General features: G+C 42.0%; 108 protein-coding genes, 3 pseudogenes and 3 riboswitches (1 of these 114 running past the window's edge). Of the genes and pseudogenes, 15 read left to right on the top strand and 96 right to left on the bottom strand.

Features of this window, described 5'->3' with window-relative positions; all coding sequences use genetic code 11:
- The 10 genes and pseudogenes from Ga0466249_RS17040 to Ga0466249_RS16995 form a co-directional block, all read right to left on the bottom strand.
- Positions 1–1,971 carry the 5' portion of a sigma-54-dependent transcriptional regulator gene (locus Ga0466249_RS17040; RefSeq protein ID WP_215830683.1) on the bottom strand. It extends 975 nt beyond the left edge of the window, so 1,971 of the gene's 2,946 nt are visible here — the first part of the coding sequence; the start codon lies at positions 1,969–1,971; its stop codon lies off the left edge, out of view.
- 216 nt (positions 1,972–2,187) lie between these two features.
- Positions 2,188–3,129 (bottom strand): 6-phosphofructokinase, encoded by a 942-nt coding sequence (pfkA, locus tag Ga0466249_RS17035; RefSeq protein WP_215830689.1) that lies wholly within the window; start codon positions 3,127–3,129, stop codon positions 2,188–2,190.
- A gap of 93 nt (positions 3,130–3,222) precedes the next feature.
- Positions 3,223–4,890 (bottom strand): annotated as a pseudogene (gene ptsP / locus Ga0466249_RS17030) (phosphoenolpyruvate--protein phosphotransferase); the annotation flags it as partial.
- Between the two features lie 5 nt (positions 4,891–4,895).
- On the bottom strand, positions 4,896–5,159 hold the full coding sequence (locus Ga0466249_RS17025) for an HPr family phosphocarrier protein (RefSeq protein ID WP_215830682.1): 264 nt from the start codon (positions 5,157–5,159) through the stop codon (positions 4,896–4,898).
- Positions 5,160–5,198: 39 nt separating this feature from the next.
- The gene (gene manZ / locus Ga0466249_RS17020; protein ID WP_215830681.1) at positions 5,199–6,005 is read right to left on the bottom strand and encodes a PTS mannose transporter subunit IID; all 807 of its coding nucleotides are present in this window, start codon (positions 6,003–6,005) and stop codon (positions 5,199–5,201) included.
- Positions 6,006–6,017: 12 nt separating this feature from the next.
- Positions 6,018–6,755, bottom strand: coding sequence for a PTS mannose/fructose/sorbose transporter subunit IIC (locus Ga0466249_RS17015; protein ID WP_215830680.1), 738 nt, complete (start codon positions 6,753–6,755; stop codon positions 6,018–6,020).
- 14 nt (positions 6,756–6,769) lie between these two features.
- Complete coding sequence (locus Ga0466249_RS17010) at positions 6,770–7,243, bottom strand: PTS sugar transporter subunit IIB (RefSeq protein ID WP_215830679.1); 474 nt, start codon at positions 7,241–7,243, stop codon at positions 6,770–6,772.
- Positions 7,244–7,269: 26 nt separating this feature from the next.
- Complete coding sequence (locus tag Ga0466249_RS17005) at positions 7,270–7,671, bottom strand: PTS sugar transporter subunit IIA (protein WP_215830678.1); 402 nt, start codon at positions 7,669–7,671, stop codon at positions 7,270–7,272.
- Between the two features lie 180 nt (positions 7,672–7,851).
- Entirely contained in the window at positions 7,852–8,823 is a 972-nt protein-coding gene (mnmL, locus tag Ga0466249_RS17000) for a tRNA modification radical SAM protein MnmL/YtqA (RefSeq protein ID WP_215830677.1), read from the bottom strand.
- Positions 8,820–10,577 (bottom strand): B12-binding domain-containing radical SAM protein, encoded by a 1,758-nt coding sequence (locus Ga0466249_RS16995; RefSeq protein WP_215830676.1) that lies wholly within the window; start codon positions 10,575–10,577, stop codon positions 8,820–8,822. The genes mnmL and Ga0466249_RS16995 overlap by 4 nt, the downstream gene beginning before the upstream one ends.
- Positions 10,578–10,666: 89 nt before the next feature.
- On the opposite strand from Ga0466249_RS16995, the gene Ga0466249_RS16990 reads away from it, so the two are divergent.
- Positions 10,667–11,452 (top strand): N-acetylmuramoyl-L-alanine amidase family protein, encoded by a 786-nt coding sequence (locus tag Ga0466249_RS16990; RefSeq protein WP_215830675.1) that lies wholly within the window; start codon positions 10,667–10,669, stop codon positions 11,450–11,452.
- 90 nt (positions 11,453–11,542) lie between these two features.
- Entirely contained in the window at positions 11,543–13,375 is a 1,833-nt protein-coding gene (gene pepF, locus Ga0466249_RS16985; protein WP_215830674.1) for an oligoendopeptidase F, read from the top strand.
- 88 nt (positions 13,376–13,463) lie between these two features.
- On the opposite strand, the gene thrC is transcribed toward pepF, so the two are convergent.
- Genes thrC through ybaK form a run of 3 tightly spaced genes read right to left on the bottom strand, consistent with a single transcriptional unit; the run spans position 13,464 to position 16,158 of the window.
- Complete coding sequence (thrC, locus tag Ga0466249_RS16980; RefSeq protein ID WP_215830673.1) at positions 13,464–14,960, bottom strand: threonine synthase; 1,497 nt, start codon at positions 14,958–14,960, stop codon at positions 13,464–13,466.
- Between the two features lie 13 nt (positions 14,961–14,973).
- A complete protein-coding gene (locus Ga0466249_RS16975; RefSeq protein WP_215830672.1) occupies positions 14,974–15,642 on the bottom strand; it encodes a B3/B4 domain-containing protein in 669 nt (222 codons plus the stop codon).
- Positions 15,643–15,681: 39 nt separating this feature from the next.
- Positions 15,682–16,158, bottom strand: coding sequence for a Cys-tRNA(Pro) deacylase (gene ybaK / locus Ga0466249_RS16970; protein ID WP_215830671.1), 477 nt, complete (start codon positions 16,156–16,158; stop codon positions 15,682–15,684).
- Positions 16,159–16,404: 246 nt separating this feature from the next.
- Here ybaK and nadE point away from each other — a divergent pair, with 246 nt between their 5' ends.
- The gene (nadE, locus tag Ga0466249_RS16965) at positions 16,405–18,327 is read left to right on the top strand and encodes an NAD(+) synthase (protein ID WP_215830670.1); all 1,923 of its coding nucleotides are present in this window, start codon (positions 16,405–16,407) and stop codon (positions 18,325–18,327) included.
- Positions 18,317–19,207: a radical SAM protein gene (locus tag Ga0466249_RS16960; protein WP_215830669.1), complete on the top strand. Its 891-nt coding sequence runs from the start codon at positions 18,317–18,319 to the stop codon at positions 19,205–19,207. The genes nadE and Ga0466249_RS16960 overlap by 11 nt, the downstream gene beginning before the upstream one ends.
- On the opposite strand, the gene Ga0466249_RS16955 is transcribed toward Ga0466249_RS16960, so the two are convergent.
- The 44 genes from Ga0466249_RS16955 to Ga0466249_RS16740 form a co-directional block, all read right to left on the bottom strand.
- Positions 19,204–20,733, bottom strand: a complete 1,530-nt coding sequence (locus tag Ga0466249_RS16955; RefSeq protein WP_215830668.1) for a hypothetical protein — start codon at positions 20,731–20,733, stop codon at positions 19,204–19,206. The two genes, Ga0466249_RS16960 and Ga0466249_RS16955, sit on opposite strands and share 4 nt — an antisense overlap.
- A gap of 250 nt (positions 20,734–20,983) precedes the next feature.
- The gene (locus tag Ga0466249_RS16950) at positions 20,984–22,438 is read right to left on the bottom strand and encodes a PocR ligand-binding domain-containing protein (protein ID WP_215830667.1); all 1,455 of its coding nucleotides are present in this window, start codon (positions 22,436–22,438) and stop codon (positions 20,984–20,986) included.
- Positions 22,439–22,580: 142 nt separating this feature from the next.
- Entirely contained in the window at positions 22,581–22,844 is a 264-nt protein-coding gene (locus tag Ga0466249_RS16945) for a TM1266 family iron-only hydrogenase system putative regulator (RefSeq protein ID WP_215830666.1), read from the bottom strand.
- Between the two features lie 372 nt (positions 22,845–23,216).
- Positions 23,217–24,170 (bottom strand): arsenosugar biosynthesis radical SAM (seleno)protein ArsS, encoded by a 954-nt coding sequence (gene arsS, locus Ga0466249_RS16940; RefSeq protein ID WP_215830665.1) that lies wholly within the window; start codon positions 24,168–24,170, stop codon positions 23,217–23,219.
- A gap of 942 nt (positions 24,171–25,112) precedes the next feature.
- Positions 25,113–26,123 (bottom strand): hydrogenase expression/formation protein HypE, encoded by a 1,011-nt coding sequence (gene hypE, locus Ga0466249_RS16935; protein WP_215830664.1) that lies wholly within the window; start codon positions 26,121–26,123, stop codon positions 25,113–25,115.
- Complete coding sequence (hypD, locus tag Ga0466249_RS16930) at positions 26,120–27,217, bottom strand: hydrogenase formation protein HypD (RefSeq protein WP_215830663.1); 1,098 nt, start codon at positions 27,215–27,217, stop codon at positions 26,120–26,122. The genes hypE and hypD overlap by 4 nt, the downstream gene beginning before the upstream one ends.
- Positions 27,210–27,428, bottom strand: coding sequence for a HypC/HybG/HupF family hydrogenase formation chaperone (locus Ga0466249_RS16925; RefSeq protein WP_215830662.1), 219 nt, complete (start codon positions 27,426–27,428; stop codon positions 27,210–27,212). Before Ga0466249_RS16925 ends, hypD begins: the two co-directional genes overlap by 8 nt.
- Before the next feature lie 2 nt (positions 27,429–27,430).
- Entirely contained in the window at positions 27,431–29,680 is a 2,250-nt protein-coding gene (gene hypF / locus Ga0466249_RS16920) for a carbamoyltransferase HypF (RefSeq protein ID WP_215830661.1), read from the bottom strand.
- A complete protein-coding gene (locus Ga0466249_RS16915; RefSeq protein ID WP_215830660.1) occupies positions 29,661–30,209 on the bottom strand; it encodes a HyaD/HybD family hydrogenase maturation endopeptidase in 549 nt (182 codons plus the stop codon). The genes hypF and Ga0466249_RS16915 overlap by 20 nt, the downstream gene beginning before the upstream one ends.
- 26 nt (positions 30,210–30,235) lie before the next feature.
- Positions 30,236–31,198: a polyprenyl synthetase family protein gene (locus Ga0466249_RS16910; protein WP_312889790.1), complete on the bottom strand. Its 963-nt coding sequence runs from the start codon at positions 31,196–31,198 to the stop codon at positions 30,236–30,238.
- A gap of 121 nt (positions 31,199–31,319) precedes the next feature.
- The gene (hypB, locus tag Ga0466249_RS16905) at positions 31,320–31,994 is read right to left on the bottom strand and encodes a hydrogenase nickel incorporation protein HypB (RefSeq protein ID WP_215830659.1); all 675 of its coding nucleotides are present in this window, start codon (positions 31,992–31,994) and stop codon (positions 31,320–31,322) included.
- Positions 31,994–32,335: a hydrogenase maturation nickel metallochaperone HypA gene (hypA, locus tag Ga0466249_RS16900; protein ID WP_215830658.1), complete on the bottom strand. Its 342-nt coding sequence runs from the start codon at positions 32,333–32,335 to the stop codon at positions 31,994–31,996. Before hypA ends, hypB begins: the two co-directional genes overlap by 1 nt.
- Complete coding sequence (locus tag Ga0466249_RS16895; RefSeq protein WP_215830657.1) at positions 32,328–32,552, bottom strand: Sec-independent protein translocase subunit TatA/TatB; 225 nt, start codon at positions 32,550–32,552, stop codon at positions 32,328–32,330. The genes hypA and Ga0466249_RS16895 overlap by 8 nt, the downstream gene beginning before the upstream one ends.
- Before the next feature lie 285 nt (positions 32,553–32,837).
- On the bottom strand, positions 32,838–33,575 hold the full coding sequence (gene ubiE, locus Ga0466249_RS16890; protein WP_215830656.1) for a bifunctional demethylmenaquinone methyltransferase/2-methoxy-6-polyprenyl-1,4-benzoquinol methylase UbiE: 738 nt from the start codon (positions 33,573–33,575) through the stop codon (positions 32,838–32,840).
- Between the two features lie 87 nt (positions 33,576–33,662).
- On the bottom strand, positions 33,663–33,899 hold the full coding sequence (locus Ga0466249_RS16885; protein ID WP_215830655.1) for a hypothetical protein: 237 nt from the start codon (positions 33,897–33,899) through the stop codon (positions 33,663–33,665).
- A 40-nt stretch (positions 33,900–33,939) separates the two neighbouring features.
- On the bottom strand, positions 33,940–34,683 hold the full coding sequence (gene cybH, locus Ga0466249_RS16880) for a Ni/Fe-hydrogenase, b-type cytochrome subunit (RefSeq protein WP_215830654.1): 744 nt from the start codon (positions 34,681–34,683) through the stop codon (positions 33,940–33,942).
- 14 nt (positions 34,684–34,697) lie between these two features.
- Positions 34,698–36,593, bottom strand: a complete 1,896-nt coding sequence (locus tag Ga0466249_RS16875) for a nickel-dependent hydrogenase large subunit (RefSeq protein ID WP_215830653.1) — start codon at positions 36,591–36,593, stop codon at positions 34,698–34,700.
- Positions 36,590–37,693 carry a hydrogenase small subunit gene (locus Ga0466249_RS16870; protein ID WP_215830652.1) on the bottom strand — a complete coding sequence of 368 codons (1,104 nt, stop codon included), beginning with the start codon at positions 37,691–37,693 and terminating at the stop codon, positions 36,590–36,592. Before Ga0466249_RS16870 ends, Ga0466249_RS16875 begins: the two co-directional genes overlap by 4 nt.
- Positions 37,694–37,824: 131 nt before the next feature.
- A complete protein-coding gene (gene mobB / locus Ga0466249_RS16865; RefSeq protein ID WP_246588813.1) occupies positions 37,825–38,331 on the bottom strand; it encodes a molybdopterin-guanine dinucleotide biosynthesis protein B in 507 nt (168 codons plus the stop codon).
- Between the two features lie 74 nt (positions 38,332–38,405).
- The gene (locus Ga0466249_RS16860) at positions 38,406–40,175 is read right to left on the bottom strand and encodes a TIGR04190 family B12-binding domain/radical SAM domain protein (protein WP_215830651.1); all 1,770 of its coding nucleotides are present in this window, start codon (positions 40,173–40,175) and stop codon (positions 38,406–38,408) included.
- Complete coding sequence (mobA, locus tag Ga0466249_RS16855) at positions 40,175–40,762, bottom strand: molybdenum cofactor guanylyltransferase (RefSeq protein WP_215830650.1); 588 nt, start codon at positions 40,760–40,762, stop codon at positions 40,175–40,177. The genes Ga0466249_RS16860 and mobA overlap by 1 nt, the downstream gene beginning before the upstream one ends.
- Positions 40,759–41,973, bottom strand: coding sequence for a molybdopterin molybdotransferase MoeA (locus Ga0466249_RS16850; protein WP_215830649.1), 1,215 nt, complete (start codon positions 41,971–41,973; stop codon positions 40,759–40,761). The genes mobA and Ga0466249_RS16850 overlap by 4 nt, the downstream gene beginning before the upstream one ends.
- A gap of 21 nt (positions 41,974–41,994) precedes the next feature.
- A complete protein-coding gene (locus Ga0466249_RS16845) occupies positions 41,995–43,017 on the bottom strand; it encodes a molybdopterin-binding protein (RefSeq protein WP_215830648.1) in 1,023 nt (340 codons plus the stop codon).
- Between the two features lie 33 nt (positions 43,018–43,050).
- A complete protein-coding gene (locus tag Ga0466249_RS16840; protein ID WP_215830647.1) occupies positions 43,051–43,485 on the bottom strand; it encodes an MOSC domain-containing protein in 435 nt (144 codons plus the stop codon).
- 40 nt (positions 43,486–43,525) lie between these two features.
- Positions 43,526–44,014, bottom strand: a complete 489-nt coding sequence (locus Ga0466249_RS16835) for a MogA/MoaB family molybdenum cofactor biosynthesis protein (protein WP_215830646.1) — start codon at positions 44,012–44,014, stop codon at positions 43,526–43,528.
- A 15-nt stretch (positions 44,015–44,029) separates the two neighbouring features.
- A complete protein-coding gene (gene moaC, locus Ga0466249_RS16830) occupies positions 44,030–44,521 on the bottom strand; it encodes a cyclic pyranopterin monophosphate synthase MoaC (protein WP_215830645.1) in 492 nt (163 codons plus the stop codon).
- Positions 44,521–45,501: a GTP 3',8-cyclase MoaA gene (moaA, locus tag Ga0466249_RS16825; RefSeq protein WP_215830644.1), complete on the bottom strand. Its 981-nt coding sequence runs from the start codon at positions 45,499–45,501 to the stop codon at positions 44,521–44,523. The genes moaC and moaA overlap by 1 nt, the downstream gene beginning before the upstream one ends.
- 120 nt (positions 45,502–45,621) lie before the next feature.
- Positions 45,622–45,751, bottom strand: a riboswitch (molybdenum cofactor riboswitch).
- 178 nt (positions 45,752–45,929) lie between these two features.
- Complete coding sequence (locus Ga0466249_RS16820) at positions 45,930–46,778, bottom strand: MBL fold metallo-hydrolase (RefSeq protein WP_215830643.1); 849 nt, start codon at positions 46,776–46,778, stop codon at positions 45,930–45,932.
- Positions 46,733–47,215, bottom strand: coding sequence for a GNAT family N-acetyltransferase (locus Ga0466249_RS16815; RefSeq protein ID WP_215830642.1), 483 nt, complete (start codon positions 47,213–47,215; stop codon positions 46,733–46,735). The genes Ga0466249_RS16820 and Ga0466249_RS16815 overlap by 46 nt, the downstream gene beginning before the upstream one ends.
- Before the next feature lie 435 nt (positions 47,216–47,650).
- Positions 47,651–48,673: a molybdopterin-binding protein gene (locus Ga0466249_RS16810; RefSeq protein WP_215830641.1), complete on the bottom strand. Its 1,023-nt coding sequence runs from the start codon at positions 48,671–48,673 to the stop codon at positions 47,651–47,653.
- 97 nt (positions 48,674–48,770) lie between these two features.
- Positions 48,771–50,951 (bottom strand): molybdopterin-containing oxidoreductase family protein, encoded by a 2,181-nt coding sequence (locus Ga0466249_RS16805; RefSeq protein WP_215830640.1) that lies wholly within the window; start codon positions 50,949–50,951, stop codon positions 48,771–48,773.
- Positions 50,952–50,971: 20 nt separating this feature from the next.
- Positions 50,972–52,273 (bottom strand): radical SAM protein, encoded by a 1,302-nt coding sequence (locus tag Ga0466249_RS16800; protein WP_215830639.1) that lies wholly within the window; start codon positions 52,271–52,273, stop codon positions 50,972–50,974.
- A 41-nt stretch (positions 52,274–52,314) separates the two neighbouring features.
- Complete coding sequence (nrfD, locus tag Ga0466249_RS16795) at positions 52,315–53,238, bottom strand: NrfD/PsrC family molybdoenzyme membrane anchor subunit (protein ID WP_215830638.1); 924 nt, start codon at positions 53,236–53,238, stop codon at positions 52,315–52,317.
- The gene (locus Ga0466249_RS16790; RefSeq protein WP_215830637.1) at positions 53,238–53,798 is read right to left on the bottom strand and encodes a 4Fe-4S dicluster domain-containing protein; all 561 of its coding nucleotides are present in this window, start codon (positions 53,796–53,798) and stop codon (positions 53,238–53,240) included. Before Ga0466249_RS16790 ends, nrfD begins: the two co-directional genes overlap by 1 nt.
- Before the next feature lies 1 nt (position 53,799).
- A complete protein-coding gene (locus Ga0466249_RS16785; RefSeq protein ID WP_215830636.1) occupies positions 53,800–56,040 on the bottom strand; it encodes a molybdopterin-containing oxidoreductase family protein in 2,241 nt (746 codons plus the stop codon).
- 433 nt (positions 56,041–56,473) lie between these two features.
- On the bottom strand, positions 56,474–58,633 hold the full coding sequence (locus Ga0466249_RS27575; protein ID WP_215830635.1) for a sigma-54 interaction domain-containing protein: 2,160 nt from the start codon (positions 58,631–58,633) through the stop codon (positions 56,474–56,476).
- A gap of 336 nt (positions 58,634–58,969) precedes the next feature.
- Positions 58,970–59,800, bottom strand: a complete 831-nt coding sequence (locus Ga0466249_RS16775) for a TIGR04282 family arsenosugar biosynthesis glycosyltransferase (RefSeq protein WP_215830634.1) — start codon at positions 59,798–59,800, stop codon at positions 58,970–58,972.
- Between the two features lie 161 nt (positions 59,801–59,961).
- Positions 59,962–60,924 carry a DUF169 domain-containing protein gene (locus tag Ga0466249_RS16770; protein ID WP_215830633.1) on the bottom strand — a complete coding sequence of 321 codons (963 nt, stop codon included), beginning with the start codon at positions 60,922–60,924 and terminating at the stop codon, positions 59,962–59,964.
- Positions 60,925–60,938: 14 nt separating this feature from the next.
- Positions 60,939–62,042, bottom strand: a complete 1,104-nt coding sequence (locus Ga0466249_RS16765) for a heterodisulfide reductase-related iron-sulfur binding cluster (protein ID WP_215830632.1) — start codon at positions 62,040–62,042, stop codon at positions 60,939–60,941.
- Between the two features lie 36 nt (positions 62,043–62,078).
- Positions 62,079–62,909, bottom strand: a complete 831-nt coding sequence (locus tag Ga0466249_RS16760) for a TIGR04282 family arsenosugar biosynthesis glycosyltransferase (protein ID WP_215830631.1) — start codon at positions 62,907–62,909, stop codon at positions 62,079–62,081.
- A gap of 335 nt (positions 62,910–63,244) precedes the next feature.
- Positions 63,245–64,045 (bottom strand): replication initiation protein, encoded by an 801-nt coding sequence (locus tag Ga0466249_RS16755; RefSeq protein ID WP_215830630.1) that lies wholly within the window; start codon positions 64,043–64,045, stop codon positions 63,245–63,247.
- Between the two features lie 320 nt (positions 64,046–64,365).
- Positions 64,366–64,533, bottom strand: coding sequence for a hypothetical protein (locus Ga0466249_RS16750; RefSeq protein ID WP_215830629.1), 168 nt, complete (start codon positions 64,531–64,533; stop codon positions 64,366–64,368).
- Between the two features lie 464 nt (positions 64,534–64,997).
- On the bottom strand, positions 64,998–65,321 hold the full coding sequence (locus tag Ga0466249_RS16745) for a hypothetical protein (RefSeq protein WP_215830628.1): 324 nt from the start codon (positions 65,319–65,321) through the stop codon (positions 64,998–65,000).
- A 163-nt stretch (positions 65,322–65,484) separates the two neighbouring features.
- Positions 65,485–65,643, bottom strand: coding sequence for a hypothetical protein (locus Ga0466249_RS16740; protein ID WP_215830627.1), 159 nt, complete (start codon positions 65,641–65,643; stop codon positions 65,485–65,487).
- Positions 65,644–65,828: 185 nt separating this feature from the next.
- On the opposite strand from Ga0466249_RS16740, the gene Ga0466249_RS16735 reads away from it, so the two are divergent.
- Positions 65,829–66,125: a hypothetical protein gene (locus Ga0466249_RS16735; protein ID WP_215830626.1), complete on the top strand. Its 297-nt coding sequence runs from the start codon at positions 65,829–65,831 to the stop codon at positions 66,123–66,125.
- Positions 66,126–66,325: 200 nt separating this feature from the next.
- On the opposite strand, the gene Ga0466249_RS16730 is transcribed toward Ga0466249_RS16735, so the two are convergent.
- Together Ga0466249_RS16730 and Ga0466249_RS16725 are read right to left on the bottom strand one after the other, a co-directional pair.
- A complete protein-coding gene (locus tag Ga0466249_RS16730; protein ID WP_215830625.1) occupies positions 66,326–66,661 on the bottom strand; it encodes a 4Fe-4S dicluster domain-containing protein in 336 nt (111 codons plus the stop codon).
- 41 nt (positions 66,662–66,702) lie between these two features.
- Entirely contained in the window at positions 66,703–68,970 is a 2,268-nt protein-coding gene (locus Ga0466249_RS16725; RefSeq protein WP_215830624.1) for a molybdopterin-dependent oxidoreductase, read from the bottom strand.
- A 1,287-nt stretch (positions 68,971–70,257) separates the two neighbouring features.
- On the opposite strand from Ga0466249_RS16725, the gene Ga0466249_RS16720 reads away from it, so the two are divergent.
- On the top strand, positions 70,258–71,511 hold the full coding sequence (locus tag Ga0466249_RS16720; RefSeq protein WP_215830623.1) for an L-lactate MFS transporter: 1,254 nt from the start codon (positions 70,258–70,260) through the stop codon (positions 71,509–71,511).
- A 42-nt stretch (positions 71,512–71,553) separates the two neighbouring features.
- A complete protein-coding gene (locus Ga0466249_RS16715; RefSeq protein ID WP_215830622.1) occupies positions 71,554–71,820 on the top strand; it encodes a hypothetical protein in 267 nt (88 codons plus the stop codon).
- Here Ga0466249_RS16715 and hydG read toward each other — a convergent pair.
- The 6 genes from hydG to Ga0466249_RS16685 all read right to left on the bottom strand — a co-directional run bounded on the left by hydG (position 71,817) and on the right by Ga0466249_RS16685 (position 78,305).
- The gene (hydG, locus tag Ga0466249_RS16710; RefSeq protein WP_215830621.1) at positions 71,817–73,235 is read right to left on the bottom strand and encodes a [FeFe] hydrogenase H-cluster radical SAM maturase HydG; all 1,419 of its coding nucleotides are present in this window, start codon (positions 73,233–73,235) and stop codon (positions 71,817–71,819) included. The genes Ga0466249_RS16715 and hydG overlap by 4 nt on opposite strands.
- Before the next feature lie 90 nt (positions 73,236–73,325).
- Complete coding sequence (locus Ga0466249_RS16705; RefSeq protein WP_215830620.1) at positions 73,326–73,589, bottom strand: TM1266 family iron-only hydrogenase system putative regulator; 264 nt, start codon at positions 73,587–73,589, stop codon at positions 73,326–73,328.
- Between the two features lie 863 nt (positions 73,590–74,452).
- Positions 74,453–75,355 carry a non-homologous end-joining DNA ligase gene (gene ligD, locus Ga0466249_RS16700; protein WP_215830619.1) on the bottom strand — a complete coding sequence of 301 codons (903 nt, stop codon included), beginning with the start codon at positions 75,353–75,355 and terminating at the stop codon, positions 74,453–74,455.
- Positions 75,348–76,178 (bottom strand): non-homologous end joining protein Ku, encoded by an 831-nt coding sequence (gene ku, locus Ga0466249_RS16695; protein ID WP_215830618.1) that lies wholly within the window; start codon positions 76,176–76,178, stop codon positions 75,348–75,350. The genes ligD (Ga0466249_RS16700) and ku overlap by 8 nt, the downstream gene beginning before the upstream one ends.
- 26 nt (positions 76,179–76,204) lie before the next feature.
- Entirely contained in the window at positions 76,205–77,143 is a 939-nt protein-coding gene (gene ligD / locus Ga0466249_RS16690) for a non-homologous end-joining DNA ligase (protein WP_215830617.1), read from the bottom strand.
- 145 nt (positions 77,144–77,288) lie between these two features.
- Positions 77,289–78,305: an alpha-hydroxy-acid oxidizing protein gene (locus tag Ga0466249_RS16685; RefSeq protein WP_215830616.1), complete on the bottom strand. Its 1,017-nt coding sequence runs from the start codon at positions 78,303–78,305 to the stop codon at positions 77,289–77,291.
- 417 nt (positions 78,306–78,722) lie between these two features.
- On the opposite strand from Ga0466249_RS16685, the gene Ga0466249_RS16680 reads away from it, so the two are divergent.
- Complete coding sequence (locus Ga0466249_RS16680) at positions 78,723–79,730, top strand: hypothetical protein (protein WP_215830615.1); 1,008 nt, start codon at positions 78,723–78,725, stop codon at positions 79,728–79,730.
- Between the two features lie 162 nt (positions 79,731–79,892).
- Entirely contained in the window at positions 79,893–81,068 is a 1,176-nt protein-coding gene (locus Ga0466249_RS16675) for an alpha/beta hydrolase family protein (protein ID WP_215830614.1), read from the top strand.
- Positions 81,069–81,485: 417 nt separating this feature from the next.
- Here Ga0466249_RS16675 and Ga0466249_RS16670 read toward each other — a convergent pair whose 3' ends face one another.
- The 4 genes from Ga0466249_RS16670 to Ga0466249_RS16655 all read right to left on the bottom strand — a co-directional run bounded on the left by Ga0466249_RS16670 (position 81,486) and on the right by Ga0466249_RS16655 (position 86,128).
- Positions 81,486–81,674 (bottom strand): 2Fe-2S iron-sulfur cluster-binding protein, encoded by a 189-nt coding sequence (locus tag Ga0466249_RS16670; RefSeq protein WP_215830613.1) that lies wholly within the window; start codon positions 81,672–81,674, stop codon positions 81,486–81,488.
- A gap of 17 nt (positions 81,675–81,691) precedes the next feature.
- Complete coding sequence (locus Ga0466249_RS16665; protein ID WP_215830612.1) at positions 81,692–83,542, bottom strand: FAD-dependent oxidoreductase; 1,851 nt, start codon at positions 83,540–83,542, stop codon at positions 81,692–81,694.
- A gap of 170 nt (positions 83,543–83,712) precedes the next feature.
- On the bottom strand, positions 83,713–84,354 hold the full coding sequence (locus tag Ga0466249_RS16660) for a TetR/AcrR family transcriptional regulator (protein ID WP_215830611.1): 642 nt from the start codon (positions 84,352–84,354) through the stop codon (positions 83,713–83,715).
- Between the two features lie 277 nt (positions 84,355–84,631).
- A complete protein-coding gene (locus Ga0466249_RS16655; protein WP_215830610.1) occupies positions 84,632–86,128 on the bottom strand; it encodes a sensor domain-containing diguanylate cyclase in 1,497 nt (498 codons plus the stop codon).
- A gap of 112 nt (positions 86,129–86,240) precedes the next feature.
- A riboswitch (cyclic di-GMP riboswitch) is annotated at positions 86,241–86,325 on the bottom strand.
- A 437-nt stretch (positions 86,326–86,762) separates the two neighbouring features.
- Positions 86,763–86,848, top strand: a riboswitch (cyclic di-GMP riboswitch).
- Positions 86,849–86,910: 62 nt separating this feature from the next.
- Between Ga0466249_RS16655 and Ga0466249_RS16650 the strand changes: the two genes are divergently transcribed.
- Together Ga0466249_RS16650 and Ga0466249_RS16645 are read left to right on the top strand one after the other, a co-directional pair.
- A complete protein-coding gene (locus Ga0466249_RS16650; RefSeq protein WP_215830609.1) occupies positions 86,911–88,626 on the top strand; it encodes a methyl-accepting chemotaxis protein in 1,716 nt (571 codons plus the stop codon).
- Positions 88,627–88,979: 353 nt separating this feature from the next.
- Positions 88,980–89,489, top strand: a pseudogene (locus Ga0466249_RS16645) (transposase); the annotation flags it as partial.
- Between the two features lie 321 nt (positions 89,490–89,810).
- Here the strand turns inward: Ga0466249_RS16645 and Ga0466249_RS16640 are convergent.
- From Ga0466249_RS16640 to Ga0466249_RS16630, 3 genes are all read right to left on the bottom strand, one after another.
- On the bottom strand, positions 89,811–90,977 hold the full coding sequence (locus Ga0466249_RS16640) for an alpha/beta hydrolase family protein (protein WP_215830607.1): 1,167 nt from the start codon (positions 90,975–90,977) through the stop codon (positions 89,811–89,813).
- A gap of 43 nt (positions 90,978–91,020) precedes the next feature.
- On the bottom strand, positions 91,021–92,076 hold the full coding sequence (locus tag Ga0466249_RS16635) for a flavodoxin family protein (RefSeq protein ID WP_215830606.1): 1,056 nt from the start codon (positions 92,074–92,076) through the stop codon (positions 91,021–91,023).
- A 112-nt stretch (positions 92,077–92,188) separates the two neighbouring features.
- Positions 92,189–92,644: a MarR family winged helix-turn-helix transcriptional regulator gene (locus tag Ga0466249_RS16630; RefSeq protein WP_215830605.1), complete on the bottom strand. Its 456-nt coding sequence runs from the start codon at positions 92,642–92,644 to the stop codon at positions 92,189–92,191.
- Positions 92,645–92,839: 195 nt separating this feature from the next.
- On the opposite strand from Ga0466249_RS16630, the gene Ga0466249_RS16625 reads away from it, so the two are divergent.
- On the top strand, positions 92,840–92,974 hold the full coding sequence (locus Ga0466249_RS16625; protein WP_215830686.1) for an IS3 family transposase: 135 nt from the start codon (positions 92,840–92,842) through the stop codon (positions 92,972–92,974).
- A 112-nt stretch (positions 92,975–93,086) separates the two neighbouring features.
- Here Ga0466249_RS16625 and Ga0466249_RS26690 read toward each other — a convergent pair whose 3' ends face one another.
- A complete protein-coding gene (locus tag Ga0466249_RS26690; RefSeq protein WP_246588812.1) occupies positions 93,087–94,040 on the bottom strand; it encodes a ferredoxin-like domain-containing protein in 954 nt (317 codons plus the stop codon).
- 61 nt (positions 94,041–94,101) lie between these two features.
- Positions 94,102–95,721, bottom strand: a complete 1,620-nt coding sequence (locus tag Ga0466249_RS27570; protein WP_312889789.1) for an FAD-dependent oxidoreductase — start codon at positions 95,719–95,721, stop codon at positions 94,102–94,104.
- Positions 95,722–95,858: 137 nt separating this feature from the next.
- Between Ga0466249_RS27570 and Ga0466249_RS16615 the strand changes: the two genes are divergently transcribed.
- On the top strand, positions 95,859–96,791 hold the full coding sequence (locus Ga0466249_RS16615) for a LysR family transcriptional regulator (protein WP_215830604.1): 933 nt from the start codon (positions 95,859–95,861) through the stop codon (positions 96,789–96,791).
- Between the two features lie 384 nt (positions 96,792–97,175).
- Here Ga0466249_RS16615 and Ga0466249_RS27820 read toward each other — a convergent pair whose 3' ends face one another.
- The 12 genes from Ga0466249_RS27820 to Ga0466249_RS27815 form a co-directional block, all read right to left on the bottom strand.
- Positions 97,176–97,364: a nucleotidyl transferase family protein gene (locus Ga0466249_RS27820; protein WP_215830603.1), complete on the bottom strand. Its 189-nt coding sequence runs from the start codon at positions 97,362–97,364 to the stop codon at positions 97,176–97,178.
- A 285-nt stretch (positions 97,365–97,649) separates the two neighbouring features.
- Positions 97,650–98,087, bottom strand: a complete 438-nt coding sequence (locus Ga0466249_RS16605) for a hypothetical protein (RefSeq protein WP_215830602.1) — start codon at positions 98,085–98,087, stop codon at positions 97,650–97,652.
- 34 nt (positions 98,088–98,121) lie between these two features.
- Positions 98,122–99,078, bottom strand: a complete 957-nt coding sequence (locus tag Ga0466249_RS16600; protein WP_215830601.1) for a DUF5714 domain-containing protein — start codon at positions 99,076–99,078, stop codon at positions 98,122–98,124.
- A gap of 244 nt (positions 99,079–99,322) precedes the next feature.
- On the bottom strand, positions 99,323–99,763 hold the full coding sequence (locus Ga0466249_RS16595) for a class I SAM-dependent methyltransferase (RefSeq protein WP_215830685.1): 441 nt from the start codon (positions 99,761–99,763) through the stop codon (positions 99,323–99,325).
- Between the two features lie 3 nt (positions 99,764–99,766).
- Entirely contained in the window at positions 99,767–99,958 is a 192-nt protein-coding gene (locus tag Ga0466249_RS16590) for a hypothetical protein (RefSeq protein WP_215830600.1), read from the bottom strand.
- A gap of 95 nt (positions 99,959–100,053) precedes the next feature.
- Positions 100,054–100,371, bottom strand: coding sequence for a DUF134 domain-containing protein (locus Ga0466249_RS16585; RefSeq protein ID WP_246588810.1), 318 nt, complete (start codon positions 100,369–100,371; stop codon positions 100,054–100,056).
- A gap of 146 nt (positions 100,372–100,517) precedes the next feature.
- The gene (locus Ga0466249_RS16580) at positions 100,518–101,090 is read right to left on the bottom strand and encodes a 4Fe-4S binding protein (RefSeq protein WP_215830599.1); all 573 of its coding nucleotides are present in this window, start codon (positions 101,088–101,090) and stop codon (positions 100,518–100,520) included.
- The gene (locus Ga0466249_RS28045; protein WP_246588809.1) at positions 101,071–101,436 is read right to left on the bottom strand and encodes an efflux RND transporter periplasmic adaptor subunit; all 366 of its coding nucleotides are present in this window, start codon (positions 101,434–101,436) and stop codon (positions 101,071–101,073) included. Before Ga0466249_RS28045 ends, Ga0466249_RS16580 begins: the two co-directional genes overlap by 20 nt.
- Entirely contained in the window at positions 101,429–101,824 is a 396-nt protein-coding gene (locus Ga0466249_RS28040; RefSeq protein ID WP_246588808.1) for an efflux RND transporter periplasmic adaptor subunit, read from the bottom strand. Before Ga0466249_RS28040 ends, Ga0466249_RS28045 begins: the two co-directional genes overlap by 8 nt.
- Before the next feature lie 228 nt (positions 101,825–102,052).
- Positions 102,053–103,207: an MFS transporter gene (locus Ga0466249_RS16570; RefSeq protein WP_215830598.1), complete on the bottom strand. Its 1,155-nt coding sequence runs from the start codon at positions 103,205–103,207 to the stop codon at positions 102,053–102,055.
- Between the two features lie 88 nt (positions 103,208–103,295).
- On the bottom strand, positions 103,296–103,886 hold the full coding sequence (locus Ga0466249_RS16565; protein ID WP_215830597.1) for a TetR/AcrR family transcriptional regulator: 591 nt from the start codon (positions 103,884–103,886) through the stop codon (positions 103,296–103,298).
- 280 nt (positions 103,887–104,166) lie between these two features.
- Entirely contained in the window at positions 104,167–104,421 is a 255-nt protein-coding gene (locus Ga0466249_RS27815; RefSeq protein ID WP_215830596.1) for a DUF1016 N-terminal domain-containing protein, read from the bottom strand.
- Between the two features lie 490 nt (positions 104,422–104,911).
- On the opposite strand from Ga0466249_RS27815, the gene Ga0466249_RS16555 reads away from it, so the two are divergent.
- Together Ga0466249_RS16555 and Ga0466249_RS16550 are read left to right on the top strand one after the other, a co-directional pair.
- Positions 104,912–105,217 (top strand): hypothetical protein, encoded by a 306-nt coding sequence (locus tag Ga0466249_RS16555; protein ID WP_215830595.1) that lies wholly within the window; start codon positions 104,912–104,914, stop codon positions 105,215–105,217.
- A gap of 1,279 nt (positions 105,218–106,496) precedes the next feature.
- Positions 106,497–107,258 carry an FkbM family methyltransferase gene (locus tag Ga0466249_RS16550; protein WP_215830594.1) on the top strand — a complete coding sequence of 254 codons (762 nt, stop codon included), beginning with the start codon at positions 106,497–106,499 and terminating at the stop codon, positions 107,256–107,258.
- 391 nt (positions 107,259–107,649) lie between these two features.
- On the opposite strand, the gene Ga0466249_RS16545 is transcribed toward Ga0466249_RS16550, so the two are convergent.
- From Ga0466249_RS16545 to Ga0466249_RS16500, 10 genes and pseudogenes are all read right to left on the bottom strand, one after another.
- Positions 107,650–108,726 carry a LamG domain-containing protein gene (locus Ga0466249_RS16545; RefSeq protein WP_215830593.1) on the bottom strand — a complete coding sequence of 359 codons (1,077 nt, stop codon included), beginning with the start codon at positions 108,724–108,726 and terminating at the stop codon, positions 107,650–107,652.
- Between the two features lie 75 nt (positions 108,727–108,801).
- Entirely contained in the window at positions 108,802–109,281 is a 480-nt protein-coding gene (locus tag Ga0466249_RS16540) for an RNA polymerase sigma factor (protein WP_215830592.1), read from the bottom strand.
- A 22-nt stretch (positions 109,282–109,303) separates the two neighbouring features.
- Positions 109,304–109,936 carry a hypothetical protein gene (locus tag Ga0466249_RS16535; RefSeq protein WP_215830591.1) on the bottom strand — a complete coding sequence of 211 codons (633 nt, stop codon included), beginning with the start codon at positions 109,934–109,936 and terminating at the stop codon, positions 109,304–109,306.
- Positions 109,936–110,379 (bottom strand): hypothetical protein, encoded by a 444-nt coding sequence (locus Ga0466249_RS16530; RefSeq protein ID WP_215830590.1) that lies wholly within the window; start codon positions 110,377–110,379, stop codon positions 109,936–109,938. Before Ga0466249_RS16530 ends, Ga0466249_RS16535 begins: the two co-directional genes overlap by 1 nt.
- Before the next feature lie 49 nt (positions 110,380–110,428).
- Entirely contained in the window at positions 110,429–110,992 is a 564-nt protein-coding gene (locus tag Ga0466249_RS16525) for a GH25 family lysozyme (RefSeq protein ID WP_215830589.1), read from the bottom strand.
- Between the two features lie 55 nt (positions 110,993–111,047).
- Positions 111,048–111,350, bottom strand: coding sequence for a hypothetical protein (locus Ga0466249_RS16520; protein WP_215830588.1), 303 nt, complete (start codon positions 111,348–111,350; stop codon positions 111,048–111,050).
- Positions 111,347–111,604 (bottom strand): hypothetical protein, encoded by a 258-nt coding sequence (locus Ga0466249_RS16515; RefSeq protein WP_215830587.1) that lies wholly within the window; start codon positions 111,602–111,604, stop codon positions 111,347–111,349. The genes Ga0466249_RS16520 and Ga0466249_RS16515 overlap by 4 nt, the downstream gene beginning before the upstream one ends.
- 33 nt (positions 111,605–111,637) lie before the next feature.
- Positions 111,638–112,168 carry a hypothetical protein gene (locus Ga0466249_RS16510; RefSeq protein WP_215830586.1) on the bottom strand — a complete coding sequence of 177 codons (531 nt, stop codon included), beginning with the start codon at positions 112,166–112,168 and terminating at the stop codon, positions 111,638–111,640.
- Positions 112,169–112,178: 10 nt separating this feature from the next.
- Entirely contained in the window at positions 112,179–113,600 is a 1,422-nt protein-coding gene (locus Ga0466249_RS16505) for a gp53-like domain-containing protein (RefSeq protein ID WP_215830585.1), read from the bottom strand.
- 23 nt (positions 113,601–113,623) lie between these two features.
- Positions 113,624–115,343 (bottom strand): annotated as a pseudogene (locus tag Ga0466249_RS16500) (hypothetical protein); the annotation flags it as partial.

The following is a 115,343-nucleotide window of genomic DNA, read 5'->3' as shown; positions in this document are numbered from 1 at the left end:
CAGCAACAATCCTTTTCCCTCATCGAGCTCCTTCGCCAGGGTAATCGCCTGCTCAACCACCGCATCAGCACTTGTCTCAAGTGTCATATCAATAGCTCGAGCATGATTTACGCCAAGCAATTGATTACAAAAATCGGCCATGCTACTCGCTGTTGAGCGGCCGTGTGTTAACACAATAACACTCACTTTGCTAGCCGTTTGATCAGGCTTTTTCTCAAAAGTAGCCAACATAAAAGCAATAAAACTTATTTCTTCATCAGGCACTCTTTCAATGATATTTTGACTAACAGCCTGGGCCAGTTCTTTCGCTGCCAAAAATTCTTGCGCATAAACTTGCTTAATTTTTTCAGAATTGGGATTAATAATAGGCATTCCTTTTTGCAAGCGTTCCAAAGCCGCCGCAATATGAATGGCAAGAGCATAATACAAGTGCGTGCCAAATGTTCGCTCCAGCTGTTGTTCAGCCTGATGAAAAGCCAAGTTATAGTCTGTAACAAATTTATCCTTCAAAATATTTTTTAAGTACTCCGGCTGTAAAAAACGTTCTTGAGGACTTAACTGACTAAAAAATGCATCAATATCCATTTCAATGCATTCAATCACTTCTTCTTGTGCAATGCCTTGTTTGCGCAAAAATTTCATTTTCTCGTCAATAGTATGGTAAATATCAAAAGATAGTACCGTTTCGCTTGGCATTGTTTCAGATGCCTGACTAGCATAAATAACTAAATCGCTGCCAAGTTGACTTAAAATTCGACTTACTTCCAGCCGACTGGAAGCATCGTGAAGCAACGACTGTTTCACCTTCGGTGGCAACATTTCATAACCGATTTTCACCCAATTACCCTGACTATGTAAAAAGGATTTGGCGCATACCAATTGAAGATCGTTACGTAACTGACCAATATTCCCATAGCAACGATAAAGCAAAAGTGCCCATAGTGCTTCCTGCGTCACACGAATATCAGTTTGAATATGTTCAGCCTCTTTCGCTAATAAAAATTGGATTAAAGCAAATCTCTCGCCAAGCGGTCGAGCCGCCAACTCCGGCAAATGGATAACAAGGGGAATTCTTCTCAAAAAAGTTTTGAGCAAAGCCGAGTCAGGTTCTTCCGTCGTCGCGGCAATAATACGAACAGTCACCTTACGCTGTTGCTCAACCTCGCCCATCCGCCGAAATTCACGGCGGTCAAGCAAATAAAAAAGCATTTCCTGCCCTTCTGGCGGCAGGCGATGTACCTCATCCAACAACAAAATTCCACCATTGGCTTTTTCCACCAGACCTGCTTTATCTTTATCAGCGCCAGTAAAAGCACCGCGCACATGACCGAATAATTGCGACATAAGAAGCTGTGGATTATTAGCATAGTCCGCACAATTAAAAACAACAAATCGTCCTTCTTCTCGAATCGTCTGTGTCGCTTGAGCAAAATGATACATGTACTCAGCAAATAATGTTTTACCAACTCCCGTCGGCCCAACAAGCAAAGTATCCAGTCCCTTAGGCGGATATAAAATAGCCGCTTTCGCTTGCTCCACAGCAACCTTTAAACTGCCCTGCGAACCAATAAGATGTTCAAAGACTTCATTTTTCTCGACCTTAGCCATGCCTTTCGTATCTGCTTTTTCTATTCGTCCATTGTCAACAGCTAAGCCTGTTGACACAATAAACTGAAGCAATTCATTATGATGCTTTATTGTTAAAGGAAAGCTATCTGAAACAACAGACATATTCTCTTCAACCCATGACCGAGCAATATAATACGTTGGTCGTCCACTAACTTTGATGACTAACCCCGCTCGATGGAGAGCATTGAGATCTCCGCTCGTATTACTGCGAGAAAAGCCTCCGGCTATAGCAATTTCTTCTGCCATAAACCCCACAGGTAAAGGCTGTTTGAGTAATTCCAGCGTCATTTTTTCAGTACAAAGTTCTTCTAAAACTTCTAACACCTTAAACTGCCGTTTCACTAAGCCCACCTCCTAAAGGAGACACAATAAAGCAATTTTTAGCATAATCGATCTATTTCGTAATTATTATAATACGTTAACAAAAGAAGCACAACAAACTATTTTTTCCCTTCCTACAAAAGAAAAAGTACTAATGAACAAGTAACCCAATTACTCGTTCATCAGTACTGATCTTTTGCTCACGAAACGTTCAATTCAAAGTAGCAAAAACCCAACTCATTTGGAAATCATGCCACTCAGTTGACAAAGATCCTCATTAAAATTTTTCTTCTTTGTAACAGCATCGTGAATATTCGTTGGTACAATCCTCCCTGCGTGCACACCATACATAACCTGCGTAACGCCCGCTGCCAAACCAAATACAGCACGTTCAGCCAAAGTACTGGCTAACATCCGATCAAATACCGTTGGCGCACCACCACGTTGAATATGTCCTAAAACAGATACACGCGTTTCTAATCCTGTTTTTGAAGCAATCGTATCGCCTATTTTTAAAGCACTGCCCACTCCTTCGGCAACAACAACAATACTATATTGTTTACCGGCATTTTTTGATGCTAACAACTGCTTACAAACACTGTCAAGATCAAAAGGTTCTTCTGGAATCAGAATACTCTCAGCCCCGCCAGCAAGTCCGGCAGTCAAGGCAATAGCGCCACAATGACGGCCCATAACTTCAATGACCATCACACGACCATGAGAGGAAGCCGTATCACGCAATTTATTAATGGCATCAACAGCCGTATTCACAGCTGTATCAAATCCAATAGTATAATCAGTACCGTAAATATCATTATCAATGGTCGCTGGCAATCCAACCACATTCATACCTAGTTCACCAAGCATAGCAGCACCTGTGAGCGAGCCATCACCACCTAAGACTAATACGCCTTCAATGCCCCGCCGTTTCAAGTTTTCAAAAGCGCGCTGACGACCTGCTGATGTTTTAAATTCTTCCGAGCGGGCTGTTCCTAAAAAGGTACCGCCCTTTTGAATAATATCGCCAACCGACCGGGAATCAAGGGGAATAAATTCATTAGCCGTCATGCCTGCATAGCCATTTTTAATTCCCCAAACTTCCATATTCAGGCTTAAGGCTACACGGACTGCTGCACGAATAGCTGCATTCATACCTGGGCAATCGCCGCCACTCGTCATAATCGCAATTTTCCTTACAGCATTTTTGAGAACGCTACTCTGATCTGTTGCGGCTTGATCTAACTTGTTAGCAATTTGGGCTAGATACTGGCGCACCTCGGAAACTTGCTTCAATTTAACAATATAGGCCGCCCATTCGCGAGCTTCGAGAACACTAAGATTTCTGATCTTATTCTTTACACTCGCCACAGAACGAGCACTCATGGACAATTCCGAAATACCCATTCCTACAAGAAGGGGCGTAGCTAAAGGATCCCCAGCCATTTCTCCACACATGCCGACCCATTTGCCGTTTTCTCCGGCTGCTTTTACTACTAACTGTATCAATCGCAAAACAGCTGGTTGAAAATAATCACTAAGGTAAGATACTTGATCATTCATGCGATCGGCAGCCAAAGTATATTGAACGAGATCATTCGTACCAATGCTAAAGAAATCCACTTCAGGCGCAAATAAATCAGCGTTTACTGCCGCCGCAGGCACTTCAACCATAATTCCCACCGGAACATCCGCTTGAAAGAGAATATTTTCTGCAGCTAATTCCTTTTTCGCCTCTTCAAGCATAGCCTTGGCAGTCATTAATTCTTCCAATGTAGCAATCATGGGAAACATAATGTGAAGATTTCCTACCACACTGGCCCGAAGCAATGCGCGCAACTGTGTTTTAAAAACATCTTTGCGAGCAAGGCACAGCCGAATTGCCCTTAGGCCGAGAGCCGGATTGGTTTCCGGCTTACCAGCCAAAAAGGGTAATTCTTTATCACCACCTGCATCCAAGGTTCGGATAACTATCTTTTTATCAGGCATGGCGGACAGTACGGCTTGATATGAATCAACTTGCTCTTCTTCCGTTGGAAGCGAATCTCGTTGTAAAAACAAGAACTCCGTACGAAACAAGCCTACTCCGTCAGCGCCGGCGTGGACTACTGTCACCATATCCTGAGGGGTGCCAATATTTGCGGCGACCTCAATGTTTTCGCCATCCCGCGTCACAGCAGGCAGCATTTTTAATTCTGCTAACCGAGCCTGAACCTGCTGTTCCTTGTCTAAACGCGCTTGATATTCTTTTAATAATTTCTCATCTGGATCAACAAGAACTATACCTGTATGACCGTCAATAATAACCTGACTTTGTTCAGATAAACACTTGATCGCCTCGCCAATACCCACAACAGCCGGTATACCCGCAGCTCTGGCAATAATCGAACTATGCGATGTTTTTCCTCCGGCAGCTGTCACAAATCCTTGAACGATCTTTAAATTCAGCGTGGCCGTATCAGAAGGCAATAAGTCCTCAGCAACAACAATGCCTGATACTTCTTTATTCATCGATTTACCTTGCAAAACCCGAATAAGTCGTTTACCTACATCTTTAACATCGGCCGCTCTTTCCCGAAGATATTCGTCTTCCAGTGCCTGAAGCATGGCTGATAGTTCCTTCGTAGCCTCTTCCACAGCTGCTTCTGCTGATAAATTCGCAGCAATTTTTTCATTAACTGCCGATTCAAGCATGGGGTCTTTCAACATAAGAACGTGCGAAGCAAATACCTTTGCTTCTTCTTCCCCAAAAGATTTTTTAGTTCGCTCTTCAAGGTCATTTAGCTGCTCCAGTGCCTGATTCTGAGCTTGAATAAATCGCTCTTGCTCTTCTTCCAATGTACCTTGTCGAACAGAAGAAATATCACAGTTCTCGTTATTAAGATGCGTAATGATTCCAATGGCAATTCCCGGCGACGCTCCAATCCCAATAATTTTCTTCACATTACTCACGCTTCCCCAAATTTTTGATTGGCAATTTCTTGTAAAGCCTTGGCTGCTTCCTGTTCATCTGCGCCTGCAATTTTTACCATAATTTCTTCACCACTGCGAACGCCTAAACTAATAACACCCAAGATACTTTTTCCACTAACAAATTTACCGTCTTTGCCAATCTGGATATCCGATTTAAATTTTGCAGCAGTTTGGACAAAAAGCGCCGCCGGACGCGCATGCAATCCACTTTTATTCAGAATCTTAATAGCTATTTCCATGATTATTTCCTCCTTGTATGACACACTAGTAAATACGATTTACGCTAAAATTCCAGTCCAGAACCCAAAGATTCCTAAAACAAACAGACCCAATAAAATAGTTAGTGGCGACATGTTTCTTTTTAGCAAATAAATACATAGGAATGTCAGCCCTAGCGGCAGAAGATTAGGAAGCAGTTGATTTAAAATATCTTGAACCGTCGTAGCCTTTTCCCCTACCTTGCTGACGACAAGAGGCACATTCATGTTCGTCCATTTGGCTACTAAGGCACCCATAACAAACAAACCAAGAATCGATGCTCCTTCAGTTAATTTTTTTAGTCCCCCACCCCCAACTTCCTGAATGAGACTTAAGCCTGCCCGATAGCCATAAATCAAACCATACCACCGAACGGCCAGTCTAACCAGATTGAACATAACAAAGAAAACAATGGGACCCAAAATACTGCCAGCCATAGCCAATCCGGCACCAAGTGCAGCCGTTACGGGACGAAGTGTTCCCCAAAAAATCGGATCACCCACACCAGCCAAGGGTCCCATCAAACCAACTTTAACAGCGTTAATGGAACTATCTTCAATTTCTGCCCCATTGGCTTTCTGTTCTTCCATAGCGAGATTAACACCTAAAACGGGTGCCGTCACAAAAGGCTGTGTATTATAAAATTCCAGATGGCGTTTTAACGCTTGCTTACGTTCTTCGCCGCTATATAACCTGACAATCGCTGGCAATATGCCAAAGCAATAACCTAGTGCTTGCATTCTTTCGTAATTCCAAGAACCCTGAAGAAAATTAGACCGTACAAATACCCAAAACAAGTCGCTCTTTGTTAATTTCTTTTCGCTCATGACATTTTCCTCCTATTCTTCTACTTGAGGATAGCTTATTTTTAGATAAATTAACGCAATACATACGCCGATAATACCTATACCAACCAGATTGACATTCAAAAAGGCGGCAATCACAAATCCAATGAAGAAAAACGGCATGAGATAATTTGCTTTCATCATATTAATAACCATGGCATAACCAACAACAACAATAAATCCACCGGCTACTTGCAGTCCCCCTGTAATGACAGGCGGAATACTCTGCAACAAACTTTTCACAACCGCTGCATCAGCGTAATAGGCAATTAAAAATGCCGGAATTGCCACCCGTAAGCCTTGTACACACAGTGCTGCTAAGTGGGAAAAATCAATGCCGCGAATATTGTCTTCTTCGGCATATTTATCAGCAAGATGTTGGAAAAACACGCAAATCGTTCTCACTAAAACCGTCAAAAGCTGACCGGCTGCTGCGAGTGGAATGGCCAGAGCGATAGCCACAGGCATGGAAAGCTGTGCGCCAATGACAAGAGCCGTTGATAGAATACTTGCAATGGCTGTATCTGGTGACTGAGCAGCCCCGATATTCATCCAGCCCAGAGCCATCATTTCAAGTGTGCCACCAATAATAATCCCAGTTGTCACATCTCCCATAACTAAACCAGTGAGCGTACAGGCAATAAGTGGACGATGGAATTGAAATTCATCTAATACACTTTCAATTCCAGCTAAAAACCCGACAAAAGCTACAAGCAAAGCAGTTGTCACCATTTTATTTCCCTCCCTTAAATTTTGGTCATCATATCAATCACACTATCACTCGGTACCACCTGAATTTGTAACGACACGCCCAGTTTACTCAGTTCTTTAAAAGCCGTAATATCTGCTTCGTCAACCGATACGGCCTTGGTAATTTGCTTCTTCCCCTGAGCAAAACTCATGCCACCGATATTGACAGTAGTAATTTCCACGCCACCTGATTTAACAGCCAAAACATCCGTAGGATTCGTAAAGAGGAGCATTAAATTTTGTCCGCTAAAAGAACCATCCGTAAGTTTTTTAATCCCATCTTTTACAGCAAGAACAGAAACTTTAATACCTGGCGGCGCTACCGTTTCGAGCAGCATTTTACGAATAGCATCTGCTGCTACTTTGTCACTAATAACAACAATCCGTTTCACAGTAACAGTTTTCGTCCAAGCCATCACCACTTGACCATGAATGAGACGGTCATCAATACGAACTAAATTAATTTTCACTTCGCATTCCTCCTTAAAATTTTTGATTACTCTTCGCTTTTGGTGAATACAAACTCACTTACACCAGACTGACCTGCATGAACCGCCATCTGCTTTAAAGTCGCAACATCCATGCTACGCGCGGGCAGTACTTCAAGCAGCATAGGCAAATTAACGCCTGTAACGACCTTGATTTTTGACTGTTTCAAGGCAAGCATAGCTGATGCGTTATAAGGACTCCCGCCAAGCAGATCTACAAGAATCAGAATCTCCTCTTCAGGCGCAAAAAGTTGTACGGCTTGGTTGATTTTTTCATGTAAATTCATGACATCTTGTCCAGCCTCAAAACCAATCGTTTTAATCCCTTCCTGTTTACCCATAATCATTTCTGCTGTTGCCACTAAAGCTTGCGCCAATTTGCCATGAGTTACTACTACAATCCCTGTCATTGTTTCTCTCCTTTCTGGCACCCTTCTGTCTTATATATTTGCACATAGCATGCCAAAAACTGTTGCGTAATAAAAAAAAAAAAGCCCCTTTAATTTCGCAGGCTTTTTAAAAAAATGTAAAAAAATCAGACAAATCATAAAACTATTAGTAAAGTGTCTTTATAGTGTTTTGTTTGTGTTTTAATTTTGTGGCAAAAACTTTCGCACCTGCTTACCTGTTAAATAATCACACTGCTTGCCTTGATAACTATCACTATCAATTAAAACCTGTTCAATTTCATCTCTGATCTTCCACCAGCTTGTCTGCCAATTACTAAACAAGGTATTCGTCTCCGGTGCCCGACCTAACAGCCGCTGCACAACAACCTTAGGATGCAAATAATTCAAAAATGTAACGACCCGCTGGATATACTCATCTTTACTAATCAGTGTAAACTCCCCTGCTTGATACCACTCGGCCATGACAGTATTTTTTACAATATAAAGAGCATGAAGCTTTACCTGGTCCATATGTAAGGCTGACATAAGTTTTGCATTTTCAATAACATCGCATTCATCATCCCAAGGCAGATTAAGAATTAAATGGGTACACACTTCAATTTTATATTCTTTAGCCATAAGCACCGCTTCAATATATTCAGCTAAGCTATGGCCGCGACGAATTTTTTCCAGCGTATGATAGTTGACTGTTTGCAAACCCAATTCCAAAAAAATATCTACGCCATAGAACTGTCGAATCTCTTGAAACAGAGCTAAGTAGTCAGGATGCACGCAATCAGGCCGCGTGGCAATAGCTAAACCAACAACATCATTACCATGGGCACGGCTATTTTCGCAGGCTTCCATAAGATAAACACGAAGTTTCTCTACAGGAAGATAGGTATTGCTGAAATTTTGAAAATAAGGAATGAATTTATTCACCTTATATTTCGGCGCAATATGTTCTCGATTCGCATCAAGCTGCATAGCTACCGTCATAGAGGCTGGCAAATTTTCATAACCTGCACCAATTTCGCCGCAAAAAACGCACCCTCCCGTACCACAAGTTCCATCGCGATTCGGACAAGTTACAGGGAGACTGACAGGTAATTTATATACCTTTTCACCATAGCGTTCTTTTAAATAGTCCGAATAAATTCGATAACGATTCATTTTTTTCCCTCACCCTGCCAAAAATCATAAATTGCAATCGGTACACAACGCGTCTCGGCCCCGCGATAATCAAACAGTAGGACTGTCTTGTCCTGTTTGAGACCTTGGCCACGAACATAGTCAGTCACAGCAATGTCGAATACTTCAATATGAAACTTTTTCTGGATTTCGCGCCATGTTCTAAACGAAAAATCCTTCACAGCCTTTTCCCCCTTATGATCATGCCAAAAAGCTGAAATTTCTTTGTCATAGCGTTTTCCATTCCAAGGTAAGAAATCAGGCCTGATTTTCCCGCTATCATGAATCAGTGCATCATATTTCATGAGTTGCCCCATCACATTCCTTTCATGCGGGTAATAACAATCGACATAATGGGTAAGTTCTTGATATAGCGCCTTCGTTGAATGAGCTACTTTATGTAACAATCGCTTCTCCCAAAACAAAGTAAATTGCTCATAAAAGGCAAAAGCGTCTGTACTTAGCTCGACAAGACGACGCAACGTTGCACAAAAACGGCCCTTATTATATAACTGCTCAAAAACATCTTCAATCAACTTGAGCTCACGGACATCGCTATAAGGAAGAAGTCCATTTTGAAGCACTTCATAAGGAGGTTGATCCATCCATACATAATCATGCTGCGCAGCAGATTCACGAATCCCTGACCCTTTCAGCATCTTTAAGAAACCAATTTGCAACATATGAGGTTGAAGATGATAGACATCATTAAAGGACTGACTGAAAATTTTACGACTTTCCAGTGGCAAGCCGACAATAAGGTCCAGATGCAAATGAATATTATTATAGCTTTTCAGCTTCGTCACTTTTCTAACAATATCCTCCCAACAATTATGTCGTTCAATTACCGCAAGTGTCGGTTCATGTGTTGATTGAACCCCAATTTCAAACTGAATGCGTCCCTTGGGCATATCCGCTAAAAAATCGATGACATCGTCATCTAAAAGTTCGATAGCAATTTCGAAGTGAAAATTGGTCTTTGTATGAAGCTGCTGAATATACTTTAAAATGGGAAAATAGTGTTTCTTATTCGCATTAAATGTCCGATCAACAAACTTCACCTGCTTGACTTCATGTTTTACAAAAAATTCGAGATCCTGGAAAACTTGCTGTGTATCTCTGTAACGAACGCCCTGAGTTGCACTTGACAAACAATACTGACACGAAAAAGGACAGCCACGGGAACTTTCATAATAAATAATTTTATCCGCAAGTTCGTCCATTTCTTCCTCTTCATAGGGTAAAGCGAGTAAATTGAGATCAGGAACAACGGCACAAGGAACCGCCTTCTCAAGAACATTTTCCCGTCCCATTAAACCTACACAATTGGACACAGCACTGCCCTGCCTCAAAGCATCAAGCAGTTCACAAAAAACCTGTTCACCCTCCCCCAAAACGATATAATTACAGCAGGGACACTCCTTAAAAATAGCGGCAGCATCATAAGAAACTTCCGGTCCGCCTAGCACAATCACAACATTTGGCAACACTTTTTTGAGGAGCGATACAACCTTGAGCGTCATCTCAATATTCCAGATATAACAAGCAAATCCAATCACATCAGGCTTTTCCACGTAGAGATCACTGACAATATCCAGTAATAAATGATTGATTGTATATTCCTTGATTTCTACAGCTACATCGCGTAGATCCCGACAGGCAACTTTCAAATAACGCACAGCCAAACAGGAATGAATATATTTGGCATTTAGTGTAGTCAGCGTAACTTTTATCATCCTCGCCTCCTTAAAGCTTTGTTCACCGACCTCAACCCTTGCGCATAAAATAGACTAAGCCCAAGGAACAAGGAAGGAAGGTAAGACTCATGCGAATCTTTATTGACGGTCAACAGCTTCCCATTCTCGTACGCGTAAGCCACGACTTGTTAACGACACTTAAGACCCTTAGCCGCAGCCTAAGCTGGGGAATTTTTTACGACCCCACAAAAGAAGTTGTTTACATTAATAGCAAATCGTCTGCAATACCTGTTTTGCCTATTGAACGCCCGGCTGACACCTCCTCTGATGATCCTGAAAGCGTACGCTTACTCAATAAAAGCATCTGCATTGACGCAGGTCACGGTGGCAGCGATCCTGGCGCAACCGGTCCCACAGGCACGCTGGAAAAAGACAATAACCTGGCCATCGCCTTATTATTGAAAGAAAAACTTGAGAACAATGGAGCAAAAGTCATTATGACCAGAGACAGTGATCGTAACGTGGCCTATGCTGACGCTTCAGCCAACGAGGAACTCGGTGCACGAGTTGACATTGCCAATGACAATCAAGTCGACTTATTCATTAGCATCCATAATGATGCTTTTACCAATGCCAACGCGACGGGAACAACAACCTATCATTACGGCGATATCGAATCCGTTCGATTATCCAACTGCCTGCAAAAAAAACTAATTGAACACTTGGGAACAAAAAATCGCGGCTGCCGCTATGCCAGTTTTTATGTTATCCGCTATACAGAAATGACAGCTGCTCTCATTGAGGCAGGATTTATCTCCAACCCAGAAGAAGAAGTACTTATGGCAAGTGCCGATGGCCGCATGAATGCAGCTCAAGCCTTATTTGAAGGAATTATGCAATATTTTAGAGTATAATTTGGCAAAATTTTTCTCATGCTACAAAAAAGCCCTTTTTCGCTGCTAATACTAATCAACTACAATTCTTTACACAAAGGAGAATGCCTTATGGACAAGTTTTTTGACCAAGCTGAAACAACCAATAAGAATGCTCAGATTCCTGAACGCGCTAGTATTAGCAAAGAATTTCAGTGGCAATTAGATCATATTTACATCAATGACATGGCCTGGGAAAAAGATATTGAAGCTGTCACAAACTACATTCCCCACCTAAAAAGTTATGATGGTCGCCTGAGCGAATCTGCCGAGAATCTCTGGGCAGCACTTGATATCCGTGATAAGCTGGATCAAAAAACAAGCAGTCTTTTTGGCTATGCCCGCATGCATCGTGATGAAAATACGGCCAACACAAAATATCAGGCCATGACAGGAAAAATTCAATCCTTACTTGCAAATACATCAGCTAGTTACGGCTTCATGGACCCGGAAATTCTATCACTTCCGCCTGAGCTACTCCAGCGCTTCATCGCCAGCGAGCCTCACTTAAAAAAATACCAGTTTTATTTTGAAAATCTTTTCCGCAAAAAAAAGCATGTTTTATCAGCCAAGGAAGAATCATTATTATCCAAACTCACCGAAGTTACTCAAGCATCTGCCGAAACTTTCCAAATGCTTGCCAGAGCGGATATGGAGTTTCCAACGATCATCGATGAAAAAGAGCAGCTGACGCAACTCAGCGAAGGCCGTTATCGTTCCTTCATCATATCACCGAACAGAGAGATTCGCCAGCAAGCTTTCGAAAAACTACTCAATACTTATCGTAAATATCGTAACACCTTCGCTTCTACACTGAGCGGCAACATGAAACAAGACATTTTTTACGCCAAAACACGAAATTATTCCTCGCAAATTGAAGCAGCTCTGGAAACAGATAATGTGCCCCTTGCTGTCTATGACAATTTAATTACTACCGTAGAAAAACATCTTCCAACTCTTCATCGCTATGTAGCCTTAAAAAAGCATGCCCTTAAAGTACCGGAAATACACATGTATGACCTTTATACTCCTCTTGTGAACCAGGTAAAATTTGATATACCCTATTCCGATGGAGTTAACCTCGTTTTGGATGCGCTCTCACCCCTTGGCAACGATTACTTAACCAATCTAAAACAAGGCCTTGCTTCCGGCTGGGTTGACGTATATGAAAATAAAGGAAAACAAACAGGCGCCTATTCTTGGGGCATCTATGGCGTTCACCCTTTTGTATTGCTCAATTATGACAACCGCTACGAAGATGTTTCCACTCTTGCCCATGAACTCGGCCATGCCATGCACAGCTATTACAGTTATGGCGCTCAGCCCTATATAACCTCCTCCTACACCATCTTTTGTGCTGAAGTAGCTTCAACAACAAACGAAATTCTCTTAATGGACCATATGCTAAACATCACCCAAGATCCCAACCGCCGTTTGTATCTTATCAATCAATATTTAGAAACCATGCGAAGCACCGTCTTCCGTCAAACCATGTTTGCTGAATTTGAAAAGATCATCTATGCTAAAGCTGAAGATGGTGACAGCATCACAGCTGACGAACTTGACAGCTTATGGCATGATCTCAATGTAAAATACTACGGTCCTGAAATGATTGTGGATGCCGAAATTGATAGTGAGTGGGCCCGTATCCCCCACTTTTATCGTAGTTTCTATGTCTATAAATATGCCACAGGCTATTCGGCAGCAACAACGCTCGCAAAACAGATTCAACAGGAAGGCGAATCTGCTCAAAAGCGTTATCTAGGCTTCTTGCAAAGTGGTGGCAGTCATTATTCTCTCGAACTTTTAAAAGCCGCCGGCGTCGATATGTCCTCACCTGAGCCCATCCATGGCACACTCCAAAAATTTGCTCAGCTCTTAGAACAACTTGAAAGCTATCTATAATCACCAAAAAAATAATAATCCCTCTCTTAGGCACAAATACGAATTTATATGTGCGCGTCCTAAGAGAGGGTTATTTTTTATTGCTATCTTACAGATTTAATACCTGTGCAACTTTTTGCTTCATGTTCTTGGGAAGGCAGCTTTGTTCATGGTAAACAGACTTATCCTTAAGCTCGGCCAACCCCTTCGGAATTTTCCAACCCGTAAGCCGAGCAAGCTCACCAAGCAAAGCAAATTCCGACTGTCCAGTCGCAGGCAATTGACCTGTAATAGCGTGAAGAACGCTCGCATTAAATTTAAAAGGACTCGCTGTTGATAAAATAATACAGGGAGTGTCGTCGCCGCTTGCTGACCGATAATCAGCAGCAACCTGCCAAGCTACAGCCGTATGGGGATCAAGTACATAATGATGCTGCTGATAGACCGCTTGAATCGTCGCTCTTGTTTGTTCATCATTTATCCAAGCGGCATAAAAGTTCTGCTCGATTTTAGCCATAACAGCAGATGACACTTCATAAGACCCCGTCTCCTTCAGTTCATCCATCCAACCCTTGACAAGCGCTGTATCACCTTGTGTCAGATGATACAGCAGCCGCTCTAAATTACTGGAAATTAAAATATCCATTGATGGTGAGGCAGTTTGATAAAAGGGCCGTTTGGCATCATAACGTCCTTCATGAATAAAATCAGTCAGCACATTATTGGCATTAGAAGCACAAATCAGCTTGCCAACAGGTAGTCCCATCTCTTTGGCATAGTAACCAGCAAGAATGTCACCAAAGTTTCCAGTCGGAACAGCAAAATTAACTTTTTGTCCCCAACCAATCCGACCTGTTTTTACCCAATCCAGATAGGCACTAAAGTAATATACAATCTGTGGTGCTAGCCGACCCCAATTAATAGAATTAGCTGAAGATAGCTGAAAAGCTTTACGGCTAAGCTCAGCTTGAAAACCTTTATCTTGAAAGATTTCTTTTACACCGCTTTGAGCATCATCGAAATTGCCTTTAACAGCAATGACAGCCACATTTTGGCCTTCTTGCGTCACCATTTGTAACTTTTGGATGGCACTTACACCATGTTCCGGATAAAAGGTAATAATTTTAATTTGATCAACGTCTTGAAATCCTTCTAAAGCTGCTTTGCCTGTGTCGCCTGACGTAGCAACCAAAATAACAATCTCATCAGTATCGTCACTTTTTCTCAAAGCCGTTGCAAGAAGTTGTGGCAAAAGTTGTAGTGCCATGTCTTTAAATGCACTTGTCGGACCATGCCATAATTCTAAAACAGCCGTTGTTTCATCTTGCTCCACAAGCGGGGCAACGGCACTATGATCAAATTTGTTAGACGAATAGGCCGCTTCAATACACTGATGAAGCTCGGCTTCCGAATAATCCGCTAACAAGCGGCCCAAAATTACTTGAGCCCGCTTTTGATAAGATTTATTTAATAACCCCTTCAGTTCAGTCAATTCAAACTTCGGAAGGTCTTTCGGAACAAACAAGCCTCCATCTGTTGCCATTCCTGCAATAATGGCTTGTGCCGACGATACTGAGTTCTTGGCACCGCGTGTGCTAAAATACATGGACAAGTCTCCCTTATGCAAAAATAATACCTCGCTTACGAACCACGCCTCCATTGTAGCGCACAAACATTTCCGTTGTAAAATCAATAATATCTTCAATTTCCTGGTCACTGACTTCTTCATCCACATAAATAATAGATAACAATTGCTTAGTTTGCAGCGTCACGGCAGTACGACCGGCATCAGATGTGGGATTGCCAAAAACACCTTGCCTGTCCCGCAAAAAGGGTTTATGATCCGTATAATGGACTTTTCCTCCAATATTGACATAGCTGCCTGCCTCAGCTAAAACATAATCAATGTCACCATCAATTTGCTCTGCATCATACAAGCCAAAGGGCATTAAAAATTTCAGCGAACAGTAATTATTCACATCGACTGCACTGTTAATGTAATAAAGTCCTTTACTATTAAGTACACGGCGGACAAGTGCCTCAGAAGCTGGACGATAACGTGTCGGATCAAAAGCCATTTTTTTATACATGGAACGAACAGCCGCAATCCGCGGAATACTAGGCAACAATTCAATTTTATAAGCTGCCGCTACTTCATGCTGCAGTTGATGAAATTCTTGTGACAATTTCGGTGATGATCCTTTAACAGAAGCTTCATCAATAAAGGCATAACCCAATCGACAATTGGGCATGATTTCTCTAATGTTTTCGTGAATAGTAATTTTCATGACGAACCTCCCGATAAAATCCAAGGACGCTAATTTCGCCTAATTTCTGCGAACAATTGCGCACAAAGTACCTTGCACTGCCTTGAGCAAATCTGCTGGAGAAATGACGATCTGACATCCACGAATTCCGGCACTAATAGAAATAGTCGGCCAGTTGTTACAGCTTTCATCAATATAAACAGGATAGTGCTTTTTCGCCCCCAAAGGCGAAACACCACCGCGAATATACCCTGTAAGAGGCAGTACCTCTTTCAATGGCACCAATTCGACCTTCTTATTACCACTACTCACTGCCAATGCCTTTAAATCAATTTCTCCATTACCTGGCACAACAGCCATTAAAGTTCCCTGCCTATCACCATGAACCACTAAGGTCTTAAAGATTTTTCCAGCTGGCAGTCCAACCTGTTCTGCCACATGCTTGGCACTGACATCACTTTCATCCACAGCATAAGAAAGCAACTCATACTTTATCTTAAGTCCGTCTAAAATTCGGGCGGCATTGGTCTTTTTCATCACAAATCCTTCTTAATGTAAGGTAGTAAACTTGTCCAATGCATGACGGCAAGTTCATTACTTATTATTTTATATCCTTGCCAAATAATCCTGCTTTATTAAATAAAATCTCATAAATTTTACTCATTTCCTCCTATTTCATGCTTCCTCCCGACAGTTTTTTAAGCAATAAAACAGGACATATGACGTTTCATAGAGAATCATGAAAACAAATTCAATTATTCTGTTCAGAAGAGGTGCAGATCATTGTTGAACATTGCTTTAGGCCAAATGGAAGTTGTTCCAGGACGCCCTGATTTAAATACGCAAAAAATGCTACAGATGATTTCTGAGGCCCGGCTAAAACACGCTGACCTCATTATTTTTCCCGAATTGGCCATTCCAGGCTATTTGCTCGGCGACTTATGGGAGCAATCAGCCTTTTTGCGTGATTGCGAAGCTTACGGGAGACAGATTGCCGCAGCAGCACAGGACATTGTCATTATGTTTGGTAATATAGGTTGTGACTGGAATTTACGTAACAATGACGGTCGTGTCCGTAAATACAATGCCTTCTTTACCGCACAAAACGGAAATTTTATCGAGAATCCCACTTTTCCCTATCCTTTTCGTATTAAAACTTTATTACCGAATTATCGCGAATTTGATGATAATCGTCATTTTTACAGTCTTCAAAACTTAGCCGCTGATCATCATGTACAAATACAAGACTTTCTCCAGCCCATCACTATCATGTTGAATGGGAAAAAGTTGTCTATTGGCTGTCTTATCTGCGAAGACGGCTGGGTTGATGACTATACAGATAAACCCATGCGTTATCTCGGTCAAAACCATCCGATTGATCTTTTCGTTAATATCTCCAGTTCACCCTTTACAGCAGGTAAAAACGGTAAAAGGCACCGTGTCTTTTGCCGCCAAATACGTAAACAGTCGACTCCACTTATTTATGTCAATCAAGTCGGTCTACAAAACAATGGAAAAACAGTCTATACCTTTGATGGCTGCAGTACGATCTATGATTCAAATGGAACAATTGTAACGACCTGTCCCGCCTTTACAGAAACACTACAAATTGTTCCATTTGATTTAAAAGCTCCCGCTGCTAAATCACCGTCAGCTGATCTTCCTGATGATCAAACAATTGCCAGTCTCTATGAGGCTCTTGTCTATGGTATGGAAAAATTTCTCGAATCAACAGGCATAAAGCGTATCGTAATCGGTATCTCAGGAGGAATTGATTCAGCAGTAAATGCCGCCCTCTATGCTAGGATCATCGACCCTGATCGGATTCTTCTTGTCAATATGCCCAGCCGCTTTAACTCGAAAACAACCATCTCGGCAGCAGAAAAGCTAGCTAAAAATTTGCATTGCCAATACTGCGTACTACCTATTGAAGAAGCTGCCAATCTTACTATGAACCAGCTCACTAAAACAGCCATACAAAATACTAAAACAGGACAAAACCATTATTTGACCTTGTCTGACCTTGTAAAAGAAAATATTCAGGCGCGTGATCGTTCCTCGCGTCTCTTAGCCGGAGTGGCTGCCGCATTTGGCGGTGCCTTTACGTGCAATGCCAATAAGAGCGAAATGACTGTAGGTTATTGTACACTTTACGGCGATGAGGCCGGTTTCTTAGCAGCTACGGCAGATCTCTGGAAATATCAGATCTATGAACTGGCTCATTATCTCAACGAGCACATTTATCAGCAAGAAGTTATTCCAAGAGAAACTATCGAGATTGTTCCCAGTGCCGAACTATCAGCAGCTCAATCAGTTGATGAAGGCAAAGGAGACCCCATTATCTATCCTTATCACGATTTTCTCTTTCGCTCCTTTGTGGAGCGTTGGGACCGTGCCACACCCGAAGACATTCTCACTTGGTACGTCGCTGGAGTTTTAGAAGAAAAGCTTGGCTGCAACCAAGGTGTGGTAAAAAAATATTTCGCCACACCCAAAGACTTTACTTCTGATCTTGAACGTTGGTGGAATCTTTACACTGGCATGGGCTTAGCCAAAAGAATTCAAGCACCACCCGTCCTTGCCGTAAGCCGTCGCGCCTTTGGCTTTGATCATCGTGAAGCCCAAAATAAAACATATTATACGCGTACTTATACAAAAATGAAAGAACAACTTTTACACGAAGGAGATCCTCATTATGTATGTTGATCAAGCAGAAGGGATGGTTTTTCGCCCGCCAAGTGAAGCCCGCAGTCTCATTCTGCGCGTCACCATTGGCTGTTCTCATAACAGCTGCACTTTTTGCAGCATGTATCGCGACGTAACCTTTCGTGCCCGATCTATGGAAGAAATCCATTCACTCATTCAATCAGCAGCAGCTACCTATCCTACTATGCGTCGCGTATTCTTAGCTGACGGCAATGCTCTCGTCTTATCAACAGAAAAGCTGCTGATCATTATGGAGTGGCTCCATCAATCCTTTCCCTCACTGACGCGCATTACCTGCTATGGCGGTCCGCGCGATATTCTGCGCAAATCACCTGCTGAATTAGCTCAACTAAAAACAGCAGGGCTAAAGATCATCTATCTAGGCCTAGAAAGCGGCGACGATGAAGTACTGACTTTGCTAAACAAAGGCGTCACAGCTGCCGAAATGACTGAAGCCGGACAAAAGGTAGTTCAGTCTGGAATCAAGTTATCTCTGATGGTCATCTTAGGAGCTGGCGGATTGGCCCTTACGGAACAGCATGCCTTAAACACGGCCAAGGTCGTCAGCGCCATCGAGCCGACCATGCTTAGTGCACTAACCCTCATGCTTCATGAAAACACACCGCTTAGAAAGCTGGCGGAACAGGGTCAATTCACCCCATTAAATGCTTCGCAGCTCATGACGGAACTTTCCTCTTTTCTAGCTCATGTTGAAGTGACAAAACCGTGTATTTTTCGAAGCAATCACATTTCTAATCTGCTTCCACTCGCAGGAAATTTGCCTAACGACAAAGAAAAACTGCTCGCATCCGCCTATGAACGAATCGAACAGTTTAAAAACAAACAAATGCTGCGCTACAACGCCATCGAACATTTTTAATTTTTCAGTAACATAAAGATAAACCCTTCTTCACTTAAATACCGTTGATCAAAGGCTTCGAGTCCCAAAACCTTTTTTAATCTGCGAGCATAAGAATAAATACCCGCAGCACTGGGTTTGAAAATTTCCCTGGCTAATTTCGTTGCCATCACATGGGGATGGCCATTGATTTTACTATAAATATAAATCACCGCTGCCGCCCATAATTCGTGATCATTCAGTTTAAAATGAGCTGCATGACAATAATCAGCCCAAAGCTGCTGTGCTAACTGAATATCATACTTAGAAAAACCGAAAACAGGCATGATTTCCGCCAAAGATCTCGTAACAGCAGTATACCCAATGGGTTTATTGCTTTTTTTGTACTCTTTTAGCACCAAGTTAAATGGCGTAATATTCACTTTCGCCAAAGACAATAAAATATCAACCGTATATTTTACATTTAAGGCCTGACGACTCAAAAACTGCTGCCACGTCGCACCTGGTTCTTTTACTTCGAAAATTTTCTTTTGCATAATCAATTCTTCTTTGATACGCTGTCTAAGAATTGGACTCACTTCAATACTTGCTACATAATTAATCAGCGTAATCTCACCAGAAAAAACATGCCCAAAAAATAGCATGCGCTTAATTTTTTGATAATTAAACTCAGGCTGAGGCAATCGAAAGGTCTCATTAGTAAATAAATTAATACACTCCACAAAATCTTCGTCAATAATGCGGCGAATATAAAAAACCGTATACCTAGCATTTAGTAATTCCGTCAAAAATTGTACTTCTTGGACAGATAGATTATCAGCATGATCATCACTAAAATATTGAAGAGGCACGATATCACTGGCAATCAAATGATAATCAAACAGAAAATAATCCCAAAAACCCAGCCAAAATTCACGATCTTCCTGACTTGGAACACTTTCAAACGGACCTGTGTACAAATAGAGAGCCCGCCGAAAATCTTTCATAAACTCGCCTTGTTGGAAATATTTGCCTATCCTATTCATGAGATCTTCAATCGTAGTAGCTACAACACGGGCTATTTCATCAAAAGACTCTTCTTCTGCGGAATCATCCTCCATCATGTTTGTTGACATTTTCTTTGTGTGCCGTCTTTTTCGCACATTCAGCTGTTTTCCACCCGTAATTTCCATCGTCGCTGCTTGTAAAACTTCACAATCACGGACAATATTTTTGTTTTTCAGGTATTCGAAAAAGTCGTGTAAAACGGCAAAAAACCGACGAACATTTGCAAGTGTCCAGTCAAATTCAGCAACTCGACTATGAATCCATTGCAATGCCTCGTGATAATCATCAATATCTAAATCATTGACATACTCATTTTGCCTAAGCAGATAAGCTGCAAACAGCTTTAAATAAGACCACACGGCATCTAATTGTTTATCACTGCTACCATGCCAAGCCTGTTGGCGCAAAAAGCCTTCGACCCACTCACGGCTAAAAACAGTATCTTCTTGTAATTCATCTTGTTCGTAAAAAATCCGAACTTTTTCATAAACATTGTCCATATAACCCATGAATCTCCTTTATCTGTCCCTATCATTATTTATTATACCATCTTTTAACACGAGAATTCCAATGACAAATCAAGAACATCCCCTAATGAGGCTATATGAACAAACAAGCCTTTTAAATTCCAATAAAACAGTCGGCAAGATCCCCCATAAAAGGCTTTTGCCGACAAAATTCCCAAATTCCTCCCGTTGTATGATAATATACTAGGAGGGATTTCGTTCAAATGTTTAATTTGGAGTTTCACTAAACAATAGCATTAAATATGACTTCAACTGTAGTTCCTTCACCTTCCTGACTATGAATATTTATTAATGCGGAATGATCCTCGGCAATTCTATAGCATACAGCTAATCCTAGACCTGTTCCTTGCGATTTAGTCGACACAAAGGGAGTTCCAAGCTTCTCTAAAATACTTTTAGAAATACCATAACCCCTATCACTTACTGCCAAAACGGGGGTTTCATTCCTTATAAATGTTTTGATTGTTACAGTACCATCATCCGCAGATGCCTCAATTGAATTGATAACTAGATTTAAAAGTAATTGTATAAATCTTTTTTCATCTAATAATAATCGTGGAATATGTTCAAGTTCAAGTTTAATATCAATATTTTTAATCATGCCCTTTGCCTGAAGCAAAGGCATGATTTTTTTTATGATTCGATTTAAATCCAATACCTTTAAGTCTACGATACGATTTTTTGACAAAGAAAGAAATTCAGTAATAATCTCATTAGCCCGGTCTAATTCTTCAATCATAACATCAAAATCACCACTATATTTCTTTAATTCGATTTTATTAGAAAAATACTGTAAAAATCCTCTAACAGTAGTAAGCGGATTTCTAATTTCATGACCAATACTGGCTGCCATTTCGCCAATTAAATTAAGTCTATCTAAACGAGCCATTTCTGTTTTCTGTACTGCTATCATATCAGCAATTGTCCTGGTTAGATCCATCACTTCATCGATTTTACTCGTCATGACATGATTAACGCTTTTATCTAATTTTACTTGATCTACCCTGACCCGTTTAGCCGAATTAGCTATTTCTTGCATGGCCTGTGCTATTTCATCAAGACTGTGACTCAATAATGTTGACTTTGCGGCTAATTTCCTTTGATTATATCTTGCCATCGACATATTGTTAGCAACGATAAAAAGTATATTTGCAGCAGCCTCAACACTCGCTTTAGTTAAGTGACGAATTTCGCCTAATGCTTCAATGTAGCCAGCTTCATCAACTCCAATTTCATGGGCAATTTTACAGTACTTCTTTTCATTTGGAATATTGGTAAGTACTTGACCTCCTAATATGGTTCCGATCTGCTGCCCTTCTAATATAATGGGAGCGGCAAAGTCAATAAGTCCCGCATGACATTCATACACGACAGGTCTTCCGAGAAGTGCTGCCTTTTTCCCACCCTGCTGGTGTGATTCTGCACATCTCTTATCTCCACAGGCTGTTGAATGAATATAATTCATACAAAATCGAGTATAGCTACTTGGATGAGTCACTGGGTGTCCCTCAAGATCAACAGTAACACTGGCCACCCCGACTGCTTTAGCAAAATCATCTTGTAACCGCTGTATAAATTCAATATCAATAACGTCCGATAATTGAATATTATTCAAGTCCACTTCGGTTTCAACATTTGCTTGAATACAGTTTTTTATTGAAGATAGTTCTCTATCCATGTAATTCCACTCTCTTAGTCTAGAATTATAAATATTAATAGCTAACTTTCGCTATTTATTTCTGTTTCCCTCCATTTTTACCAAGTTTAAACAGATTTTTCACTGTTCAGCATCGATTCATCATAAAAAAAACGCCTGCTTGTCATTCATCTGCGCTTGAAGATAGCTTAGAATATACCGTTTTAATATTATCATAGGGAATCATTCCTAACTTGCCGGAGAGAGCACTGACAATATCACTAGGTGCATCCATAACAATGCTAATAACTGAAATATTACGTTTAGCGTAGGGAATTCCCATTCTACCTACAATGTATTCTCCGTATTCGTGAAGAATTTCGTTAAGTTTTCTGACAGAATCCGTATTTTCAACGACAATTCCAATGAGGGCAATTCTAGTTTCCATAAAATAACTCCTTTCTCTTCAATGTAAAAATCCTTGTACCCAAATAGGCACAAGGATAGAAATGTCAATAATAAAATGGGAACATACACGCAATATGCTCCTCCATGTATTACACCTATTCTCTCGCCTTCTCATTTGGGACAACCCCTCATGTATTCAGAACGATTACTTTGTTTATCACTTACTCATGGTTTGCTGCAAGAAAGAATGGGGATCACTCAATCTCAAACAGCTCACCAACAATATATATATTTTAGCATAAATCCAGACAAAAAAACAAAGCTTATTTCCTGGTTTTAACGTTTGGAATGTTTTCTTTCAGAATTCTATCTACGGGTCATTGCTAGAAATTCGGTTCTGGCTCGCGTCGGCTTACGCAAAGCTCCCCTGGCAACTGCTCCCTGCACCGGCAGTACAACCGAAACAGTGATCACCCGTCTTAATTGTCAAACCCACCAAGTCCCTGGCCGTTACGCTATCGATGGTGCCAGAAGTGGAAGCAGGCACCTGGAGCATCTGATTGAAGTCACAGTCAAACAGCCTGCCTTTCCAATCCACGTTTATCTGCTTTCGACACATGACCTTCTCCAAGTTTTTAGCATTAAAATTGCTGATAAGCAAATCCATGTAATCATCAAGCAATTCCTTGTTCACCAAATCGGTGCGGAACCGACCAATCGGCATATTTGTTATTGTAAAAAGAGTGTCAAACGTAATGCCAAAATCATTGCCCAGATTTTCTTTGTAAGCAACCTCCAGTTCACTCTGAGGACCGGGTAGACAGTCACCGCCAGGATTATACACCAGACTCAGTTTCAGTTCGGGTTTTCCAGTGCCATAGCCGAGACTATTCAATTGCTTCAGAACTTCAATGTTGGCGGAATATACGCCCTTGCCACGCTGGGCGGTAACATTACTCTCCGTATAGCAGGGCATAGAAGCGACAATTTCCACCCCGTTCGCAGCAAAAAACTCTGGCAGATGACTATACGCCGAATCCTGCAAAATTGCCAGATTAGATCGCACTATGATCCGCTTGACAGATTTTATTTGCCGAAGACTACTGATAAAATGCGTCAAATGACGATTCATTTCCGGCGAACCGCCAGTAATATCCACGTCAATTTCCCCGGCGCTTTGAGCAAATCGCAGACAATCCTCCACAACCGCCAGACTCATCGTCTCCTGACGGCCAGGCCCGGCTTCCACGTGACAATGAAGGCACTGCAGGTTGCACAAATAGCCCATATTCACCTGTATGCAATCAATGGTATCCCTTATCAGCGATTGCTTTGCCTTGTCAACATACTCCTGAAACTTGTTCATGATTTTCTTCACTCCTATTTTTTTTAATGCGTTCTCTTTAGAGCATTGACCAATTTACTGTTTATTGCTGATGCGCTTGTTAATTTTACTTGCCGCCGAACAGCGCTAATGGGCCTTCCACTATTTCCCGACCGACTTCTTGAAATGCTTCCCGCCGTATGGCCACGGTCCCGCCTATCACCGTATTTGCTTTCTATCCCGTGGATTAGAACCAGACTCCGCCCACAACAAGTTTACGCCCGCCATAGCAAAATTTACGAAATCTCCGCCGCAATGACCGACCACGCTATAACCCATGGCAAGTTTAATCGCCGCAGTAATGGAAGCTTGCTAAGTATCTCCCATTACACTACTCCTTCCTTAAATTCATAAATCTACTAATAAACGTTAAACGAGGTCGCTCATCCGCAAGGCCTTCCTTCAAGGTTGCCGCGTTTATTTTGACGAGTTCCACATTCAGTCCATTCTTCTTGAAAATATCGTTTTCATAAGCAATAAAAATCGACGCTTCACATTGGCACTGTTTTATTCAGTTTTTGCTTTGGTTACGCAAATTTAAACTCAGATACCCGATGCCTTCAGCCCTGCGACCTGAGAACGTTGGACCGAAACGAACGAATATTGCATCGTCCCAATCATAAATCTCCCTCAAGACGAAGCATGGCAGATGGCAGCTTTTCAACATCAAAATCCGCACTAACCCCGTTAATCGCCATTTTTTTCCTCCTTAAATCATTATACAACAAAAATTCTGTCGATTGCAAGTTATAATTAATTTGCAATCGACAGAAAAACGAAACTGCAGCAGTACAGTTTCGTTTTGCACACCCAATTCAAGATAATTCTTAGTTATAAAAATACATTGCACATCTTAGCTTCTAGTAAAATAGTTGGAGGCTTTTGGTACAACCGATCATTGGTCTTTACCTTCTTGATGGACTCTTAACAAATTCGAGGGAGTTGCTCACCTACTGGCATATCTAGCAACCTAACTCCGCCAATTAAGCTACGCACACCGACCTGTCCCGCAGGGGAGGCAGTCACTTTACCAATGACCTGAGCCGCTCTTCCGTATTTATGTGCTTTCATAATTGCCAGTACTTCTGCGCTAAATTGAGATTCAACAAAAATCAACATTTTTCCCTCATTGGCGAGATACAATGGATCAAAACCCATTATTTCACAGACCGCTACAACCTCAGGCCGGATCGGAATGGCCGTTTCTTCGACAATAATACCAACCCCGGCCTGCATAGCAATTTCATTGAGTGTTGCGGCCAATCCACCCCTGGTGGGATCTCTAAGCACCGCGACTTGGGGCACCGCCGCCAGGATCTCTTTTACCAACCCATTCAAAGGTGCGCAGTCGCTGGTAATCGTTTGCGGCAAGCTCAGATCGTGCCTCCCTGCCATAACAGCTATCGAATGATCGCCAACACAACCGCTGAGAATAATATCCTGTTCCGGACGAACCTTCGATGGGGATATATCGGTCCCTTCTATGACAGAACCAATTCCCGCTGTATTTATATAGATTCCGTCAACTGCGCCTTTTCCCACGACCTTGGTGTCGCCGGTGACGATAAGAACTCCCGCTTCCTCCGCTGCCACCCGCATCGACTCGACAATCCGGGAAAGATCGGCAAAAGGAAAACCTTCTTCGATAATAAACCCGGCGGAAATATAACTGGGAATGGCACCCGTCATCGACAAATCATTTACTGTGCCACACACTGCCAATTTGCCGATGTCGCCACCGGCAAAAAACAACGGTTTGACAACATAGGAATCAGTGGTGAAGGCCAGCCTAGCCCCTTGAATAGTAACTTTGGCACCATCATGCAATTCATTGAGTACCTCATTGTCGAAAGCAGGCACCATCACCTTTGCCACCAGTTCCTGGCTTAGTTTACCTCCACTACCATGCGCTAGTTGAATTCTTTCATTTTTCACTTCTGCCACCTCCAGGCTCCGTATTTGTACCAAGCCGCACAAGTTCCTTCTACTGATACCATGCACGACCCCACCGGATGTTCAGGAACACATGTCTTACCGAATAGCAGGCAGTCGGCGGGCTTGACTAATCCGCGCAAAACCTCGCCGCAACGGCAGGCCGCATCTTCGCAGGTATTTTCCACTTGAACTGGCAAACGGACTCTAACGTCAAAGCGGCGATACTTACTATTTACTCTCAGCCCCGACCCCTGCATAACCCCTATTCCCCGCCAAGTCGCATCGGCTTCCTCGTATACTTGAGCCAGCACCTGTCGCGCCACCTGATTGCCACCGGGCTTGACTACGCGGCTGTATTGATTTTCCACCACAGCTGTACCTGTATGGATCTGCTTAACCAGCATATAGACCGACTGTAAAATATCCAACGGCTCAAATCCGGCAATAATGGCGGGCACATGATATTCCCGCTCCAAAAAATGATAAGGCTGTTCACCGATGATGGCACTAACGTGACCTGGCAATAAAAAACCGTCTACCTTCACCTTCCTATCTGCCATTAGAGCGCGCAAAGCCGGTGGCACCAGTTTATGCGCGGAAAGCACATAAAAATTGTCTAGGCCTAGCTTCTCAGCAGTCAACACAGTGGCAGCGGCAGTCGGTGCCGTTGCTTCAAATCCGATGGCCAGAAAAATAATCTTTTTTCCTGGATTGCTAGCAGCAATATCCAGGCTTTCCAGCGGTGAATAAACAATTCGAACGTCGGCTCCAACCGCTTTTTCCGCTCTCAAACTAGAAGATGACCCAGGTACCCGCAGCATATCACCGAAAGTGGTAATGATTACGTCGTCACAGCGGCTATAGGCAATAGCCGTATCAAGATAATCATTGGGAGTGACACATACCGGACAACCCGGCCCGCTGACCAACTCCACTTGAGATGGTAATAGCTGACGGATGCCTGCTCTGAAAATCGCCACAGTGTGCGTACCACATACTTCCATTATACGCACTGGTTGCTTGACAAGCCGATCAATTTCCTTTACAAGAACTGCGGCGGCTTGGCGTATTTCATCACCTTGATTATTAGGCAAGCTCGGTCAGCTCCTTCAAAAGTTCCATGGTACGCTTTGCTTCTTCCTCTTCTACCGTCTGGATGGCAAAGCCAGCATGAACGAGCACAAAATCACCGACTTGAGCATCTGGCAAAAGCATCAAGCTGACTTTGCGAGTTATACCACCTACTTCTACCGTCGCGAGCCTATCTATTTTACCGATCAATTTTGCTGGTATCGCCAAACACATCTTTATCTGCTCCTTTCGATTGCGACTGCCGCCTGACCAAGAGCCAGTCCGCCATCATTCGGTGGCACATGGCGGTTGAGCAATACGGTAAAATTCCCTTCCAGCATGCTCATTACTTGCCGCAAAAGGGTCATATTCTGAAAAACGCCGCCACTTAAAGCAACTTTTCTAATTCCTGTTATCTTACTTAAACGCTGGGTCATGTCGACTATCGCCACCGCCATTGTCGTGTGAAACGCCGCCGCCAGTTCGGCTTGCCTAGCTCCCCTCATCACAGCTTCAACAACTGCGATAAACGTCGGCCTAAAATCCAACTCGTATATATTTCCTGGCATAATGGTGTAGGGCAGAACAAATCCCTTGGTGCCAGCCGCAGCCATTTCCAGTTCAATCGCCGCTTGACCTTCGTAATTGATATGAGTCCGGATGCCAAGGAGAGCGGCCGCAATGTCAAACAAGCGCCCGGCACCCGACGTGAGCGGAGCATTGATTCCTTTCGACGCTGCCTGAATCACAAATTGCCAATTATCCGGTAAGAGGGGTATCAGCGGGATATCCATATTGACAAATTCAGTGCCATACAGTTTATTGAGCATCCAGGCTGCCATTCGCCATGGCTCTTTAATGGCCATACTCCCACCAGGTAGCGGCAAGTAACGGCATTGTGCCATTCGAGTAAATTCTCGGCAATCGGCTAGTAGGAATTCGCCGCCCCAAAGATGACCGTCGCTCCCGTAGCCTGTCCCATCGAAAGCAATGCCAATGACCTGTTCGTTCAGTCCATGCTCGGCCAACACACTGGCAATATGGGCATGATGATGTTGTACGGTAATCCTTGGCAAATTCAAACTCTCTGCATATTTAGTGGACAAGTATTCAGGGTGAAAGTCACAGGCCACTACTTCCGGGCGGATTTCAAAAAGACGTTGGTAATGTTTGATGGCTGCGGTGTAGGCTCCGAAAGTTGCCATGTTTTCCAGATCGCCTATATGAGTACTGACAAAAGCCGTATTTCCTTTTGTCAGACAAAAAGTATTTTTTAATTCACCACCAGCAGCTAATACTGGCGGTCCTTGCCACGCCATACGGATAGGCGCAGGAGCCAATCCCCGGCCACGGCGCAAAATATAAGGCTTATTTTGGAAAATCCGAGCTACTGAATCATCGGACCGGCAATGAATACTTCGATTATGAATCAGAAAATAGTCAGCAATCCCGGCCAATCTGCCAATAGCATCGTCATCCGTATAGGCAATCGGCTCCTCACTTGTATTACCACTGGTCATCACCCAGACATCCCCGGGATCAAATAACAGCCAGTGGACAGGTGCATATGGCAGCAGTACCCCGAGATAGGCATTGCCCGGTGCTACGGTCTCAGCCAGACCGTACTCCGTCCCCTTAGCCAGCAAAACAATAGGCCGGACAGCACCTGTAAGCAATTGTTCTTCTGCCTCTGCCACCAGGCAATGCCGCCGAACAGTCTCCAGGCTACCGCACATTACGGCAAAAGGTTTTTCCTCCCGGACCTTGCGGTTTCTTAATGCAGAAACTGCTTTGTCATTCGTAGCATCGCAAACCAGATGATAACCACCAATTCCCTTGACTGCTAGAATAGCACCGTCATTTATCAGACGACGCGCCGCGAGCAGTGGATCGCCCTCTAGCTCTCGGGCCTGTTGGGTAAGCAACCGATAAGACGGACCGCAAATTGGACAAGCATTAGGCTGAGCGTGAAAACGTCGATTATTCGGATCGTTATACTCGGCCTGACAAGCCGGGCACATAGTGAATTCACCCATAGTGGTACGCATCCGGTCATAAGGAACATCGGTAATAATGGAGTAGCGCGGCCCACAATTAGTGCAATTGGTAAAAGCATAGCCAAACCGTCTGTTGTTAGGATCGGCTATTTCTCGACGGCAGTCAGAACAGGTAGCAATGTCAGGCGATACGAACGTCGACCGAGCGGCTGACATCCTGCTCGGTTTGATTTCAAATAATGTTTCGCTCCGAGCTGGCTGTGGCATCACGATCATATCTGTAATAACCGCCTGGGCTGGCGCCTCAATCTTCAAGCTTGCCACAAAATCATCCAGCGCGCCAGAGTCTCCTTCAACTTCGACCTGTACCCCGCTAGCATCGTTTAGCACCCAACCGCCTAATTTATACCGTTGCGCTAGGTTATAAACAAAGGGACGGAAACCTACCCCTTGAACGATACCTGTAATACTAATCTGTATCCGTTTCATCGGCCACTCCCATTACGTTGCTCATTGGTGAATAGCATGAGTCCCTTTCCACCAATTCCACTTGCCATTCCTTAAGCTGGGCGATAACTGCAGTCACCGTTTTATCTACCATCCCCGCGACAATCGGAGTAAGCTCCAAACCCGGTTCAAATACTGCCGTCGCCGCCTCTACCCCGATGACTACTACTTCAGCTATTGGTTCACCCAATACCTCCAGCACAGCCAGCACATCTTTTATTCCGAGTTCATGTAAAGAAACCTTATCTCGAAAATATGCTTTTACTTCATTACCAGCAAATCGGTAAAAAGTCCCTGGCGGCCTACCACCACTAATTGCGTCAACTACCAATAATTTTGTAGTCCCAGTAATAAACCGCAATAAATCCATGCCAAGTGTACCGCCATCAAGAACCTGTACGGCATCCGAAAATTGATAACGCCGATGGAGTTTTTCAATGATTCTAACGCCAAATCCTTCATCTTGTAATAAAATGTTTCCAATGCCCAGCACCGTTATTGTTGCAGCCATTTTATCTCCTATTCCCCATCCAATTATTATTTGCCACGACCGACAAAATCGACGACTGCGTGTAGTGCCTCCCGCACATCATCATCAAGCGAGCTTGGTATACTCTGACGCGCGAGTTCTAAATATTGGCTCATCCGTTGATAAGTATATTCAACAGCGCTAGTCTCATGAATTATGTTCATGCATTGTTGTAATTTTGAGTCAGACATGTCTTTGGCAAGAATTAGCTTTTGTAACTCATCCTGCCGTGGACTTGTTCGCAGGACATAAATAACAGGAAGAGTCAAGACCCCTTGGCGTAAATCGTTACCAACTGGTTTCCCAATTTGTTCCTCCGATGCGGTAATATCTAAGATATCATCTGTAATCTGATAGGCCATTCCGACAGCATAGCCGTATTGATGCAGTGCCTTCACCGTAGTAGTATCTAACTGGGCTGCCATTGCGCCTAATTCACAGCTAACCGCAATAAAACAAGCTGTTTTTTGGGCAATCCGCTTCAGGTAATCCGCTTCAGTTCGATACGGATTGAATTTATCCCGAATCTGGCTGACTTCCCCTTCGCATATCGCGCAGATGACATCAGAGAGAACTTTAAGAGCTTGCGCATTTGCCTCGGCAATAAGTGAAAAAGCTTTAGCAAAAAGATAATCGCCGGCTAATACTGAAGCGTGGTTCCCCCAACGGGCATTTGCCGTTGATACTCCTCGCCGAACTGCAGCATTGTCGAGAATATCGTCATGTACCAAAGTAGCCATATGAATTAATTCAATGGCTACAGCAACCGGCATTTTTTCCGATAAAATTTTCCGACTATTCCGTGCGCATAAAAAATATAAGCCGGGCCGTAAACATTTGCCACCGGCCAAAAATAAATGACTACCCATATCGGTCACTAAATCGTCCTGAGATCGTATTGCAGAAGCAAGCTCCGTTTTGATTGCCATCAGTTCGTTTTGTACCAAATCAAATATGGTGGATCGTTTCACAAAATCACCCCATAAATTAGAAAAATTGGCTACGCCAGCCTTTGTTAAGCCTTAGGTGTACTTATGCTAAAATCAGCTGCTAATAATACACTGCCATTGATGTCAATCTGCATTGCGGCCATTATTTACACCCAATACGTCCTGCCTTTTTATTTATCACTTGCTGCTTTATCCATTCGTACCAACCATTCAGCCCTTCACCACTACGACAGGAGGCGACAACCAAACCGATTTTCGGATTGATGCTTAAAATATCCTCTGTTGCTGCCGCCATATCAAAACTGGTATAGGGCAACAGATCTATTTTATTTAAAACGGCAATACTGGCTTGTTTAAACATTAGCGGATATTTTAGCGGTTTGTCCTCTCCTTCTGTAATGCTTAAAACCATGGCTTTGACGTCTTCTCCAATATTAAATTCAGCGGGACATATTAAATTACCGACATTTTCAATAATAATCAGATCAAGAGTAGCTAAAGCCAGTTTATCCAGAACTCCTTTAACCATAGTCGCATCCAAGTGGCAGCCACCACTGGTATTAATCTGGACCACTGGTACCCCATACCGGGCGATACGGTCAGCATCTTTCGATGTAAAAAGGTCACCCTCAATTACTGCCATGCGAATATCGCCTTTTAATGTCATAATCGTTTGCTCAAGCAACGATGTCTTACCTGAACCAGGCGATCCTAACAAATTTAGTACGAAGATACCGTGGGAGGAAAAGATTGCGTTGATTTCGGCAGCGATTTTGTCGTTTTTACTAAGAATATTTTCCATAACTTGAATTTCCACTAGTCCACCTCCAAATACTCCACTTGAAGTTCCCGACCAGAAATGATTTTCACGTTGGCCGATCCGCAGGCTGAGCATAGAAACCTGTAGCGTTCAATAACGAATTTCCTGCCGCAGTCTTGGCAGTACACAACAAGTGGTACAATCTTGATTTTAAGCTCCGCTTTTGCCGCTATCGTGCCTTCTGCCAGTGCACTAAAACAAAAGCGCATCGCTTCAGGCTCAACTTCGGTCATTTGCCCGACTAGAAGTTTAATGGTTATCACCTTTTTCGCGTCAGACTGAGCGGCGTTATCCAACGTAATATCTAGAATGCCTTGAGCAATAGCCATTTCATGCATGTTTTCCCCCTGAGTGTTCAACATGATCACCGGGCTCTTTTTCCACAGATTTACCCTCAATATTGACAGGTTCTTGGGAGCTAGTGTCCATTTCCCGGCGAAATTCTCTCAAACCCTTACCCAATGCCTTGCCTACTTCAGGAAGTTTGCCCGGTCCAAAGACAATTAGAGCGATTACTAGTACCATTGCTAATTCCGGCATACTAAAATTAAGCATTGACCTACACCTACCTTCCTAATGCTTCATTATAATTACACCTTATAATTACACCTTAAAATAACAATCAGCGTAATCTCCATAGGTATTAATCAAATTGGTCCCGACTTGGATACATATTCCGCTAAATAACGTTAATAAAAATAAGCCGATAGCAAAGACTCTCCATCCAGGCAAGTGCAGCGCCTAATGCAATGTATAATGATGCTGTAAAAGGCCAGGGACGCATAGCCAAAAAAGATTATGTTTGACGGGGAATGTTTTGTAGCCACCTTAGCTCTTGTATCATTTCACCCCAAAATAAACTGCCACAATTCCACCCGTTAGATTATCTCGACCTACATCTTTAAATCCACTCTCTTGTAACATTCGCACTACTTCCTGTTGGTCCGGAAAAAAACGCAGCGATTCCGGAAGCCACTGGTACGCACCTTTAACTTTCGCAAAAGCTTGTCCTAGTACTGGTAGAATTCTTTCAAAATAGAAAAAATAAAGGCTTCTAAACACTGGCATACTGGGTTTCCCCAATTCCAAGATAACAAGCCTACCACCAGGCTTTAATACTCTGTAAATTTCACTTATCACACGAGGTATGTCCGCTACATTTCTCATGCCAAAACCAATGGTACAACAGTCAAAAGAATGATCCGTAAACGGCAACTCCAAAACATTGGCTTCTACAAACATGACATTGTCGACATACATTGTCTTTGAAATATTTTCACGGGCAATCTGTAACATATTCGCACAGAAATCTACACCGATCACACTCCCCCCCGCTCCTACTGCTTTGATTAATTCGAGAGTCAATTTACCAGTGCCACAGCACAAGTCGAGGGTCTTTCCACCCGTTGGAACTTTGGCTTTGGTAACGGCATAGCGCCGCCAAAAGCCATCCAATTTAATACTTAAAATTGAATTTAGCCAGTCATAACGGCAAGCGATTGCGGAAAAGATTCCATGTACAAATTGTTCTTTTTCTTTTGCATTCAGTACCGATGGTCTATCTATTTTTTTTATCATACTTTTCTTGACAGCTCACTTTTTTCACTTTGGGGCGAACGCCGCTCTCCACTGTAAATTACTATTTTCTTCATGTATTCTCCACATTCAGATGACGGCCTGCAGACCGCGCGTCGCTAACATAGCAGTGATTTCAGCAAGAGCAGTCCGAACTGGATCGTAATCAATGGTCGTCTGTCCATCGTGGACATGAATGTGGACATGATAAACTCCTGGTAATCCTAAAAGACTCTTCTCGACTTCCTTTACGTTGGTACTGTCATAACCCTTAACACAAAACTTGATTTGGGTATTCCCGACGGAACAACCGCATGTCTTACACATAAGAAATACCTCCTGTTTTTGAGATTCGAAACTTGTAAATCTATTCTGTGATAGATTTTTTTGATTGGCTGGTATGCTCCTCTTCATTCTCCTGTATTTCCCCTATATCTACAGGCACATGAGGCAAAAACTTTACTCCAGAAAACATACTAGAAATTTCCCCTTCACCATCCATGAAATCGGCCCGGATAGCCATATATACGTGAATAATGGCAAATATAATAATCAGCCAAGCTACATAATGGTGGACCAAATGGACAATATACTCATTCCCAAAAAGGCTGTTAATTGACCCAAAAATTTTTGCTCCAAAACCATTGGGATCAACCATGAAATACATGGCAAAACCAGTAACTACTTCAATAGCAACCAGAATATAAAGACCTAAATAGGACATGCGGGCCAAGGGATTACGCAAATACGGCTTATGGAAAGGCTGAATCAGTAGATAGTGAAGGGCAGTATCAATCGTCCACTGCCAGTGGGATTTAGTCCAAAAGCGAGGTAGCAGACGATCCCCTTTATTAATTATGTAACCGTAGATCCTCAATATAAACGATCCGACAAAAATATACGACGTAATGAAATGGATATTACGAATTGCATTCAGCGAAAATCGTGGGTCTGCAAATGTTGGCTCAATACCGAGATTTCCGCCAGTCAAGGGTTTAGCAATATACAAGCCCGTGAAAAAAAGAATGATAATACTTATAACCATTATCCAGTGGAAAATTCTCAAAAATGGGCTATAAACGTAATATGCTTTCAAATGACCCTCATTCATCGCTAGCCTCCCCCTTAATCCTTAAAATAAGGATCTGTGTGTACGATACTCAATTCCTTGCCTTCAGCGTCATAAAGATGCGTAGCACAAGCGCTGCATGGATCGAAGGAATGGATAACTTTCAACACTTCCAAAGGCTTATCGGTAATTTTAACTTTAGTGTCCATCATACCAGCTTCGTAAGCACCGTACCCAGCCTTACTGTCCCTTGGACAGGCATTCCAAGTAGTGGGAACCACCGCTTGGTAATAAACAATTTTACCATCCTTTATAACAACCCAGTGGCTAAGAGCACCGCGCGGCGCTTCGAGCAAACCAACTCCTTTGGCGTCTTTCGGCCAAGTGGCTGGATCCCATTTAGCGGTATTCGCCACTGCAGTATCGCCATTACGGATATTTTTGACCAGTTTATCAAAGTAGTATTTGTTGATATAGGCATTGAGTTGCGCATCTAGGCCGCGTGCCGCAGTGCGTCCCACCATGGTCGGCAACCATACCTCCGGTGCCAGTTTGAAAACCTTGGAGACAGCTTCGAGCTGATCGACGACCATTTTTTCGGCCCAAGTCGGTTCGATCAGGCCCTTTTTAACCTTGGTGTAGATGATGATATAGCGAGCCAGTGGACCGACTTCGGCCATTTTACCACGCCATTTCGGAGTTTTTATCCAAGAATATTTACCTTCTTCATTAAGAAATTTCCATTGAACTTTGCTGCCTTCCTTGGGTCCGGTGTACTCTGGGTTGGTGACACCGTCCCATGGATGAATGTCTGCACCATTTTCAGGATAAGTATACCAAGAGTGCTCCACTCCTTCATTTAAAACAGCCGGATCAACTAAATTTTTCTCATCAATATCGTAGTATATAGCGCTGTCCACACCTTTTCCAAAGTCTTCTACCACACCATTGCAACGTAGCAGCAGTTTCTTATGGAAATCACCGTTGGAAATACCGGTATAAGGTTCATCAGGAAAATCGCCGAACCCGAGCACTCTTTCTTTGGCCAAACCACCGCCATCAACATAACCTTTCTGGACATACCTGTGACCAATTGCCAGAAGGTCAGGCAGGTAAAAATAATTGATCAGGTTGATTGCCAAACTAATTGACGTATCAACCACTGCTAAACGCTCGCTGTTGACTGAGGCGTTCATATCATTCATGGAAATGGAGCAGGGCATACCACCTACAATATAGTGTGGATGTGGATTCTTTCCACCGAAGATGACATGTGCTCCAAGAAGTTCTCGTTGCCGATCCAGCATGTTAAGGTAATGGGCAACTGCCATGAGATGTACTTCCGGAGACAATATGGCATAATCGGGATGATCCCACCATTGAGCAGCAAAGATGCCGAGTTGGCCACTTTCGACGACCTTTTTAACCTTTTCTTGTACCGTCTTAAAATAAAGCGTAGTCGCCTTCGGAAAATCCTTGGGATAGGCATCAAAATCGAAATTCATTGGCCCCGCAAATGGTAATCGGTATTTTTCCAGCACTATGTTTTGCAAAACCGCAGTAGCCGACGGATCCGCTTTGAGGGCTTCGACTGGACTCACCCAATCAAGCGCATGCAGGTGATAGAAGTGAACTAAATGGTCCTGCGCCGTTTGGGTAGCAGACATAATATTACGAATATAATTGGCGTTTTTCGGGATTTCAATTTTCAGAGCGTCTTCCACGGCCCGAAGTGACCCCAAGGCGTGAACAGTGGTACACACACCGCAGATCCGTTGGACGAAAGCCCATGCATCACGTGGGTCACGGTCTTTCATAATCAATTCAATACCGCGCCAAGCAGTGCCGCTTGACAAGGCGTCCTGCACTTTGCCTGTCGCCTCATCCACTTTTATTTCCACCCGTAAATGCCCTTCAATGCGGGTTACGGGATCCACTACAACGCGCTTCATGATTGCAGCCTCCTTGCATTATCTTCTTGGGCCTTAACCGTTCGCTTGTGTTTCTGCACAACCGACAAAGCGCCGTGCGCTGCCACGCCAGCAATAGCTGCTCCGGTTGCAATCACGCCGATCTTGTCAGCATCAGCGATAGCATCCGGCACAGGAATATTGGGCAAACGCTGATAAAATGAGTCGTTATCCCAGAAATTCTTGCTGCTACAGCCAATACAACCATGACCGGACTGGATAGGATAGGATAGACCGTTCCACCAACGCATATTGCCACAAGAGTTATATGCTTCGGGTCCACGACAACCCACTTTGTATAGACACCAGCCAGCCTTAGCACCGGCATCATCAAATTTTTCCACAAACATACCCGCATCAAAAAACGGACGACGATAACAAGTATCGTGAATTCGATTGCCAAAAAACTGTTTTGGGCGTCCCTCGCTGTCAAGGGGCGGAATTTGTCCGAACAGAGCGTAGTGCATCACGACTCCGGTCATGACCTCCGGAACGGGAGGACAGCCTGGCACCTTGATGAGCGGCTTTCCACTAATTACGTCGCTTACGGAAACGGATTTTGTAGGATTCGGTTTTGCTGCCTGAATCCCACCCCAGGCAGCGCAGGATCCGTATTCGATGATCGCGGCAGCTCCTTTAGCCGCTTCTTTAAGCACTGTAACAAAGGGTCTACCTCCTACCATGCAGTGAATACCGTCTTGAGCGAGGGGAACGCCACCTTCTACTGCTAAAATATATTGCCCGTCGTACTGCTCCATTACCTCTTCCAGATGCTGCTCAAAGGGCTCACCTGCGGCTGCAGACAAGGTATCGCTGTACTCCAGAGCAACCATATTGAATATTACATCAGACACCAAAGGTGACTGCGACCTGATAAACGACTCATCGCATCCAGTACACTCATGACCATGCAGCCAAATAACTACTGGCAAAGCATTTTTCTCTGCAGCTTCGATAACTTCCGGCAACATTGTCACAGACATTCCTAACATTCCTGTAATAGTTACACATGCTTTCAGAAAAGACCTACGACTCATTTCCCGTTTTTGGAATAGGCTCCACAACGAATCTCTATTCTTCATATGCCATCCTCCCTTACAATTAAATTTTTAGATATGATGTACTGCGCCATATTTTCCCTTGACTGCATTGATCGGGCATACATTCTTATAGGCATCATATATAATCAGCAAACAAGCAGATTATATTTATGTTATTGAGTAAAATCTTCCATATATTGCTTGATGACACCAGTTATTCCTGTGATATCTTCCAATGGATAACAAGGAACCCCTACCTGCCAGTCAACATCACTGGCAATAGCCAGAAGTTCATCAGGCCTACACAATAATTCTTGATGTACTGTTGAACGAAAAACCTCTATTTTCGGCTTATCCCCTCGCTTAAATCCTTCCGTAAGAATCAGATCAACCCCTGAAATCATGGCAATCATTTCATCAAGGCTTTTTTCAGTTGTCACTTTTTCGATCATCGCCATTTTGTGCGGTGAAGAAATGGCCACAACATCAGCGCCGGCCTGAGCTAGCCGCCAGGTATCCTTACCAGGCTGATCCATAGTGAACTGATGAGCATCGTGTTTAATTACAGCTAACCTGATTCCATCTATTTTTAACTTCCGAATAACTTTTTCCAATAACGTGGTCTTGCCTGTTCCTGATTTTGCTACGATGGATATCACTGGGATCAGTCGACAATTCATCTTTTTGCCTCCTTTTTCATACTAACCCAATATAAACTGCCTATCCTATCACTGCTTTGCGACTGAATCTTTCGCTAATTACTAAAAAAACCTACTAAGCGTTTTTGCAGTTGACGACCCCATTCACCTGTCACCATATGCCCTAATTCAAATAGATTCATTTTTAATAAGCCCACGGGCAATTCAAGTTCGCGTTTATCACATACGGTGGATAAATTAGCCCTATCAACCTCTGCTTTAATAGCTTGCAGCAAACTTTCCCGTTTTGCTGCATCTGTTTCCTGCATAATTTGATCAATTTGCTCACTTAGTGCAATCGCTCTTTTAATGCGTTGCTCCACATTCTGCGCTTGCTTTTTTGAAATCAGCTCATACCGGGCCTTGAGCCGGTTCATTCGCAATCCGGCTTCGTACGTTGCCGCCACAATCGTATCACGATCCATCCACTTCGTTTCATAATTTAGGACATATTTCCAGCTAGGCTGAATAAGCGCTTCCCGGTGATCATCAATCGTGTGTCGCAAAAGTTTAAACCCAAACGCTTCCGGATTGGCAAACACTTCACTTCCCGGATCCAAAAATGGTGCAAACGGTGAAATAAAAGGAAATAGCCGTGGCTTTTGCCCATAAACATTAAATTCTTTCATTAAATAAGCGCAGTAATCAATCGTTTCCATCACCGACTGATACGTCTGCTTCGGCAACCCAATCATAAAAAATAAATCAAACCGGCCACAACCAGCATCAAGCGCCCGCTTAATGGTCAGTTCAAGCTCCTCATTGGAATAATGTCGGCCAAATGCAGTTCGTACAATTTCATCATGCGATTCAGGCGACATTTCAAGGATAAATTCAGGAACCGCAGCAGATAACTGCCTAAAAAATTCAGCAGGTGCCGGTTTAAATACTTCGAGCAGCATTTTTCTGGTAGAACCTTTAATCAGTGAAAAAAATTTTTGCACATATTCTGGGCCACCGAAACAAATATCGCCAAGAATGAACACCGGCCCGCGACTCCAGCGAGACATGTTACGCACATCGCGCGCAAGATTTTCCGGCGACCGGAACGCCGGCCTGTCACGCTTACACATCGTTTTCATCGCTGTCACCGACCCACCGCAAGTCCGGCAGGCACATGCACAACCCCGGCAGCTTAACGCCGCCATAATTGGATAGCGCCCCCACTCTTTGAAAGGCAATGCACCAAATAAATCCAGGTTTCTAACTACAGAGCGCACGACATAGGAATAGTCGAGCGTTAGATCGTCCAGTTCCGCCGGACAATAGTCCTGGTCATTCACCTGGATTCGACCGTCCGAATCTTTCCAAGTCAAATTCGAAATTTGTCGGAGCCGAGCCGAATCAACTGTTCCCTCAACCAAATAACGCATCAATTGATACATCGGTTCTTCCGTCGAATCGCCGCGCACCACATAGTCTACTTCCGGCCGAGCTATCAGTTCTTCATGAAAATAAGTAGCAGAAAAGCCCCCAAAAATCACTGGAATATCCGGATGATATTTTTTTACCAACCATGCCACTTCAATAGCACCATGAACATGGGGCATCCAATGCAGATCAATTCCAAACGCCTTGGGATGAAGCTTAGCAATCGCACTGGGAACGTCATAGTTTTTGCTCTGCATCATGCGTACTGCCAAATTCAAAATCCGAACCCGTATACCCCGTTGTTCCAGATAAGCCGCTAAAGTTGTAAATCCAATGGGATACATCTCAAAAACAGGAGTAGAAGGGACCAAATCGCTGATTGGACCATATAAAATTGATTTTTCACGAAAATCATACACACTAGGCGCATGCAAAAAGACTAAATGATTTTTCATTAACTAATGAACTCCTTAGCCAAAGCCAAATCTGCTGGCGTATTCAAATTAAAAAAAAGCTTGTTTAAATCGCCAAATTTGACTAATTTCTCGCCATGCACTTTATAAACTCTGACCCGCTCATACAAATACTGCACTTTTCTCATATCCGAGCGCAGGCACGCTTCAATTGGCTCAATACAGCGTTTGGAATAAACTGCACAAAGCGGTTCCAATTTTCCATCAAATTCCGGCACAACAACATCGTAATTTTGCTTACTCTGCAACAAATAACACAGTAAGTCCGCAGTCAAAAATGGCATATCCCCGGAAACGACGAGGGAATTCTCATATTTAGCCATAAGCAGTCCCGCATGAATTCCTCCCAGTGGCCCCATTTCCGGATAAATATCGACAACCTCCGTCACCCCAGGCAAATCATACTTATTCGTATTGTTACTAGCAATCACAAGATCATCGCTCACTTCACCAAGCACCCTAACTGTTCGCTCAATCAGCGTCTCCCTGTTCGCTTTCAGCAAGGTTTTATCCCGCCCCATACGTGAACTGTGGCCACCCGCCAAAATAATTCCGCTTGCTTTCATCATAGCAACAGAGCGCTTACTTTTTGACCGCAGACAAGTGGCCCACTTCCGGCTGGCACATCAACAAGCACATCGCAGCCGATCATTGATTTCAAAACCCCATTCGTCTGCTTTCCAGTTAATTGAATCTTACTGCCAACGTATTCCCTTTTCAGTCTTCCCCGTAGAAACCGTCTTTGCGGACTTGATTTCTCAAACGGATCGTCCAAAACTGCTTCCAGTGTAAGCGGCATAACCTGCCGTAACCCCATCATTTTTTTTATGACCGGAACTACCAGCAAATCAAACGTAATAAAGGCCGCCGCGGGATTTCCGGATAATCCAATGAGCAGCTTATGATCTTTTTTCGCAGCCATCATCGGCGATCCTGGTTTCATCTTTACCCGCCGAAAAATTACATCTGCGTCAATATGCTGCAATGCTTTCGGCACAAGATCAAAATCCCCCACAGAAACTCCGCCTGTAGTGATCACTATATCAGCTTCGGTCAAAGCTTTACGCAATTTTGTCGCAGTTTTTTCCAGCTCATCGCCTACAATCCCCCCATAAATTGGCTCAGCTCCCAATTCAAAGCAGCGTGCCCCTAAACTATGCAAATTGCTATTATGGATTTTCCCGGGACTGAGGGCTTCTCCGGGATTTACCAGTTCATCGCCGGTACTGAAAATAGCAATTTTCACTTTATTATAAACGGGAATTTGTTCTGCACCAATCGCCGCCAATAGTCCGACAAGCGGCGGTGTAATCAATTCACCCGGCTGGACGATGACTTCCCCGTTGACCACATCTTCGCCAGCTAAAACCACATTGCTTCCTGACTGAAGCTGCTCTGACACAAATAAATCGTTTTCCTCTCGTTTGACCGCTTCATATTTAATAACCACATCGGCTCCAGCTGGCATCGGTGCTCCAGTCATCAATTTAATTGCCGTGCCCGGCGTCACTTTCTTTTTAGCGGCAAATCCGGCCCGGATTTCTTCGATCACGTTTAACTTCACTGGATGCTCGGGCGTTGCTCCTTGTGTGTCGGCCGCTTTCAAGGCATAGCCATCGAGTGGCGACCGATCAAAAGGCGGTACATTTTCCATCGAGCAAATTTTCCGGCTCACCACCCGACCGTTTGCTTGCAATAAACTAACCACGCCTGTATCAACTACCGTCACCTGATCTAATAGCAACGATTGAGCTTCTTCCATTGAAACGCCGCTTTTCATTTGCTGTTTTCCCCCTTTTACCTATGCTCCTGTACCAAACGAACAGACAGGATAATGACAAACTTCACATTTCAGGCATAACCCGCCCAGGCCCAATTTCACAACCATAGGCCGCGTAACCGTCTGCCCCGACAAAACGAGCGGCAGCACAAGGTCAAAAACCGTCGTTTTATTGTACATGACACAACCGGGAAGTCCAAGAATCGGCACAGTTCCTAAATAGGCAACCATCAGCATCGCCCCCGGCAATACCGGGGCACCGTAAGTAACGATTGTCGCCCCGGCCTGTTTAATGCCGGTGGGAGTTACATCATCGGGATCGACCGACATGCCTCCAGTAGTTAAAAGCAGTTCCGCCCCACGATGAATGAGCGTCTGAACTGCTTGAGCAATTTGCGCTGCATCATCGGGAACAATGATCTGCTCTAGCACCTGACAACCATAATGCTCCACCTTTTTTTTGACAACTGGGCCAAACTGATCTTGAATCCGCCCATGATACACTTCACTGCCAGTCGTAATGATACCAACCCGATAAGAATGAAACGGCTTAACTAAAACGATCGGATTTTTCCGTCCAATTTGTTCGGCCTGCAATAATTTTTCTTCCTCAATAACCAGCGGAACCGCTCTGACTCCGGCAATAATATCCCCTTTTTGAACTGGACGATTGTTGCTGCGGGTAGCAACAATCAGTTCTTCAATCATATTCACCTCAAGTAATGACTCTTCATCAATCATACACAAACCGTCCTGAGCGGCTACTAGGTTTACCTTGCCTTCTTTCGGCTCACTCAGGACGAGGCCCGTCCCAGCGACGGCTTGTGCCAGCCGAATCCCGGCTTCATTTTCATGTACTTTTCCCGCTTCCATTTTCCACACGTAAATATGCTCTTTTCCCAATTTCAACAGTTCTGGGATATCTTCTTCCGTAATGATATGCCCTTTCTTAAAAGCTCTTCCCTTATATTCACCTGGAATAATTTTCGTAATATCATGACACAAAACATTGCCTACAGCTTCTTCAACATTAACGACTTCCACCCTGGCTCATCTCTTTCCCAATGTTTATTGACTTTACCCTATGATTTCAATTTTATCGCCAGCCTGAACCCAACCAGATGTAAGCACCTTGGTAAAAATTCCTTCCCGCGGCATAATACAATCACCGGTTTTCTGCCTGATCGCACAACCAGCATGACATTCTTTACCAATTTGCGTCACTTTCATCAAGGTCTCACCGACCTTTAGTCGGGTCCCGACTGGCAGTTCGAATAAAATAATTCCCTCGGTTGTCAAATTTTCGGCAAAACTTCCTGTCGCCAATTTTCCAAGTCCCATTTCTTCCATTTTATGAATGCTTTCATTTCCCAACAAACTAACCTGCCTATGCCACTTGCCAGCATGAGCATCCCCTTTTAATCCCCATTCCACAGCAAAATAGCCTTTCTCAATCGCATGCTTCTGTTCGCCTTTTTTTTCGCTGATATTTACAGCAAGTACTTTTGCCATTTTGGCCACCCCTTTATCACGCTATTTCGCTATTTTCGTATCAACCTTGGCCACATTCTGTGGCTGTCCCCCGCAAAATATCTAATGCATGATCCAATGCCGGCAAAACCGCTTCCAGTGACTCGCGCACACCTTTGACGCTGCCCGGTAAATTAATAATTAACGTCTTGCCCCGAATCCCAGCAACCGCCCGCGACAGCATCGCCTTCGGCGTTTTTTGCAGCCCACAATAACGTATAGCTTCCGAAATTCCTGGTGCCGCCTTTTCAATCACCGCCAAGGTCGCATCAGGAGTCACATCCCGACTGGAAAAACCGGTTCCCCCTGAAGTCATTAATAGTTCCAATGATAAATCATCGCAAACATGACAAATTTTTGCCTGAATCAATTCTTTTTCGTCCGGGATCATTTCATAGTACTCCACTGCAAAATTAGCTCCCAAAGACTCGCGAATTTGCTGACCGCTCCTGTCTTCCCGCTCCCCGCGTGCTCCCTTGTCACTCATAATCAAAATTCCGACCTTATGCATCCGATCATTTCCTCCCTAATTTTTCGTTTCACCCTCTCTAATTACATGACCGCTTTTTCCTCCTGATTTTTCCAAAAGAGCGATATCGGTAATTTTTATCCAGCGGTCTACAGCTTTGCTCATATCGTAAATTGTCAGTGCCGCAACACTTGCGCCGCTAATCGCTTCCATTTCTACGCCCGTTTTCCCTGTTGTTTTTACTTGACAATGAATTACGATTTGTGATTTTATCTCATCCAGCTTAAAGGTAATATTAACCGAAGTAAGCATGAGTGGATGACACATGGGAATCATTCCCGCCGTTTGTTTCGCGCCCATGATCCCGGCGACCTGAGCCACGCCCAGCACATCGCCTTTTTTTATTCCGCCGGTTTTAATCAGCTGCAACGTTTCCGGTAGCATCTGGACCACTGCCTTGGCAATGGCCATTCGCACTGTATCTTTTTTTTCACTTACATCCACCATCTTGGCATGACCGTCTTCATTAAAATGAGTAAATTCCATCATTATCCCCCAATTTGATACATTTTGCGTTCATTATCTGCCCCCCAGCCTTCGGACATATGATGTCGATTCGGTTTCTCCTGAATCGCTTTTTTGAGTAATTCCGCTAGTTTCTCGTCATTTACCTGATTTTGTAAGGCAAGTTTCAGATTGATTTCCTTTTTGCCAAACAAACAGCCCCGCAACTTCCCGTCGGCCGTCATTCGAATCCGATTACACTCACCGCAAAAGTAATGGCTCATGGGACTGATAAAACCAATGCTTCCCTTACCGCCTTGGATATTGTAGCTTTTTGCTGGCCCGCTCCCCCGTACGGTCAGTCCAGTAAGAAGCTCATAATTTCGCGTTACAATTTTTTTCACTTCATCTACCCCCATCAACCGTTCTTTTTGAAAAAAGGGCAAATCGCCAATCGGCATAAATTCAATAAACCGTACGTGCAAAGGTAGATCATAAGCCAGTTTGGCAAAATCCGAAATTTCCTGGTCGTTGATGCCCCGCATAACAACTACGTTGAGTTTTACCGGTGTCATGCCAATTTCCAGTGCTGTTTCAATCGCCGCAGTCACCTGTGATAGCTCTCCGCGCCGGGTAATATAACGGAATCGATCTTCCTGTAAACTATCCAGACTGAAATTGATCCTGGTAAGCCCGGCAGCCTTTAATTCTTTGGCCATACCAGTAAATAAAGTTCCGTTTGTCGTCATCCCAATATCTTCAATTTGTGAAATCCGGGAAATTGATTGAATCAACTTCGTAATCCCTTTCCGCACCAGCGGCTCCCCGCCAGTTAACCGAATTTTACGAATTCCCAGTTTGGCGGCAACAGCGATAACCCGGCCAATTTGCTCCAAGGATAAAATTCCCGGATGACCAATGTTTTCCACACCTTCCTCTGGCATGCAGTAGCGGCACCGCAAATTACAGCGATCCGTCACTGAAACACGTAAATAATCAATTTCTCGTCCATAATTATCTAGCATAAATATTGCTCCCTTCATTTTAATCAACATGAAAATAGGAAATGACAGGGAATACTCACTAAAATAGAGCTTTAAAAATAAAATTTTCGTACAGGAAACGTACGAAAACTTTATTTTCTAAAGCTCTCAGAAACGTCTCCTTTCCAAACAGGAGGCAATAAGATTTCTCTCATTACCCTGTGGACCTATCGGCCCAGGCCATGCTGCCTTAGAAATCGTTAGGCAGTATAACTCGGAGATTTTCATGTCTAATTTTTATGATTACCATAACTCCCGATCACCCAGACTGGTGAAGGCAGGACCAGCATAGCTGCTCCCAGACACTTTTTCATATTTATCCCACTCCGCCAGTAATATCTACCACTTTAACCTCGGCACGCTCAATAAACTTCACACAATCTTCCATAACGATTTGTTAGACAATTTTTTTATAATTTTACATTCATTCCGTCATAAGCAATATCTACCGCCGGATACAATGCAAGTTTTTCTTTCAGTTCCCTTGTCGTTACAGCTTGCGCGTAATGAATCGATAAATGCGTCAAAACCGTATGCTTCGCTGCGATTTTTTCTCCCAACGCAATAGCTTGATGGACTGACATATGGGCCCGGGGATACCAGTTATCCCCATAAAACGTAGAATCGCAAATAAGCCAGTCTGCATTTCTCACGCGCTCTTCACTGGTCGACGGCAATCCAGCCGTATCCGTAAAATAAGCGAGCTTCACATTAGGCGATTCCACTAAAATTCCAGCTGTTTCAATGCCATGCTCCGCTGGCAGTGGCGTAATCTGTAATTGCTTGATAACAGCCGTTTCGCCGAATTTCCAGGGCCGAATCTCCATCACATCGCTTAGCTGGGGAAAAGCGGCTTGAAACGATTCCACCGCACTAGGCGGCAACCGAAACAGTATACTTTTTTTTCGATTAAGCCGCACATAATACTCCAATTCTCCCAATCCGCCAAAATGATCGTAGTGCCAGTGAGTCAGCCAAACTTCATCAAAACAGGTAATATTTTGACAAATAAGCTGCTGCCTAAGATCTGGTGAAGCATCAATTAAAATCTGGTAACGGCCATCTCGAATCAATGCGCCACTACGAGTTCGGCTGATTTTAGGATTATGCCTGGCTTCGCGACATTCCGAGCAATCACAGAAAAAAGAAGGAATACCCGGACCGGCTCCCGAGCCAAGAATCGTAAAATCTCTAACTGTCTTTTCGACCATGGTCATATCACCGTCCTTCTTTCCGTCATCATGGGCATCGGTTGGCATCGCTCCCGATCCGGACAAATCTGACACTGTACGTCAAAAGGGTGGGCTAACGAGGTAAAATCACAACGAATAAAACCCTGTTTTTCGTAAAATTTTGCGGCACTGCCCTTGGCTAGTGTTGTCAGCCGATAGAATCCATTAGGACTTTTTACGGCATTGCGACAATATTGCCAAGGCCGACGCATCATTCCATTGAGCAATTTACCACCTATATTTTGATGCTGCCGCTCTGGGGTGACGGCAAATACAGCTAAGTGAAAATTCATCTTTGAGTCCAATTGACTCAACATGGCCCCGGCCAAAATAACATGGTCTTCTTTCATCACAACATGATGCTCAACAGGGCCGGCCATATCCATGTCATACTGCAAAAAAATTTCTCTTAAGGCTTGTTCTTCCTCTACTGTAGCAAATTCAATTGTTTGCGTTATGACCATCCCCCTTTTTTTGTTTTGTCAGCACCCTTATTTTTTGGGATCAGCCAAAATACCTTTTCCTGCCAGCGTTTTTGTAAAACAACGCCAAACAAAGCAATTTGCTGTTCACTTATAAATAACAAGCAAGTTTCGTGCCAATTATAAAAAATAAAGTCTGTCCTGAATCCAATGACTTAATTGCCTTTTTAAGTTGGAAAACCATCATCAATTGTATCAAATACAGTTTTATTTTGCGAAAATTTACGCTTTATTCTCATTTTGAAACTACAAACGTACTAACTGAACTTGCTACCGAATAAAAATTTAAAATAAGCTACCGGAACATTACTATTATATAGAAACACAGTTTGATTGCAATGTAAATCAATTGCAATCAAACTGTGTTAAGGGGGGCCTAAATTTATGGTTTGTTCTTCATGACGATCTCATTTTGCCCTATTTTCCAAATGGACAAACAGGATAGGTGCAATTTTTGCAATTCAGACACAGACCTCCATAACCCAAAGAAGCAAAATCCAGTTTAGTCATCCACTCACCTGCCAACACTCTGGGAAATACGAGATCAAAAATTGTAATCTTGGCATACATGCCACACCCCGGCATACCCATAATAACGGTATCGCCATGATATGCTAGCATAAACATAGCTCCAGGCAATACCGCTGTTCCATATGTAACGACTTGCGCACCCGTCGCCCGAATAGCATCCGGCGTTACATCATTAGGATCAACTGACATACCGCCAGTAGCAATAATTACATCCATCCCGCGATTTTTATACTCCGTAATCGTTGCTGCGATGCGGTCGCGGTCATCCGGTTGGAAAACAATATCAACCATTGTCGCTCCATATGACGCTACTTTTTCGGCAAAAATTGGTGCGTATCGATCCTTAATACGACCATAATATACTTCGTTACCTGTAATGATAGCGCCCACTTTCAGATTACGCAGCGGCTTCACGGAGATAATTCCAGTATATTGATTGGCAATACTTTCCACAGACAAGACCATTGTTTCGTCCACTACTAGTGGAACGACCTTAATGCCTGCCAATAAATCACCACGTTTTACTAATATATTGTCATGGCGAGTTGATACCACCGCATTTTCCACCGCATTAATAGCCGTTACTGCATGTCGATTTACTTTTAATAAGCCGTCCACTTGTGCCTGAATATTAATGCGGCCTTCCGATGGCTCTGTCATCATAACATTTTCACCGGCTACGGCCTGAGCAATACGGGCTATTGCATCGTTTTCATGTACTTGGCCTGGCAATAAATCAATAAGGAAAATTTGATCTATACCAATATTTTTCAAATACGGAATATCTTCAGCGCAGATAACATGACCTTTCTTAAATAGCTGTCCTCCATATCCTGGCATATTTTTGGCCAAATCGTGTCCCAAAACCATCCCCACTGAGTCTTCCGTATACACTTTGCGTAATGTCACCCTAATCCCTCCCATGCCATAGCATAATATATTAAAAGCCTGTTAAGACGACTGGTACGTTATCCATAACATGCTATAGTCGAGCCAGACTTTGGGTCTACCTTGCTCGTGACACACGACAAGGCAAACCATTATACGCTGAGGTTCCAATCAAGGGGTCAGATGTTTCATAATCAGCATTAGTCAAAATATTACCATTGGCTATCCATAAGCCGCCCAAACTTGGTTCAGACTCCGCCATTTCCGGATACCACCAGCCATATTCAACACTGATTACATTATCACACATTGTAGTAATTTTTACAATAAAACGGGCTTTCCCTCGTTCTGTTTCAACCCAGACTGGACAACCTTCCTCCAGACCAAACCGGGAGGCTGTTACGGCACTCATTTGTGCCCAAGGCTCAGGGTGTACGGCTCTTAATGAATCAAACTGGCGAAAACTCGACGCGTAATATGGCTGAAACCGCGCACCGGTTATTAGTTTCAACGAAAAATCTTGCTGTTCTAAAAGCGTTTTAGGCACCGGCAAAGGATGATAGCCAATTTCCGCAAGCAGTTCACTGTATAACTCTATTTTACCACTCGTTGTAGCAAACCCCATCGTTTGTCCCGTCCGTGAATCAACTTGCTCTTGCTTTTGATGATCTTCTGGCGGACAATACAATCCCGATTCGCAAAAATCATTCCAAGTAAACCCGGTCGGAGCCAATGTCGCTTCCAGACTAGCTTCAAGGCTTTCCCACGGCCATTCTTTTTCTTGTCCCAGCCGTAGACCAATTTCCCGCCAAAAATCATAGTCATTGCGGCGCTCATAATAGGGTTCAACCGCTGGTCCGCCGCCATATGCTATATTCGCTGTGCCAGCTTTTGTTTCAAAAAGGGGCCGCTCTAAAGCACCCGCGCTTGGCAACACATAATCCGCCAACATGGAAGTAGGCGTTTGGAATAATTCCAAGACGACCAGCAAATCCAGACTTTTTAATGCTTCATAAATTAGATGCGTATCCGCCTGCGTCAACAAAGGATTCGTCGCCATTACGATGAGAGACCTGACTGGATAAGGCTGCCCCGTCAGCATCGCCCGCCAGACTAAATTCGGTTGAGCAGATGTCAAATAACGCATCGGCAAACGTTTACCATGTTGAAGCGTTAGTTTCCGAATGCGCTCATAACCTGGATAGGATTGCAATAACAGTTTATTCAGTTGTTTTTGACGAGCAGCTTCTGGAAGCTGCTCGCTTAATTCCAAATCAATTTCTGGAATAAAATCGGGCATTTCGTTGATATGAGAAGCTCCAGGTACATCTACATTACCGGTAATCGCTTTTAATATTGCCAACGCGTGATGCGTTGGCACACTGTTACAGCCTATTTGATCGATGCCACGCCCGGAAAACAAGGTTGCAGGAACGCTGTGGGCATACAGGCGCGCCGCTTGCACGACCGTCTCCACTTTTACGCCGGTAATTTTTTCCACATACATAGGTGTATAAGAAGCTACGTGCTTAGCCAAGCGTTCAAAGCCATGACACCACTTATTAACAAATTCATTGTTATAGAGATGTTCAATAATAATTACATGAAGCAACCCTAATGCCAAAACACTGTCCGTACCTGGACGCACTGGCAGCCAAATAGTCGCGATTTCAGCAGTTCGCGTTCGCCGGGGATCGATGACAATTAAAGGCTTATTTGTTTTCCTGAACCGTAAAATTTCGCGCCACAACAAGGAGTTATCCGATTCTGACGGGTTCACTCCCCAAAACATCGCACAACTTGTATTCTCCGGATCCAACTCACTCTCTATCGGCCAGCCAAAGATCACCGTATTGATCCAAGTACCCGGATTCCAACATATCTGGCCAATCCCCATATTATTCGGACTGCCAAACAAATTCATAAAACGATGCAAAGGCCAATAAATGGCGTGTGGCCCACCGATGCAGGTAGCCAGCATCTCCGGACCATACTGGTTTTTAAGGAGCTGTATTTTTTCAGCAATTTCATCCAGAGCTTGCTCCCAGGTAATGCGCTGCCATTGTCCGCTGCCACGCTCGCCTACCCGCTTAAGCGGATAATTAACCCGCTTGGGATGATCGATAAATTCCGGTGCCAACCGCCACCGACGGCAACCGCGTTGGATACTTTCATCCCCGGGATATTGAGTGGGATCTGGATGAACCGCTTTTACTCTTTCGTCTTCAGTCACTGCCATTAATCCGCACTGATAACCACAAAAACGGCAATTTGTTTTAATAAATTTTTCTTCTGACATAATATTACCCTGAGCAAAAATTACTTGCTCTTCCTTTTTCCATAAATATCAGTCAATTGATAAACACAAAAAGGAACAATACGACCATCCGGTCCGGTAACAGTCATACTGCATTCCCTCAGTTTTTTCAGATCAAGATTCCTAGCATCCATAAAATTCATCATGACAATCGATAATCCCGGGCCAATTTCCGGGAACATTTTGCCAGCAATATCGGGAAATACAGAACCTTGCGGGCTATCCGGATCAAAATAAGCCACATATTCCTGGGGCGTAATCATAGACGTTAACGGTTTGATTACTCCTTGATCTTCAATAAGATACGTAGCCGCATCACACAGCGGATGCGAACACCCTAATGGCCAAAAATCATACGGTTTCACCATTCCATTGCTCTGCTCCGATAGCATAAATGCCACATCGCCTATCGACAAACGGCGTTTAGGAGCAACATCAAAACGTCCGGATCCAAAAGCGGGCTGATAAGCAATGCCCGCAATCACATCTCGATTTTTCAATGCAAAATTCAATACAGCTCCCATTTGGTCATCGTTAATACCTGATATAACTGTCATCGCAAGAACAACCTGAATGCCGACTTCCCGGCAATTCTCAATCGCCTGTAATTTTTTCGCCAATATATCTTGACCGCGAATTGTTTTGTAAACTTCCTTGGTTACCCCGTCAAATTGCAAATAAATTCCACTAATTCCAGCTTCAACTAAACGTGCTAAATATGCAGGATCTTCCGCTATCACCATGCCGTTAGTATTAACTTCAATCGCTATAAAACCGCTGCATCTTCCCAACGAAACGATTTCAGGCAAATCCTTCCGGACTGTAGGTTCGCCACCGGTCAGCTGAATACTGGTCTGCGGCCCAGTTTTCGCCAGAATATCCTTATACATCATTTCAAAAACTGTCAGCTCTGGATCCGGCGGCGACGAAGCTTGCCTTTCGCCAGCCGCCATGAAACAAACTGGACAACGCAAATTACACCGTTGGGTAGTTTCAAGTTCCACTAAAGTCGGGTGCCTGAGATGGGATGAACATAGCCCGCAATTCTGCGGGCAGCTTTGCAGCGAAGGAATTGGCTGCGCTGGCGGGATACACGGGAATAGGAAACTTTTCATCCATTGATAATGATCAACGTCCGGCCATAGATAGGCTGTGAACGCTCCATGCTCAGTACATACCTTTTTCATATAAACAGCATGGTCTTTAACAACAATTTGCGCTTCAATTACCTTGAGACAAACCGGGCAAACACTTTTCGTAGTATCCAGGATATCATTTTTCGCAGTATTTTCAGCTAATTGCATAACCTAATCTCCCAACCTAATCAATGATTCATATTCTTGTATTATTTATTCCAGGCTCTAAGGAAAGTTTCGTCACCTTTAGGCAATCTGGATCGGTACTTTTGCTCCCCAGGCAGCCAAGTCCGATCTTCGCCACCACGTATAACCAAAATACGCATGATAATACCGCCTAACAGGACCAACGCTGCACCGATTGCTTGAGTGCTTTGTGAAGATGACAATGTTAGCACTAAAGGCAGCAACGTCCCTAGTAAAAGAAAACCAATTTGAAAGATGGAAGAAAGATCACCTTTTATCCATCTTTGCGAAGCAATTGCCTCAGCCGAAGTCCCTCCGCTCCTCTTCACCAAGATATAGCCAAACCAAAGAAGCAGTTGAAAGGTCAGCAATCCTGCTGCTAATTTAGGGAAAGTTCCTAAAACATCCGTCAATGTTGACGGTGGGAGCACAAATCCACTTAAAATGTGTGCCGCAACACCAGTAACAAGGGATGAAAGCAAGAACAGGATTATCATTCCGGGGCCATTCCAGAAAGGACGACCTTTATGACGCCCCAGTAGTACTCCAGGGTAACTGGCTACTACTAAACCGCAGACCATACAAAGAACCGCAAAAATCTTGCGGGCAAACACCCAGCCGCTCCAAAAAAACATGTCAATGCCGAATGAAGCATACACAAAGCCAAACGTGATCGCAAATGACATAAACCAAGCGCCTATGGTCAGAGTGGCCTTGGGATTCATAAAAACCCGTAAGGCCTGAAATGGACGTCCTAACTCTAAAATCAGTATGGATGCCCCTATCCCAATAAATACCGGTGCAAGTAAATTACCAAGCAACGAGGTTCTTCCCGTGCCGATAAACAAATCCAAGATTCCAATAATAACAAGCATTCCGCCGCCCATTCCAGCAAGGAAGATATCGACAGCTAACAACCATCCCCAAACATCATGCTTTTGATCCATCAGAGTTTCACCTCCGATTCGCAAATATAAAACGCGTATGGCTCAGTGCCAAGTTCCCCCAATAAGCGTACTGGATGGCTACTGTTTACCAATTTGTAAACTTCACTGGTCTCATCTTCCATGTCACCAAAAATGCGAGCCTTTTGGTGACATGTCTGTACGCAATACGGCAGTTTACCGACATGAACCCGTTCCTTACAGAAGTCGCATTTTTGCACCGTTCCTTTTTCATGATTAGGAACCCGCGCACCATAAGGACAGGCCATAATACAGGCTTTACAGCTGATGCATTTTTTCTCTTCGATAAAAACAATTCCCTCCGGACTCTGTTGGGAAGCTCCTGTCGGACAAGCGTCCACGCAGGGCGGATTGCCGCAATGCATGCACAGAAGAGGCAAATTCATCATATGAACATTTGGAAAAACTCCGGTAGGACCGATCGTGGTCACGGGGTTATAAATCATTTCTAAAGGCAGGTCATTATGCACTTTACAAGCGACTGTGCATGAATGGCAACCAATACAACGCCGCGTATCTAATATCATTGCATAACGCGCCATCTTATTTCGCCTCCTTCTCGTTCGCATCCGTTACTTTATAGACTTTGCATAATAAGCCACGGTTCGCCCAAGCGCCGCTCAACGGGTCACAATCATCGTCGGCAACACTGGTCAGAACATTCGCATTGGATTCCAGATAACCACCTAATTCCGGCTCACGCATGTCTCTTTCCGGATACCACCAACCACGTTGAGTATAGACAACGCGTGGATCAATTCCTTGCGTCAAATTTGCCTTTTGCTTGATCCGACCGCGCTTGGTTTCAATCCAAACCCAATCCCCATCTTTAATAGACAATTCAGCTGCTGTTGCCGGATTGATATCCATATACGGTTCATGGCGGATAAAACGCAGTTCTTTGATTTGGAAATGCTCAGAGTGATGGAACGGCATAAATCCACCACCGGTAGTCAAGACCAATGGGTACTCCTTTGCTAAATCCGGATCATCTACTTCATTTTCTGATGGTCCTATGTACGTCGGCAGGGGCGGATAGCCTAGTTCCTCGAGAACACTAGAGTATAATTCCACTTTTTTCGAAGGAGTGGCAAACCCGATTCGCTTATATTTCTGATACTCTCGTTCAGGGAAATGGTAACGGTAGTTTTCTACGAATTCGTCGTAACTCTCAACCCCATACCCAAGAGGAGCAATTTTGCTATAATAAGCATCTTCTACCGTTTCCCATGGCCACATTTCTCCCTGTCCCAAACGGATTCCCAAGTCGCGCCAAAAATTGTAGTCATTGCGGCGTTCATACATCGGCTGGATTGCCCGTTGTGACGCCAGTAGGAAGTCGGCGCATCCGTATGAACTGGTGATTGTCGGTCTTTCAAGCGCTCCGGCTACCGGTAACACGTAATCCGAAAGCATCGCAGTTGGAGTCAGCCAGTATTCACATGTCACCAGGAATTCAACTGCTTTCAAAGCCTCTAATGTCAATTTTGATTCGCCATAAGAATTAATCGGATTCGTGGCCGAAACCAGTAAAGCCTTAACCGGATAAGGCTTTTCCGTCAAGATCGCCCTGAAGACAGATGGCGGATGAGCTTCGCACATCCATTCTGCCGTAGGAGCTTTGCCCCATACTTCTTTCGTCAGTTCAGCAATGCGGCTGTAGCCCGGCCAAGTAACCATTTTAAATTTGTCAGAGCCAATTTGTTTAGCTTTTTGCTCATCTGGCAGTTGATCATTGGCTTCCATTTCTTCGTCTGTGACAAAATCCGGACTAGGACCCGTCAAAAGATCAGAGCCTGGAGCATCCAGATTTCCGGTAATGGCGCGAATTAGGGCACGTGCTTGCATAGCCGCACCGGCAGATTTGCCAATTTGGTCAATAGAAGTTCCCCACTGAATATTACCCGGTTTATTCATCGCATACATCCGGGCACTTTCGCGGATCTGATCCGCACTCAACCAAGTTAACGGCTCAGCCCATTCCGGAGAATACTGCTCAACATGATCAGCCAGTTCGCCGAACCCAACACACCATTCATCGACAAACTCCGGATCAAACAACCCTTCATAAATAATAACATGCAACCAAGCCAATGCCAGTGCCAAATCTGACCCTGGACGCAATGGCAGCCACATATCCGCTTTAGCGGCAGTTTCAGTATAACGGGGATCAATAACGATGACTTTTAGTCCTTTTGCTTTCAAGTCCATAATATGATGTATTTCCGGCATCCCAGATGCACCCGGGTTTTGTCCCCACAAAACTAGGCAGCGGCTGTTGTCCAAATCCAAATCAAACGGACACCATCCATAAATCGCTGTTTCCACCATAAAAGTAGGAATCCAGCATAAATGCGCATTATGAAATCCATTCGGGCTACCAAACAAATTCATAAATCTTCGACGGGCCCAGTCGTCTGTACGCTGGGTTCCTCCAGCCGTAGCAACAGCTTCTGCACCAAATTCATCACGAATTTTTGAAAGTTTCTCGGCAATTTCATTTAATGCCTGCTCCCAGGAAATTTGTTGCCACTCTCCGGCGCCACGTTTGCCGACCCGTTTTAGCGGATAATTAACCCGTGCCGGATGGTCAAGATGCTTCATAGCAATATTTCCCCGACTGCACAATCCGCCTTGATTAGTAGGAAAGTCAAGATCTCCCTCGATATCAAGCACTTTGCCGTCTTTGACGTATGCCAGCACACCACAGTTCTGGTGGCAAAAGTAACAGCAGGATTTTTTTACTTGAATACCTTCTTGTTCTAAATCGATATTCTTACTCATGTTGCCTCCCTTCAGGCGTTCTCATATTACCAATTTTGTTTCCAAAGCTTAACTATTATAAACTTGCTCAAGTAATTTATCTTATCGCCCGGACAAAATTTGGTTGTTTGCGTCGCTTGAACATTAATTATGCAATAACCGTGCCAGTTTATTCACACCCATGGAAAATGGCTTACTATTGGGATTATGCTGGATTTTATTTTATTTTTTTTAGAACGATTTTCTTTCTTATCGTGTCAAAATGATACGATAACTTAAAACATTTGCCAAAAAAGCCATTATGCCGATTCCGATTTTGCGATCACATTATCACTTTAAGCATTTTATCTATTTAATCAACGAAAGTGCCACTGAATAAAAAAAGAGCTTGCATCTCTACAAACTCTTAATTCCTATGATGGCTCCAGATAAATTCAATCCGCCGAGCTTTCAATCAATAATCAATATTATATTCCTTTAATTTTCTATACAAAGTTGAACGGCTTATGCCCAATAACTCGGCTGCATTAGGCACGCAATTGTTTGCATATGCCAGAGCAGTTTCAATGGCGCTTTTTTCCATCTTTTCCAGACAAAGCATATCACCTATTTTCTCATTGCTAGTTATCGCCATACCGTCAATTTTAATCGGGCAAGTAGCCAAAGGAATATAGCTGGGAAGATTATCAGGTTTAATAATTCCATCCATAGAAGTATTAACCGCATAGATCATCGCATTCTGTAACTGTCGGGCATTACCAGGCCATTCATATTGATTAATTATTTTCTGTGCTGCCGGGCTGATTTGTGGGACCTTCCAGCCCTGCTTATGGCAATATTTTCCAATGAAGAATTTGCTTAAGATTTCAATATCACAACCTCTTTCGCGTAATGGAGGAATTTTAATCGGCAGTACTGCCAAACGAAAGAATAAATCTCCACGAAATTTTTTTTCAGTTACCATTTGATAAAGATTTTTATTCGTAGCGGAAATCAGCCGGAAATCGACTTGCTTGTAGCGTCTGCCGCCTATGCGCATGACTTGCTTGTCCTCCAGAGTCCTCAGCAAAACAGCCTGCAATTCAATGGGCATATCGCCGATTTCATCCAGAAAAAGCGTCCCGCCATGCGCCAACTCAATTTTACCTGGTCTCCCACTGCGCTCAGCACCGGTAAAACTACCGCCTTCATAGCCGAACATTTCGCTTTCGATTAATTGCGATGGCATAGCTGCGCAGTTCACGGCAATAAAAGGGCTCTGGGGACGGTATATATTATGGATAGCTTGGGCAAATAGTTCCTTGCCGGTACCGCTTTCCCCGATTAAGAGAATATTATCGGCCGTACTGGCAAAGCGTCGTGCCATGACAACACTTTTTTTAAATTCAAAATTATCCCCAACAAGATGTTCAAAAGTATTATTCGTCAAACTACCGGATCTGTTATTAATTTTAGCAATTATTTTCTCGGAAGAATTCAATTTAAATACAACAATATCTAATTTCTGCGTGTACGGATTAAACGCCGGACGAATACAAACTTGGTGTAGCTGGCCATCAGTACCCCCACAAATACATTCTTTTGTAGTAACAATTTCACCCTTTTCAACCAATGTCATGATGGAAGAATCAATGCTAAGAAAATCGTTAATATTTCTATTCTCTATTTGGTCCGGCCTGAGCTTCAAAATGCGCATGCCTTCCTTATTGATATGAATTATCTTCCCAACGCGGTTAGTAACAATAATTCCTTCGTTGACTATAGCCAATGTAGTATTTAGTGCATTACGAACAGTTGCAAAACGATCCATGGCAATTTGAAAATGGCAATTAAAAGTTTCTGCCTGCTCACTGGCATCACAAAAATCATTGGTAACTTTGGCCAGCTTGAACTGAGTCTCAATCGCTGTCGCCAGAGAAGTAACCAAACCCAAACTGTGCAAGCACATTTTTTCAAGAACTTCTTCCCCGGGTGGTTCCTGCAAAGGTCGGTTCAATAGAACCAGGGCAGCATTGACTTTGTCATTTTCATCCCTAATCGGAGCGGCGGAAGCAATGCAGCTCTGAAAAGCCACACAATAATGTTCCGGACCCAATAATTGTACGGGCCGCTCAAGGCGGATGCAAAGTTCATGGGCAGTAGTACCTTCTGAATGCTCATCGGAAACAATTCCCGTGCGGGGATGGTTTTCAGGAAATAGGGGAGAATTTTCCCAACTTCCTTCATTCAACAAGACTATCCTGGTCTTGTCAAATAAATACAATATGTCCCCGCAAGACAGAAACATGTCTTTAAAATTTTCAATCAATGAATTTGTGACTTTGATCAGCAAATGATATTTATCCATTATCTCGGACAACTTTTCCTGGTTTAAATTGGAATGGCCGATTACAGAATAAGGATTTACACCCATCTTGCGGGATCTGAGCCAAGAAGCGACAACATCTTGGTTCATGAAGGGATACCGGCATAGGTCTTCAACATTATTTTGCAAAAAAGCCTGCTTGTATTGCAGTATGGCTTGCCAGCGTTCCTGGGCAAGAGTCCTTTTATTGTCAGTGGCAGAATTAGTTTGTGCAGTTGGAATGTCATGAGTCTGATTGAAAATGGCCACTTTCAGTTCCTCCTATTATTTCACTTAAGAAACAACATAAATACTCGCCTATGGCTGGTCAATAACCGCATACCGGGCTCAAGTATGATAGTACATAATTTGAGTGAATAAGGCTAATATTCTCACTTTTTATTGTAGATTGTTTTGGTAATTATGTCAAAATGACACTATCATAACAAAATATATCAAAAAAAGTCTATGCTGCGCAGGGTTGCAATACAATGTTATCGGCAAATGCACCAGCAATACAACTGGGATATCTGAGCCACTTTGGCTTAAATATCCCAGTTTTCTGTGATTATTATAAACCGAATAAGCCTGCCTTTATATCACCGTTCAATTTTCCGGTACCTTAGCCGCAGATTCGATACCCATTTCCTGCAAAATTTTTATGGTCCTTTTAGGCGACACGATCTGGGAATCATAGTGCTCTGCCAATTTCAAAGTATTCATGATCGGTATAAAGCCGCCCAGATCTTCCGGAATATCAATATCCGGCACCATTTCAAGCAGGCTGAGTGGAATGGCATTTTCCATCGCTTTCTGTACGACTAGATCCAGCACCGTAGCACCTTCCATATTATAAAAAAGCTGCTCAAAGTTAAAAGGCGTAGTGCATGTGTAACCAATAATATTGAACCCTCCCGCCTGATCAGCAGATTCAACCATTGCGGCGCCGATATTCGACCTAGAGCCTTCACATCGTTTGACGCAGTCGAACGCGCTCTGGCTTAAAGCAAGTTTTTCCAACTTTTTTACAGCGTCTTGCAAAGTTGCCGACTGCAAACCAGGCATATCTCCGCCCACGATGAAAATGCTATCGGCTAATCTTTCGTCTCTTCCGTCCCGTAATATATAATCAGCCGCATATTGCATAGCAGCATCAAAACAACCCCCTTGATCCGGGAACATTTCCTTGATCGCTTCGGGGGCAGAAACAGTTGCAATCAATTGTTTCAAATAGCTCCTATCTCCCAATTGATTATAACAGATATACACATCACCGCAATTCGAGACAATGCACTGATCCACCACATCCAAAAGACAGGCTTCATAAAACTTTTTTGCTTCTACAGGCGTGAATATCCCGCCACAGTCTATTGTCAGCCTAGTTTTTGTTTCGCCTTCTTTAGGTACTTTCGTAAAGATAACAACTGCATTTCGCATCCAATATCATCTCCAACTTACTTATGAGATTATCTTGACCCTAATCTTGTGCAATTTTTTCTTGCTTTGTTATCTTATAATGCCGGTGAATTCAAAATTGCAAAAATCTCTCCACTTCAATATGCCCATAAAAATCTTGCACTCGCCTTTGACCTAAATTCTTACGGTTTGCCTTGAGACAATTCCAATTGGATTGCTTTTTTCGGGCATTGTCCCACACAGGTATAACAGGCGCAGCATTTCTCAGCGGCAATTGCTGCTGCTTTAACGATATCGCCCATCGCTTTCATTTCAATAACCGTTTCCGGACAAAATGCCTCGCATAAGCCGCATCCATCGCAACGTTCTTCATTGATCCGCACCTTGACGGAACAAGCACCTACCTGCTCAGAAGAAATCCCTCTATCAATCACGGGAGGCATATAGATCTTTCTGCGCGCTTCAGGAATGCTTTTAACAGATAGTTTCCTCAGCGAATCCGCCAAGGAATGCATTTGGTTAAACGGTACGGAAAGATATGCTTCAAAATCATTAATATCGCTTATAGCCCTGGCGCCATAACAACCAAAAGATATGTTCATTTTTTGACTTTTCATAACCTGCACTGTCAAATCAGCACAGGTAGAATTATAGCCTGAGGTATGGAATACATGACGTTCACCGCTACCATAGCTGGAAGCACAGCAAAGCCACATGACCTGTTCTGGATAAATTGTAAAGATAACCACATCCGGCTCGAAAGCTGCATCCTCTAATGGAGCAACAATAGAAGCCTGATATGCTCCTGCTTCAAATTCTGGCCGAGAAGCGATCATTTTTTGCGCGCATTCAATATTAGGCAATTTTTTAAACAAAAGATATAATTCTCCTGACCGTAACTTGGGCGACATGGGAACCAACCCCATAATCGCTGCTCCATCAGGACAGGCATGTTTATTAGGTGGCATATAAAGGCTGCTACCCCGCCTGGCAACCGTAATGGCCTGGCAGTGCCGCAGCGGAACAGACGGCTCCGAGACATTATCCGGAATGGGCTCATCAGGTTTCAACAGTTTTACAGCAACAGGCGACCAGCGCAGTGTCAACATATCTTTAAATGCTTTAGCAAGGTCTTTGTTGTTCAAAGTCCCTCATCCTTTCAATCTGCAATAATTTCTTCCCAACGTTTTTCTCCGTCCGAGCCACTGAACATCTTTTCCAACCGCGCCTTACCTCCTTTATAGTCGTCCTGCAAACCCAACAGCAAATTCAGAGCATGAGTCACCGGGATTTCAGAAGAATAATTATCATATTTCAAAACGCAATTGAGACAGTACCCAACAAGTACATCCGCATTGGTTTCACGGACTTCTTGTTGCCGCAGCTTTACTAATTCCTCTACCAATTCAGGGCGAAAATGTGATAATTGCCCGCCACTTCCACAGCAAATGGTATTCATTTGGGTATGAGCCATCTCTCTTGTAGAGAAACCACATTGTTTCAAAGCTTGGCGTACCTGGCTGCCAAATATTCCGGCAAAACGATCTGGACAAGAATCATGAACCGTGTATTGTCTATTGTCACTTTGCTCTTGTTTTGCAAAGTCTATGACTTCATAGACTGTTTGAACGATCACGTCGCAAGCTTGAAACACATCTTGCAGTTCATAATAGCATCCCGGGCAAGCCACGATAATCCGTTTTATATTGTGTTCCTGCACAAACCCTTGCAGACAGCTGCGGAAATCTTTCACTCTCTCCTGCAATCCTATCTGATCGAGCAACTTTCCGCAACACTCCGTCCATACTCCCTTGCAACCGCAACTATCCTTTAAACGTTCATAAATTGCCCGCGTCAAATTCGGAGAATAAGTCATCAAGGTACAGCCGGGGAAAAAACATGTTTCAGCATGACTGAAGGAATTCACGTCGCTATAATCAATTCCATAGTAGCTACGATAGGCATTCATTATATTATTTTTGCGATCAGGCAACAAATAACGGTACGCCGCACTGTCAATCTCGCCACTCTTTACTGCTTCTCTCCGTCGGGCAAGAAAAAGTTGTTTAGGACTCAATCGCTTTGGACAAACAGTTTCGCACGCTCCACATAAGGAGCAGCTTAATGCCTCATACAGCGTAATTCCCCGTTTTGTCATGTCTAACGGTGATTGCCCGCTTTTAGCTAGGAGCGAACAACAATTCGAGCATTGCTTACATTGCAAACATTCGGCCATTAATTTTTCTAGATGATTAGGTTCCATTGCTATTCACCTTATCTTTGAGATTTCTTCACAAGTCTATCTCTGAGTCGGCGTTGTTGCACTTTCTAAACCGATTTTTTCCATTACTTCAATCGTATTAACTGGAACCATAACACTGTCGTCATAGCAAGCAGATAGTTGAAGGGCTCTGAGTACTGGGATCATGCTTGCCAGATCAATGGGAATATCCACATCCGGTGCCATTGCAACCGTAGCTAGAGGGATCTTCTCTTCCTTCGCTTTGGCTACGAGCATATCCAAAGCGGTTATCCCGTCCATATTATAGAATACCTTATGGAAATCAAATGACGTCTCGCAAGTGAAACCAATGATGGAAAAACCGCCTTCTTGGCAGGCTCCTTCTACCATCGCCGCTCCAACGGGGAAATCTGACATCGTCGTCTTATTTGCCACTGCTAGACCAGACTTGCTGACTGCCAACTTTGCCATTTTTCCGTAGGCATCTTGCAATAATTCCGGCTGGAGACTCGGAATGTCCCCGCCAACAATCATGACACTGTCAGCCAGCCGATCCGGAGACCCATTCTTCAGAATATGATCTGCAGCATACTGCATGCAGTCATCGAAACTTCCGCCTTTGTCCGCAAAAATCCCGCGAATCTGTGACTGATCAGCAGTTCTGAGCAGCAAATTTTCCAGATACGCATGATCTCCGTCATGATTATAACAAATCCAAACATCACCGCATTTCGCTGCAATGCATACGTTAATTACATCCAGTACGCATCCCTCATAAAAAGCCATCGCTTCTTCCGGCGTCATAATTCCGCCCTTTTCCGTAGTAAGGCGCGTCTTGGTCTTCCCTAGTTTAGGCACTTTAGAAAAAACAACAATTGCATTTCGCATGTATCTAATCTCTCCTATAAACGTACTTTCGAACAAATCTACTTCTAACAATAAAGCTACTCATATATTATAGATATGCAAACTTCGTGCCAAGAAATTTACCTGCAAAAAAAATGAAATGTTCTTTGTTATATACGATATTTCTTACAGTATATTGATCAGATTAAGAAATTCTTTTTCTTTTTTTGGGAATTATCCGCTTTCAGCGTTTCATTTTGACACGGCAATTTTTTTGATATAAATTTGTATTCATTGTTTTTTTAATTGCAAAAAAAAACCATCGATTGCGATTTAAGTGTCGCTTGCAATCGATGAGTTTTCCTGTCTAATCACCTTTAATTGGCTTTAGTCGGTTTTTCTTCCGGAAGTAAAAATTTAAACTCCGGTTCCTTTTTTCTCAGTTTCCTGGCCTTTTCGCCCACCGTAACTTCAAACCAAACGCCTTCCACCCTGCGCCCCGAAAAAGTTGGTCCAAAACGTACGAATATGGCATCGTCCCAAGCATAGATCTCTTCAAGCGAAGGCTCTAAAACGCGAAGTTTTAACTGGCCATAAGAATAACGGGTATGTTCCAAGGATAATTGCTGCATCAGCTCCGGAATAGAAAGTTCAGTTAGGCCCCTTGATCTCCATGGCCAAATAATATCGAAAACAGCTAACGTATGCTTGCCTTTATACTGTAGCCTCTTCGCCAACTCGTACTCAGTATCGTTCGGCGCAAATTTAATAATTAAAGGCAGCATTTTTTCAGCAAATTGAAACGTTATTTCCTTGTCATCGTACTCGATGGCTTGAAACCATAAGGTGTGAGTCAGTTTTTTATTGATTTCATCATATAATGAGACACCTTTTTTCAATACTTTTTCGATTTCATTGGTCAGATATGAATAAATATCTTCCTGATGTATATCACAAATATTTAGAAATTCATCAATTCCCATTTTGTATGTTGTTCTCTGGGACTCAAATTGTTCCGTCTTATGCCGTAAAGAAATTATCGCAGTAATCATTTTTCTCTGCAGTTCTGTAAGCGGATCCCGTCGGCCAATGATACCATCCAACCGTATCAATTGATTCGGCCTAGCGATTAATCCTTTCGGTTTGAGAGCTGCAGTGACCAATTTTTCAAATTCCATGGATTTCACCTCATGAATCCATTGTACATTAAGCATCTTCTGATTGCAAATAAAATCACATTTGCAATCATGATAATAATAATCTCGAATAATCTCGATTAAAAAGATTGGGGCTATCGCAAGACAGATTAAAAAAACTGCTTTGCGATAGCCCCTAGGAAACGATCATGAAAATCAAAGCCATCAAATACCATGAACATGTTCTTACTTACGCACATTGCTTCTATAGTTGGTATTACACACTCTGACCATGAGTAACTCTTTCCTCCGGACCCTTTCTAATATTTAGTCATTAGTGGATCTAAACTCTAAAAAGAAATTTATGCTTTAGGAGGAGTTTGTTTAGTTTGTTTTTCTTCAGATAAATTTGTTAAATCCGTCTTACAAAAAGGGCACTTTTTTTGCATAACCCCTCCTATTGGCATCAATTTCTTGCCACATTTCGGGCATACTTGACTTTTTGCTACACCTGCTGGTCTAAAGCACATTGCACTCTACCTCCTTTTGTCAGTGATCATCTTTGTTAATAACGATTTGTAGGCGAACAGTCCCATTCGTTGGACGTTCAACTATTAATAAGCTCTACAGGTTTTTCTCTTCCACACGCTACCTCCTTCTTGCTTATACCGGACCAAATTATCCAATTAAATCTAAAGTCTGATTGGATTATGACTCTGAACTGAATATCTCGTTTAAAGCCCGGATATCAACTACAATTACATTACTTACTCTGTATTGTTGCAATAATCGTGCCAGTTTATTAAAAAGGGGCAAATCGGCTTAATACCTTGCTTCCTCAGGTTTTTACCTTTTGTCAACTACAAACATTCGATCTCGTTTTAGGACACGCATTTGCAAGTTCACAAGGTGAAAAAGCCGCAGAAAAATCAGATAATCTCTTTTTTGCAATCAAAGTATCGTTTTAAAATGTTATTACAGTACTATAGGATATTTATATAGCATGCGATACTTCTTCAGAATGAGGTGTCAAATTTACTCGCCTGTCGCGGTCATCCCCTATGTTAAACGTCTTCGTTACATAAAGTGTGACATTCTTTTCGGATGCCCATTTCATTTCAAGGACCAATTTAGCTCCAGTTTGATCATTTGTAAGAAATAATTCATTATCTTTTTTTGTGACAAGCAGTTTGTCTGCAAAGCTTACTATTAAGCTATATATTTCAGCAGGGCGAACACCGCGTCCTACAAGATCTTTTTGTACAGCTTCATCCATTGTTACACTTAGATTATTATCTCCGATCTTTTTGCTAAACATCTACAATTCACCTATCCTTTCAATAATTGACTACATTAATAATTGAAAAAAACGAAAGCAACCTTTCCAATCAAGTATTGGTCCGGCTGGCTTTCGCAATAAATCATTCCATCGGAAAAACATACTTTTTCATTCTAAAGCTTGTAATTTGCGATTGTAAAAATCACTGATCTGTTTTTAATTGTTCTTTGTAAGGCTTTTCTGGTTCAAACTTCGTTGATCCATATTTTTGTCCTGGTTTCTGAGCTAACGGATTAAGAGGTTTTTCAATTTTCCTCTTTGGCTTAACCACTTGCTCTTCAACTTTTTTTTCTTCAGCCATATCTGTCACCTCCTTCTAATTGTATACTACAATATTATCTTTCAAATGATCAAATAATGATCATTTGAAAGGCACACCCCTAATGTTCAAATTCAAATATTCGTATGAAACTGTTGACCACATTCATCCGCCTATCTATAATGAAATTATGGAAAACGTTTTTTTGATGAATAGGGGGAGATACTGTGTGCTGGTCCTGTAATCCATATTGTGGTGGTTGTAAGCCGCCAAAAGAAAGACCGGTAAAATGTCTTGTCTGCCATTCGCTTACCTTTCGCGACTCAACCAATCTTTGCAAAAAATGCGGTGCAATTCTGCCTGCTCCGACTCCACGTCCCACCGTTATGTGCTTATACATTGGAAAAATGTGCTCAAACCCTTGCAATCGGCATAAAGCACTGCCCAAAGACGGCAACGAAACAACTTGTCAATGGCATACGCCGCCCAAAAACAATCGTCCCGAACAGCCACCCAATGTGTGATTGTTAAATAGCCCTCAAATTGCTCTATCCTGCAATGTTATCCTGCAGGTTTTTTTGTTTTTCGCGCAATCTCATGTACTCCGGAGTTTTTTAGAAATAGACAACAAAATACAGCAAGCATTCTGTGCCATGACCTCTTGAAATAAGAGAATCATGGCAGTTCAGCTTACTTACAAAGAACAAATCATTATGATTTATTTTCAGGGAGTAAATATTGCTACTTTTTTCCCTTTTGCTTCTGCTTTTTTAGCCAGTTCTTCCACTGGTCCGTATTCCATACAGGCGCCTAAGCAATGAAGAACGCAAGCTGGTTTTTCACCTTTTGCTACCCGGTCTTCACATAAATCACAGTAAGAAGTAGGAACAGGAACATAATCCCACTCATATTTATCTTCGTTAATTTTAAAAGGACCTACCTCAGTTAGTTTGATTCCCCATTGACCATGAGGAATATTATGTTCGTTTTTGCAAGAAACTTCGCAGCTATGGCAACCTGTGCAATACTCATAGTCAATCAACAAACCGTTACGTGCCATTTATTTCCCCTCCTATTACTATAGTTGTCTGCTAGCTCGGCTTACGCTTCAAATCCGACATCAGATTCCAAAGAATCTACTCTGTAAACCTTGCAGATCATTTGTTTGAATGGTGCGCCGAAACCAAGTTTTCCTATCTGTTTATGAGGCACCAAAGTGTTAATATTAGATTTCCATACGCCATACAGATTGGGCTCTTCAGCCTTCTGCTCAGGATACCACCAGCCATGTTCGGCATGAACAACTTTCGGATGGATACATGGTGTCAGATGCGCTTTTTCTTTTGCCTTACCAAACATGTTTTCGATGCAGACCCAGTCGCCTTCTTTAATACCAAGCTGAGCTGCTGTCTCCGGATGAATATTCATAACAGGATATGGCGTAATTTCGCGCAAAGTTGAAATTTGCCTATGTTCCGAATGGAAAGTCGCAAATGTTCTTGCTCCGGTCGTAAGGATCAACGGATATTCTTTGAACAATTCCGGAGTGCTGTACGGGCTGTAGGGAGGTTCTTTATAGTATGGCAAAGCGTCATCGCCCCACGCTTCGAATAAGGTCGAACTCAACTCAACCATGCCAGTAACGGTGTTGAATCCAGGCTCGCCATCGCCGCGCAATTGGCCTGTCTCATATTTTTTATAAGTGTATTTCGGCTGATATAAGCCAATTTCCCTAAGTTCATTGAAGTCAATTCCCAATTCCGGCTTCAGCTGTTTGCTGAAGAAATCTTCCACACTATCGAATGGCCACATATTCGGGTGAAGTTTTTTACCCAATTCAATGCAGACTTCGATGTCAGATTTGCAGTCGCCAACTTCCAGAGCCTTGTTCATGGCACCTAAGAACACGGCATTACGGCCATAGTGAGTTACAACTACGCCATCATGTTCAGCAACCGTAGGCAGCGGTAGGAAGATATCGCCAAATGCCATTGCTGTCGGAGTCATGAAACAATCCTGCACAACGTTGAACTCTAAAGATTTTAAAGCCCGATACCATCTGTCAGGTGCTGCCGAACAGGTAGGAGTAATAAAGTTACTGCTGTTAAACCAGCCCATTCTTAGTTTATAAGGTTTACCAGTTTCCAAAGTATCCAAGGTTTCATCCGGATGTGTCGTAGCCATAGCAGTACTTAGTGCAGGCCACTCTTTGGCACCGATCCGTTTATCCCAGAGCTCATCCGACAGATTGCTCCTAGTTTCCACACGCCATTTTCCAAGTAAAGCAGCAGGTGGCCCTACCGTGATGCCGCCAGGCACGTCGAGATTGCCAGTAATCGCGCCAAGAGTAAGAATCGCATGTCCTAACTGAACGCCATTCGGGTTTTGGTCGACTGCCAAGCCCCACTGAATGGACGAAGGGTGATTGGTTGCAAATTCCCGGGCTACTTCTATAATTTTTTCTTTAGGAACCCAGGTGATTTCAGCCACTTTTTCCGGTGGATATTCTTGAACACGTTCCTTCAGTTCGTCAAACCCATAGCACCAATTATCAACAAAATCATGATCATAGAGATCTTCATTGATTATGACGTTTAACAAACCAAGAGCAAGAGCTGTATCGCTCCCAGGCCGCAATTGCAACACATAGGCCGATCTGGTGCCAAGCCATGTGATCTGCGGGTCTACAGAGATGATCTTCGTTCCGCGTTTCATCAAATCAATCAAAGCATGGCCGAAGAAACCGTCCCCATTGGACATCAAAGGATTTTTGCCCCATTCAATGACATACTTCGGCAATACATAGTTCGGGTTGTCATAACGGTCCGGATAGGTTCCGGCATAGTCAAGTTCCGGATATCCCGCACCCAAAATATAGTCCGTAATCGAGCACCTCGGGCCGTAGCAGGACCAACCGCTTTGGGGATAACATACGTTAGGAGTACCAATCGAAGCAAATCCCAGTGGATAGTAATACAAGCAAGCTTCCCGTCCGGTTCCACCGAATACAACGATCGACTCAGCACCGTGCTTTTCTTTAAGTTCCTTTATCTTAGGAACAATAATGTCCCAAGCTTCGTCCCAAGAGATCTTCGTCCATTTGTCTTTACCGCGATCCTCATGGGCACGCTTCATTGGGCTCGTAATACGTTGCGGATGATGGACAAATTCAGGCAGTGACAGGGCTCTGACGCATACCCGGCCTTGCGTAATAGGATGTTCTTCATCCCCTTCAACTTTGATCAGTTTGTTGTCCTTGACCGTCAATTTCAAGCCGCATCCGACGGGATGATCTCCTGGCGGTGACCAACAGCAAGTTCTAACTGTATAAGAGCCATCTTCATTCTGTGTTTTCCACTCTTTTTTCATGATCTCATCAACCCTTTCAAGAATTCTAAAAAAGCTATGTTTCCAGTCCCTGATTTTCTAAACCATACCACCTCCCTCTGAAACTTATCAGACCAGATTACCCATTTACTCTCCAAGGTATAATACGCTTATTTCCACCCCTGGATGAAATGAGTCATATCTTAATAGTCCGTATATCCGTTTATTTTTTTCATGTTACGACTTAGTAATTATGCAATAAGTGTGCCAATTTGTTAGTGCCTGGGCAAATGCCGTAATACCGCTATTATTCGGACTTCAGCATTCACCAAATACAAAGTTTCCAATCTTTTTTTGACATCAATACATTCTCACTTATAAGTGTATAAAGCAGAAAAACAACAGAAATATCGCATAATCCTTTTTTGCAACCGTAATATCATTTTAGGAACTGTATACGATGCCAGAGCCCCGTAACAAGCAATGCTTTTAAGTAAAAAATCAAACAAGCACTTGAAACTGATAACTCAGTACTTGTTGCCTGTGTCATGATTTATTATCAAATATGATCAATCGGTGGGTACGCGTCACCAGATATGCCTCACATCTTTTTGGAAATCTGTCTACTAGGGGATCTATCTACTAATAGCTCGATTTGTTTATGCCCGCCGTAATCAAAAGGACCGCCAACTAAAAATTAGTTGGCGGTCCTTCCTTCATTCAATAAATTTAAAACCTGCGCAGCGTTTTTTCACTCTTAAAATACTACTAGGATCGCAAAAAATATTTGTCTATTTTTAATAAATTACCACTTTTTTTCCCAGCTTGGTACATTAGAACGCTCAGCAATCTTAAAATGACATCTTCGAAAAATTAAAAAAAGTGGAATGATCGCGTCATTCAAGCACTCTGCCCCTTTTACTCAGATGGCACGCTTATTGCATAAAAAATATTCAGGTGGAAAAATTAGGTCCGATTGGACCAACGCCTAAGGGAGGGGTACCAGGAAAAAAATTGAACTATTGGAACGATCAAACAACAAGCAAAATTAACATTAAATTACCATTAAAGGAGGTGTTTTAGGCCAGCTCTGCCATGGCCGGAGTCAAACAAAAGAAATACACATTTACCAGATAACGCGCTAGCCAAAGATCCGAAGGAAAAAACTTGATTCATTCCTGCTCAGGCTATGTATAAGCACATTCATTTTTGGGTGCATCCTTCTTTAAAAAAGTATATAAACAATCGACCAATAACCCTGAGCCAACCTGTGCTTGCGTTGATCTATTGGATTGTTAAAACTACACCAAAACGAAAGAAGGAAATAGAATGTCCGAACAACACTACAATCGCTGGCTAATTCTTGTTGCCGCGATTGTCATTAACATTTGTTGCGGTACTTTATACGCCTGGAGCGTCTTCGCTCTCCCACTAGGAAAATTATTTGGTTGGCCAGCTACGGCGATTGCCCTGGCCTTTACGATCACTCATGGCTTAAGTCCAGTTGCTATGATCGGCGGCGGTTATATCCAGGACCGTTTGGGCTGCAAAGCCAATGTGATTATCGGCGGTATTATGTTCGGTGCAGGACTATTGATTACCGGATTTATCTCAAGCATTGAAATGCTCTACATTTCTTACAGCGTTCTCGCCGGCATTGGCGGCGGAGTCATTTATTCCGGCACACTGGGTAATACCGTAAAATTTTTTCCTGATAAACAAGGCCTTGCTTCCGGTCTGGTTGCGGCCGGCTATGGATCCGGAGCCACGATTGTTGCTCCAATTGCCAGCGCAATGATCAGCAATATAGGCGTACTTGACACTTTCAAAATCCTTGGCGTTGTATTTTTAGCCATTATTTTGGTTGGCTCCTGCTTTATCAAAAAAGCTCCGGCGGGATTCAAGCCAGCAGGCTGGGAGCCTCCCCTAGTTGCAAATAATGCAAAACAAGTAGTAACCGACAAAGTCTGGCATCAAATGCTACGCGATGGTACGTGGTGGGTAGTATTAGTCATACTTATTTTTGGTGCTTTATCCGGACTGATGATTACATCCGCTGCCTCGCCAATTGGCCAACAAATGTTTCAACTGACCCCCATGATTGCGGCCCTCTTTCTTAGCTTGATTTCTATATCCAACGCTCTGGGACGCATTGTTTTTGGTGCTGCTTCGGATCATATCGGCCGTTCTAATACTCTTATTGTTATGTACGTCATTTCGGCTTTGTGCATGCTGAATCTGGCTTTAACTGGTTCTGTCGTCGGGTTTGCTGTCTCCGGAATCGGAATTGGCGCCGTTTTTGGCGGCTTCATGAGTACCATGCCAGGAATTATTACCGAACGATATGGCTTTAAAAATTTCGGGGTAAATTATGGCATTACTTTTATCGGATTTAGTTTGGCTGCCATATTTGGCCCTATGATAGCTGCTACAGTAAGGGAATCAACCGGAACCTATAACAACGCTTTTTGGATTGCTCTCGGCTTAAATATTCTTGGCCTTATTGCCGCCTACATTTTCAGAACATTAGATCAACGTAGAAAAAAAGCCATCCAAAACGATTCCAGCATGAAAACCGTTTAGAAGATTATAGTGTAAGCATCAAAAATGCCGTTACCTTGACACATGTCAATCGGGAACGGCATTGATTCTAAATGGATTGGCGATTTATTTCGCCTTGGTCTTGTTCCGGGTAGTTTTATTCCTGCCAAGCCATTTTACATTCTCCGTGAGTATACTCGTTATCGTTCTAAACTTGTTTCTTGTAAATCCAGTGAAAAGAATCGTTTTCAAAATGCTTTTACCGTTTGCAATGTTGCCCTGGATTCTGTTGTTTCTGACATGTTCGGTAAATCTGCTTCTCTTATCATCTTTTTACAGAATAATCGCTAAAAACGGAAATCACGTTTTCCATCTTTAAGTTCAACTAAATGTTCCATGGCAATTGCACGAACTTTTTCATTCGTAATATGCGGGATTTCCTTGGTAATGACTGCCTCACCCTTTATTTTAGTATCTGCCGAAGCATAGTCCTCTAAATATTCTTTGAGCGTCATCAAAGCATTTGGCTGACAGCAGTTAGCAATCTGTCCGGATTTTACAAGTTTCATAAAACGATCTCCTGTACGTCCTTCACGATAGCAAGCCGTACAGAAACTCGGAATGAAGCCCATACCGAGCAACCAATTAACAATTTCATCAAGCGTTCTCGTATCATTTACATCAAACTGTGCCGAATTATCATCTTCTGCTTCAGGTTCATCATATCCGCCAACACTTGTACAAGAGCCACCGCTGATTTGGGAGATACCTAATTGAAGCACTCGTTCACGCGTTTTCTTCGATTCACGGGTGGAAACAATCATTCCGGTATACGGAACAGCAATACGGATGACAGTAACTATTTTAGCGAATATATCGTCGGAAATCGCATCAGTAAAGTCTTCGGGGTTAATATCATCTGCCGGTCGAATCCGAGGAACACTGATGGTATGCGGCCCAACCCCCATGGTCGCCTCTAAATGTTCAGCATGCATCAGTAAGCCAATAAAATCGTAACGATACATGTTTAAACCAAACAAAACACCCACACCTACATCGTCAATTCCACCTTCCATGGCACGGTCCATCGCTTCAGTATGATATGCATAGTCGTGCTTGGGTCCAGTCGGGTGCAATTCTTCATAGCTCTGTTTATTATAAGTTTCTTGAAAAAGAATATAGGTCCCAATGCCTGCATCCTTGAGCTTACGATAATTTTCCACAGTTGTTGCAGCAATATTGACATTCACACGACGAATAGCACCATTTTTATGTTTAATGCTGTAAATTGTTTTAATGCTTTCCAATACATAGTCGATAGGATTGTTAATAGGATCTTCTCCTGTTTCCAAAGCCAAACGTTTATGTCCCAAATCTTGTAAAGCAATCACTTCACGCGCAATCTCCTCTTGTGAAAGTTTTTTACGAGAAATATTTTTATTTCCATGGTGATAGGGACAGTATACACAGCCATTGATACAGTAGTTAGATAAATATAAAGGAGCAAACATAACAATGCGGTTCCCATAAAACTTTTGCTTAATTTCTTTTGCTAGGGACATCATTTTTTCGTTTTCATCTTCTAAGTCACACTCTAGAAGCACTGCCGCTTCACGATGAGTCAGGCCTTTGCAATCCTTAGCCCGCTCCAAAAGGCTGTCGATTAATTCACGATTACTTTTATTTTTCTGAGCAAAAGCAATCGTGTCCAAGATTTCTTGATCGTCAATAAATTCCGTCGCATTTTTTGATTTACAATTATACATTGTCAATACTCCTTTTTTCGCATTATTTTCTAAAAAGATCCCCTAGTTCAGCTTCGAAAATAAGCACCACTTACCTAACACGAGTGCTTGTCATTCATCTGCGCTTGAAGATAGCTTAGAATATACCGTTTTAATATTAACATGGGGAATCATTCCTAACTTGCCGGAGAGAGCACTGACAGTATCACTAGGTGCATCCATAACAATGCTAATAACTGAAATATTACGTTTAGGATAGGGGATTCCCATTCTACCTACAATATATTCTCCATATTCGTGAAGAATTTCGTTCAGTTTTCTGACAGAATCCTTATTTTCAACGACAATTCCAATGAGGGCAATTCTAGTTTCCATAAAATAACTCCTTTCTCTTCAATGTAAAAATCCTTGTACCCAAATAGGCACAAGGATAGAAGTGTCAATAATAAAATGGGAACATACACGCAATATGCTCCTCAAATATTACATCTATTCTCTCGCCTTCTCATTTGGGACGAACCCTCATGCATTTAGAACGATTACTTTTTTATCACTTTATGAAGGGTTTGCTGCAAGAAAGAATGGGGATCACTCAACCTCATACAGCTCACCAATATGTAATATTGTAGCATGTTTTCATACAAAAAAACAAGGTAATTTTTTTTGTTTTTTGCCCCTTTTCCATGTGCCAAAAAATCAGCAAGCAATTTTATATTCGCAATTCCTAGCTCTTTCACCCAAGCATTCTTGCTTGGATAAGCGATACTTATTCCCAAAAGGATATCGACATACCTCGTCGTACAAAAAAAGTCCCTACCACAGCCGCAATGGCCAGGATAGGAACTTTATATTTACAACAATGGTTATTTCTGATAACGTAACGTTTTGCTAAGTACAGGCTTTGATATTCCGTTCTATTTACGCGGTCGATCAGTCGCTCCCAACAACCGGGTACAAAATACTAATTAACAACTAGCTGAGTCGTTATCCCCGCAGCAAAAAAACAGGAGCAAAATAATAATGATGATAATGATCCCGTTGCCTCCAAAACCACGACCTCCAAAACCCATAACAACACCTCCTCATTTTAAACAAAGATTTGGATATCGGAACATTATAGTCTATGCTATATAATGTCATAGGTGCTGCTCTATAAAACAATTATGCCCTACCTCTGCTGCATAAATCGAGAGCGGGATAATATGGGAAAAAAGGCCTTCCGAGGAATAGCCATCATTTTAAGATAGATATTGTTTTGTTGTAAGCACAGGAGCAAATAAATCTCCCATATTCTTTACTCGTTCAAGTACTTTTGCAGCAGTAAAGACCAGCTGCTCAGCATCTTTGCTCTTCCATACCTGCTCTATTTCTAACCAAGTTACAGGCGTCGAAACTGTTGGCTCCTCACGTGCCCGTAATGAATAAACGCATACGGTTGTTTTATGGGGATCATTTTGGCTCCAGTCAATAAATACCTTTCCAGGCCTTAAATTTTTATTCATTTTAGAAACTACCTGATTCGGGAATTTTTTTTCTAGCATTTGTGCTAGCTTATGAGCCAAAGATTTTGTCTGACTATAATCTACAGGTGTATTCAAAGGAACATAAATCTGTAGCCCTTTGGATCCTGATGTCTTTGGATAACTCTGCAAATTTGCCTTCGCAAAAAATTCCAGCAACCACAATGCTACCTGTGTGCATTCCACTATAGTAGCTGGCCATCCTGGATCAAGATCAAACACCATCATCGTTGGCACATCAATATTTTCACTGCTAGATAGGGATGTATGCAATTCAAGTGCTGCCATATTGGCCGTCCACACTAAAGCAGACAAGTTATCTACTACACAATAACAAATATGCTTATTATTACTTTTGCTCCATATCGGTGTAGTTGACAGCCACTCAGGTCTTGAAGCCGGGCATTCCTTTTGATAAAAAAACTTGCCATCAGAACCATGTGGATAGCGCTTTAACGTCAGCGGCCGTCCCGCCAAATGAGGCAGTAAAAATGGAGAAATCCGTATATAATAGTCGATCATTTGTTTTTTATTAAACCCACTCTTCGGGTAAAAGACTTTTTCAAGATTGGAAAGCGTTAACTGCGTTCCAGCAATATCGAGCACAGTATTATTAGGCATGCGCCTTTCGCTTCCTTTCGTTAGATTTCTTGTTGTGATTATCCTTTTTGATCGCCGATAAACTGGCCTCAAGTGCCGCCATCAAATCAATCACTTTACCTTTTGGATTTTCAGGTGCTTTCTCTACTACTACAGTCTGACCCTCCGCTTTATCTTCAATCAATTCAAGAACTTTAGCCCGATATTCATCTTTATATTTTTCCGGTTCAAAATTATTGGATAGTGATTCAACAAGCTGTAAGGCAACTGTTAGTTCACGATCACCCGGTTCCGCTTCAGGTTCAGGCAATCCCTCTAATTCAGACTGAGATACGATTTCATCAGCAAAATACATTGTAGATAGACTCAACATATTTTCTGCCGGGCGAATAGCACTAAGGTATTCTTTATTTCGCAACACAAACCTGGCAATTGCCACTTTCTTGGACTTTTTCATTGCTGCCAGCAACAAAGAATAAGCTTTACCGGCCCCTTTGTCAGGCACAAGATAATAGGATTGTACATAATAAATCGGGTCTATTTGTTCCAAGTTCACAAAATCTTGGATGTCTATGTTGCGTGATGCCCTAGGACTCAAAGCGGATAATTCCTCATCAGTAACCACCACATAACGGTCAGGAGACACTTCATAGCCCTTGACAATCTCTTGATTAGCAACCTCAGCACCATCTGTTGCACATACTTTTTTTTGCTGAATACGACAACCATCACTTTTACGCAACTGATTAAATCGCACATTTCTCTTTCTTACTGTACTGTATAGTTTTATCGGCACATTAACAAGACCAAAGGTAATTGCGCCATTCCATATGGGTCGTAACATAATAAATCCTCCCAACGCTTAATTTATTATTCTCGTACAACTTCATACGCCGACTTATCCATTCTTAACCCTTTAAAAGACGGGTGACGCAAAGTACTATGTGACGTCCACTCAGTAAACTCAATCTCGCATACAAAAACAGGTTGTACAAACATAGCTTCTCTATGCGGGACACTGCTGTCAAAAGGGTTTTGCTTGATAGCAATCGGTGCCATTAATGATTTTAAGTGCTCTAATGTAGCCAAAGTGAAACCTGTTCCTACCTTGCCTGCATATTTAAGCTGGTGCTTATCATAATACCCTAGTAATAAAGCCCCAATTTGATCATGGCGGCCCCCTTTACCAGATATCCACCCGCCAATTACCAATTCTTGGCGCTGCTTGTTCTTAATTTTTAACCAGTCCCCGTTTCGCTTATCAGGTGAATATATGCTTGTTAACCGTTTGGCTATAATTCCTTCTAGTCCCATTTGTCGAATAGCACTCATCATCTCACTACCCGAGCCCAATTTGTAATCTGGCGTTTGCCATGCAGGTCCTTCTAGATTTAGTTTTTTCAGTGTTTCGCGCCGCACTATATAGGGTAGATTCAGTGTTGATTCTTCTTGTAAGGACAATATATCAAAAATAATATAGTTCACAGGATACTCTTTCATTCTTGATTCAATACTTTTCGTTTCACTTAAGCCCATTCGATGCTGCAGTCCTGAAAAGGACGGTTTCCCATTGTAATCAAAATAAACAATTTCTCCATCTAGGATAAACTGACGTTTAGCCGTAGCAATCCCTTTTAGTTCAGGATATTGTAATGTAACATCTTTTTGGTTGCGACTCAAAATTTGTATGTGGTCATTCTGACAATACAGAATCACCCTCATCCCATCCCATTTGATTTCAAAACCATATTCTTTATCATTTTTCGGCAATTCCGCTTGTTTAGCGAGCATAGGTTTAATAATGTTCATATCGTCCACCTTCATCTTGGGACACCATTTGTTACAAGTACAACCTATTTTTCTCGATTATTATGCTACAAAAACAAGTTTTTAAACAATACAATTTAAAAATGCCCCTCTCCCGTATCTGACGGAAAAGGGGCAACAAAAAAAGTTATCTACGTACCATATCCTTTGTGATTTCACTTAGGCTAAAAGCACCACACATCGCCATCGTATCCTTTAATTCTCCAGCCAATTTTTCAATATAAACCTTCACGCCTTCCTTTTCGCCGCCATAAACAGCTGTTACAAACGGACGACAGATTAGGACACCGTCTGCACCGAGTGCTAAAGCCTTGAAAATATCTGTACCAGAACGGATACCACCATCAACTAGAATCTTCATCTCGTTTCCGACAGCCTCTGCAATTTCCGGAAGCACTTCCGCAGTTGACGGACACTGATCAAGCACCCTGCCACCATGATTAGAAACAACAATTGCTTTTGCTCCTGCTTCTTTTGCCTTCAACGCACCCTTTATGCTCATAATCCCCTTTACAATAAACGGGATACCGGCAATTTCAGAAATGCTACGAAGCTCGTCGACTGATTTTCCGCCAGCCGGAGGTGTCATATTTTTCAAGAAAGGCAATCCAGCTGCATCTACATCCATGGCAACAGCAAAGGCACCTGCCTTATGCACCAGATCCATTTTCACTTTGATTGTATCCATATTCCATGGTTTAACAGTGGGAATACCATAACCATTCACCTTCGCTATTGCCTCTGTTGCACTCTCCATGACTTGCGGATTTGTACCATCACCAGTAAACGCAGCTATTCCATTTTCCCTGCAGGCAGAAACCAAGATATCATTATAAGTCATATCGCTAAATTTATCACTGTAGTGCATATTTACCGCACCAACAGGTCCTGCGAAGAATGGATATTCAAAGGTCTGACCAAATAACTCCAGTGTTGTATCTACTGGTTTGCTCACACAGAGTGTATCCATATTGACTCGAATTTCCTGCCATTTCTGATAGTTGCGAATGGCTGTGTCTCCAACGCCTTTGGCCCCTGGTCCAGGAATGGTGCTTTTACAGACAATACCATTGCAGACATTGCAGGCCTTGCAGTAACTCCCGATACAGGTACGTGCATTTTCCAGTACTTCCTTATAATTCATAATTACTTTCTCCCTCTCCCCTTATCTTTTTAGCAACTTACATGATTAGCATTATCTCTGCGTTCTATCGATCTGTTCGCCACCCGGATTTCACAAGTTCATTCCCATAGGATTCTTTCACTATAATCTTCCATACTGTTACACGAAATCCTCTTATCTACGCGAAAATTGTTTAAGCCGGAATTCCCCGCAAGTATTGCTGACTTTTCGAAGTTAGTAATACTTGCGGGGAAATTATTTTTTTACGAAATAGAGGTTGCCACAATACATTCGTACCGCCGCATCAGCCGATATAGTTTTTTCCTTCTGTGCCTTTGAGACCGAACCAAAAGACTGCTTAAGTCGTAGTACAATTGAACTGCTAATTAAAATTAAAGGAGTAGTACATATGAATATGAAAAAAAAGGAGTAGTACATATGAAAAAAGCAATGATCGCAACGCTGGTGGGGAGCTTTCTCTTAACCGCCACATCAGGAGCCTGGGCGGCAGATACCAATAATTCTTCGGAAACCAAGCAGATGAAAGCGACTTATGTTAAAAATTTCGACAAGACGGGTACTCTCAAAAATGAAGAATCTATAAGCGAACCAATTGGCAAAAACAATGCCGTTGCATACAAAAAAAAAGCGGACCTAGCAAATAATGACCCAAAGGCGGCTAAAGAAGAATCCCCGAGCACGGGTGAACAACCCGTAAACAAATCAGCTAATCTGTTTTCGCAATTATTTTCTCCACTCGGAGTAGCCTACTGGAATCCCCGTTTGAGCGGTAATGTAAAGGCTAATAACAGCGCTCATGAAGGTGATAAGCTTGATCTGAACCACGAATTAAATATGAAAATGAAAGACCCTGCCTCCCCAATTTATGGTGTTCCGGGCTATATACTCACCCAGCTTGGCCTCTATAACCCAAGCTGGAAATTACAGCTAGATTATGATGATAACAAGTTTACCGGCAGTACAACCTTATCAAAAACGATATGGTTTAAAAACAGCGCCTACCAGCCCGGTGAAAAACTGGATAATACCCTGAAAACCCGCAATATCATCCTAAAATGGCTGCCTGAATATACAATTACGGGGAACAGTATGCATTCCATCATATTTGGCCTGATAAATTACGACCATAAACAAACGCTTGCCGGCACATATGAGACAAACGACCAAAAGTTTAACGGGACCAGTGCCGTCATCGGCTACCGAGTGGAAGCCGGTCGACTGCAACCGACGTCCTACTTCGCGGAAGGGTTAGTCTCCCCTGACAAAAACTATTACTATAATCTAAATCTGGGAGTTCTTCAGCGGCTCGGAAACTTTGGCATAAATATTGGCTATCGTACAATGGGCCAAAAAGCCAAGTCTCAGAACGATGTTCTAGAATACAGGTTAAGCGGTCCTTACTTCCAATTTTTATATAATTTTTAATACAACTTCTTCAGAACAGCAAAACCTATTCACGCGGCATGAAGCATCGTCTAGGCGCAAACCCTGCTCAGCAATCATCCTGTACTCATACTGGATTAATCTACCACAAGCCTTGATCTGGAAGAACGGCGCAAATACTCATTATGCGAAGGAGTGAACACCATGCACAAAATTATTTTTTTACTGATCTTAACGTTTTGCTGCAATGTAGCGGCAGCGAACGGCGTCCAACAAAATACCACTGCAGATGCCGCATCCCACCAAGCAGTTTCATCCGACCCATTCTTTGCTGCGCAGGGAAATTATGCTATTGGTACTACATTTTTCACTTGGAATGATTCCGGCAACAAATACATCGGCCAAATCTGGTATCCGGCCGAATACTGCGCTACAGCTAAACAAGCCAGCTATTTACCGGAAAGCATCTACAAAACCGCTTGGGTAACCAATAACCCTATGATAGCCTCTATCCGATCATTAACAACCGGCGCCATGATTGATGCGCCCTTACTCGGTAAACAAAGCCGCTATCCGGTTTTAATCTATTCTCCAGGTCTAGGATCAGTTGGCCAAGCCGGAACGTTCAGCTTTGAATATCTAGCCAGCCGCGGTTTTATCGTAGCCGCAATCAATCATCCTGGCAGCAGCTTCTTTACGGAAAGGGCGGACGGATCTCTAATCCCTTATAATAAAACCGCCAATTATGATACCCCTGACGAAAAGAAAGCTGTAACCGAAACGCGAGCCCATGAGCTATCCTACGCTTTAGATGCGCTCATGACCCTAAACAATACTCCAACCTCCGTATTTTGGAGGAAAATTGATACGGCTAACATTGGCGTATTTGGCCATTCTATTGGTGGTCGCAGCGCCCTCCGCGCCGCATCACTTGATAAAAGATTTAAGGCTGCCGCTAACCTGGATGGCAGTCTGGAAGACGAACCGGCTTATACGTTTACTAACCAGGAAACAGCCATAATCGAAACCGATCCCGATGAAATTATTCAGTCCGAAATAGCTTCAGGCGACACCAAACCCGAAGAAGTTCCCCAAATAAAAGCAGTGTATGCCAAGTACATGGAAAATTTATTGAACTCCGGCCATGCCAAACACTACTTATTTTATTACAAAAATACCCGCCACATGAACTATACCGACATGCCTATCCTGTTTCCGCAAGATAATGAGCTTGGTTCAGCCGATGGCACCAAAGTACTGCTCTCGTTTTCTAATCTACTGGAAGATTTCTTTAACGAAGCTTTTTCCCATCCGGAATCTTCTTTAGAAGATAAATATTTTGATGTAAAGTTAATGAAAGTAAAAAACAACTTGCACTAAAAAAAGCTAAACCAGAAAAAGCTCTCAACCAGAGGCTATCACTCACAGCTTTTTACCATACTTCTACGCAAAAACCCCTTCATTTCGTGTAGCCGTATAATTATACTAAACTTCTCCGCAGTGGTTTTCCACCTTCAAAAAGTGCTCCGACCCATATTCTCACAGGCTGGAGCACTTTTCATATTATCGCCCCCATTTTCGACGTCTATGAGAACATTTTTATACACTTGTTAAATTTATAAGAAGCCGCGAGACCTTGCTATTCCTCACCGCGACACATTCGACATGTCTTGTAACTGTTGTGTTGCGACCTTTACAAAGCCACAAGATCGCGAACGATATTGCTGTTTTTAGGTTCAAGGAGCAGTTCGCGAACGTCGCCAACCGTATACGTGCAAGCGAGCGTTGGCATACTATTCACCTTGAGCAGCAGATACCGTGATCACAGGCACTGTGGCGATAATAAGCCAGAGAGCTGTCGTGATGCTGTGAGATGTAGTCAAGCGTGTCCATGACCGTCCATTCTGGTTGGGCCGGAACCTCAAAGCTTTGGAAAAAAGGTTTTTTTCCGCTGCCAGGGTCAAATCTGTAAACTTTAATAATCATATTTAGTCCTCCTTTAATCATTCGCTGAAAACGGCATTCTTGAAGTTGAGATCCTGGTTCTTAATGTAAGCGGGGATAGAGACCTCTTTGCCGGTGGGAATCTCATACTTGGTCTCCTTGGCCTTACGGGTACGGAAAGACATCTTTCCCTTGTCGTCGCTGACGACGATGCGGACCGCCCAATTGTCGTTGTCCACTTCCTTGTAGTCATGACGTATATGGAAGCCGCGGCTTTCCTTGCGCATATTGGCCGCACGCAGACCAGCCAGCGTACAGGTCAGCAGGTTCTTTGCCTCAAGAGAGCGGATCCAGCCGTAATTGTAACGCAGGCTGTCACAGGGCACCGAGATGCTGGGAAATGCTTTTTGAAGTGCATCTATCTGTTCAATCGCCTTAACCATATTTGCTTCAGTACGGCAGATGCCGAAGCCGAAATCGGCAGCCTGCTCGATTTTGTGGATGAATTCAGCACTATCCATGCCGCCGGTACGTCCCAAAGGGGCAGTCATGTTTGCAATGACGGCGTCAATCTGCTCGGCATCCGGCTCTTCGATCACTGCGGCTTTTGCGTAAGCGGCAGCGCTCTTACCCGCCCTGTTGCCTTGAACAATCATTTCGGTGGTAGCATCGGCAACGCGGCACGCTCCGAACACACCGCTGCCAACCTCTCCAGCCGCATATAAACCTTTAACGGTGGTTTCCATATTCTTACTGATGACGACTCCGCCCATGGTATACTCAAAAATCGCACCAACCTTTACTTTTTTGCCGTTGGCAAGCACATAGTCACAATAGACGCGGATGTCGTCACCGTGATAGAAGCCCGGACGATAGAATGCACTCGTAGTGTCGATAAGGCGCTCAAAAGTAGCCCTAATCTGTTCGTCACTCAGGCCGGAAATATCATAATACATGGTGTCGCCGGGCATGCCACGTCCCTTTGCAATTGCTTCCGACCAGTAGAAGGTGTTAATCAGTTTTTCCAGCTCGCTGCCCTCGGCAACCTCCGCCATCTCGCGCGGGATTTCAATCGGCTTGCCATCCTTGTCGATCGAGGGAAGAGATCCCGAAAAAGCCTCGTAGATGAACGGCAACAGGGAACCCTTAAAAGCTTCGGGTTCCATTGCGGTCGGGCATGGAAGATGGAATTCCATGTCTGCCAGTTCCGCGCCAGCACGATAAGCCATCGCCATACCGTCACCGGTCATATCGCTGTTTGTGCTCTTGGTGGAAAACGGCTGATAACCGCCGGTCGCCAAAACGACTGCTTTTGCGGCAAATCGGATGATTTCACCTGTGTAAACGTTAACGCCAATCGCGCCGATGACTTTGCCATTCTTCTTGAGCAGGTCAACAATCATAACGTCTTCGACTAGAACGGAACCCGGATTCTCCTTCAAGCCCTGCAGCAGACCTCGCCCCATGCTCCTGCCAGAAAGCAACCAGCCGCCGGGTGCCATGAAGATCTGCTTTTGTCCGGCGCGGTCACACCATTCGTGGGTTTCGTAAACGACTGCAGGCGAGTCCTCCACAAACTGTTCGGCCACATCCTGTTCGGCAAGGAAGAAGCTCTGCTTGATGATCTGTTCTAGTAAAAACTCTTTTGTTAGGTTTTCGTCCCCGCCTTCAAACCCGTACACGTTTTTAGCGCTGTTGCCGTCCATGGAATAGCTGCCACCGATCATGATGGTGTTTCCGCTGTTACCAACCTTGCCTTTCGAGACAATAACGACTTCAGCGCCTGCTCTTCTGGCTTCTACAGCGGCCCAAACACCTGCGCCGCCCCCGCCGATGACCAGAACATCGGTCGTAATAGTTTTGCTGACCTTAAATTTTGTCAATGATATCTCCTCCTGATTAAAAATCATGCGTTTTCCTCCCTTTATCATAATGAATGAATTTATTCACTCATTATGATATATTGTTTTATTTTAAATGTCAATGAATGAATTCATTCACTTAATTTCTAATAAAAAATGCACATGCAAATCAGAAGACTTTTCATGTACATTTTCTTTCGTATATCAAAGTAATTTTACTAATCTGCTTTCATCCCCAAAACACGTGCTGCCATATCTTGTGTAAAATTAAGAAAAGAATACATATATTCTTGAACATTATCTACCGGCATATCTTCATGGAATGTGTGGACCAGCCCGGTAATTAGAAATTTAGCGGTTCTGGGTACATTACTGCAATAAAAAATATTTTCTTTAATTCCCTGTTCTATTATTGGAATCATAACAGACATCCATTGATTTGCTACATAATCTAAAAGAATCGCTCTGATCTCTGAACCCTCATTATATCTGGACTCAAATTCATAATGGTTTATTGAAAAGTCAAGCATGCGATTTATTACAAGATTGAATTTTTCAATTGCAGGTATATCCTGTGATATTGGAATTTTCATTTGCTTCACTGCTTGTTTTGCATAATACTCAGAAGATGCCGCAAAGATTTCTGTTTTAGATTTAAAATATCGGTAACATAAACCGGGGGATACGTTCATTTTTTCAGCAATATCTTGAATGGTTGTATCTTCATAGCCCTTTTCAGAAAACAGCTTTAATGCGGTTTCAACAATCTCTCGACGGCGTTGATCTGGTTCTTTTGATATACGTATTTTACGAGGACAACCATTCTCGCCCTCTGAAAATCTATTTTTTGATAACGCCATATGTTTGCCTCCAATCGCCTTCCGAGTGAATGAATATATTCATTATTATCCATTTTTGCTTGTTTGTCAAGGTAACGATACCGATAAGAGACATCTGACAGTAGGCCTAGGCAATGTGCCTAAGCCTACAACGTTATGTTTAATGCCGCAACTATATCTACTAAACTCTGTAAAGCTAAAGATACTTATCCTCAAATTAGAAAAGTGGATCGGCTACACTAAACTAATACGCTTGCCTTGCCGGCCATTAACCTATCACAAATCTCAATCTCTTCGGCTAATTGCTGATCACATATGCTGTTACTCTATTTTTTGTTTCTTTGCTAATATAAAGCGCCTTATCGGCGAAATCCAATAATGCATCTACAGAATCAGCATTTTCAGGATAAGTTGCAATGCCTATACTTACTGTACAACCCTTTAATGTTTTTTCACTCTGCAAGCGTATTTTTTCTGCCAAAGATATGATTTTTTCCCGGGCGACATTCCGCAAAATAATTGCGAATTCATCTCCACCAAAGCGAAATACAAATCGAATCCCTACAATTGATTGCGTTATCGCGGTAAATTCTCTTAAAATATCATCCCCTGCTAAATGACCATATGTATCATTTAGCTGTTTGTAGTTATCAAGGTCTAGTATCATTATTCCTAGATTATCCAAAGAATGAGCTAGCACTTCGCCATTAAGCAATTCCAATATTTTGTCAAAAGACCTACGGTTATAAGTCCCAGTCAATCCATCAATGTCTGCAGCCCACTTTAATGTAGTATGAACTTCTTCAAGTCTTCTAATGGTGTTGTTATATACTTGAATCATATCATCAAATTCAGGCGCATAGTCATAAGAAATAATTTGTTTATACTTTCCTTTTTTCACAGAACTAAACGCCTCGACTAATGTATCTAGTGGCTTCGTGTATCGCCGTACTGTATATGTGCCAATAGCAATAACTACAAATATAGTAAATATCGATATAGCTAGAATTTCGTAAATCATCAACCTTCGGATTCGTGTTACCTCAGCAGTAGGAGTATTCACGCTAACAATCCAATTTAATTCGGGAACCTTACTATATCCAATATAGTGTTCTAATCCAGTATATTTTATAATAGCCGAGCCTTTACCTCCTTGCAAGTGATCAGCTATACTAGTTCCTTTTCCGATACTTTCCTTGTCCGGATGATAAACGATAATTCCTTGGCTGTCAGTAATTGAGATGAATCCCCCACGACCAAATGATTTATTGTCAAACATCGATGACAAACTATTTTCATGCAGCCAAACTGTCCCAACAACTACACCAACAATATTACCATTTTCAATAATAGGAGTCGCAATAGAGACAACCTTCCGCCCATGATTACTCGTGTATACACCACTAATATAAGTTTCCCCTCTAATAGCTCGCTGAAAGTAATCACGTTGTGACAAATTCAAACCTGAAACGTCCTTAACTCCACTGACAAGCATAACATCTCCATTTTTATCAAGTATCGAAATCACATTTACTTCTGGAACAATTTGATTGATTTTATCAAGAATAGCTTGATTGATATTAGGATCAGATGCAATAGTTTTTAATGAAGCCTCAATATTTTTAAAATACGCTAAGATCTGTTCAGCAAAATTATTCGCGGCTTTTTCATTAATAGTCAATAACAAATCATCAGTATTAGCAAGAAAAAATCTATCAAAAATAAAAAATTGAATGAAACTACTCATGATAACCAAACTACCGAGCAACAATGTAAATTTATATAAAAAACTCATTCAATCAATCCAACTTTCGAAAATCATTTCGGCTAAAAAAACATTTTTCCGTCACACTGGCGTTTAATTTTCATTAATCTTATAAAATAAAAAAATTGTCAAATTGCACTTTTCATGCAACCTGGCAATCATAGATTTTAAATCTTTAGATCAAGGCTTTGCGTCCCTCCTTTTCAAAAGGTTTGCTAACTATATTTATTGTCAATAGTATCCACATAATAATCCCGCTGCCGCCTCCCGCCAAATAGCCGAAGGGCGTTTGTTGCAATATCTTATCACATTAAATGAAAAAGCGCAGCCCCAGCAACGCAATAAAAAATATATTATCCCTAACTCGCATTTATTATAGCTGATCAAAATATTAAATGCAATATATTTCAAAAAACAGGTAATAAGGCCTATTCCAGCAATAAACCAGAATGGGCTTTATACGTCAAAACAAGAAAGGCTTCTCAAAATTCTCCATTTTATTCAAAAATGTTCTGTGTTACCACAAGTCCAGACGCGCAAAAGCTGCCTCCAGTACAGGATAAATGACTCATGTTTTGCGAAGAAGAGGACTATTGTAGAACAGCGTCGAAAAAAATTACCATATAGATGATTTTCCTTTAGAATTTCTATTTTAGAAATTAATACTATATTGCAGCAAACTTATCGAAAGATAAGGACGCAAAGCTATGGGTCTAAAAATCTAGGATTTATGATTGCCAGGTTGCTATTTGACATGTGTCATTTTAAGCAATCTGGCAATTTTTTTATAATTATCCACTAGGAGGAATAGCATGAATTTTTTTGATAATATGAAAGTAGCTCAAAAACTAAGTATCCTTATTCTTATCGCATTTTTATCTATGAGTATTGTAGGTTATACGGGGTACCATTACCTCCAACAATCAAACACCGAAATGACTACTATGTACGAAGACTACTTAGTACCCGTCGCACTTATAAATGAAAACAGTGCGCATATTAATAAAGTCAATTCAGCCGTAATGGAACTGATGCTCACAAAAGACGACAAAAAAAATCAAGAATTAAAGCAAACTATCGATGAGCGGGTAAATTCCTTTAATAACAATCTGGCAAAACTTGAACAGACACATTTAGATGACAAAACCAAGGAAAAATTAGCCGGAATCAAAACAACCATGCAAAAATTTCGAGAGGGTAGAAACGCTGTTATGGAATTAGCTTTGCAAAACAAAAATGCTGAAGCCTATGCATTATATGTTTCTGCCGTAGACCCGTTAGCAACAGATGCTCTGAACAGGTGCGATGATCTTTCTAAGTATTCTATTGAAGCATCAAAGAAAATAAATGCTAATAACAAAGTATCCTTCGAAAAAGCAAATCAGATTAACTTAGCAATTATTTTTGTATCTTTTGTAGTATTAATTCTAAGTGGGTTTTATATTACTAGAATAATTACAAAACCTCTCCATGCCATGGTGCTGATTTGCAAAGAATTTGCAGCAGGAGATTTTCGCGATAAGCCGCGAAGATTTATCAGAAAAGATGAAATCGGCCAATTAGCTGATGCTCTGGTAGATGTGAGAGGCAGTCTCCGTATACTTATGAAAAATGTCAATGAATCAGCAGAACAGGTGGCGGCTTCTTCAGAGGAACTGACCGCTAGTGCCGATCAGTCAGCACAAGCTGCTAACCAGGTTGCTGAATCTATTACTGAAGTAGCAACAAATGCAGATCAACAACTAAGTGCAGCTAATGACACATCTGCGGTAGTGGAACAGATGTCGGCCAGCATCCAACAAATCGCTGCCAATGCTAATGAAGTAGCTGGACAATCTGCCCAAGCATCTGATACGGCTAATGAAGGAAATAAGTCCGTAGATAAAGCAGTCAGTCAAATGGCTCATATCGAACAAACAGTTGTCTCCTCTGCCCAAGTAGTAGCCAAATTAGGGGAACGCTCGAAGGAAATTGGCCAGATTGTCGATACTATCTCAGGTATTGCTGGTCAGACAAATTTACTAGCGCTCAACGCTGCCATTGAGGCCGCAAGAGCCGGAGAACAGGGTCGAGGCTTTGCCGTAGTAGCAGAAGAAGTCCGCAAGCTGGCCGAGCAATCGCAAGAAGCGGCTAAACAAATCGCAACACTTATTAGTGAAATTCAAGGGGACACCGACAAAGCCGTAATAGCCATGAACGATGGTACTCGTGAAGTCAAGTTAGGCGCAGAAGTCGTCAATGCTTCCGGACAAGCCTTTCTAGAAATAGCAACTGCAATAACACATGTATCAAGCCAGGTGAAGGAAATATCCGCTTCCATTGAGCAGATGGCTATCGGCAGTCAACAAATTGTCGGATCAGTGAAAAAAATCGATGAACTAAGCAAAAAAGCAGCTGGAGAAGCACAGACAGTATCAGCTGCAACCGAGGAACAATCCGCATCAATGGAAGAAATCGCTTCATCTAGCCAAGCATTGGCCCACCTAGCAATGGATCTCCGCGAAGCTGTTAGCAAGTTTCAAGTTTAATGATAATGTGAAACGTTCCTACCCAGCTGCTGCCAGAGTAGGAACGTTTTTCTTTGCTAATAAATCCGGATCGGATTACAGGATTAAACCTTTACGCAAAATAGAACTAAGTCATACTAATTTTTTCTTAAACCAAATAAAATGGCACAGCTGCAAAAATCCCAGTTATTCCGCCAAACCAGAAAGGGGCGGAAGCTCCGAAGAGATCCCATAGAAATCCGGCAATGATTGATGCTGGTAATAGCGCGGTTCCCACCACCAGCGCATGCAAACCGAAAACCGAAGCTTTTTGACTTCTCTGTGCTATATCCGCCAGTAACGCTTTTTCAACGCCTTCCGTCAGACCGATATAAAGACGTCAATTTGATAATCAAGAACCATTGGCCGTTGTTGTAAGTGATTTAACCTATGTAAGAGTCAACCATAAGTGGAATTACATCTGTGTTTTGATTGATTTATTCAATCGCGAAATTATTGGCTATAGTACAGGCATTTATAAAAATGCTCCACTTGTGTACCGGGCATTTGCCAGCATCAAAACGAATTTGAAAAACATCTGCCTGTTTCATACAGATCGTGGAAATGAATTTAAAAATAAATTAATTGAAGGAGTTCTTGAAACATTTGAAATCAGGCACTCGCTGAGCATGAAAGGCTGTCCTTATGATAATGCCGTCGCAGAAGCTACATTCAAAATCATCAAGACAGAATATGTTCGTAACTATCACTTTGAAAATCTTGGCGAATTAAATCAAAAACTAGCAAGCTACGTAATTTGTTTTAACAGCAAAAGAATACATTCAACATTAGGTTATCTAAGCCCATTAGAGTACAAGCTTGCACACCTTAAAAAAGCTGTCTAGTAAAGTGTTGACATACCAATGCCTTCGATTTGAATATTCTCATGGCAGAAGGCCACCCTTGGGTTGTCCCGGATTTGAAGGCATTTGACATGATGATGCTCCCACGACAGAGAGTAAATCTTATCTCCGTGGCAAGCGGTAGAGACCACTCTAGAAGTTACTCTATTATTGCCTGCTCGCCGCGCTTAATCGCTTACGCACCATTGAACTAACTTCTCCCGTAGCTACATCGGATCCCAGGAAATTAATAACAGCAAGGTTTCTTGGCTGATCCATTATATTCCATGCATAAATCAAAAACCCTACTAATCTATCTAGTCCTCAATTTGATTTTAAAAGTTTTATCCAAGAAATAACTGTATCAAGAACAAGTTTTGTGTTACCGGCATTGCAGTGGTTTTCAGCCTGCTCTCTTTCCGTAAAAAGTCTGTATGTTAGTGAATGGACGTTGATTAAACGGTCAATAATCGGTTTATAAAACTCCACAGGAATAAAGTGGTCTCTCTCTGCCCCGATAAGCAGGAAGTCCTGGGTAATTCTATCGGCAATATCCAAATATGTAAACTTATTTATTGTCGATAGAAATTCATATGGACTTCGAGCCCCCATATTATGCATGCCGTGGTTTATCGCCCATTCCATCTGGGGATCTTTTTTCATTTGATTGCCCATCATATAATTCACAGTCTCTTCGTCCCCATTTTCCATCAAAAAACGCATCGTATCCTGCATAACCTTTGGCTTTCCGACCAGAAGCAGATCGAACAAATTAGGCAATAAGCTCCAAGCGACAACTCGTTTTATTCTCGGCTCAAACGCCGCAGCTCGCGGTGCGAGCATCGCCCCGAGGGATAGCCCGATAATTGACACATCATCCAATTTAAAAAAATCCAAAATGGCCTTGACCGGTTTTTCCCATTCCGGTGTAAAAATCATGCCTTCTTTCCTAAGCACACCGCCTTGGCCCGGTCCCTCAAAAAGATATACCGCAAAACCATTATCTCTTAGGTATAGAATCATCTGCAGAAATTCTTCCATGTAAGAATCATATCCGCCATGGAGCACTATGGTGTCCATAGGTTTACCGTTTTCCGGCTCTACGTACATAACCGGCAAGTATCCTGTTCCAAACGGCACCCTATCCTTTTTGACAATTCCCGACGCAAATAACTCGGTGTTATATTCATAAAACAGTTCAACTGCCTTATCATACGTTTTTAGCTTATCCGGGTCTCCATGGACCATAAAAAACTCCGCCATCCGATAATAAGCAATGGCATGCTTTATTCGATTTTCTCGAAAGGCATTCTCCGCCAGTTTCATCATTTCGGTTTTCCACGTTTGAATGCTGGTAATTTGCGGAGCAGCGGTTTTTAACTCATCTAAGTCTCCATTACTCCAAGAAAAGGTTCTGTTTAATTGATAATTGAAATTCGGATTCGAATGAAGCTGAAACGTTCCTTTTGAAAAACTGATCTTGTTCTGCATAGTATTGACCTCCTCGTAAATTTAATGAAACTCATTTAGCAAACTAATATTTAGGGCGTATTTGCATAAATATCTCTTTTGTAATATGATTTAATCCTTGCTGAGCAGCCTTCTTCTCTAAAGCCTTCTTTACAACATCCTGTAAAACATGGGGAATTGATTGTTTTAACTCTCTCAGCGCCTCGCCATCCCATTGAATGGCAGTGCCAATATTAGAAAGGTCGGTATTAATAATAAAATCGTTATCATGAAGCACATTTCGTTCCCAATAGTCTTTCATTCTATTGGTGATTTCATCACCGGCCAGTATGCCGCCTATGACATTATTCATAATGTGACTTTGATGAATTTGGGCACCTTCAGGTGTAAACCTATTAAACTGATCAGATTGATCTTTGTTTAAACTTAAGCCACATACGGCACAGGTTGGACCGCCGTCCTTATTGATTTTGAAAGCATCCGCCAGGCAATTAGGACAGATCAATTTATCTTCGCACTCGTTAATCGAGGATTTGATTCCTCTTCCTTGTGCAATCGAACTAGCAAGATTTTCACCAAGTTGACCCACTAATCTTAGCTTGCTTGGAGATAACAAGACCTCGCCTTTATTGAACGCTTGCCCTATAACAAATTGCCCGAGTATTTCGCAGTTGTACAGTCCTAAAAATAGACTAGAATAAATTCTCTGCAGTGGATACCATACCGATTGACCCCCGCCTGCCACCGAAACCGCAACACCGTATTTTTTCTTTTTACTATTGGCCATTTTCTCAATAGCCCAAGCGGCCGACCTATCCATTACAGCCTTTAATCTTGAAGGAGGGGATAAATAATAGCAGGGTGACGCCAGTGCAATTGCATCCGCTTCCTCTATCTTGTTCTTTATCACCTCCAAATCATCTTTCAACACACATTTGTGAAATTCGTTGCTGCATCCTAAACAACCAATACAATGTCCAATTTCAAGCGCCCCTAAATTCAGGACCTCCACCTGATAGCCCTTTTCCTTAGACGGCTTAAGAAGCTCGTTTAAAATAATCGAACTGTTTCCATTTTTGCGAGCACTAACACAAATTCCCAAGACGCGTTTACCTTCCATCTTAACTCCCCATTCAGTTTAGTTACTAAACCATAAATCACACTTTAATTTTTGAAATCGTTTAGCACTTCTTCTCTCAGTTTAGTTGCTATACTGTATAGCAAAAAATATCTTATGTTTTCTTATTTAACTCCAGATATTTGTCCACGTGCTGCTCAATTTTAGTGAGTACATTGCAAAAGTACTCAAACCATTGATCGGGAAAGCCTTCCATGAGATTCACCAATTCACTATCCATAATCTTATGAAGCTCTTCGTGGTTTTGGTATGCCTTTTGTCCCTTTTCCGTCAGATGCAAGATGATTTCCTTGCTATATGCTTCGTTTCTTTCTCTACTTACATACCCTCGTTTACAAAGTTTGGAAATGACTTGAGAGACGGCTCCTTTGGTAATACCGAAACAAATACTAAGTTCAGTTACAGTATCATGTTTATTCCCGACGGCCTGAATAGTATGAATCTCCGAGGGATATAACAATTCATCCGTACCGAAATCTACCGGCACTTTTTCCAGTTCATTCATCTTATTGGAGATTCTTGTTAATTGGCTGATAAAATCAAATATCATTGTTTTAATCCTTTGAAGATAACTTTGTTATCTTCAGTTTAGCAGCTAAACCTGAACCTGTCAATATCCTTCTTGTCTTTTCACAGCACCTTTTATTGTTGCCATTACAAAAAGCGGCTGTGATAAATATATATGCTATAAGTTAAACAACTAACAACTTACTTTTTAGGTTATTGAAGTAGTCATTCTCGAACAATAAAAAGAGAGCTTATTCACGGTGCCAAATTTTCGAATCCTGAACAAGCTCAGCAAGAAATTTTTAAATATATTGAAACTTACTATAACACAAACCAAATCAAATCTTCTTTGGGTTACTTTTCCCTTGCTTAATTTGAAAATAGCCATTCATAAAATCCGCTAATTTGATTTGTAGGCTGCTATTAATTCGCTATCAACCATGACATTCCTAGACAAATTGACGACTTCCACAAGCCTCTGCTAATCAGCAGGTAGCTCCACCTGTCAAATGAAGCTTAGCATCTAAAATTTCTTGCTTTCTTACTAATATTTCATCTGATAATATTTGATCTTCAACATTTTCAAAACCAAGTCTATCAATAGTTTGCGCAAAGCGTTCTCCAGTTTTACCTTGTTCTCTGTACACGAGAATAACCTTTTCAATTACTGACAGAGCTTCTTCTTTATTTGTAAAAATTTTGTCCAAAGATTGGCCATGAGCTACTCGTTTCCCCCATCGTCCACCAATGTATATCTTATAGCCCTGTTTTCCGTCTTCAATAGCATCAAAATTGCACTTTCCAACACAAAGTCCACAATTATTACATATATCAGGGTTAATTTCCAAAATGCTGTCTACAACACTTGCGGCATTTACAGGACACTTTTCCGCAATGGAACACTTTTTACAACCATTGCAATTCTCTTCATTAAAAATAGGAATCATTTGACCTATAATACCTAAATCATTTAAGTCAGGTTTTACACAATTATTCGGACAACCACCTACTGCAATTTTAAATTTATGTGGTAATTTTACATCAGCATATCCGTTGTAAAACCTTTCGTGAATTTCTTTTGATAAAGCAGAGGCATCAATAAGACCATATTGACAGGTGCTGCCTTTACACGAAACGACTGGCCGCACTTTAGAACCTGTACCACCTGTAACAAGCCCTTCTTGGGCAATATATGCTCGGAAATCCTCGATTTTCTCATAAGGAATACCTTGGCATTCCACCGTAAGTCTCGTGGTAAAAGTAATAATACCGTTTCCAAATAATTCAGCAGCTTCTGCTATACATTTTGTTTGAGCAACAGTAATCGCGCCATTTACGGTAATAACTCTTGCTGAAAAATTGTCCGTCCCCCTGTTGCTTAGAAAGCCAAGTGCCTTTACTCGCTTTTCATCTGCAGCACTAATTGTTAATGTAGCCATTCTTATATCCCCCTATAGTCTTATTAAACGCCATAAAATCTTAGAGCTAATATGCGAATTTTTAATTAATTTCATTAAATAATGTTCCGCCTTCTAGAACTAACGTATTGGTATAACCAAAATATTTTAAACGATTTTGCAATAAATAAGCCCGTTTCCCTTTTGAACAGATCAGCAACAATTTATCATCCTTCTTAAATTCGGGAATTTCTCCATTTACCTTTGATAAATCAATATAAGTTGCGCCTTCAATAGAAGGTTGTATAGAAGCGTCAATAATCTTATACTCAGAAACTTCACCGTTTTTATAAGCTGTAGGAGTAATTGTTTCAAATTCACCATTTATTTTATTTAATAATACATTTATGGTATGAGAGAATGGGTGAATCGCAGTAGAAAATGGCGGAGCATATGCGAAATCCATATTTTCTAAATCTTCTAGGGTAGCTCCCATAGTAAGTGCTGTTACAGCAATGTCTATCATTTTATCTACAGCACCTTCGCCTAGAACTTGTATTCCTAAGAATTTTTTACTACTTTTATCTGCAATCATTTTTACAATAAAGTTAGAAGCTTCTGGATAATAATGAGCCTTGTCATCCACTACAGCAATAACGCTTACAACATCATATCCATTTTTCACCGCATCTGCTTCTGTTAAACCTGTTCTGCCTACGTTTAATTCGGGGAATTTTGCAATACCTGTACCAAGTACCCCGGAATAAGTAACGCTCTTATTGTTGATATTTTTGGCTGTAATTCGCCCCTCGGTATTAGCCGAAGACCCCATTGGCGACCATGCCGGAACATTCGTAATACGATTTGTAACACAGGCGCAATCACCAATTGCATAAATATCTTCATCATTCGTTTGGAGATAGCTATTGACCTTAATCGTATGATTTGGCATTAATTCAATACCAGTATCCTTAAGGAAAGCCGTATTAGTCCGGATACCAAGAGAAAGAATAACAGCATCTGCTTTCATGGCACGTTTTCCCGTTTTCACTTTTTCAACCTTATCTGTACCCAAAATGGCCTCTAATTTCGTATTTGTAAAAGTCATGATACCCTTATTAGCAAGATGGTTTTCCACATATTCTGCAATTTCGGGGTCAAATCCAGGTAAAATATGCTCTGCCATATCAAGGACAGAAACTTTCACATTTTGACGGATCAGGTTTTCTGCAACTTCCAAACCAATAAAGCCACCGCCAACAACAATGGCTCGTTTTACTTCTCCTTCTACTGCCGATTTCAAGGCAACTGCATCATCAGGTGTACGCATAAAAAACACACCTTTTAAATCAATGCCATCAATAGGTGGTTTTACTGGTTCCGCACCTGTTGCAATAATAAGCTTGTCATAGCTAAAAATTGAAACTTGATCTGTATTAAGATCTATTGCTTGTACTGTTTTATCACTGCGGTTAATATTAGTAACTTCTGTTTCTGTTAATATCTTAACACCTGTAAGACCCGAAAAGTTAGCTGGCGTATTGACAATCAACTGCTCCCGGCTTCTAATTAAATTGCCTATATAATAAGGAAGTCCACAGCCTGCATAAGAAATATCCTTGCTCTTTGTAATAATAGTAACCTCATCAGCTCTATTTTCGCGTTTTAACTTTGCTGCAGCTTTTGTCCCGGCTGCAACCCCACCAATAACTAAAATTTTCACATTACCACATCCTTTCTTTAAACAATATGACGTTTAAATATCCATAACAACAATATAACACTTGTTATTTAATAATTAAAATGATATTATTTTATGATAGTCATAGGTAAAACCTATTAGCGACTAAAGGAGAAAAAATGACAATCAGACATCTCAAAATATTTATTGCTGTAGTAGAAACCGGTAAGATGAGTGCTGCTGCTGCAAAATATTTTATTACACAACCGACAGTGAGTCAGGCAATCAAAGAATTAGAAAAATATTATGGAGTATTGTTATTCGAGCGAATATCAAAAAAGCTGTACATAACTGAAGCTGGAAAAAATCTACTTATCTATGCGAAAATAGCGGTAAAGCAATTTGACGAATTAAATGAATATATGTTTACTGCAGGCCATTCAGAAAAAATACGTATTGGGACAACAATAACTGTAGGATCTTGCATGCTGCCGTCTATTATAAATCATTTTAAAGAACGAATACCTCAGGTGGATACATATTCATATATGAATAATACAAAATCCATCGAAGATAAACTTTTGAAGGCCGAACTAGATATCGGTATTGTGGAAGGGCAGGTAAAAAGCCACGATTTAGTAAATATGCCTGCTGTAAAAGATTATCTTGTTATTGTATGCAGTAAAAAGCACCATTTTGCGGGACGTAAACAAATCTCGATAAAAGAGCTAGAAAACGAAGCTTTTGTAATGCGCGAAGAAGGAAGTGGCACGAGAGAATTATTTGAGAATTATATGCTAAAAAGCGATATAAAATTGAAAATAAATTGGGAAGTAACCTGTCCGGTTGTAATAAAAAATATCGTATTAGAGCATAATTGTCTTGCAGCAATATCAATAAGGCTAGTAAAAGAGGAGATAAAAAGCGGGCAACTATACGTTATAAAAAGCAAGGAAAATGCTTGGGACAGATCTTTTAACATCGTCTATTATAAGAATAAATATATAACCGAAGGCATGAAAACGTTAATTGAAATCGTTAAGGAATATAACAATGCCGATATTTTAAAAAATATTTCAACCGGAACTCTAGTAAATAACGGTAGTATCTAAAAAACACAGGAGCGCATTGCTCCTTGATAAGCAACATCCCCGTGCAAGCTAGTGGTATGCGCGCACCTACGTGAATGCCATTAGTTTGTACGGGGAATTTCATTTTGGAAATCAATAAGCAGGATTGCTTTCACTTCCTTATGTACGGCCTATTTAAACTAAGATACGACACGGGTCTGAGTACTTTATATGCTTAGTCGTACCGCTAAATAGCGGCTGCTTAAAACCAGCTCATATGGTCTTACAGCAAATCCGCAGGCTTGCGTCTTCACATAAATTGGCCCTGTTTTAATTAATGAGCTAAGAGGTGTAGCAAAAATAGAATTTTCATCCTATTTTTGCTACACCTCTTTTTTAGGGATTAAGCCATATCTTTGCGTTATTTTAATGTCTTGACTGGCTTTTCTTTATGTTCGCGATAATCTGGACAGCTTCCGACGAAATCAAATATTGATAGGTAGTATCCGGCACTAAAGAACGTAACCCTTCCCAGTTAACTTGGCGAATGAATTCCCTTGCTTTAGAAGCGCTTATATATTCATCGTCAACGCTAACACGCGGCATTTCTTCCAATGTGTTATAATCCTGGATGAAAGTCCTTCTCCAGGGAGGCTTTCATCCACCGCAAAATTTCTGAGCGACTCTTTAGCTAATGAACCGGTGCAATCATGACATCATCCTGGTATAACACCACTGTATAATCCACCTGAGCATCAAAAGTCAGGGCAAAAGGCTCCAAGCTTACGAACCGCTTCAACCTGTCTAGTGCACGTCAGAACTATTACCTGTTCCTCAATACTGCCCCACGTCATCCTTACATTCCTCCATGTTCCTCACTGCATCACTATCCACTGGTTCTTATTCATGCTCATGATCCCGCGGCGAATCCGCGCCCCGACCGGTAACATCACTGATTTTGGCACAGGCAAAATCAGACAGCAGTGCGATAGTAGAAGGCTGACCCGCCAGTGTTTCCCCATGTAATATCACACCATTAGCGGTTTCGATATATTTTACCGGAAGGCTCCGCCTGAAAACTTTGCCTGTTTTATGGTCGCTTACTTCTACAGTAATATCATCAGCCTCAATTCTATCTAGATTATCGGACTGTCCATAAGCCTCAGCCCACTGCTCCAGCATCTTGGCAGTGCTCTCCAGGTATGCGTTATGTAGTTCCTGCCGCCATAAAGTAATCAACGTATCATAATCTGCCGTATCTTGCGCTAATTTACCTAAAATTTCCTGGCAAAACTTATCAAACTCTTGTTTCAACTGAAACGGGATGTCTTTGCTCATAACTTCATCTCCTCTACAGTATTGAATACGCCGCTTACTTTCGTTTAAACACCCAGTCATACTTATCATAAGTCGCTCTGTCCCATGGCGCCACTTCCGGCCTGATTGCATCACCCCGTTTGCTCCATTGCCTCCCAGTCCGGTCAGCTTCTTCATAAGTGTCGAATATGCCGGTCAAGCCTCTGATGCCTGATAGGGGATTGGTAAAAACCAAGCCGTACCCTTTCTGTTCTTCCGTAAATTCAAGTTCCTTATACATCTCATCCTCCCTTTTACTTCTTGGATAGAACGGACAATCACTATGTATACACATATCATTGTTAACAAACTGAGAACATTCGTATCTACTCTCGTTGGATTCGTCAAAAAATCCAAATTTTTGTTTAGCAATCTCAATGGCAATCATGGATTCTCGTTTGCAGCATCTCGGTCCGCCAAGCTTGCTAATAGCCATCAGTGCGTGTGCGGTCATCAGGTTGGCTTCACCCCGCTCCTCTTTTGAGTATGGGGTGACCTTTTTAAGCACCGAATACGCAATCCCCACACCGATGCAAGCCCCGCATGTTCCATGGGTGCCGCATATTCCGCCGAATATCGCCTTCCCCCGCGCTATGGCCTCTTTGATAGCAGGAATATCTTTTTTGTTTATACTATTCCCATAGGCGGACACCAAAACGGCTGGTACAATACTGTGATATTCCGGTCCGTGCATATGCAGCTTCTTCAAATCAAAAATACATAATGCCAGCTCGACTGGATCGGTTAAATCGGAGTCAATGCAAATTTGCTCTACAAGCTCCAATACATCTTTTCTATGGCATTCATCGCATACATAATGACCTTCACAACAAAAGACATTAGTGCTTTTTTCTTTTCCGCAGTAAAAGCAATTGGCCCTGACAAACATTTCAGAGATATAATATAACTCTCGTCCGCATACCATGCAGCCGGAAATGTGATCTGCATTTGAACAACAGCTATTATGATCCATTAACTTCACCTACACATTAGTTAATTATCTGATTTGACACTATCCACACACTCTTTTATTTTTTGATACTATTGCCAACATGTTCTAAACTAACCGCCCTGTGTAATACTCCCTTGTAAACTTTTTAATCAGATAACTTCCAAAAAAATAGAATTTTATGGGATCATTATAAAAACTGCATCCACCTCAAATATTAGCCCAATAAATCTAATATTTAGGTGGATGCAGTTCCATTTCGCCCTACTTAGACCGATTTTCTAGCCAATAGGCCATAAAAATCTTCTCCGACATCAATAGCTTTTACAATAAAACTGGCTTGAGCGAGCAATGAAATTACTTCCTGCCTGTCTAGTCGATGCGCAACGGGTGGCCCTTGAGGCATTTCCCGCTTTTCCCAATCAATTAACGCCAGCTTTCCGCCCGGCTTTAAGATCCTGTTCAGTTCAAAAATAAATTGTTTTGCATTCTGTGCTTCATGCAAAACAAAAAAAACAATTTCAACATCAACTGAGCCATCGGGGAGGCCAAAATCTTGCTCATCAATTTTGATCGTTTCAATATTGGGTACTCCGCATAACTTTGCTCTCTTACGAACTTGCTCTATCATTTCATCCGATATATCCATCGCCAACACTTTGCCTGTTAAACCTACGACAGAACTTGCCGGAAAAGTAAAATAACCAATTCCTCAGCCGACATCAGCAACGACATCGCCATTTTCTAAGTCAAACTTATGCAAAATCTCATCCGCCGGCAATGATTTTCTACGTTCCGGATTATCTAGTTTTGCAAATGATTTTACATCAAATTTATGATGCATAACGACCTCCCCTTCAGCCAAGTATGGATTAGTGACCGCAGCAGCCACCACCGTGTCCATGGTGATTGCCACCACAAACATGTTTTTGACCATCTTCACCTATTTTTATTTTCTTCATGCTACCACACTTCGGGCAAGCAATTTCATACACATGCTTACCGCCTTCTACAAGGCTCAACTTCCCAAATATGTCCACAATCTTGACATTCGAACTTGCGATTTTTAACCATATACGTTCCTCCTTGTATTATAATAGTGTACCCCTCAACTAGAGCAAAAGTAATCTTTTGTCTAGCCGCATTGAGTATTCTTTGAAAGGTTGCCCGCGATACACCCGTGGTCGCCGCACACGCAGCCTGATCCATTCCGGTCAAGTTCTTTAACCTTATAGTTTCTAATTCTTCAACTAATAAGGTTACTACCCTTTCTTCATTTGCATCTAGGGGAGTAAACTGACAACGTCGTCTCGGCATTTAGCCACCTACTACAAATGGGCATATGCCCATTTGTAGTATATACCAACAGATATGAAATTACAATAAAAACTATATAATCAATATGTTTTCCACTACAATCTTTTTATAATACGCCCTAGTGATAATTGACCTATCCTAGAATACTAAAAAGACAAAGCCTTTTTAGGGCATTTATCTACACAACGACTACATTTTAGACAATCACTATTAGTAAATCCCTCTATAGTTTCTTTTGCTGTATAAGGAGATAATTGAAGCGGACATGCCGTTGTACACAGTTTGCAGTCAATACAGGATTTTTCTACTTGTAAAGGCATGGGCTTTTTTCTAATACTAAACCAGCTTGCCAAAGTTCCCATTGGGCAAAAGGAACACCAAGTACGTTGATGATACATTACTCCTAAAACAATCCCTCCGACTGTTGTTATTAGAATTATCCGGACAAATACTGCTCCTATGGCAGAGAATTTGCCCCAAGCATAATACATCTGTACCGTAAAAACTCCGATAACAAAGAAAACCATCAATATCCGAAAACTCTTACTGCGGAAAAGCATCGGTATTGGTTTCTTGGGCGATATTTTAGCAATAACATTATCATAAAAACTGCCACGAGGGCAGAAGTTTCCACACCAGTAGCGGCCTTTAAAGGGGGCCAGCAAAACCGGGGCCACTGTACGAGAGTCCGGGGTTACTTTAAACCATGCCGCGTACATAGTCGGTAGGACCAGGAGCGTTAATACGGTGGCGCAGTTCTTCGATGCGATTTTCAGGAACACTGATCTCGATTTCCCGGTCACCATCCTCCACTAGGGTGAGGACGGCCTGCCCGGCACTGACAACCTGCCCGGCTTCGGCGTTGACGGCGAAAATGACGCCCGCGCTATTGGCATACAATGTGCTGTAAGCTAGCTGGTTGGCTCCCTGAACATATTGGGCAGATGTTTGCTGCACGGCAGCGACAGCCGAATCATAGGCACTTTGATACTGGTCAAGCTGGGCCCGGCTGATTGCATTTTGGTCATATAACTGACTGTAGCGGTTCAGGTTGTTTTCAGCCAATTTTTAACTGGGACTGAGCGGAATATACCTGAGCAGCATTTGAATTTACCGCTTGGTTAAGATCTTTTGGATCAATCTCCATAAGGACGTCACCAGCCTTCACCACACTACCCAGATCAACATGGCGCTTGATAATTTTTCCGCTGACCTGAAAAGCAAGCTGACTTTCGTAGCGTCCCCGGACCTCGCCTGAATAGGTGTATTCCTGTGCGGCGTTTTCCATTTTGACTGTGGTTGTCCGGACTAAATCAACTTCACCTGCAACCGGTTGGGGCTGATGATGTCCTTTCCATACCATGCCGCCGATGATACAGATACTTAACACGGTTGCCAAACCGTAAACTATTTGCTTTTTTGGCAGTTTGCTTAGACATTTTAACTGTCGCATTTTTAGATCTCCCTATGCGATTTCGTAGATTGACGAATTGAACCACGGGTTTTTCATAAGAAACGACGTGAATCAACTGCCCATTACGAATCAATTCAATTTTACCCAATTCTTTGCCTTCCCATTTCCAGGTTTGGATAAGCTCGCCAACGAGCTGTTTTATTTTACTTCGTGGTAACGCCGGATCAGCCACGACAGGTATGCCTTGAATGATCATCGCACACATTGCTATTGTTCCTCCCGCTGATTAGGCAAACTTTTGGAAAACGTACCCGACAGGCTGATAACAGCTAACAATCCCATACAACCGGCCAGCGTAAAGAAGATGGTAGTAACGGTTCCACCGGATACATTGTGCAGAGTATCTAAAATTAGCGGCGAAGCAAATTGTCCTAAAAAAGCAGCACTAGACACAACCGCCATAACGGCAATATTCTTTCCCATAGGTGCATAGGCAGATGCCTTATTGATAATGAACGGATAGGCCCAACCACTTCCGAAACCGGCAATAATAATTGATAAAATGAGTATTGTTTGGGAGTAACATACGCCCAGACCGCTGTAACCCACAGCCATCATCAGCAACATACAGCAGGGAAGCAAGCGATTCAAATACTGGCTCGCCGCCTTAAGACTAAATCCTCCTGCAAACATGCTTACGGCATTGATGGCGAAGAGAATGCCAGCGAAACTGGAGTCACCGATGTTTCTACTATAAATGAGCAAGGAAAGGTTGGTAACAATTGCATAAAAAGCCAGCATAAACAGAAACGCTGCAAATGCCCAGCCGTAAACCGGACCAGGAAGAGCGGTTTTATTGTGTGCTTCAGCTTGCTTTTCCGGAGATGGAATACCTTTGATAAATAGTGCGACAAGCACCAATACAAGAATGGCAATTAAATAGACATAAAAAACGTAATGCCAGTTGATCAAGGCAAGCATTCCTGCTCCAAGATTGCCGATAATGGCTCCCAGGTTATTGGCCGAAAAGGAATAGCCCAGCATTTTCATTCGTTCGCCACCCTGATAAAAATCGGCAATCAGCCCGGTTGACAGCGGTAAAATGATACCGGTTCCTGCGCCCAGTACTGCACGGAAAACGAGCAACGGAATAAGCGAGTCAGTAAAAGCAGCACCAAATCCGCCGATAATATATACAACCAGACCGGCTAGCAATAACTTTTTTTTGCTTATACGTGAACTTAATATCCCTGACAGAATGGAAAATGGGACAATAAATAGCGGTGGTACAGAGAGAATCAATTTAATCATAGTTTGACTTTCACCTGGAAACGCCTGAGCGATTTCTCCTAGTCCCGGAGCCACTGCGGCTCCAGCCATGATAGTGAGAAGGGAAATAGAGAGAAGAGAAATTTTAAACATACAGTAACAGACTCCTTTTTGTTATATTAAAATAAACTATTATAATACTGAACTAATGTTCAATATTGTTCAAAAAAAAAAAAAAAATTTACACAATTACAGAATTTATTCCGTAAAAGTATTGCTGCATAAAGAGTTTCATAATATGGTCCGCCCATTTTTCATCCTTATAATGTCTGGCTATTTCGAACAGGCCTTCCATAAAATTATTGGCCAATATGTGAAAAAAGAAATCGTCCATTTTTTTTTCACTGTGGATTAGCTTTTTCTGTAATTGCGTCTGTATATGAATCTGCGTAAGCCGGATAAGTTCTTCTCTGGCATTTTCATATACGGTACCTTTGCTTTTATCGATTAGAATGATAAAGGGTTTGCGGTTGTTTTTTAGCATACTAAAAATAAAGGGTAGCTCTTCTTGGAAAAACTTGTCATATCCAGGATTGCTCTCTTGTGAACTTGCTGTAGACAATATTTTTTGAAAAGAAAGATAAGTAGGGTTGACAACGGCAGCGAACAACGCTGCTTTATTCTTGTAATAGGTATAAATAAGCCCTACAGGTATGTCTGCTTCCTGGGCAATATTTCTCAGGGTAGCGGACTGATAGCCCATTATATAAAACTCATCAATCGCTGCCCGGTATATATTTTTTTCTATTTCTTCTTTCAAGACCTGTGCCATAGCTTCCTTACACCCCAATATTGAACTTGCGTTCAATATAGCACAGATATGATACAGTTGTCAAGATATTCCGTTTCAACTGGTTAAAAATAGTTATTCCGCCTTTTCAAGTTCCGGCTACATCGACTTTATTGAAATACTCCCATAGATTCAGCACTGTCGCCGGCTTGCTTTGGAGTCATCAAGTTTACAAATTAGGCACCAAAAGAGAAGATAACTATTTTTTAAATACAATAGTCCGTTACAGATTTCCCCCATTCAAAATAGTCTCGCATAAAGCTTACTCTCGATTTGATAAACATTTCGTGACCAGCCATTTTCGATAGTTTTTCTCGCATACTATATATGAATGTCCCAATCTTTTATTTTGGTCCAAAAAAGCAATATTTTGATACCATGGCAATTGTGCAAGTACCTCTTGCACAATTAAAATATCTGGAAAAGCAACTGCAAGCTTCGCCATATATTTTAAATTACGAACAGAATGGCCCTTTGCTGTTGGAAATTCCAGTTTTCGTTGGATTTGGAGATTCATGAACTTTGCAATCAATGTGTATGCGCGTATGATGCCAAGTGCCCATGACGATAAACCCGTCATGATTCAAGTCAAACTCAAATCTTGTAGACTTATTCCTTGCAATTTCTGGCTAAAGAGTATAATAAAAATAGATGGAATTAAAAAGTCGCCGTATCCTGAAAGTGCTACCAACACTCTCAGGCACGAGCAGGTGGTTAAAGCACCTACACGTAACAGTTACCTGTCCACGACGATACTTATTATTATACCGTGCAGCCGCCCTTGATTCAAGCGACGGTATGTTCGGTCATCCAAATTCGTTCGGACAAAACTTCGCGGCTGTATGCAAATTTGCATAACAAGTAACAGGCAATAGCGGAAAGCAATGTGTTCCGCAGATGCTTGTTTATGTATATGCTAATGATAAAGCAAGCGCATGTGTAGGTCAAAGAGACCTGTCATGCGCTTTTTCATTTCCTTCTGAAAAAAATTTACAGGAGGAATCATCATGAGTAAAGGGATGCACGTTTTCGAAACGGCCATACGGGACCTTGAAGTCATGCATAGTGAAGAAAATCTACGGGATCTCGATAGTGTCTCCGGCGATTATTATGCTACCCATCAAAAGCTAAAACAATTACAACAGGAATTAGCCGCTGAATTAACCCCAGCACAAATTAGAAAAGTCCATCAATTGGAAGACTACTGTTTCGAACTGGAATTTTTCGCCGAAGATATCTACTACCACCAAGGCTTCGCCGACGGCATCAGTTTGATGACGCAGTCCCTCATGTGGGAGGCTATCCGAAGATAAAATCAGTTATTCATGTTATCAACAAGCGCCAAAATTTCCTGCATTTTTTCCTTCATAAGCCGGGCATCGCCCCGGCTTTCCACATTAACAATACTGACACATAGAATATCATTTTCTTTTGTAATAATTTCTTAGTACGCATATGTTAATCTTAAGTATTAAATATTCTTTTACATTTTCAATATCCGTTTTCATAACTTTAAGAAAATATTTTTGTTTTAGCGGATAAAGTTCTAAATACCTACTTCCCCATCACATTAAAATGCAGCCAGAGGCCATAATAGACCCCCGGCTAAACCATAGATATAAGCAGTCAAATAGAAAAAATCTTGATAATATGACAGGGATAATATCATATAGTTAATTATCGGTAACCTCTTGAATAATAACAATTGGGGCTTCTAGTAGAATTTAACGTATCCACTCACACCAGATGTAACCGTACTTCCACTTTTATGAACTCTTCAATCACTTTTTTGAGCTCTCCATCCTTATTTTTCTTAAAGCGAAAATGTGGCTGAAAGTACTGGAAATCAAGGATTTTCGGATATTTTTCGCCGTAGCAACGCAATACTCTCGACGTGAAACGTAAGTCGAACATTTTTTATTTTTAATAGTTTATCATTATTTATAATTACCTACAATGTAGTAAAATCAGCAGTTTTTGTGGAAACAATTTTATTTATTATTACCTATGGTTATTTGCAAAAATATATAAATACTTCCTCACCGTGGGCAACAGGTGGGCAATGCCAACAATAAAAGGGATAGAGAAGTAATGACTTTTGTTGTCGGCATTGCATTTACAAAAGAGGACAACCGCTTGGTTTCAATAATTTAGTAAATTTATAACCACAATATTGACAAACGTAAACTTCTTTACGCATCATAGAAGCATAGCCTATTATTTAAAATTGAAACAAGAAAGGGATAACTACAACCACAAATACCAAAACTGTCCATATTATTTTCCTTAGAATATCAATTTTCGTATTATACTTATTTTGCTACTCGTTAGGACAATTCCTTGTTAATCAACAAGATAACGATTTTACTACTAAAATTACATTCAGAGCCCGCCCCCCCTCATTAAAATAATTGGAGACCCTTTGTTGCAATAATTTACAATTTTTGCAGGAATATAATGGTTGCTCGTGGTAGTGTAGTTATATAATGTATTAAGCATTTATTAATTATATAGTTTGAGCTATAACGTCATTATATTAATAAATTTATCTTTGATAGTGTAGCTTAATAAAATTAAAAGGAGATATGTGTTATGCGATTATTGCACGGAGTGGAAAAAAGCACTAAATATTTGCTGCGCTCAAAATCATTTGATTTTGCTACTAATTATAATAAAAAACCATCAGAAATTCATAGTTTTGTCTGGAAGGGGCACCCTTTTTATTATCGAACTGGAACATCTGATACTGATGTAATCGACACAATTCTAATTAAACCGCAACACCGTTCTGAATATTTTATTAAGGACAACAACGTAAAAACAATTCTTGATATAGGTGGAAATATTGGCACCGCTTCTGTATTTTTTGCTAATCTATATCCTGATGCCAACATATACACTTTTGAACCTATGCCTAATAATTTTAAACTTTTAGAAAAAAATGTTGCGGGGTATCCTAAAGTTAACCCTTATAATGTTGCACTTGGAAATAAGAGTTATCAAACTTCAATCTACCATTCTCCTGAAGAGGATTGTAAAGGTAGTTTTAGCTTACTTACCCCCAATAAATCAGGGTGCCACACAGACATTCAAGTGAAAAGCGTAGCTGAATTTATAGCGGAAAACGAAATAGATAATATTGATATTATAAAAATTGATACAGAAGGGGCGGAATACGATATTTTAGCAGCCATTCCTCCGCAAATATTGTCAAAAACAAAATGGATTATCGGCGAATTACATAATTATAAGAATTGGGAACTACTTAATCTTTTAGAAAAAGATTTTCACATCGGTGTTGATAAAGGAGTAGATTGTAGTTTAGCAATATTTACCGCGCATATTAAATCATAATTTTTTTACAATAAATGGTTTTATTCATAGTCAGTAGTAGCTGATTTTTATAATGCCTGTAAAACAGAAATGGACAATGTTTCCTATAGAGTATAAAAAGTAGGTATGTATATCACATAAAATGTGAACTTTATATAATAGTTCACATATATTGTTAACTATATACTACATATTCTATATATAATATAATACTTGTCCTCTTGTCCTATATAGTATATAAATATAGATAATATAAGGGTTTAAAGTAGGGACAAGATTTGTGACAAAAATTAGACTTGTCCCTACTTTAAACCCTTGCTTTCGTGTAAAATAAAAAAAAGCTCCTATCTCAACAATCGGCTGAGATAGGAGCTGCGTCATTAAAATGGCACCGTCAACCTGGCATCATCAGTTACTTCGTAAGCGGCATAACTTCAAAGCTGATGATTTTATCGAAAGACAGATACTCTGTACTTCCGTCCACCCCATCGGTAAACTCATAATGTGTAGTGCTTGTATCGCAAGATGCAACAGTCCGGTTATGCCAGTTCACAAAATCATCTGCCGAAGAAACCTTATACTCGCGTTCGCTGGAATCACTCATGATTATTTTCAAGACTACTTGGTTGTTAACATTCATCGTTTTAAAGCTAATAATTTTGTCAAAGGCCAGATATTCTGTACTACTTTGCGTACCAACTGTTTTGTCAAACGAATAGTAGTTGGTTCCAGTACCAATAGTGCGATTAAACCATGCAAGGAAGTTATTGAATTCATCGGTGTTTACTTCGTATTCCCGCTCGCTAGAATCGCTCATAGTAATACGCAATAATGCAGTTCTGCTTTCGGCCGGAGGTGTAAAATCTGAAGTCCAACGAGCAATTTTGCTAATGCGGAATTCATCAAAATAAACTTTTTTTACCGTCACTACATCTTCATGTGTATAGCCCCCAATAGCTATTGGCTGTGTATCTGTACTTGTCAAATTTGCATTAGACTGTTTCTGACTATCCAATTTACCATCAATAAATAAATTAAAGACATTATTATATCGTACTAATGCGATATGATGCCAATTATTTAAAGATAAAATTGCCGTAGAATTCATGTATGGAGAATTAGGAAGCGCTCCTGTGCTATTGTTATCGAGATAAGAATAAACCTTTACGTGATTATCACTACCTAGCATAATCCCAAGGAAATTATCAAGATGCCAAGACCTCCCGAATAACCAATCATCCGATGATTGTTCAGTGTATACCCAAAAATCAATAGTGAAATCTCCTACCCCAAACTCTACTAAATTAGTATTGGGACATTGTAATATTGCTCCATCTAAATATAACGAACCCGTTCCAATCTTTTTCTGTTCACTATTATTACTACCTGCGCCAGTATAATTTTTAAAACTCCACTGATTCCCACACTCATCCTTCAAACCATCATCAAAATGTAATAACGATACGGTGTATTGATCAACTTCATACATAAAATATTACCTCCAAATTTTTTTGAAATCGACATAACCAAGGATCTCTTATTTTAGTTGCGTGTATCCTGTATATCAGCTTTCACATATATACATTCTTTCAAGCTGATTTTTTAAACGAGCTAGACCACATTTTCGCAAATTAAATACATCCTGCGGTGTAACCCCTAATTCGTGGGCATACTCCGTCAGGCTGTATCCTAAAACTATCGTTTTTATTATCGCTTGTCGCTGTTTAGTTGAAAGATTGGCTAGTGCCTTACAAGGTCTTTGCCGTAATAATTTTAGCTCTACGACTTCGGCTACATCTATATGAGCTGGTGATTCAAAACAGCTTTCAATATTTTCATGATTAACATATCGTTGTTTCTTTCTAATCATATTCCATACGGCATATTTGACACGGCTTTCAACGTATCCCGGCAATCGCACCCCTTTGTTTGAATCATATGTTGCAAATGCTTCAACAACTGCCAACCATGCTTCGGCTTTTTCATCATCTGCTTTATTCCAAGTATATTTTTTTACAAGTGGTGCAAAGTCCAGAATCTCCAACGTGTCCCTCCCATAACGTTAATTACTTAAACTTTATCGCTTCCCACCGGAGGCGATATTCCATTTCATTATCTTTATAATTTCTGCCAACGTCTACGCCAATACGGTCATGCCGGATTCCGATACCAATATCCTTATTGCCAGCATAAATGTCAATCCCACCGGATGCCGTGTTATCTATAATCGTTGGCTGCACATCCATTTTAAAGCTGATTGTGCTATTCTGGTCTAGTGTTACCTGCCCCTTTTCAAGCTTCTGAGACTCACCCTGTAGCAAATCAAAAGTATATGGCTTACCATTAACAGACACATTCACCTTTGCCGGATCAGCAGTTAGCCTCACATCCGTGGGATCTACTTTTTCAACAGTCTGGCCAGTCGTTGGGTCTGTATAAACTAAAACTGGCTTATCAACATACTGTAGTTTAGTTGTCGTCGTGTCTGTGCCTTGCGCTTGGATAATCGTCGGCTGCTGAACAATCGTATTGGTCTGCGCCGTTTTTGAGCGGATCTCATCTTTAAAATTTTCGTAGTCCTGTTTAACAGCTAGGAACCCACGATAAACAAGGAAAATCAAAAGGCAGACCAAAATGATTTTACATATGATCTGCCAGTGAGATTTTATAAAATTCCATAATGAAGTGATGTATTTCATTACAACACCCCCAAGGCACGTACAACAGCAGCACCTACCTGCCAGATAATAAATGCCCCACAAACTAAAGCAACTTGCCACGAAACGCCATGTTTAGCCCTGAAGTTTTCAGCGAAGGTGATTTTTTCTTCCTCTAAATTTCGAACTTCATCCTTCACTTCTTTTGCAGCAGCCTTTACCTCATCTTCCGCATCAGCTAATTTTTGTTTCATCGAAGCCAGCGCATCAGGAAACACTTCAGCCCCTGATTCTTCAAACTGAACTATAACCGCTTTCATGCCTTCAATATCAGTTTGTACAGGCGTTTCAGGTGCCACTACAGGTTCGACTACAGCCTGAGTCATATCAGTAACTATGACCGCACCCGCCGTCTGTAATTCTAGAATAGCCGCTTTCAGTTGTTCTGCTGTCATGGCAGCAAGTTGTTCATTTGTGTATAACATTTGTCATTCCTCCAATAAAAATTTTAGGCGACTCGCTTGAGCCGCCTTTTTAGTCGTATAAAATATTACCGTCAAAATTCTGTCCATTAATATTAAGGCTGTCGGTATACTGCCACATATAGCCCATAAAATCGTCAGTAGAATTATATTGAGCATTCCACACAGCACACCCAAGGTTTTGCCAATCAATATAATCCATAAGCCAGGAATAAGACGCATACACGCCACAATTCAGTCCTAGATTATCTATAAACGCCTTACAAATAGCCGTGGTATCTTCTGTACTGAAAGAAAAACCATGATTGGCCTTATACTGGTCTGCATCTTCCATATCAAAAAATACGGGCAAGTCAAGTCCTACACCTGCACTGTCAATTGCTTCTCGACAGTTAGCTGCTTCTTGAATCGCTTCATCCGGGGTTAAAGCATAGCTGTAATGATATGCACCAACCTTCAAGCCAACCGCCCTTGCTCCGGCAACATTCTCCACGAAATTCCCGTCAGTTGAATGTAATCCATATGAGCAGCGAATCATTGCAAACTCAATCCCTGCATCCTTCACGGCCTGCCAATCTACTGTGCCGTTGTTTTCTGATACGTCAATACCTTTCATTATTCGAACCAACTCCTTTTGTAATTATCCTTTTTAGTTATGTTATTCTGCTGGTTCACTTATTGTTATTTGGCTTTTCGCCTAATTTTGAATTATGTTCGCTATCGGTCTGGTAAACAGTCCACCCAGCCTTTGCCAAGCCTAGAATTGAACCAAAGCCCAACATGATAGCACCAATACCTTGCCAACAACTTGCCAAATCAAACTTTGTTCCGCGTAGACCGTTGCTCCAAAAACCGTACAACCACGAAAACCCAACAATGCATAAAAACATCATCCAAATAATCGTAAGAAATATAACAAGCGCAAGCCAATTAGCCTGCGCCCAGTTGCAAAAACGTATGAATTTGTTTTTCAATGTTTCATCCCTTCTTCCAACCCATCAATTCGATGATGGGCCGATTTCGTACTTTCCTCCACCCTTACAAGCCGTTTATCCATGTCCTGCCTGGCTTCTTCTGTTTTTTCAATAGCATTTTTCAAATCTATAATTGTTTCTTTTAATGCTGTAATGGCACTGCCAAGAGGCTTTATAACAATTAGATTGATTCCGCCACCAACAAACACGGCAATCGTAATCAGTTGAACTAAATTGCCTAAATTTATCTCCACGCCTCGCCCTCCTCTAGCATAAAAAATAGACGCCTACGCGCCTTGTACTGCTGACAATTTTTCTTTCCATTCTGCTGACAGTTTTGTTCGAGCTGCTACAATGCTATCTAAAGATTTACCGTTTAGCTGTGCATCTATTGCCGCATCTCGTAAGGCGGCTTGCTTCGCAGAATACTCGGCGTTAATGGCGGCGTATTGCTGCTGTGTTGTCGGCCCTGGCGGCGTATACTCAACCAGCTTTTTCGTGGTCACATCAACTTTACGTGTTGCCTGATGCTGCATCCAATCGTCGTGCTCGGCCTCAGTAATTTCAATATAAGGCGTAGGAATAGCGGACAGGTCAATCGTTGTGCCAGTCTGGACTGTCCCAGCAGCCTGTGTAACTGTCTTCGTGACTTGCTTCCCCTCGGAATCAATGACCGGATCGCCTTTGTCATCAAACTCTGGTGTCTGCGTAATAATTGGCTCGGTGTTATAAACCAGAATCTCTTTGCCGTGGACAGCATCACAATAAGGTGCGCCAATGATTAAGCCCGTCGCATCATAATGTAAATAATAATTCATGGTTACCTCCTTAATTGCCTATAGCATGGCAAACGCCACCAGCAGTATTAACATTGCCTTGCGGATTATACATTTCGAAAACAAAACCAGACAATGACCAATTGTAAGCGTTAGATGTCATCTGTCCTGATTGATTGCCTACATTTGCTATACTAGCCAGTACAGCAATAACCTTGTTAGGAAATTTTAGCGGAAAAGTAATGTTGTAAGTATTTGCATTACCTCCCCCCACATTTGCTGCAGGAATATAGACAAATTGCTCAATATCTCCGTTTGACCATTTGCGCCAATAATAATTTGTGCCTGAACCAGACGCGACAATTGAAGTTACTTGGTCTACCGTAGCGACTTGTTTATCATTCGAGTAGATTTCAGCAGCCCTGAACGGTCTATATACGGCGTGAGTATAATCTACTAACCTAACAGTACCATCGCTACTCATGTAAAAATCATTAGCGACAACGTCCGACATATCGAACCGGTAGCTAGGAGGATTGGCAGTAGTTCCTTTCACACTAAATATATTTGCAGTAGCACCTCGGGCTGTATCTGCATTACCGCCATTAGCAGGGGCTGAACCGGCAGTAGTTGCATAGTTTACAGATTGATTGCCGATATTGCCACTATGGATGAATTCATACAACGTTCCCCAAGTATTACTATCGTAATTCTGTAATCTAAACCCAGCACGAACACCATATTTACTAAAGACCAGTTGATTACTAAGTTTTACATCATCACCACCATAACCACTCATCCACAAGCAATCAGCCCACCCCCATGTTGTCATCAGCATCGAGAGTCTTAACTTGTTACTACCATAATAACTTGGTATTTGACTTCCACCACTTATATATTCAGCAGTACAACCAGCAGCATATCCACCATTTGCAGGAGCAGAACCAGCAGAGCTTGCATAGCCTGCACTATCCGCCTGCGCTGCACTCCCTACCTTCCCAGTCACAGCAATTGTCACGCGATCATTAACCACATCAGGTATAAAGGCAATATTTGCACCCGAAGCAATTTCCAAGGTGTCTGTTTTACTGTCCGCTTGAATGGTTGTGTCACCGACTTTTACGCTACTAAATGCATTTTGGTTGACTTCTGCACCTTCGGCAATACCAGCCAATTTATTGTGTTCGGCTGCTGTTTCAAAACCGTCACTTGACGACGTAGCCGCATCATGGGCATGCGCCTTAGGTGCAAAATCAGCGGCTGTTTTGCCGTTGACCATTCCAGCGTTTAAATTTACATTTTCCACACCGTTCGATACTGGGATATTTCCGTTTGCATTGCCTGGTGTCAAACCTTTGACGGTCCCGGCATCAACGATTTGATCACCCTTTAGCCCTTCAAAATTTGTCCGCAGTTCATCTGGAGCACCCGACAAATACCCTGCGTTCTCCGGCTTTGTTGCATCATAAGCCATTTATTCACCACATCCTTTCAAATTTAATACCCTCTTGCCCGCCAATCTAATGTCCCGCCTACATCAACATTGTTGTAATTTAAAATTTGAACATTAAATCCCAATTTATCACGATTCGTTATCTGAGCATGAACGTCTGTACCAATGGCATACGGCGTAACCACTGGAATAATATAAAAATCTGTATCATAAGTAATCCGAACACCACCGACCGGGACTGTTGCTGTTCCGGCTTTTTCAATGTCTGGTAGATCAATCATGACATTGAAATTATTAACTTCAGGCGTTTTGGCTGTATTCGTTGTTGCCAAGTTCACCCTAAGTTCGATGTACCGAAATACAAATTTTGAAGGCAAAAAATCAAGCCAAACACTCCAATTGACATTATCTTGGCTTGTCCGCATTTGCAAAACCGCCGTAGTGTCTCCCTGATACTTTACAGTGCTAAGAAACTTAATACTGATATTGGCCGTAATTACCCGGCCTACGTCAATTTGCTCACAACTGTATACCCCGTTTGGCTGATAGGTGCCATCCCCATTTTTCTTTAGACGCAGCACTTGAAGACCACCAGTGTCCTCGAAGGCCAGTGCAGGATAATCACTCCACCGACCGCCAATGGTCTGCCAGTTGATACTGGACTGGCCAAACTCCGTATTATTGTGAGTACCGGACTTCATTTCAATTTCATCAAATGACTGGACAATATTTTTTGGTGGTAAATCAGTAACGGTTAGTTGCTGATCAACGGCGTGAATTGAATATTTATTACTTCGGTTAATCGCCTTAATCCAATAGTGATAGATCCCGTCAAAATCGACTTTGTAAGTGTGTGAATTTCCGGTTACATTGGTGGCAATAAGCTGGCCGTATTCAAATGTCCAGCCTTCCCGAATCTCAAACCCGACAACATCATGATCAACTGCTCTATCCCAGTACAGCTCCACATATTCGCCATTTTGCTGAACGATGAAATTCTGAACATCCTGTGGTTCCAAGGTTGCATATAAGCTGGCTGAAGCTTCATCTGAAGAATATTTTGCTGTGTTGAATGCTTTGATCATGACTTTCACATTGCCAGAAGTATTGTCTGGCCTGAATTGATAATTCGTGTTGCTGGTCTGTATCAGAACGGTTGCCGTTTCCCACGTCCAGCCATAACGAATTTCATAGTACATCAGATCAATTTCACTAATTCCAGTCCAGGTAATGTTTATCAAAGACCTGTCATTTTCATCCTGTACAAGTTTGATATTTGTTACAGGCGAAGGATTCAAATCCCATTCTGCGCCGAAACTTGCTGGATACAAGCTGTATTTCCCGGCTACTGTCACGGCTTTAATCCACCAGGTATGTTGGCCTTCATCTGGTATTTTAGCATCGAAAAACGTCGCCTGTACTCTGTCACCAACCACTACGCCTGAATCCCAACTAGCTCCACGCCGAATCTCAAAGTACTGAATATCTAAACTTAATGGGTTGCTCCATGTAAGATGCACGATTGATCGGTCACTGATAGACTGTGAGCCCGTAAACTCTGTTACGTCATAGGCTTCAATGAATGTGGCTATAGAAACATTCGACACGTTGGAGTAGTAGCCAGCAACAGTTCTAGCGCGAACCATAATGTTGTAGCTACCTGACGCGGGGATTTCCCACTCGTAGGACGTCGCCTGGATAAAATCAATATAGGTGCCCGTATCCCAATCATGGCCATAGCGCAGTTCATAACCTGCAATGTCA

Source organism: Pelorhabdus rhamnosifermentans, assembly GCF_018835585.1.
Taxonomy (GTDB): Bacteria; Bacillota; Negativicutes; order UMGS1260; family UMGS1260; genus Pelorhabdus; species Pelorhabdus rhamnosifermentans.
The sequence above is the reverse complement of the archived record's forward strand: the minus strand, read 5'-3'. Positions and strand labels throughout refer to the sequence as shown.

Excerpts from the sequence above, each read along its gene's own strand:
- pfkA (WP_215830689.1), bottom strand. The coding sequence starts at position 3,129 with ATGACGAGTGGCGGCGATTGCCCAGGTATGAATGCAGCTATTCGTGCA.
- Ga0466249_RS17025 (WP_215830682.1), bottom strand. The coding sequence starts at position 5,159 with ATGGAAATAGCTATTAAGATTCTGAATAAAAGTGGATTGCATGCGCGT.
- manZ (WP_215830681.1), bottom strand. The coding sequence starts at position 6,005 with ATGAGCGAAAAGAAATTAACAAAGAGCGACTTGTTTTGGGTATTTGTA.
- Ga0466249_RS17015 (WP_215830680.1), bottom strand. The coding sequence starts at position 6,755 with ATGGTGACAACTGCTTTGCTTGTAGCTTTTGTCGGGTTTTTAGCTGGA.
- Ga0466249_RS17005 (WP_215830678.1), bottom strand. The coding sequence starts at position 7,671 with ATGACAGGGATTGTAGTAGTAACTCATGGCAAATTGGCGCAAGCTTTA.
- mnmL (WP_215830677.1), bottom strand. The coding sequence starts at position 8,823 with ATGAATCGTTATCGAATTTATTCGGACTATTTAAAAGAACGCTATGGT.
- Ga0466249_RS16995 (WP_215830676.1), bottom strand. The coding sequence starts at position 10,577 with ATGATAAAAGTTACGCTGACTACACTAAATGCCAAATATATTCATTCC.
- Ga0466249_RS16990 (WP_215830675.1), top strand. The coding sequence starts at position 10,667 with ATGCGAATCTTTATTGACGGTCAACAGCTTCCCATTCTCGTACGCGTA.
- pepF (WP_215830674.1), top strand. The coding sequence starts at position 11,543 with ATGGACAAGTTTTTTGACCAAGCTGAAACAACCAATAAGAATGCTCAG.
- thrC (WP_215830673.1), bottom strand. The coding sequence starts at position 14,960 with ATGTATTTTAGCACACGCGGTGCCAAGAACTCAGTATCGTCGGCACAA.
- Ga0466249_RS16975 (WP_215830672.1), bottom strand. The coding sequence starts at position 15,642 with ATGAAAATTACTATTCACGAAAACATTAGAGAAATCATGCCCAATTGT.
- ybaK (WP_215830671.1), bottom strand. The coding sequence starts at position 16,158 with ATGAAAAAGACCAATGCCGCCCGAATTTTAGACGGACTTAAGATAAAG.
- Ga0466249_RS16960 (WP_215830669.1), top strand. The coding sequence starts at position 18,317 with ATGTATGTTGATCAAGCAGAAGGGATGGTTTTTCGCCCGCCAAGTGAA.
- Ga0466249_RS16955 (WP_215830668.1), bottom strand. The coding sequence starts at position 20,733 with ATGGACAATGTTTATGAAAAAGTTCGGATTTTTTACGAACAAGATGAA.
- Ga0466249_RS16950 (WP_215830667.1), bottom strand. The coding sequence starts at position 22,438 with ATGGATAGAGAACTATCTTCAATAAAAAACTGTATTCAAGCAAATGTT.
- Ga0466249_RS16945 (WP_215830666.1), bottom strand. The coding sequence starts at position 22,844 with ATGGAAACTAGAATTGCCCTCATTGGAATTGTCGTTGAAAATACGGAT.
- arsS (WP_215830665.1), bottom strand. The coding sequence starts at position 24,170 with ATGAACAAGTTTCAGGAGTATGTTGACAAGGCAAAGCAATCGCTGATA.
- Ga0466249_RS16925 (WP_215830662.1), bottom strand. The coding sequence starts at position 27,428 with ATGTGTTTGGCGATACCAGCAAAATTGATCGGTAAAATAGATAGGCTC.
- hypF (WP_215830661.1), bottom strand. The coding sequence starts at position 29,680 with ATGAAACGGATACAGATTAGTATTACAGGTATCGTTCAAGGGGTAGGT.
- Ga0466249_RS16915 (WP_215830660.1), bottom strand. The coding sequence starts at position 30,209 with ATGGCTGCAACAATAACGGTGCTGGGCATTGGAAACATTTTATTACAA.
- hypA (WP_215830658.1), bottom strand. The coding sequence starts at position 32,335 with ATGCATGAAATGGCTATTGCTCAAGGCATTCTAGATATTACGTTGGAT.
- Ga0466249_RS16895 (WP_215830657.1), bottom strand. The coding sequence starts at position 32,552 with ATGCTTAATTTTAGTATGCCGGAATTAGCAATGGTACTAGTAATCGCT.
- ubiE (WP_215830656.1), bottom strand. The coding sequence starts at position 33,575 with ATGATAAAAAAAATAGATAGACCATCGGTACTGAATGCAAAAGAAAAA.
- Ga0466249_RS16885 (WP_215830655.1), bottom strand. The coding sequence starts at position 33,899 with ATGTGTAAGACATGCGGTTGTTCCGTCGGGAATACCCAAATCAAGTTT.
- cybH (WP_215830654.1), bottom strand. The coding sequence starts at position 34,683 with ATGAATGAGGGTCATTTGAAAGCATATTACGTTTATAGCCCATTTTTG.
- Ga0466249_RS16875 (WP_215830653.1), bottom strand. The coding sequence starts at position 36,593 with ATGAAGCGCGTTGTAGTGGATCCCGTAACCCGCATTGAAGGGCATTTA.
- Ga0466249_RS16870 (WP_215830652.1), bottom strand. The coding sequence starts at position 37,693 with ATGAAGAATAGAGATTCGTTGTGGAGCCTATTCCAAAAACGGGAAATG.
- mobB (WP_246588813.1), bottom strand. The coding sequence starts at position 38,331 with ATGAATTGTCGACTGATCCCAGTGATATCCATCGTAGCAAAATCAGGA.
- Ga0466249_RS16860 (WP_215830651.1), bottom strand. The coding sequence starts at position 40,175 with ATGAAAAATCATTTAGTCTTTTTGCATGCGCCTAGTGTGTATGATTTT.
- mobA (WP_215830650.1), bottom strand. The coding sequence starts at position 40,762 with ATGATGAAAGCAAGCGGAATTATTTTGGCGGGTGGCCACAGTTCACGT.
- Ga0466249_RS16850 (WP_215830649.1), bottom strand. The coding sequence starts at position 41,973 with ATGAAAAGCGGCGTTTCAATGGAAGAAGCTCAATCGTTGCTATTAGAT.
- Ga0466249_RS16840 (WP_215830647.1), bottom strand. The coding sequence starts at position 43,485 with ATGGCAAAAGTACTTGCTGTAAATATCAGCGAAAAAAAAGGCGAACAG.
- Ga0466249_RS16835 (WP_215830646.1), bottom strand. The coding sequence starts at position 44,014 with ATGCATAAGGTCGGAATTTTGATTATGAGTGACAAGGGAGCACGCGGG.
- moaC (WP_215830645.1), bottom strand. The coding sequence starts at position 44,521 with ATGATGGAATTTACTCATTTTAATGAAGACGGTCATGCCAAGATGGTG.
- moaA (WP_215830644.1), bottom strand. The coding sequence starts at position 45,501 with ATGCTAGATAATTATGGACGAGAAATTGATTATTTACGTGTTTCAGTG.
- Ga0466249_RS16820 (WP_215830643.1), bottom strand. The coding sequence starts at position 46,778 with ATGCCAACCGATGCCCATGATGACGGAAAGAAGGACGGTGATATGACC.
- Ga0466249_RS16815 (WP_215830642.1), bottom strand. The coding sequence starts at position 47,215 with ATGGTCATAACGCAAACAATTGAATTTGCTACAGTAGAGGAAGAACAA.
- Ga0466249_RS16805 (WP_215830640.1), bottom strand. The coding sequence starts at position 50,951 with ATGTCAGAAGAAAAATTTATTAAAACAAATTGCCGTTTTTGTGGTTAT.
- Ga0466249_RS16800 (WP_215830639.1), bottom strand. The coding sequence starts at position 52,273 with ATGCAATTAGCTGAAAATACTGCGAAAAATGATATCCTGGATACTACG.
- nrfD (WP_215830638.1), bottom strand. The coding sequence starts at position 53,238 with ATGGATCAAAAGCATGATGTTTGGGGATGGTTGTTAGCTGTCGATATC.
- Ga0466249_RS16790 (WP_215830637.1), bottom strand. The coding sequence starts at position 53,798 with ATGGCGCGTTATGCAATGATATTAGATACGCGGCGTTGTATTGGTTGC.
- Ga0466249_RS16785 (WP_215830636.1), bottom strand. The coding sequence starts at position 56,040 with ATGAGTAAGAATATCGATTTAGAACAAGAAGGTATTCAAGTAAAAAAA.
- Ga0466249_RS16775 (WP_215830634.1), bottom strand. The coding sequence starts at position 59,800 with ATGCGAAATGCAGTTGTTATCTTTACGAAAGTACCTAAAGAAGGCGAA.
- Ga0466249_RS16765 (WP_215830632.1), bottom strand. The coding sequence starts at position 62,042 with ATGGAACCTAATCATCTAGAAAAATTAATGGCCGAATGTTTGCAATGT.
- Ga0466249_RS16760 (WP_215830631.1), bottom strand. The coding sequence starts at position 62,909 with ATGCGAAATGCAATTGTTGTTTTTTCTAAAGTGCCTAAACTAGGGAAG.
- Ga0466249_RS16755 (WP_215830630.1), bottom strand. The coding sequence starts at position 64,045 with ATGGAATTTGAAAAATTGGTCACTGCAGCTCTCAAACCGAAAGGATTA.
- Ga0466249_RS16750 (WP_215830629.1), bottom strand. The coding sequence starts at position 64,533 with ATGTGCTTTAGACCAGCAGGTGTAGCAAAAAGTCAAGTATGCCCGAAA.
- Ga0466249_RS16745 (WP_215830628.1), bottom strand. The coding sequence starts at position 65,321 with ATGTTTAGCAAAAAGATCGGAGATAATAATCTAAGTGTAACAATGGAT.
- Ga0466249_RS16740 (WP_215830627.1), bottom strand. The coding sequence starts at position 65,643 with ATGGCTGAAGAAAAAAAAGTTGAAGAGCAAGTGGTTAAGCCAAAGAGG.
- Ga0466249_RS16730 (WP_215830625.1), bottom strand. The coding sequence starts at position 66,661 with ATGGCACGTAACGGTTTGTTGATTGACTATGAGTATTGCACAGGTTGC.
- Ga0466249_RS16725 (WP_215830624.1), bottom strand. The coding sequence starts at position 68,970 with ATGAAAAAAGAGTGGAAAACACAGAATGAAGATGGCTCTTATACAGTT.
- Ga0466249_RS16720 (WP_215830623.1), top strand. The coding sequence starts at position 70,258 with ATGTCCGAACAACACTACAATCGCTGGCTAATTCTTGTTGCCGCGATT.
- Ga0466249_RS16715 (WP_215830622.1), top strand. The coding sequence starts at position 71,554 with ATGTCAATCGGGAACGGCATTGATTCTAAATGGATTGGCGATTTATTT.
- hydG (WP_215830621.1), bottom strand. The coding sequence starts at position 73,235 with ATGTATAATTGTAAATCAAAAAATGCGACGGAATTTATTGACGATCAA.
- Ga0466249_RS16705 (WP_215830620.1), bottom strand. The coding sequence starts at position 73,589 with ATGGAAACTAGAATTGCCCTCATTGGAATTGTCGTTGAAAATAAGGAT.
- ligD (WP_215830619.1), bottom strand. The coding sequence starts at position 75,355 with ATGCCTAATAATACTGTGCTCGATATTGCTGGAACGCAGTTAACGCTT.
- ku (WP_215830618.1), bottom strand. The coding sequence starts at position 76,178 with ATGTTACGACCCATATGGAATGGCGCAATTACCTTTGGTCTTGTTAAT.
- ligD (WP_215830617.1), bottom strand. The coding sequence starts at position 77,143 with ATGAACATTATTAAACCTATGCTCGCTAAACAAGCGGAATTGCCGAAA.
- Ga0466249_RS16685 (WP_215830616.1), bottom strand. The coding sequence starts at position 78,305 with ATGAATTATAAGGAAGTACTGGAAAATGCACGTACCTGTATCGGGAGT.
- Ga0466249_RS16680 (WP_215830615.1), top strand. The coding sequence starts at position 78,723 with ATGAAAAAAGCAATGATCGCAACGCTGGTGGGGAGCTTTCTCTTAACC.
- Ga0466249_RS16675 (WP_215830614.1), top strand. The coding sequence starts at position 79,893 with ATGCACAAAATTATTTTTTTACTGATCTTAACGTTTTGCTGCAATGTA.
- Ga0466249_RS16670 (WP_215830613.1), bottom strand. The coding sequence starts at position 81,674 with ATGATTATTAAAGTTTACAGATTTGACCCTGGCAGCGGAAAAAAACCT.
- Ga0466249_RS16665 (WP_215830612.1), bottom strand. The coding sequence starts at position 83,542 with ATGATTTTTAATCAGGAGGAGATATCATTGACAAAATTTAAGGTCAGC.
- Ga0466249_RS16660 (WP_215830611.1), bottom strand. The coding sequence starts at position 84,354 with ATGGCGTTATCAAAAAATAGATTTTCAGAGGGCGAGAATGGTTGTCCT.
- Ga0466249_RS16655 (WP_215830610.1), bottom strand. The coding sequence starts at position 86,128 with ATGAGTTTTTTATATAAATTTACATTGTTGCTCGGTAGTTTGGTTATC.
- Ga0466249_RS16650 (WP_215830609.1), top strand. The coding sequence starts at position 86,911 with ATGAATTTTTTTGATAATATGAAAGTAGCTCAAAAACTAAGTATCCTT.
- Ga0466249_RS16640 (WP_215830607.1), bottom strand. The coding sequence starts at position 90,977 with ATGCAGAACAAGATCAGTTTTTCAAAAGGAACGTTTCAGCTTCATTCG.
- Ga0466249_RS16635 (WP_215830606.1), bottom strand. The coding sequence starts at position 92,076 with ATGGAAGGTAAACGCGTCTTGGGAATTTGTGTTAGTGCTCGCAAAAAT.
- Ga0466249_RS16630 (WP_215830605.1), bottom strand. The coding sequence starts at position 92,644 with ATGATATTTGATTTTATCAGCCAATTAACAAGAATCTCCAATAAGATG.
- Ga0466249_RS26690 (WP_246588812.1), bottom strand. The coding sequence starts at position 94,040 with ATGGCTACATTAACAATTAGTGCTGCAGATGAAAAGCGAGTAAAGGCA.
- Ga0466249_RS16615 (WP_215830604.1), top strand. The coding sequence starts at position 95,859 with ATGACAATCAGACATCTCAAAATATTTATTGCTGTAGTAGAAACCGGT.
- Ga0466249_RS16605 (WP_215830602.1), bottom strand. The coding sequence starts at position 98,087 with ATGAGCAAAGACATCCCGTTTCAGTTGAAACAAGAGTTTGATAAGTTT.
- Ga0466249_RS16600 (WP_215830601.1), bottom strand. The coding sequence starts at position 99,078 with ATGGATCATAATAGCTGTTGTTCAAATGCAGATCACATTTCCGGCTGC.
- Ga0466249_RS16590 (WP_215830600.1), bottom strand. The coding sequence starts at position 99,958 with ATGGACACGGTGGTGGCTGCTGCGGTCACTAATCCATACTTGGCTGAA.
- Ga0466249_RS16585 (WP_246588810.1), bottom strand. The coding sequence starts at position 100,371 with ATGCCGAGACGACGTTGTCAGTTTACTCCCCTAGATGCAAATGAAGAA.
- Ga0466249_RS16580 (WP_215830599.1), bottom strand. The coding sequence starts at position 101,090 with ATGTACGCGGCATGGTTTAAAGTAACCCCGGACTCTCGTACAGTGGCC.
- Ga0466249_RS28040 (WP_246588808.1), bottom strand. The coding sequence starts at position 101,824 with ATGCGACAGTTAAAATGTCTAAGCAAACTGCCAAAAAAGCAAATAGTT.
- Ga0466249_RS16570 (WP_215830598.1), bottom strand. The coding sequence starts at position 103,207 with ATGTTTAAAATTTCTCTTCTCTCTATTTCCCTTCTCACTATCATGGCT.
- Ga0466249_RS16565 (WP_215830597.1), bottom strand. The coding sequence starts at position 103,886 with ATGGCACAGGTCTTGAAAGAAGAAATAGAAAAAAATATATACCGGGCA.
- Ga0466249_RS27815 (WP_215830596.1), bottom strand. The coding sequence starts at position 104,421 with ATGAATCTCCAAATCCAACGAAAACTGGAATTTCCAACAGCAAAGGGC.
- Ga0466249_RS16555 (WP_215830595.1), top strand. The coding sequence starts at position 104,912 with ATGAGTAAAGGGATGCACGTTTTCGAAACGGCCATACGGGACCTTGAA.
- Ga0466249_RS16550 (WP_215830594.1), top strand. The coding sequence starts at position 106,497 with ATGCGATTATTGCACGGAGTGGAAAAAAGCACTAAATATTTGCTGCGC.
- Ga0466249_RS16545 (WP_215830593.1), bottom strand. The coding sequence starts at position 108,726 with ATGTATGAAGTTGATCAATACACCGTATCGTTATTACATTTTGATGAT.
- Ga0466249_RS16535 (WP_215830591.1), bottom strand. The coding sequence starts at position 109,936 with ATGAAATACATCACTTCATTATGGAATTTTATAAAATCTCACTGGCAG.
- Ga0466249_RS16530 (WP_215830590.1), bottom strand. The coding sequence starts at position 110,379 with ATGTTATACACAAATGAACAACTTGCTGCCATGACAGCAGAACAACTG.
- Ga0466249_RS16525 (WP_215830589.1), bottom strand. The coding sequence starts at position 110,992 with ATGAAAGGTATTGACGTATCAGAAAACAACGGCACAGTAGATTGGCAG.
- Ga0466249_RS16510 (WP_215830586.1), bottom strand. The coding sequence starts at position 112,168 with ATGAATTATTATTTACATTATGATGCGACGGGCTTAATCATTGGCGCA.
- Ga0466249_RS16505 (WP_215830585.1), bottom strand. The coding sequence starts at position 113,600 with ATGGCTTATGATGCAACAAAGCCGGAGAACGCAGGGTATTTGTCGGGT.